This window comes from Marinomonas algae (genome assembly GCF_047525555.1).
GTDB lineage: Bacteria > Pseudomonadota > Gammaproteobacteria > Pseudomonadales > Marinomonadaceae > Marinomonas.
The window spans coordinates 230,687-346,029 of sequence record NZ_JBLIXK010000003.1 but is presented as its reverse complement, the minus strand read 5'-3'; the positions used below and the strand labels follow the sequence as shown (position 1 = coordinate 346,029).

Annotated in this window: 104 protein-coding genes and 13 tRNA genes (2 of these 117 running past the window's edge); 38 read left to right on the top strand and 79 right to left on the bottom strand. The window is 42.5% G+C overall.

Annotated features, from left to right (window positions below; all coding sequences use genetic code 11):
* Both oadA and ACMUMQ_RS07920 read right to left on the bottom strand, forming a co-directional pair.
* Nucleotides 1–1,265: the 5' portion of a sodium-extruding oxaloacetate decarboxylase subunit alpha gene (oadA, locus tag ACMUMQ_RS07925; protein WP_414681449.1), read on the bottom strand. The gene continues 529 nt to the left of window position 1, outside the view; the window shows 1,265 of its 1,794 coding nt (coding positions 1–1,265); the start codon lies at nucleotides 1,263–1,265; its stop codon lies off the left edge, out of view.
* A 36-nt stretch (nucleotides 1,266–1,301) separates the two neighbouring features.
* A complete protein-coding gene (locus ACMUMQ_RS07920) occupies nucleotides 1,302–1,553 on the bottom strand; it encodes an OadG family protein (RefSeq protein WP_414681448.1) in 252 nt (83 codons plus the stop codon).
* A gap of 179 nt (nucleotides 1,554–1,732) precedes the next feature.
* Between ACMUMQ_RS07920 and ACMUMQ_RS07915 the strand changes: the two genes are divergently transcribed.
* Nucleotides 1,733–2,710 carry a tRNA dihydrouridine synthase gene (locus ACMUMQ_RS07915; protein WP_414681447.1) on the top strand — a complete coding sequence of 326 codons (978 nt, stop codon included), beginning with the start codon at nucleotides 1,733–1,735 and terminating at the stop codon, nucleotides 2,708–2,710.
* Nucleotides 2,711–2,733: 23 nt separating this feature from the next.
* On the opposite strand, the gene ACMUMQ_RS07910 is transcribed toward ACMUMQ_RS07915, so the two are convergent.
* From ACMUMQ_RS07910 to ACMUMQ_RS07870, 9 genes are all read right to left on the bottom strand, one after another.
* Nucleotides 2,734–2,810 (bottom strand) — tRNA-Arg (locus ACMUMQ_RS07910).
* A gap of 59 nt (nucleotides 2,811–2,869) precedes the next feature.
* Nucleotides 2,870–2,946, bottom strand: a tRNA-Arg gene (locus ACMUMQ_RS07905).
* 52 nt (nucleotides 2,947–2,998) lie between these two features.
* Nucleotides 2,999–3,075, bottom strand: a tRNA-Arg gene (locus tag ACMUMQ_RS07900).
* Between the two features lie 62 nt (nucleotides 3,076–3,137).
* Nucleotides 3,138–3,227 (bottom strand) — tRNA-Ser (locus ACMUMQ_RS07895).
* Nucleotides 3,228–3,297: 70 nt separating this feature from the next.
* On the bottom strand, nucleotides 3,298–3,486 hold the full coding sequence (csrA, locus tag ACMUMQ_RS07890) for a carbon storage regulator CsrA (protein WP_414681445.1): 189 nt from the start codon (nucleotides 3,484–3,486) through the stop codon (nucleotides 3,298–3,300).
* Nucleotides 3,487–3,628: 142 nt separating this feature from the next.
* The gene (locus ACMUMQ_RS07885) at nucleotides 3,629–4,873 is read right to left on the bottom strand and encodes an aspartate kinase (RefSeq protein ID WP_414681444.1); all 1,245 of its coding nucleotides are present in this window, start codon (nucleotides 4,871–4,873) and stop codon (nucleotides 3,629–3,631) included.
* A gap of 44 nt (nucleotides 4,874–4,917) precedes the next feature.
* Entirely contained in the window at nucleotides 4,918–7,536 is a 2,619-nt protein-coding gene (gene alaS, locus ACMUMQ_RS07880) for an alanine--tRNA ligase (RefSeq protein ID WP_414681443.1), read from the bottom strand.
* Nucleotides 7,537–7,745: 209 nt separating this feature from the next.
* Nucleotides 7,746–8,846 (bottom strand): alanine racemase, encoded by a 1,101-nt coding sequence (gene alr / locus ACMUMQ_RS07875; RefSeq protein WP_414681442.1) that lies wholly within the window; start codon nucleotides 8,844–8,846, stop codon nucleotides 7,746–7,748.
* A 9-nt stretch (nucleotides 8,847–8,855) separates the two neighbouring features.
* The gene (locus tag ACMUMQ_RS07870) at nucleotides 8,856–10,112 is read right to left on the bottom strand and encodes a D-amino acid dehydrogenase (protein WP_414681441.1); all 1,257 of its coding nucleotides are present in this window, start codon (nucleotides 10,110–10,112) and stop codon (nucleotides 8,856–8,858) included.
* 202 nt (nucleotides 10,113–10,314) lie between these two features.
* Between ACMUMQ_RS07870 and recX the strand changes: the two genes are divergently transcribed.
* Complete coding sequence (recX, locus tag ACMUMQ_RS07865) at nucleotides 10,315–10,770, top strand: recombination regulator RecX (RefSeq protein ID WP_414681440.1); 456 nt, start codon at nucleotides 10,315–10,317, stop codon at nucleotides 10,768–10,770.
* Nucleotides 10,771–10,801: 31 nt separating this feature from the next.
* Here the strand turns inward: recX and ACMUMQ_RS07860 are convergent, their stop codons facing one another.
* On the bottom strand, nucleotides 10,802–12,358 hold the full coding sequence (locus ACMUMQ_RS07860) for a coiled-coil domain-containing protein (protein ID WP_414681439.1): 1,557 nt from the start codon (nucleotides 12,356–12,358) through the stop codon (nucleotides 10,802–10,804).
* Between the two features lie 42 nt (nucleotides 12,359–12,400).
* On the bottom strand, nucleotides 12,401–13,798 hold the full coding sequence (locus ACMUMQ_RS07855) for a GGDEF domain-containing protein (RefSeq protein ID WP_414681438.1): 1,398 nt from the start codon (nucleotides 13,796–13,798) through the stop codon (nucleotides 12,401–12,403).
* A gap of 457 nt (nucleotides 13,799–14,255) precedes the next feature.
* Between ACMUMQ_RS07855 and ACMUMQ_RS07850 the strand changes: the two genes are divergently transcribed.
* From ACMUMQ_RS07850 to ACMUMQ_RS07830, 5 genes are read left to right on the top strand one after another with little or no spacing between them, the layout of a single operon-like run.
* Nucleotides 14,256–15,641, top strand: a complete 1,386-nt coding sequence (locus ACMUMQ_RS07850) for a TolC family protein (protein ID WP_414681437.1) — start codon at nucleotides 14,256–14,258, stop codon at nucleotides 15,639–15,641.
* Nucleotides 15,638–16,876: an efflux RND transporter periplasmic adaptor subunit gene (locus tag ACMUMQ_RS07845; RefSeq protein WP_414681436.1), complete on the top strand. Its 1,239-nt coding sequence runs from the start codon at nucleotides 15,638–15,640 to the stop codon at nucleotides 16,874–16,876. The genes ACMUMQ_RS07850 and ACMUMQ_RS07845 overlap by 4 nt, the downstream gene beginning before the upstream one ends.
* Before the next feature lies 1 nt (nucleotide 16,877).
* On the top strand, nucleotides 16,878–20,045 hold the full coding sequence (locus tag ACMUMQ_RS07840; protein ID WP_414681435.1) for an efflux RND transporter permease subunit: 3,168 nt from the start codon (nucleotides 16,878–16,880) through the stop codon (nucleotides 20,043–20,045).
* Between the two features lie 11 nt (nucleotides 20,046–20,056).
* On the top strand, nucleotides 20,057–20,743 hold the full coding sequence (locus ACMUMQ_RS07835; protein ID WP_414681434.1) for a response regulator transcription factor: 687 nt from the start codon (nucleotides 20,057–20,059) through the stop codon (nucleotides 20,741–20,743).
* Nucleotides 20,740–22,014 (top strand): sensor histidine kinase, encoded by a 1,275-nt coding sequence (locus tag ACMUMQ_RS07830; protein WP_414681433.1) that lies wholly within the window; start codon nucleotides 20,740–20,742, stop codon nucleotides 22,012–22,014. The genes ACMUMQ_RS07835 and ACMUMQ_RS07830 overlap by 4 nt, the downstream gene beginning before the upstream one ends.
* 226 nt (nucleotides 22,015–22,240) lie before the next feature.
* Here ACMUMQ_RS07830 and recA read toward each other — a convergent pair whose 3' ends face one another.
* On the bottom strand, nucleotides 22,241–23,293 hold the full coding sequence (gene recA, locus ACMUMQ_RS07825) for a recombinase RecA (protein ID WP_414681432.1): 1,053 nt from the start codon (nucleotides 23,291–23,293) through the stop codon (nucleotides 22,241–22,243).
* 95 nt (nucleotides 23,294–23,388) lie between these two features.
* On the bottom strand, nucleotides 23,389–23,883 hold the full coding sequence (locus ACMUMQ_RS07820) for a CinA family protein (protein WP_414681431.1): 495 nt from the start codon (nucleotides 23,881–23,883) through the stop codon (nucleotides 23,389–23,391).
* Between the two features lie 79 nt (nucleotides 23,884–23,962).
* Here ACMUMQ_RS07820 and mutS point away from each other — a divergent pair, with 79 nt between their 5' ends.
* Together mutS and fdxA are read left to right on the top strand one after the other, a co-directional pair.
* Nucleotides 23,963–26,563 (top strand): DNA mismatch repair protein MutS, encoded by a 2,601-nt coding sequence (gene mutS / locus ACMUMQ_RS07815; protein ID WP_414681430.1) that lies wholly within the window; start codon nucleotides 23,963–23,965, stop codon nucleotides 26,561–26,563.
* Between the two features lie 150 nt (nucleotides 26,564–26,713).
* Nucleotides 26,714–27,037 carry a ferredoxin FdxA gene (gene fdxA / locus ACMUMQ_RS07810; protein WP_414681429.1) on the top strand — a complete coding sequence of 108 codons (324 nt, stop codon included), beginning with the start codon at nucleotides 26,714–26,716 and terminating at the stop codon, nucleotides 27,035–27,037.
* Between the two features lie 481 nt (nucleotides 27,038–27,518).
* Here fdxA and ACMUMQ_RS07805 read toward each other — a convergent pair whose 3' ends face one another.
* Nucleotides 27,519–28,739 (bottom strand): EAL and HDOD domain-containing protein, encoded by a 1,221-nt coding sequence (locus tag ACMUMQ_RS07805; RefSeq protein ID WP_414681428.1) that lies wholly within the window; start codon nucleotides 28,737–28,739, stop codon nucleotides 27,519–27,521.
* Nucleotides 28,740–28,888: 149 nt separating this feature from the next.
* Here ACMUMQ_RS07805 and ilvD point away from each other — a divergent pair, with 149 nt between their 5' ends.
* The 3 genes from ilvD (at nucleotide 28,889) to ACMUMQ_RS07790 (ending at nucleotide 32,924) form a co-directional block, all read left to right on the top strand.
* Nucleotides 28,889–30,736 (top strand): dihydroxy-acid dehydratase, encoded by a 1,848-nt coding sequence (gene ilvD, locus ACMUMQ_RS07800; RefSeq protein WP_414681427.1) that lies wholly within the window; start codon nucleotides 28,889–28,891, stop codon nucleotides 30,734–30,736.
* A gap of 97 nt (nucleotides 30,737–30,833) precedes the next feature.
* A complete protein-coding gene (locus ACMUMQ_RS07795) occupies nucleotides 30,834–31,676 on the top strand; it encodes a 23S rRNA (adenine(2030)-N(6))-methyltransferase RlmJ (protein WP_414681426.1) in 843 nt (280 codons plus the stop codon).
* 24 nt (nucleotides 31,677–31,700) lie between these two features.
* A complete protein-coding gene (locus tag ACMUMQ_RS07790; protein ID WP_414681425.1) occupies nucleotides 31,701–32,924 on the top strand; it encodes a sensor domain-containing diguanylate cyclase in 1,224 nt (407 codons plus the stop codon).
* Between the two features lie 71 nt (nucleotides 32,925–32,995).
* Here ACMUMQ_RS07790 and ACMUMQ_RS07785 read toward each other — a convergent pair whose 3' ends face one another.
* Together ACMUMQ_RS07785 and folA are read right to left on the bottom strand one after the other, a co-directional pair.
* Nucleotides 32,996–33,415 carry a secondary thiamine-phosphate synthase enzyme YjbQ gene (locus tag ACMUMQ_RS07785; protein ID WP_414681424.1) on the bottom strand — a complete coding sequence of 140 codons (420 nt, stop codon included), beginning with the start codon at nucleotides 33,413–33,415 and terminating at the stop codon, nucleotides 32,996–32,998.
* Between the two features lie 6 nt (nucleotides 33,416–33,421).
* On the bottom strand, nucleotides 33,422–33,931 hold the full coding sequence (gene folA / locus ACMUMQ_RS07780; RefSeq protein ID WP_414681423.1) for a type 3 dihydrofolate reductase: 510 nt from the start codon (nucleotides 33,929–33,931) through the stop codon (nucleotides 33,422–33,424).
* A 143-nt stretch (nucleotides 33,932–34,074) separates the two neighbouring features.
* On the opposite strand from folA, the gene ACMUMQ_RS07775 reads away from it, so the two are divergent.
* A complete protein-coding gene (locus tag ACMUMQ_RS07775; protein ID WP_414681422.1) occupies nucleotides 34,075–34,926 on the top strand; it encodes a thymidylate synthase in 852 nt (283 codons plus the stop codon).
* A 62-nt stretch (nucleotides 34,927–34,988) separates the two neighbouring features.
* Here ACMUMQ_RS07775 and ACMUMQ_RS07770 read toward each other — a convergent pair whose 3' ends face one another.
* On the bottom strand, nucleotides 34,989–35,309 hold the full coding sequence (locus ACMUMQ_RS07770) for a DMT family transporter (RefSeq protein ID WP_414681420.1): 321 nt from the start codon (nucleotides 35,307–35,309) through the stop codon (nucleotides 34,989–34,991).
* Nucleotides 35,310–35,679: 370 nt separating this feature from the next.
* On the opposite strand from ACMUMQ_RS07770, the gene pseB reads away from it, so the two are divergent.
* The 4 genes from pseB to pseI are packed head-to-tail and all read left to right on the top strand — an operon-like array spanning nucleotide 35,680 to nucleotide 39,639.
* Entirely contained in the window at nucleotides 35,680–36,693 is a 1,014-nt protein-coding gene (pseB, locus tag ACMUMQ_RS07765) for a UDP-N-acetylglucosamine 4,6-dehydratase (inverting) (RefSeq protein ID WP_414681419.1), read from the top strand.
* 6 nt (nucleotides 36,694–36,699) lie between these two features.
* The gene (pseC, locus tag ACMUMQ_RS07760; protein ID WP_414681418.1) at nucleotides 36,700–37,866 is read left to right on the top strand and encodes a UDP-4-amino-4,6-dideoxy-N-acetyl-beta-L-altrosamine transaminase; all 1,167 of its coding nucleotides are present in this window, start codon (nucleotides 36,700–36,702) and stop codon (nucleotides 37,864–37,866) included.
* Nucleotides 37,863–38,558 (top strand): pseudaminic acid cytidylyltransferase, encoded by a 696-nt coding sequence (gene pseF, locus ACMUMQ_RS07755; RefSeq protein WP_414681417.1) that lies wholly within the window; start codon nucleotides 37,863–37,865, stop codon nucleotides 38,556–38,558. The genes pseC and pseF overlap by 4 nt, the downstream gene beginning before the upstream one ends.
* Before the next feature lie 25 nt (nucleotides 38,559–38,583).
* Nucleotides 38,584–39,639, top strand: coding sequence for a pseudaminic acid synthase (gene pseI / locus ACMUMQ_RS07750; protein ID WP_414681416.1), 1,056 nt, complete (start codon nucleotides 38,584–38,586; stop codon nucleotides 39,637–39,639).
* A 79-nt stretch (nucleotides 39,640–39,718) separates the two neighbouring features.
* On the opposite strand, the gene nhaC is transcribed toward pseI, so the two are convergent.
* The 5 genes from nhaC to ACMUMQ_RS07725 form a co-directional block, all read right to left on the bottom strand.
* Nucleotides 39,719–41,137 carry a Na+/H+ antiporter NhaC gene (gene nhaC, locus ACMUMQ_RS07745; protein WP_414681415.1) on the bottom strand — a complete coding sequence of 473 codons (1,419 nt, stop codon included), beginning with the start codon at nucleotides 41,135–41,137 and terminating at the stop codon, nucleotides 39,719–39,721.
* Nucleotides 41,138–41,511: 374 nt separating this feature from the next.
* Nucleotides 41,512–41,985: an Lrp/AsnC family transcriptional regulator gene (locus ACMUMQ_RS07740; RefSeq protein ID WP_414681414.1), complete on the bottom strand. Its 474-nt coding sequence runs from the start codon at nucleotides 41,983–41,985 to the stop codon at nucleotides 41,512–41,514.
* 91 nt (nucleotides 41,986–42,076) lie between these two features.
* Nucleotides 42,077–42,886: a prolipoprotein diacylglyceryl transferase gene (lgt, locus tag ACMUMQ_RS07735; RefSeq protein WP_414681413.1), complete on the bottom strand. Its 810-nt coding sequence runs from the start codon at nucleotides 42,884–42,886 to the stop codon at nucleotides 42,077–42,079.
* A gap of 20 nt (nucleotides 42,887–42,906) precedes the next feature.
* Nucleotides 42,907–45,192: a phosphoenolpyruvate--protein phosphotransferase gene (ptsP, locus tag ACMUMQ_RS07730; RefSeq protein WP_414681412.1), complete on the bottom strand. Its 2,286-nt coding sequence runs from the start codon at nucleotides 45,190–45,192 to the stop codon at nucleotides 42,907–42,909.
* A gap of 32 nt (nucleotides 45,193–45,224) precedes the next feature.
* On the bottom strand, nucleotides 45,225–45,728 hold the full coding sequence (locus ACMUMQ_RS07725; protein ID WP_317005042.1) for an RNA pyrophosphohydrolase: 504 nt from the start codon (nucleotides 45,726–45,728) through the stop codon (nucleotides 45,225–45,227).
* Nucleotides 45,729–45,863: 135 nt separating this feature from the next.
* On the opposite strand from ACMUMQ_RS07725, the gene ACMUMQ_RS07720 reads away from it, so the two are divergent.
* Entirely contained in the window at nucleotides 45,864–46,520 is a 657-nt protein-coding gene (locus ACMUMQ_RS07720; RefSeq protein ID WP_414681411.1) for a histidinol-phosphatase, read from the top strand.
* 57 nt (nucleotides 46,521–46,577) lie between these two features.
* Here the strand turns inward: ACMUMQ_RS07720 and ACMUMQ_RS07715 are convergent, their stop codons facing one another.
* On the bottom strand, nucleotides 46,578–47,774 hold the full coding sequence (locus tag ACMUMQ_RS07715) for a class I SAM-dependent rRNA methyltransferase (RefSeq protein WP_414681410.1): 1,197 nt from the start codon (nucleotides 47,772–47,774) through the stop codon (nucleotides 46,578–46,580).
* Nucleotides 47,775–47,896: 122 nt separating this feature from the next.
* Between ACMUMQ_RS07715 and ACMUMQ_RS07710 the strand changes: the two genes are divergently transcribed.
* Nucleotides 47,897–48,154, top strand: coding sequence for an HDOD domain-containing protein (locus ACMUMQ_RS07710; RefSeq protein WP_414681409.1), 258 nt, complete (start codon nucleotides 47,897–47,899; stop codon nucleotides 48,152–48,154).
* A complete protein-coding gene (locus ACMUMQ_RS07705; RefSeq protein ID WP_414681408.1) occupies nucleotides 48,135–48,764 on the top strand; it encodes an HDOD domain-containing protein in 630 nt (209 codons plus the stop codon). Before ACMUMQ_RS07710 ends, ACMUMQ_RS07705 begins: the two co-directional genes overlap by 20 nt.
* Before the next feature lie 22 nt (nucleotides 48,765–48,786).
* Here ACMUMQ_RS07705 and ACMUMQ_RS07700 read toward each other — a convergent pair whose 3' ends face one another.
* The 19 genes from ACMUMQ_RS07700 to ffh form a co-directional block, all read right to left on the bottom strand.
* The gene (locus tag ACMUMQ_RS07700; RefSeq protein ID WP_414681407.1) at nucleotides 48,787–49,854 is read right to left on the bottom strand and encodes an ABC transporter ATP-binding protein; all 1,068 of its coding nucleotides are present in this window, start codon (nucleotides 49,852–49,854) and stop codon (nucleotides 48,787–48,789) included.
* Between the two features lie 8 nt (nucleotides 49,855–49,862).
* Nucleotides 49,863–51,527 (bottom strand): ABC transporter permease, encoded by a 1,665-nt coding sequence (locus tag ACMUMQ_RS07695; protein WP_414681406.1) that lies wholly within the window; start codon nucleotides 51,525–51,527, stop codon nucleotides 49,863–49,865.
* Between the two features lie 30 nt (nucleotides 51,528–51,557).
* Nucleotides 51,558–52,571 carry a Fe(3+) ABC transporter substrate-binding protein gene (locus tag ACMUMQ_RS07690; protein ID WP_414681457.1) on the bottom strand — a complete coding sequence of 338 codons (1,014 nt, stop codon included), beginning with the start codon at nucleotides 52,569–52,571 and terminating at the stop codon, nucleotides 51,558–51,560.
* 529 nt (nucleotides 52,572–53,100) lie between these two features.
* The gene (locus ACMUMQ_RS07685) at nucleotides 53,101–53,928 is read right to left on the bottom strand and encodes an HDOD domain-containing protein (protein WP_414681405.1); all 828 of its coding nucleotides are present in this window, start codon (nucleotides 53,926–53,928) and stop codon (nucleotides 53,101–53,103) included.
* A gap of 93 nt (nucleotides 53,929–54,021) precedes the next feature.
* Complete coding sequence (locus ACMUMQ_RS07680; protein ID WP_414681404.1) at nucleotides 54,022–55,227, bottom strand: UbiH/UbiF/VisC/COQ6 family ubiquinone biosynthesis hydroxylase; 1,206 nt, start codon at nucleotides 55,225–55,227, stop codon at nucleotides 54,022–54,024.
* A gap of 41 nt (nucleotides 55,228–55,268) precedes the next feature.
* Nucleotides 55,269–56,573: an aminopeptidase P N-terminal domain-containing protein gene (locus tag ACMUMQ_RS07675; protein ID WP_414681403.1), complete on the bottom strand. Its 1,305-nt coding sequence runs from the start codon at nucleotides 56,571–56,573 to the stop codon at nucleotides 55,269–55,271.
* Nucleotides 56,574–56,613: 40 nt separating this feature from the next.
* Nucleotides 56,614–57,219, bottom strand: coding sequence for a UPF0149 family protein (locus tag ACMUMQ_RS07670; protein ID WP_317005053.1), 606 nt, complete (start codon nucleotides 57,217–57,219; stop codon nucleotides 56,614–56,616).
* Nucleotides 57,220–57,302: 83 nt separating this feature from the next.
* A complete protein-coding gene (folD, locus tag ACMUMQ_RS07665; RefSeq protein WP_414681402.1) occupies nucleotides 57,303–58,145 on the bottom strand; it encodes a bifunctional methylenetetrahydrofolate dehydrogenase/methenyltetrahydrofolate cyclohydrolase FolD in 843 nt (280 codons plus the stop codon).
* Nucleotides 58,146–58,266: 121 nt separating this feature from the next.
* A complete protein-coding gene (recJ, locus tag ACMUMQ_RS07660) occupies nucleotides 58,267–59,997 on the bottom strand; it encodes a single-stranded-DNA-specific exonuclease RecJ (protein ID WP_414681401.1) in 1,731 nt (576 codons plus the stop codon).
* 69 nt (nucleotides 59,998–60,066) lie between these two features.
* The gene (locus ACMUMQ_RS07655) at nucleotides 60,067–61,176 is read right to left on the bottom strand and encodes a GGDEF domain-containing protein (RefSeq protein WP_414681400.1); all 1,110 of its coding nucleotides are present in this window, start codon (nucleotides 61,174–61,176) and stop codon (nucleotides 60,067–60,069) included.
* 123 nt (nucleotides 61,177–61,299) lie between these two features.
* Entirely contained in the window at nucleotides 61,300–62,019 is a 720-nt protein-coding gene (locus ACMUMQ_RS07650; protein ID WP_414681399.1) for a 16S rRNA (uracil(1498)-N(3))-methyltransferase, read from the bottom strand.
* An 88-nt stretch (nucleotides 62,020–62,107) separates the two neighbouring features.
* The gene (thrC, locus tag ACMUMQ_RS07645; protein WP_414681398.1) at nucleotides 62,108–63,493 is read right to left on the bottom strand and encodes a threonine synthase; all 1,386 of its coding nucleotides are present in this window, start codon (nucleotides 63,491–63,493) and stop codon (nucleotides 62,108–62,110) included.
* 13 nt (nucleotides 63,494–63,506) lie between these two features.
* Entirely contained in the window at nucleotides 63,507–64,808 is a 1,302-nt protein-coding gene (locus ACMUMQ_RS07640; RefSeq protein ID WP_414681397.1) for a homoserine dehydrogenase, read from the bottom strand.
* 148 nt (nucleotides 64,809–64,956) lie between these two features.
* Nucleotides 64,957–65,676, bottom strand: coding sequence for a thioredoxin fold domain-containing protein (locus ACMUMQ_RS07635; RefSeq protein ID WP_414681396.1), 720 nt, complete (start codon nucleotides 65,674–65,676; stop codon nucleotides 64,957–64,959).
* Nucleotides 65,677–65,777: 101 nt separating this feature from the next.
* On the bottom strand, nucleotides 65,778–66,140 hold the full coding sequence (rplS, locus tag ACMUMQ_RS07630; protein WP_414681395.1) for a 50S ribosomal protein L19: 363 nt from the start codon (nucleotides 66,138–66,140) through the stop codon (nucleotides 65,778–65,780).
* A gap of 69 nt (nucleotides 66,141–66,209) precedes the next feature.
* Nucleotides 66,210–66,962, bottom strand: coding sequence for a tRNA (guanosine(37)-N1)-methyltransferase TrmD (gene trmD, locus ACMUMQ_RS07625; RefSeq protein ID WP_414681394.1), 753 nt, complete (start codon nucleotides 66,960–66,962; stop codon nucleotides 66,210–66,212).
* Between the two features lie 22 nt (nucleotides 66,963–66,984).
* Nucleotides 66,985–67,530 (bottom strand): ribosome maturation factor RimM, encoded by a 546-nt coding sequence (rimM, locus tag ACMUMQ_RS07620; protein WP_414681393.1) that lies wholly within the window; start codon nucleotides 67,528–67,530, stop codon nucleotides 66,985–66,987.
* Between the two features lie 15 nt (nucleotides 67,531–67,545).
* Complete coding sequence (rpsP, locus tag ACMUMQ_RS07615; RefSeq protein ID WP_191595974.1) at nucleotides 67,546–67,794, bottom strand: 30S ribosomal protein S16; 249 nt, start codon at nucleotides 67,792–67,794, stop codon at nucleotides 67,546–67,548.
* 177 nt (nucleotides 67,795–67,971) lie between these two features.
* Entirely contained in the window at nucleotides 67,972–69,354 is a 1,383-nt protein-coding gene (ffh, locus tag ACMUMQ_RS07610; RefSeq protein WP_414681392.1) for a signal recognition particle protein, read from the bottom strand.
* A 128-nt stretch (nucleotides 69,355–69,482) separates the two neighbouring features.
* On the opposite strand from ffh, the gene ACMUMQ_RS07605 reads away from it, so the two are divergent.
* The 3 genes from ACMUMQ_RS07605 (at nucleotide 69,483) to ACMUMQ_RS07595 (ending at nucleotide 72,147) form a co-directional block, all read left to right on the top strand.
* Entirely contained in the window at nucleotides 69,483–70,250 is a 768-nt protein-coding gene (locus ACMUMQ_RS07605) for a cytochrome C assembly family protein (protein WP_414681391.1), read from the top strand.
* Nucleotides 70,251–70,332: 82 nt separating this feature from the next.
* Nucleotides 70,333–71,589 carry an HlyC/CorC family transporter gene (locus tag ACMUMQ_RS07600; protein WP_414681390.1) on the top strand — a complete coding sequence of 419 codons (1,257 nt, stop codon included), beginning with the start codon at nucleotides 70,333–70,335 and terminating at the stop codon, nucleotides 71,587–71,589.
* A gap of 9 nt (nucleotides 71,590–71,598) precedes the next feature.
* Nucleotides 71,599–72,147, top strand: coding sequence for an NUDIX hydrolase (locus ACMUMQ_RS07595; RefSeq protein WP_414681389.1), 549 nt, complete (start codon nucleotides 71,599–71,601; stop codon nucleotides 72,145–72,147).
* 14 nt (nucleotides 72,148–72,161) lie between these two features.
* Here the strand turns inward: ACMUMQ_RS07595 and ACMUMQ_RS07590 are convergent, their stop codons facing one another.
* Both ACMUMQ_RS07590 and greB read right to left on the bottom strand, forming a co-directional pair.
* Complete coding sequence (locus tag ACMUMQ_RS07590; protein WP_414681388.1) at nucleotides 72,162–73,007, bottom strand: DUF72 domain-containing protein; 846 nt, start codon at nucleotides 73,005–73,007, stop codon at nucleotides 72,162–72,164.
* A 159-nt stretch (nucleotides 73,008–73,166) separates the two neighbouring features.
* The gene (greB, locus tag ACMUMQ_RS07585) at nucleotides 73,167–73,640 is read right to left on the bottom strand and encodes a transcription elongation factor GreB (protein ID WP_414681387.1); all 474 of its coding nucleotides are present in this window, start codon (nucleotides 73,638–73,640) and stop codon (nucleotides 73,167–73,169) included.
* Between the two features lie 309 nt (nucleotides 73,641–73,949).
* On the opposite strand from greB, the gene ACMUMQ_RS07580 reads away from it, so the two are divergent.
* From ACMUMQ_RS07580 to ACMUMQ_RS07565, 4 genes are all read left to right on the top strand, one after another.
* Entirely contained in the window at nucleotides 73,950–74,837 is an 888-nt protein-coding gene (locus tag ACMUMQ_RS07580) for an amino acid ABC transporter substrate-binding protein (RefSeq protein WP_414681386.1), read from the top strand.
* An 87-nt stretch (nucleotides 74,838–74,924) separates the two neighbouring features.
* A complete protein-coding gene (locus ACMUMQ_RS07575; RefSeq protein WP_414681385.1) occupies nucleotides 74,925–75,644 on the top strand; it encodes an amino acid ABC transporter permease in 720 nt (239 codons plus the stop codon).
* Between the two features lies 1 nt (nucleotide 75,645).
* Nucleotides 75,646–76,302 (top strand): amino acid ABC transporter permease, encoded by a 657-nt coding sequence (locus tag ACMUMQ_RS07570; RefSeq protein WP_414681384.1) that lies wholly within the window; start codon nucleotides 75,646–75,648, stop codon nucleotides 76,300–76,302.
* Complete coding sequence (locus tag ACMUMQ_RS07565) at nucleotides 76,299–77,027, top strand: amino acid ABC transporter ATP-binding protein (protein WP_414681383.1); 729 nt, start codon at nucleotides 76,299–76,301, stop codon at nucleotides 77,025–77,027. The genes ACMUMQ_RS07570 and ACMUMQ_RS07565 overlap by 4 nt, the downstream gene beginning before the upstream one ends.
* Nucleotides 77,028–77,146: 119 nt before the next feature.
* On the opposite strand, the gene ACMUMQ_RS07560 is transcribed toward ACMUMQ_RS07565, so the two are convergent.
* The 8 genes from ACMUMQ_RS07560 to dinB form a co-directional block, all read right to left on the bottom strand.
* Nucleotides 77,147–77,977 carry a mechanosensitive ion channel family protein gene (locus tag ACMUMQ_RS07560; protein WP_414681382.1) on the bottom strand — a complete coding sequence of 277 codons (831 nt, stop codon included), beginning with the start codon at nucleotides 77,975–77,977 and terminating at the stop codon, nucleotides 77,147–77,149.
* A gap of 30 nt (nucleotides 77,978–78,007) precedes the next feature.
* Nucleotides 78,008–78,319, bottom strand: a complete 312-nt coding sequence (locus ACMUMQ_RS07555) for a hypothetical protein (RefSeq protein WP_317005070.1) — start codon at nucleotides 78,317–78,319, stop codon at nucleotides 78,008–78,010.
* Between the two features lie 56 nt (nucleotides 78,320–78,375).
* Complete coding sequence (locus tag ACMUMQ_RS07550) at nucleotides 78,376–78,837, bottom strand: DUF2489 domain-containing protein (protein WP_414681381.1); 462 nt, start codon at nucleotides 78,835–78,837, stop codon at nucleotides 78,376–78,378.
* Between the two features lie 77 nt (nucleotides 78,838–78,914).
* The gene (locus ACMUMQ_RS07545; RefSeq protein WP_414681380.1) at nucleotides 78,915–79,730 is read right to left on the bottom strand and encodes an inositol monophosphatase family protein; all 816 of its coding nucleotides are present in this window, start codon (nucleotides 79,728–79,730) and stop codon (nucleotides 78,915–78,917) included.
* A gap of 23 nt (nucleotides 79,731–79,753) precedes the next feature.
* Nucleotides 79,754–80,422 carry an alpha/beta hydrolase gene (locus tag ACMUMQ_RS07540; protein WP_414681379.1) on the bottom strand — a complete coding sequence of 223 codons (669 nt, stop codon included), beginning with the start codon at nucleotides 80,420–80,422 and terminating at the stop codon, nucleotides 79,754–79,756.
* Nucleotides 80,423–80,770: 348 nt separating this feature from the next.
* Entirely contained in the window at nucleotides 80,771–81,751 is a 981-nt protein-coding gene (locus tag ACMUMQ_RS07535; RefSeq protein WP_414681378.1) for a hypothetical protein, read from the bottom strand.
* A 76-nt stretch (nucleotides 81,752–81,827) separates the two neighbouring features.
* The gene (locus ACMUMQ_RS07530; RefSeq protein ID WP_414681377.1) at nucleotides 81,828–82,397 is read right to left on the bottom strand and encodes a DinB/UmuC family translesion DNA polymerase; all 570 of its coding nucleotides are present in this window, start codon (nucleotides 82,395–82,397) and stop codon (nucleotides 81,828–81,830) included.
* A complete protein-coding gene (gene dinB / locus ACMUMQ_RS07525) occupies nucleotides 82,394–82,885 on the bottom strand; it encodes a DNA polymerase IV (RefSeq protein ID WP_414681376.1) in 492 nt (163 codons plus the stop codon). Before dinB ends, ACMUMQ_RS07530 begins: the two co-directional genes overlap by 4 nt.
* Before the next feature lie 349 nt (nucleotides 82,886–83,234).
* Here dinB and ACMUMQ_RS07520 point away from each other — a divergent pair, with 349 nt between their 5' ends.
* The 6 genes from ACMUMQ_RS07520 to ACMUMQ_RS07495 all read left to right on the top strand — a co-directional run bounded on the left by ACMUMQ_RS07520 (nucleotide 83,235) and on the right by ACMUMQ_RS07495 (nucleotide 87,144).
* Nucleotides 83,235–83,888, top strand: a complete 654-nt coding sequence (locus ACMUMQ_RS07520) for an LPP20 family lipoprotein (protein ID WP_414681375.1) — start codon at nucleotides 83,235–83,237, stop codon at nucleotides 83,886–83,888.
* Nucleotides 83,889–83,899: 11 nt separating this feature from the next.
* Nucleotides 83,900–85,084, top strand: a complete 1,185-nt coding sequence (locus ACMUMQ_RS07515) for a flagellar assembly protein T N-terminal domain-containing protein (RefSeq protein WP_414681374.1) — start codon at nucleotides 83,900–83,902, stop codon at nucleotides 85,082–85,084.
* 57 nt (nucleotides 85,085–85,141) lie between these two features.
* Complete coding sequence (gene zapB, locus ACMUMQ_RS07510; RefSeq protein WP_414681373.1) at nucleotides 85,142–85,372, top strand: cell division protein ZapB; 231 nt, start codon at nucleotides 85,142–85,144, stop codon at nucleotides 85,370–85,372.
* The gene (locus tag ACMUMQ_RS07505) at nucleotides 85,369–85,848 is read left to right on the top strand and encodes a hypothetical protein (protein WP_414681372.1); all 480 of its coding nucleotides are present in this window, start codon (nucleotides 85,369–85,371) and stop codon (nucleotides 85,846–85,848) included. Before zapB ends, ACMUMQ_RS07505 begins: the two co-directional genes overlap by 4 nt.
* Before the next feature lie 198 nt (nucleotides 85,849–86,046).
* Entirely contained in the window at nucleotides 86,047–87,009 is a 963-nt protein-coding gene (locus ACMUMQ_RS07500; protein WP_414681371.1) for a ProQ/FINO family protein, read from the top strand.
* Between the two features lie 51 nt (nucleotides 87,010–87,060).
* Nucleotides 87,061–87,144: transfer RNA gene (locus ACMUMQ_RS07495), tRNA-Tyr, on the top strand.
* Nucleotides 87,145–87,603: 459 nt separating this feature from the next.
* On the opposite strand, the gene ACMUMQ_RS07490 is transcribed toward ACMUMQ_RS07495, so the two are convergent.
* The 9 genes from ACMUMQ_RS07490 to ACMUMQ_RS07450 all read right to left on the bottom strand — a co-directional run bounded on the left by ACMUMQ_RS07490 (nucleotide 87,604) and on the right by ACMUMQ_RS07450 (nucleotide 89,499).
* Nucleotides 87,604–87,679: transfer RNA gene (locus ACMUMQ_RS07490), tRNA-Lys, on the bottom strand.
* A 27-nt stretch (nucleotides 87,680–87,706) separates the two neighbouring features.
* Nucleotides 87,707–87,783 (bottom strand) — tRNA-Pro (locus ACMUMQ_RS07485).
* 1 nt (nucleotide 87,784) lies between these two features.
* Nucleotides 87,785–87,860: transfer RNA gene (locus tag ACMUMQ_RS07480), tRNA-Asn, on the bottom strand.
* 35 nt (nucleotides 87,861–87,895) lie between these two features.
* A tRNA-Lys gene (locus tag ACMUMQ_RS07475) sits at nucleotides 87,896–87,971 on the bottom strand.
* A 14-nt stretch (nucleotides 87,972–87,985) separates the two neighbouring features.
* Nucleotides 87,986–88,061: transfer RNA gene (locus tag ACMUMQ_RS07470), tRNA-His, on the bottom strand.
* Nucleotides 88,062–88,085: 24 nt separating this feature from the next.
* Nucleotides 88,086–88,162 (bottom strand) — tRNA-Pro (locus tag ACMUMQ_RS07465).
* Nucleotide 88,163: 1 nt separating this feature from the next.
* A tRNA-Asn gene (locus ACMUMQ_RS07460) sits at nucleotides 88,164–88,239 on the bottom strand.
* 42 nt (nucleotides 88,240–88,281) lie between these two features.
* Nucleotides 88,282–88,372, bottom strand: a tRNA-Ser gene (locus ACMUMQ_RS07455).
* Nucleotides 88,373–88,434: 62 nt separating this feature from the next.
* The gene (locus tag ACMUMQ_RS07450; protein ID WP_414681370.1) at nucleotides 88,435–89,499 is read right to left on the bottom strand and encodes a polysaccharide deacetylase family protein; all 1,065 of its coding nucleotides are present in this window, start codon (nucleotides 89,497–89,499) and stop codon (nucleotides 88,435–88,437) included.
* A gap of 169 nt (nucleotides 89,500–89,668) precedes the next feature.
* Between ACMUMQ_RS07450 and nudC the strand changes: the two genes are divergently transcribed.
* The gene (gene nudC, locus ACMUMQ_RS07445) at nucleotides 89,669–90,472 is read left to right on the top strand and encodes an NAD(+) diphosphatase (protein ID WP_414681369.1); all 804 of its coding nucleotides are present in this window, start codon (nucleotides 89,669–89,671) and stop codon (nucleotides 90,470–90,472) included.
* 75 nt (nucleotides 90,473–90,547) lie between these two features.
* On the top strand, nucleotides 90,548–91,459 hold the full coding sequence (glsB, locus tag ACMUMQ_RS07440) for a glutaminase B (RefSeq protein ID WP_414681368.1): 912 nt from the start codon (nucleotides 90,548–90,550) through the stop codon (nucleotides 91,457–91,459).
* A gap of 60 nt (nucleotides 91,460–91,519) precedes the next feature.
* On the opposite strand, the gene ppnN is transcribed toward glsB, so the two are convergent.
* The 3 genes from ppnN to ACMUMQ_RS07425 all read right to left on the bottom strand — a co-directional run bounded on the left by ppnN (nucleotide 91,520) and on the right by ACMUMQ_RS07425 (nucleotide 94,936).
* Entirely contained in the window at nucleotides 91,520–92,893 is a 1,374-nt protein-coding gene (gene ppnN, locus ACMUMQ_RS07435) for a nucleotide 5'-monophosphate nucleosidase PpnN (protein WP_414681367.1), read from the bottom strand.
* A 147-nt stretch (nucleotides 92,894–93,040) separates the two neighbouring features.
* The gene (zapE, locus tag ACMUMQ_RS07430; protein WP_414681366.1) at nucleotides 93,041–94,186 is read right to left on the bottom strand and encodes a cell division protein ZapE; all 1,146 of its coding nucleotides are present in this window, start codon (nucleotides 94,184–94,186) and stop codon (nucleotides 93,041–93,043) included.
* Between the two features lie 84 nt (nucleotides 94,187–94,270).
* On the bottom strand, nucleotides 94,271–94,936 hold the full coding sequence (locus ACMUMQ_RS07425) for a glutathione S-transferase (RefSeq protein ID WP_414681365.1): 666 nt from the start codon (nucleotides 94,934–94,936) through the stop codon (nucleotides 94,271–94,273).
* Between the two features lie 668 nt (nucleotides 94,937–95,604).
* Here ACMUMQ_RS07425 and ACMUMQ_RS07420 point away from each other — a divergent pair.
* The 3 genes from ACMUMQ_RS07420 to ACMUMQ_RS07410 all read left to right on the top strand — a co-directional run bounded on the left by ACMUMQ_RS07420 (nucleotide 95,605) and on the right by ACMUMQ_RS07410 (nucleotide 99,455).
* A complete protein-coding gene (locus ACMUMQ_RS07420) occupies nucleotides 95,605–97,308 on the top strand; it encodes a purine-cytosine permease family protein (RefSeq protein WP_414681364.1) in 1,704 nt (567 codons plus the stop codon).
* A 17-nt stretch (nucleotides 97,309–97,325) separates the two neighbouring features.
* Entirely contained in the window at nucleotides 97,326–98,813 is a 1,488-nt protein-coding gene (locus ACMUMQ_RS07415) for a mannitol dehydrogenase family protein (protein WP_414681363.1), read from the top strand.
* 255 nt (nucleotides 98,814–99,068) lie between these two features.
* The gene (locus ACMUMQ_RS07410) at nucleotides 99,069–99,455 is read left to right on the top strand and encodes an Hpt domain-containing protein (protein ID WP_414681362.1); all 387 of its coding nucleotides are present in this window, start codon (nucleotides 99,069–99,071) and stop codon (nucleotides 99,453–99,455) included.
* 87 nt (nucleotides 99,456–99,542) lie between these two features.
* Here ACMUMQ_RS07410 and ACMUMQ_RS07405 read toward each other — a convergent pair whose 3' ends face one another.
* The 13 genes from ACMUMQ_RS07405 to ACMUMQ_RS07345 form a co-directional block, all read right to left on the bottom strand.
* Nucleotides 99,543–99,941, bottom strand: coding sequence for a response regulator (locus ACMUMQ_RS07405; protein WP_414681361.1), 399 nt, complete (start codon nucleotides 99,939–99,941; stop codon nucleotides 99,543–99,545).
* A gap of 21 nt (nucleotides 99,942–99,962) precedes the next feature.
* On the bottom strand, nucleotides 99,963–101,957 hold the full coding sequence (locus ACMUMQ_RS07400; RefSeq protein ID WP_414681360.1) for a sensor domain-containing protein: 1,995 nt from the start codon (nucleotides 101,955–101,957) through the stop codon (nucleotides 99,963–99,965).
* 32 nt (nucleotides 101,958–101,989) lie between these two features.
* The gene (locus tag ACMUMQ_RS07395; protein ID WP_414681359.1) at nucleotides 101,990–104,992 is read right to left on the bottom strand and encodes a chemotaxis protein CheB; all 3,003 of its coding nucleotides are present in this window, start codon (nucleotides 104,990–104,992) and stop codon (nucleotides 101,990–101,992) included.
* A gap of 461 nt (nucleotides 104,993–105,453) precedes the next feature.
* A complete protein-coding gene (locus ACMUMQ_RS07390) occupies nucleotides 105,454–105,873 on the bottom strand; it encodes a hypothetical protein (RefSeq protein WP_414681358.1) in 420 nt (139 codons plus the stop codon).
* 256 nt (nucleotides 105,874–106,129) lie between these two features.
* Nucleotides 106,130–107,044 (bottom strand): response regulator, encoded by a 915-nt coding sequence (locus ACMUMQ_RS07385; protein WP_414681357.1) that lies wholly within the window; start codon nucleotides 107,042–107,044, stop codon nucleotides 106,130–106,132.
* 24 nt (nucleotides 107,045–107,068) lie between these two features.
* Nucleotides 107,069–110,512, bottom strand: coding sequence for a hybrid sensor histidine kinase/response regulator (locus ACMUMQ_RS07380; protein WP_414681356.1), 3,444 nt, complete (start codon nucleotides 110,510–110,512; stop codon nucleotides 107,069–107,071).
* Nucleotides 110,513–110,557: 45 nt separating this feature from the next.
* Nucleotides 110,558–111,142 (bottom strand): HupE/UreJ family protein, encoded by a 585-nt coding sequence (locus tag ACMUMQ_RS07375; RefSeq protein ID WP_414681355.1) that lies wholly within the window; start codon nucleotides 111,140–111,142, stop codon nucleotides 110,558–110,560.
* Nucleotides 111,143–111,177: 35 nt separating this feature from the next.
* Nucleotides 111,178–111,825 carry an urease accessory protein UreG gene (ureG, locus tag ACMUMQ_RS07370; protein WP_414681354.1) on the bottom strand — a complete coding sequence of 216 codons (648 nt, stop codon included), beginning with the start codon at nucleotides 111,823–111,825 and terminating at the stop codon, nucleotides 111,178–111,180.
* A gap of 49 nt (nucleotides 111,826–111,874) precedes the next feature.
* A complete protein-coding gene (locus ACMUMQ_RS07365) occupies nucleotides 111,875–112,552 on the bottom strand; it encodes an urease accessory protein UreF (RefSeq protein WP_414681353.1) in 678 nt (225 codons plus the stop codon).
* A complete protein-coding gene (gene ureE / locus ACMUMQ_RS07360) occupies nucleotides 112,533–112,976 on the bottom strand; it encodes an urease accessory protein UreE (RefSeq protein WP_414681352.1) in 444 nt (147 codons plus the stop codon). Before ureE ends, ACMUMQ_RS07365 begins: the two co-directional genes overlap by 20 nt.
* 35 nt (nucleotides 112,977–113,011) lie before the next feature.
* The gene (gene ureC / locus ACMUMQ_RS07355; RefSeq protein ID WP_414681351.1) at nucleotides 113,012–114,724 is read right to left on the bottom strand and encodes an urease subunit alpha; all 1,713 of its coding nucleotides are present in this window, start codon (nucleotides 114,722–114,724) and stop codon (nucleotides 113,012–113,014) included.
* Nucleotides 114,721–115,044: an urease subunit beta gene (locus ACMUMQ_RS07350; RefSeq protein ID WP_317005107.1), complete on the bottom strand. Its 324-nt coding sequence runs from the start codon at nucleotides 115,042–115,044 to the stop codon at nucleotides 114,721–114,723. Before ACMUMQ_RS07350 ends, ureC begins: the two co-directional genes overlap by 4 nt.
* A gap of 39 nt (nucleotides 115,045–115,083) precedes the next feature.
* Nucleotides 115,084–115,343 carry the 3' portion of an urease subunit gamma gene (locus ACMUMQ_RS07345; protein WP_067013674.1) on the bottom strand. Its footprint extends 43 nt past the window's final position, so the window shows 260 of its 303 coding nt (coding positions 44–303); its start codon lies beyond the right edge, outside the window — the gene reads right to left on this strand; its stop codon occupies nucleotides 115,084–115,086.

Below are 115,343 nucleotides of genomic sequence, written 5' to 3'. Positions count from 1 at the left end.
GACAAACCAACCAACTCTTCCGTTAGCTTATCCATTTCTGGAGACAACAAATCAGCTGGACGACATGTAATAGCTCCAGCACCATCAAGTACACGCGCTTGAAGCTCCGCATTAAATTCAGCAGGCGCCGCACCATATTCGCCTTTTAAAATACCAGCCGTCTCTTTAGAGATAGACTTATAACGCTCGCCTGTTAATACGTTCAATACAGCTTGCGTACCTACAATCTGAGATGTCGGCGTTACAAGTGGTATCAAACCCAGGTCTTCACGCACTTTAGGGATTTCTTTTAGTACATCATCGAACTTATCCGCTGCGCCTTGCTCTTTTAATTGACTTTCCATATTCGTCAACATTCCACCAGGAACCTGAGCGATAAGAATGCGAGAATCTGTTCCGCGTAAAGAACCCTCGAATTTAGCGTATTTTTTTCTTACCTCACGGAAGTAAGAAGCAATTTCTTCAAGCTGAGTTAAATCCAGTCCTGTATCACGATCCGTTCCTTGCAAAGCAGCAACGACAGATTCCGTTGCACTGTGTCCGTATGTCATAGACATAGAAGAGATGGCGGTATCAACACGATCAACTCCCGCTTCAGCCGCTTTAAGAATCGTCATATCGGACAATCCAGAAGTTGCGTGAGCATGCAATTGAACCTCTAAGTCTGTTTGCGCCTTTAAAAGACTAACTAGCTCAAACGCATCGTAAGGAGTCAAAATGCCAGACATATCCTTAATAGCAATAGAGTCAGCACCCATATCTTCTAGCGTTTTCGCATAATCGACCCAATTTTGGGTCGTATGAACTCGGCTCTTAGTATAAGAAATCGTGCCTTGAGCATGCTTACCTTGTTGCTTAACCGCTTTAATCGCTGTTTCTAAGTTACGAGGATCATTCATCGCATCAAAAATACGGAAGACATCTACGCCATTAAAAGCAGCACGCTCAACAAACTTATTTACAACATCATCAGCATAATGACGGTAACCTAATAAGTTCTGACCACGAAGCAGCATTTGCTGAGGCGTGTTTGGCATCGCTTTTTTCAATTCGCGAATACGCTCCCATGGATCTTCACCAATGAATCGAATACAAGAATCGAATGTTGCACCACCCCATGACTCAAGTGACCAGAAGCCAACTTTATCAAGCTTTTCAGCAATGGGAAGCATGTCATCAATTCGCATGCGTGTAGCGAACAAAGATTGATGAGCATCACGCAAAACGACATCTGTAATGCCAAGAGGTTGCTTAGTGGTTGTCATGTTTCAGCCTCAAAAAAAATCTGGATAGTTAGTAGTTTAAGAATTCTTATTGTTTCTATGGTGGTGAACTGCTGCCGTAATCGCTTCCGCAATCTTCGGATCAACACTACCTGCTGCAGGTGCAGCAACTGGCTTCGCGCTTGGCGCAGCGACAGAAACATCTGGAAAAAATTGGTTCAGTAGACGAGACATAAAACCCGTCGCAACGATTAAGATACACAGGAAGAGAAAGACAAAGCCCATCCCCAATACCATTAACCCAAAGCCATCTCCGAGCAACCCGTTCATAACATCAATACCCTTGCTATTATCTTGTTTGTGCCGATCGAATATGATCAGATGCACCCCAAATAGAATAGTTTCTTTTTAATGGGTAGTTTTTTACCACAAACCAGAACAGTTTCATATTTTTTTTGCATAACAGTTATACTTATTTCGTGAACAATTCAGTAGAAAGCACCCTTATTTTGAATAAATTAGCACAGAACAACCCAGTCACTCTTGCCGTCGCACCTATGGAAGGCGTAATGGATCACACCATGCGCGAACTTCTTTCAAGTATTGGAGGCATGGACTACCTTGTATCAGAGTTTGTAAGAGTCACTCAGTACCCAATTCCCACCAACACATTCCAACACCTAGTACCAGAAAATAGAAACAACGCCCAAACTGCATACCAACATCCAGTACACACTCAACTGCTTGGTAGCAATGCGGAGCTTATGGCTGAAAGTGCGATCAATGCGATTGAAGCTGGCGCAACTCATATCGACATTAACTTTGGCTGCCCAGCAAAAAGGGTAAACGGTCATGGAGGCGGCTCTGTCTTACTACAAGACCCAAATACGCTTCATACAATTATGAAGACCATTCGAAACGAATTACCTGAAAACATACCTGTCTCAGCCAAAATACGCTTAGGCTATGAAGATGAAGCTTTACTTTTTGATAATGTTGCCGCAATAGAAGCGGCTGGAACGAACAAACTAACCGTGCATGGCAGAACAAAAAAAGACGGCTATAAGCCACCAGCTCGATGGGAAAAAATAGGCGAAATCCAAGATAGAACAAAAATGTTAGTCGTCGCCAATGGAGACATCACAGACGTAACATCACTATTAAAGTGCCAATCTATTTCGGGATGTAACCACTTTATGATTGGTAGAGGGTCTTTGAATAACCCCTTTGTATTTCAAGATATATTAGCTGAGCTAAGCGGGGAGACTAGAAACAAGCAAGAACATGAGCTATTTAACCTCTTCGCCATCTACACAATGAAACTACAAGAAAAATACGACGAAGTTGCCACTCTAGGAAGATTAAAGCAATGGTGTGGTCATTTACGATTTGAGCATATAAGCATAAGAGACAATCTAACGACTTTAAGAAGAAGCAATAGCGTCATTGAGTTTCTAAGAAATATAGAAATAGTCCTGAAAGGGTAAAGCAAGAATTGAGAATTAGTAAATGGTGCACCCGAGAGGATTCGAACCTCTGACCGCTCGGTTCGTAGCCGAGTACTCTATCCAGCTGAGCTACGGGTGCTCAATAACATTAAGAAATGAAATACTTTTGAAGAAACAATTTGGAATGTGTTTTAGAAATGGTGCACCCGAGAGGATTCGAACCTCTGACCGCTCGGTTCGTAGCCGAGTACTCTATCCAGCTGAGCTACGGGTGCTCACTATAATTTCTTTGCAACACTTAAAGAAGAATCTAAAAGCTTTTATGGATGGTGCACCCGAGAGGATTCGAACCTCTGACCGCTCGGTTCGTAGCCGAGTACTCTATCCAGCTGAGCTACGGGTGCATAATCACATATCACGATGTCTTTTTTATTAAGAAGGATAGTTCTTAAAAGACATACTTGAATGGCGGAGAGTGAGGGATTCGAACCCTCGATGAGTTTCACCCCATACTCCCTTAGCAGGGGAGCGCCTTCGGCCACTCGGCCAACTCTCCAAACAAGTGCGGCGTAGTATATACTGCCTAAAAAACATGTAAAGACTTTTTGGAAATTTTTTTAAAAAAATTATTCCACAGTGTCTTGTCCATCTTGTTCCTGTTGAATACGAAGATAAATCTCTTCACGATGTACAGAAACGTCTTTAGGTGCATTGATACCAATACGAACCTGATTTCCTTTAACACCTAATACAGTAACAGAAACCTCATCACCAACCATCAAGGTTTCACCAACACGACGAGTTAAAATAAGCATAAAATTTTTCCCTGAAATTAATTATCACATTTACCAAGATGAATTCCCCGACACCTTTGTAGGGGAAATCCTACAAAACGAATTGTAGCTTTTTGGCAAATATTTAACCATCAAAAATTTTATGACTTTATGTATCCAATTGTTACGCTTCGCTAACCCCTAATGCACCGTCGCTTAACTTGAACGCTGAGTGCAAAGTACGGACAGCTAGCTCCATGTATTTCTCGTCGATAATCACTGACACTTTAATTTCTGATGTAGAAATAAGCTGTATATTAATTGACTCTTCCGCCAACGCCCTAAACATACTACTTGCTACACCGGCGTGTGAGCGCATACCCACCCCTACGATAGACACCTTCGCGATTTTAGCGTCAGAAAGCACCTCTGTAGCCCCTAACTCTTCAGCGATACCATTCAGCGTAGATAATGCCTGATCATATTCATTACGATGCACAGTAAAGGTAAAGTCTGTTGTACCGTCTACAGAAGAGATATTCTGAACAATCATATCAACTTCAATATTGGCATCACTGATTGGCCCAAGAATTCGCGAAGCAACACCCGGAATGTCAGGCACACCTTTTAATGTTAACTTTGCTTCGTCTCTATTGAACGCAATACCAGAAACCGCTGGCTGCTCCATATTCTCGCTCCCCTCTGTTGTAATCAACGTACCTTCACCTTCAACAAAACTAGACAGTACCCTTAATGGCACTTGATATTTACCAGCAAACTCTACTGAACGAATTTGCAATATTTTTGAGCCCAAGCTCGCCATTTCCAACATTTCTTCAAATGTAATTTTATCCAAACGTCGAGCGCTATCCACAACACGAGGATCCGTTGTATAAACACCATCCACATCAGTATAAATCTGACATTCATCCGCTTTTAAAGCCGCAGCCAAAGCAACACCCGTTGTATCAGAGCCACCTCGACCTAGCGTTGTAATATTGCCAAACTCATCCGCACCCTGAAAACCCGCAGCAACAACAACACGACCTGCATCTAAGTCCGCTCTCATTGCTTCGGTATCTATCTTCTGAATACGAGCTTTACCATGAGCGTTGTCAGTTGTAATACGAATCTGAGAGCCTGTATAAGAACGAGCATCAAGACCACGCTTCATCAATGCCATAGACAACAAAGCGATGGTTACTTGTTCGCCAGTTGAAAGCAAAACATCCATCTCACGAGCATTAGGCGAAGGCATGACACTTTTCGCCAACTCAATCAATCTGTTTGTTTCACCACTCATAGCAGATACAACGACAACAACGTCATCGCCTTTTTGCTTATGCTTATAAACTCTATCTGCAACCGCCTCGATACGTTCAACCGTACCAACAGAAGTGCCACCGTATTTTTGAACTAACAACGCCATAATCTATTTATTACCTACATCAAAGCTCAATAGAGCCGATCAAATTAAACTCTTTCAGCAACCCAACTAGGAACCAAAGTAAGCGCTTCTGGCAATCCATCAGGATTATTACCACCTGCTTGAGCCATATCTGGTCGACCACCGCCTTTACCGTCGACCAAAGGTGCAACCATCTTAATAAGATCGCCCGCTTTTACCTTTTTGGTTAACTCTTTTGTCACACCAGCAATTAAACTCACTTTGCCATCATTAACCGCAGCTAAAAGAATAACAGCCGACTCTAGCTTACTTTTCAGCTCATCTAGCAAATCACGCAATTCTTTTGGATCAGCCACATCAATCTGAGCAACCAATAACTTGCCACCTTCAATCGCAACCGCCTGAGACGCCAAATCAGCACCTGCGAGAGCAGCCATTTTACCTTTAAGAAGGTCTAACTCTTTTTGCAAACTACGAGCGTGGTCATTTAACGCCACAACTTTATCAAAAGCGTTTTCTTTATTGCCTTTTACCAAGCCAGCCACATTACTAAGCAGAGCCTCAATGTGTCGAGTGCTATCGATCGCCGCTTTACCCGTTAACGCCTCAATTCGACGCACACCAGCTGCGATACCGCTTTCCGCAACGATTTTGAATAAACCAATATCACCTGTATGCTTAACATGCGTTCCACCACAAAGCTCAATGGAGTAATCCGCACCCATTGTTAGAACACGCACTTCACTGTCGTATTTCTCACCAAACAGCGCCATAGCACCCTTGGCTTTTGCAGACTCAATATCCATCAGATCCGTTTCAACAGGACGATTTAAGCGGATCTGCTCATTCACCATATCTTCAATCTGCTCAATCTCTGCGGCCGTTACGCCTTCAAAGTGAGAGAAGTCAAAACGCAAACGCTCTGGATCAACCAAAGAACCTTTTTGAGTAACATGATCACCTAGAACACGACGAAGCGCTTCATGCAATAAATGCGTTGCAGAGTGATTTAATGTAGTCGCCATACGCAAAGAACGATCCACTTCACCTGTTACCAAATCACCTACAGAAAGACGACCTTCTTTTAATTCACCTTGATGCAAATGGGCTTTTGACTGTTTTGTTGTATTGGACACTTTGAAAGCACCAGCACCACGCAACCAGCCTTTGTCACCAACTTGACCACCTGATTCACCATAGAAAGGCGTGCTTTTTAAAATCACAGCAGCAGATTGACCCGCTTCGATAGAATCAACGGCAACACCATCAACCAAGATAGATTCCACTTCACATTGACCATCTAAATTGTCGTAACCCGTAAATTCAGTGACGCTGTCAATTGTTAAGCCACCAGACATATCCATTGAGAAGTTACTAGCAGAACGAGCACGATTACGCTGCTCGTCCATCGCTTTTTCAAAGCCAGCTTCATCAATTTCTAAGCCATTTTCACGGGCAACATCATTCGTCAAATCCGCAGGAAAACCAAAAGTATCGTAGAGTTTAAAAACGGTTTCGCCTGGAACCACTTTCTTATCGCCAAGCTGAGAAATCGCTTCTTCAAGGATCTTCATACCTTGATCAAGAGTTTTCGCGAATTGCTCTTCTTCTTTTAACAAGATAGAAATCACTCGGTCTTTAAGTTTGCGTAACTCTGGGTACGCATCGCCCATCTCAATATCAAGCGCTTCAACCAACTTATGGAAGAAAACACCTTTCTGCCCCAATTTATTACCGTGTCGAACCGCACGACGAATAATACGACGCAAAACATAACCACGCCCTTCATTGGAAGGAATAACGCCATCCACAATCATAAATGAACAAGAGCGGATATGATCGGCAATAACGCGCAATGACTGAGAAGCCAAATCATCAGTACCAACGGCTTTTGCGGATGCTGCGATCAAGTTTTGAAACAAGTCAATTTCGTAGTTACTGTGAACGCCCTGCAAAATGGCAGCAATTCGCTCAAGCCCCATTCCTGTATCAACAGAAGGCTTAGGCAATGGAGCCATAGTACCATCAGCAGAACGATTGAACTGCATGAAGACGACATTCCAGATTTCAATAAAACGATCGCCATCTTCTTCTGGAGAACCTGGAGGCCCACCCCAAATATGCTCACCATGATCGTAGAAAACTTCAGAACAAGGACCACAAGGGCCTGTATCACCCATCGCCCAGAAGTTATCAGATTGGTAACGACCACCTTTATTGTCGCCAATGCGTATGATCTTTTCTTTCGGCACACCTATCATGTCATGCCATAAATCAAAGGCTTCATCATCATCTGCATAAACGGTTACAAGCAGTTTTTCTTTCGGCAATTTCAAAACAACCGTCAAAAACTCCCAAGCGTAAGAGATAGCATCTTTTTTGAAGTAATCACCAAAACTGAAGTTACCCAACATTTCAAAAAAAGTATGGTGGCGCGCTGTATAACCTACGTTTTCAAGGTCGTTATGCTTACCGCCTGCACGGACACAACGCTGAGACGTAGTTGCTCGCGTATATGGGCGTTGATCTTCACCCAAAAATACATCCTTAAACTGAACCATACCCGCGTTAGTAAACAACAAAGTCGGATCGTTACCAGGAACCAGAGAGCTAGAATCAACAATCTGATGCTGCTTACTTTCGAAATACGATAAAAATGACTGGCGTAACTCAGAACTCTTCATAATAAGGTGCGTCTCTATCTCTATTTTTCAGGACGAATTGGGTTGCGTGAACGGCATATTAATAAGCGCCTATTCTGTACAACGAAAAGCACAAAATAGTACACGCAAAGGATGGGTGTTTTCAAAAGAAACCGTAGAATTTTAAGGTTATTTTGTACAATTCTTAAACTAAAGCCTCTTTTCGCTAAGAATCGAGGCTTTATAGGGGGTTACAATTTGATTTCGTTAAGGGCTTGATAACGATAATTAGGGCGGGAGGTCATTCTAGTGACGAGTTCATAACCAATGGTGCCAGCAAACTCAGCCACCTCTTCTACAGGGACTTCTTCTCCCCATAAAACCACCTCTTGCCCAATTTCGAGCAATTGATCTGAATTAGACAGCTTCACTGTAATCATATCCATTGATACTCGACCTGCCAATTCGCCCGGTCGCCCGTTAAGCTTAACAGGTGCGCCATGTTGAGCATGTCTAGGATAGCCATCACCATAACCAATCGCGACTGTCGCCAATTGATGATCTTCCTTAGCAACATAAGATAAACCGTAGCCAACTTTTTCACCTTGCTTCAAAGAGCGAACAGAGATCACTTTCGAAGACAAAGTCATGGCTGGAACCAAACCCAACTGCTGCCCCGTCAGACCTGCAAAAGGGGAAATCCCATACAACATAATGCCTGGGCGAATCCATCCACCTTCAGGAACAGACCACTTCATAATAGCTGCAGAATTCGCAACACTGGCTTCGATACCACCAATAGAGCGACGAGCCTGCTCGAAATAAGTAAGCTGCTCCATCGTTGTAATATCAGACAAATCATCAGCACAAGCAAAATGCGTCATTAACAACACTTCGCCAACTTGGCCGCTTTCCTTCAATTTCTCCACAAGCAATTTGGCGCCGTCTTTATCTGTGCCCAAACGATGCATTCCCGTGTCCAGTTTGACAAAAACCTTTTCAATCTTTGCTTCGCTGTTCAATAGCCATTTAAGCTGAGTGTCGTTTTCTATTGCGGCCCAAAAACCGTGCTGCTCACACAACGCCCATTCCTCAGCTTCAAAAACACCTTCCAACAACATAACAGGTGATTTCACATCAGCTTCTCGAAGAGACATTGCTTCTTCAATAGCCGCAACAGCAAAGGCATCCACTTCTTCATCAAGGTGTTTTGCGACTTCAATGGCACCATGACCATAAGCATTACTTTTCACAACAGCAAAGGCTTTACAGGTTGGCTGAAGTTTTTTTGCGTAACGATAGTTATGTAAAATTGCATTCAAATCTATCGTTGCAGTGAGTGGTCTTGCCATTTCTAATCCTTACTTTTTATAACGTTCAGCAGATAGATCCTGAGAATCAATATCTGTTTTGTCACCCGCTATGATATCCGCAATCACCGCTGCAGAACCACAACTCATTGTCCAACCAAGAGTTCCGTGACCTGTATTCAAATACAAACCATCGATACTACTTCCGCCAACAACTGGCGTTCCATCCGGTGTCATTGGGCGTAAGCCAGTCCAGTATTCAGCTTCAGCCAGATCACAACCCTTACCAAATAAATCGCCTACTACATGACTAATGGTTTCAGTTCTGGATTTGGGAAGATCTAAGTTATAACCGGTTAATTCAGCCGTTCCAGCAGCACGAATACGATTACCAAGGCGAGTAACGGCCACCTTGTACGTTTCATCCATAACAGTGGAAATAGGCGCAAAATTCGTGTCTGAAATAGGCACTGTTAATGAATAACCCTTTACCGGATAAACAGGAATATCCACGTCACAAGCTTTCAACAGCTCTTTCGAGTAACTGCCTAAACAAACGACAACACTATCAAACTCCTGAAGACCTAATTGAGTCACCACACCCTTAATTTTATTCGCTTGGACGCTCAAAGACTCAATATCAGAGTTAAATTGAAAGGTAACACCCAGCTCTTCACAAGTGGTTTTAAGCGACTTGCAAAACAAATAACAGTCCCCTGTTTCATCACCTGTTAGGCGTAAACCGCCTTTTAGCTTATCAACAACAGAACTCAACCCAGGTTCAACCTGAATAACTTGCTCGGGCGTCAGCAATTCATGCGGCACGCCCAACGCTTTAAGTACTTTGATATCTTTTTCAGCGGCATCAACTTGCTCTATTTTTCTGAACAATTGCAATGTACCACCCTGACCGTCTTCGTACTGGATACCAATCTCTTTTCTAAGCTCGACAAATTGGTCTCGACTGTATTCCGCCAACATCATCATTCTGGATTTATTAGTGTCATAGGCACTGTTGGTGCATTGCCCCAACATTTTAATCATCCAATCTATTTTCTTAAGCTCAGGCTCTAAACTCACCTTTAACGGGGCATGCTTTTGCATTAGCCATTTAATCGCTTTTAAAGGAACGCCCGGCGCAGCCCAAGGAGCAGAATACCCAGGAGAAATCTGCCCAGCATTAGCAAAGCTTGTCTCCAAAGCGACATCAGCCTGACGATCAATCACCGTCACTTGATACCCTTTTTTCGCCAAATAATACGCAGAAGTAAGACCAACAACACCAGCCCCAAGAACACAAACACGCATAACAACGCCCCAAACTTAATGAATAGTTATATCACCTATATTCACATAAGATTTTCAGTTTTATCATCTTATTTTTTATAAAAAATAAAAATAAAAAACCAATAAATAAACATATTATAGATTTTTATAAAATCAGTGTGAGAGTCATTTTCAACTGCTAAAATAGACACACAAAAAAGCAACAAGGAACAAGGAACACAATATGCAAAGCCAAACACTCTCCACTTTCGATCAAGCTTTATCACTATTAAGCCATAGAGAGCATGGGACAAAAGAGCTTGCTAATAAATTAAAGTTAAAAGGACACACAGAGGAAGACATTGCTTCTGCTATAGAGCAACTACAAGATATTAACTACCTAAACGATGAACGTTTTGCTGAGATTTTCGTCAGAAGTCGTGTCAGCAAGCCACTTGGTGCCAATCGCATTCTGCAAGAGCTTATTCAGAAAGGTATAAACAGCGCATTAGCAAAAGAAGCCATTAATAATGCTGAAGCCGATTGGTTTGAATTAGCGAAAACACTAAAAATTAGAAAGTTCGGCGAAAAGGTCAGCACGGACTTCAAAGAAAAAGGCAGACAATCTCGCTACCTTCAATACAGGGGTTTTAATTTTGACGAAATAAAATACGCCATTTCATCAGAGGACGAATATTGAGCTTTGTTACTTGTTACTAAACTCAACCTTTCTATTCATCCTCTTTGGCCATTAAAGCTGTCAAATAGCGCTCTTCCATTTCAACATACTTGGCTTGAACTGTTTCAATCTTCTCATCAAGCTCTTCAACTTTTTTCTCTAAATCATTAAATGACTGGGTCTGATCCTGGCTTTCACTTAATTCAGCCATTAAGCGTTTTCGCTCATTCGCAAGCTCTTCATTAATTTCACTTAAATTTCGAGCTTCTTCCAAGTCACGAGCGGCTTCACTCTCATCATAAGTCGATTCTTCTGGATGAAGCAGTTTATATTCTAAGTTCTCCCGTAATGCTTTCGCTTTATCTAAATCTTTTTCTAGCATTTCCACATAAAGCTCAGACTCATTTACCATGGTTCGCAAGGAATTCAGTTTAGACGCTTGCTCATTGGCAAACGCATCAGACTCTTCTGTAAAATCGCCTTGGTGAAGCAAATCCTCCATGTTTTGCATGGTACTTCTTTCTTCATCCAAAACATTGTAAATATCTATTCCCTGAACAGACTTACCCGCCTCACCTTCCAATTGGGCTTTCTTCTCTTTCAAAGCCTCATCACGCTTCATCATATCGATATTTAGGTTGTACTTTACCAACTGAAGGCTTTCCAATTTACTCTCAAGACGCTTCACTACATGACTGCTCTCTAACAAAGCCTTTTCAAGACGAACAATGGCAATATCGTAGGCTCCAATATGTTTTCCATCGCCTTCTTCTCCACCCTTGGCTTCGCGTACTTTTTCTTTTAAGTCAGCAATAATTTCTTTTTGATGCTCCGCTAGCAGCTTAAGATCGGCTACTTTATTATCAAGTTCAGAACGCATAGAGTTCAGGAAAGTAGACTCTTTTGCTTCATCTAAGAAGGTTTCTAACGCATCAATATATTGCGCACTGCCCTCTTCATCTTTCACCGTATCAAGGTGCAGTTTCAATCGCTCAGCGAACTCACATAAACTCGCCATTTCAGCTCGCAACAGTGCTAACGAGTCATCTAAACTCGCCTCATTTTTTAACTCGTTATGCAGTTTTTCTAGTTGAGCATTTAATTCTGAGGTGATGTTAACTTGCGCAGAAACCTTATCGCTGGCCCGCTGAATAATTTTATTAAGCTCATTCAAGATGGATTGATTAACTTTTAAAGATTTGAAAAGAGCGTCGATTTCTTGTGCCTTATCAATTTTCAACAAAAGACTCTTAAATGCATCCAGCAAACCCACAACCTCAGAATGAGGCACGGACTGCTCGATGATTTTTATTTCAACATCTAAAAATATCGACCAACAAGACAACGCAGCCTTATTTTGGAAATCGGAGGCAGGAACATTACTAAGCAATTGAGCACAAATGCTTTTTTGCTCTTTAAGCAAACCTAACCATAGCTCTTTTTCTTCAGCAGAAACATCATCACTATTCCCACCCTTAGCGTTATCATTTTTCTCAGAGTCCGGACCGTTAGCCTGCTTTTTTAAAGATAGATAACGTAAAAAAGTGAATATGAGCACAACAAAAAGCACCGCGCTTGATGCAATCAGCCCCCATTGCCATATCAACATAACCACCTCTCATTTCTCAATTATCTATCTCTCAAAATACTGTTACGCTGCAAACATAACTCTATTTCGACCTTCGCTTTTCGAACGATAAAGAGCTTCATCAGCCAACTTTAAGCCATATTCTACATCATTACCCTGATTAGCCGCTCCACATCCTATTGAAGTTGTAATACAGCCATGAACATCTGTGTAACCAGGAACCACCATAGACTCAACAGATCGCAGAATCGTCTCAGCTATTTTCTCAACCTTATCTTTACTTGTAGAGGGCAACAACAGGGAAAACTCTTCGCCACCTAAACGACACAATAAACCTTGCGCCCCAACAGCTCGTTTTAGTGTTTTACCAAACTCAACTAAAACACGATCTCCCATATCATGACCTGCAGCATCATTAATTTTTTTAAAATGATCGATATCTATCATCAAAAACCAAGAAACCAATGAGCTTCGAGCCCCTTGCTCCTCTAATTTTTCAGCAGCTGCCTGCATAAAATAACGACGGTTTGGCAGAGAGGTTAATTCATCTGTCATTGCCGATACTTTTAATGCTTTCTCCATTTCTCGGCGCTTTCTATCCACCTGCTCTTGCACTATCGCACTAATAACAACGAGCAGTGCAATAAACCAACAAATAGCGACAACATAAACCCCAAAAATACTATTTTCGTTTGAGTTAACCAAAGACCTAACAACCAAATAGCCAATCAACAAAGGAACGAAGTACCCTAGCAACATCTGCATTCGCGCAATTCTTCCTCCGATATAAGGAGACAAAACGGCTTTTACGCCACCTTTATTGGCAGTAATAGCCAGAGCACTAACACACAAAAACACGCCAAATGTTGTCGATAATATAGACATCGCGCCATAAAAAGCCGTCAAACCATAAGCATAGCCCGTAATGGAAACCATTGGGATGCATAAAGAAGTGAAAGACAGTAGCTGCGAGTGAATTGGAAACTTGAAAATATAAAGCAATAAAGAAAAGGCTAATAAAAGCAACATGACCGTGGTGTTCAAGCCCATCGAATTATCTTTGCCTGATAATAGATCCTGCTCAACCACATTCGAGAAAAGCATAAAGTATTGCGACAAATCATTACCAACAACAAAACCGATAAGATGAGTACTGCAAATCAATACAGCCAACAGCGCTAAAACTTTAGAATATAACTTCTGTTTAGCCCGAACACTCAACTCCAATCCTAAAGCCAAAAACAAAACAACAATGGCTGTTAAAGGGTTTGTTGCCGGCTCACTTGCTATCGGTCTATATAAGAATTCAATATTGAATGCATAACCTAGCAAAGTGAAAGCACTTAAAAGAACTGTTATTGCACTTATTTTATGCCCTACTTTTCTAACAAATCTATGCAATGATTGATCTGTTTGTAGCTTTTCATTTAGCACTAACATGGTTTCATTTCTCTTTGTCATATACATCTAGCCATTTTATGTATCTAGATACCTGACTAGATAAAAAACGACACCTAATTATCACTTTCTAATGAGACCTGAATTTATTGATTTTATTGAAGGACGCCATCAACAGAATAAGTAAACCATAAAATGGTCACTTATATCCTTATAACCGCAATGATAAACATATTTTATAAAAGGTATAGGAGCGCAACTCTTCTTAAAGCAGCTTGAGGTGATCTTTACACTTTGAAAACAGCCTCATAAAAAAATAAAGCGAGTGGCATTTCTAATAGAATCTGTAAATTTACGCATTATTTAAAGACAATCGACGAGCTTAAACACCCACACAGGAGCTCATTCTCTTACCTTCAGCCTCTAACTTAGAAGCAAACCAAAAATCACATACCAAAACGTTAACTCTCTGTTAACCCCTCTCCCTTTAACATCCTCTTTATATTAAGAGGAAGTCTAAATGAATTATCGTTATTTACTAATTGGTCTCCTTACACTTGGCGTGGTTGGTTGTGCATCAACGCGTGAAATGGAGTACGAAAATGAAGCGGAGAATGACACGGTTAGTGCCATTGAACAGCTTATCAATCGAGTGATTGAGGAAGAGAGCTCATCTGAGGAATCTGAGCCGTCTGTTAACGAGTTAACAGATTTGGTGGATATACCAGAACTGGATAAATACATTGAAGAGGCGTTGCAGAAGAACCCAAGTTTGCAACAGAGCATTATTGCTCTCAACATCGCCTATGCAACCCAAGGTATATCTCGTGCGGATTTATTGCCTTCTGTGACGTCTTCTTTTTCTGGCGAAAAAACACAAGACAGTGATGACGCTTTCAGTGCAGATTTAACCGTAAGTTGGGAGCTGGATTTGTGGCAACAACTGGCAGACACAAACGAAGCCGCAAAAATAGACATACTTTCAACAGAGGCCAGTTTGCAATCTGCGAAAAACCTAGTGGTTGCGAATCTGATGAGAGGCTGGTTAGCTATCAGCACAGATCAGCAATTGTTGGTGATTGAACAGAAACGTTTGGAAGCGTTGAAAAGCACAGAGAGCTTGATTCTAGAGCGCTATCGCTCAGGTTTGGATTCTCTTGATGAGCTTGATACCGCGAAAACCGCTACGGCTCAAACAAAGGCGACGATTGCGGAATATCAAGAACAGCTTGAGCAAGACAAACGCAGTTTATTGTTGCTCACTGGCGGCTGGAATAAAGAGCTGACTGACATCAATGTCGCTACTCGTTTTCCTGATGTTTTGTATCCTCTGGATAGTTTGTCTGTGCAAGACCTTTCTGGTAGACCAGATCTACAACAAGCCTTTTTCGATATCAAGGCGCAAACCCTTCGTACCAATGCCGCTTACAAAGCCATGCTGCCTTCGTTCAGCTTGTCGGCCAGCCTTTCTGATATGGCCGAGAGCCCAACAGAAGCGTTATTCAATAATCCCATTTGGAATTTGCTAGGACAAATCTCTGCACCCTTGTTTCAAGGTGGCGCATTGCGAGCTCAAGCCGAGGTGGAAGAACTGACCACCAGACAAAGTTACTGGGTTTATCAAGAAGCCTTATTGGATGCGGTGAACGAAGTTGAAAATGCCATTGGTTATGAAAGTTCTTACTCGATTCAGCAAGCCCATTTAAGAGATGCGTTAACGAGTGCAGAACGTAGCCTTGTGAGCTCCGAACAAAATTATCGTCAAGGTTTGGTGGACATCTTCGACCTGTTGACGGTGCAGCAGCAAGCCTTTGATGCGGAAGCTGAACTTACCTCTCTGATTTACCAAAGATTATTAAACCGAATTGATTTAGGCCTGGCGTTAGGCATAGGAGTATCTTCATGAAAAGTACATTAAAAAAACATGCCCCGACGTTAGTTGTCACCTTATTGGCTGCGACTTCTATTTTTGCGGTTATTGCCTACAACGGCAGCCAAATACCAGGGCGAGACGAACCACAAACAAGTGCACAGCAAGCCGCGCCAGAGACGCAAGAAGCGCCTGCTAAGGTTGAAAAAGTACTGACGAAAGTGTCGGTGCAAGAGACGCAAGCTGGCACATATCAAGCGAAAATTGTTGGCTTTGGCGAAGCAACGTCCCGTTATGAATTGGACTACACCAGTGAAATTAGCGGCCGAGTAGAGTGGTTGTCGGATCTATTCCAAGTTGGTACACAAGTATCTAAAGGGGATTTGTTGGCAAGAATTGATGACTCAACGTATCAACAATTAGTGGCGGAAGCGGAGTCAGACCTTGCCACCGCTGAGCTTGAATTGTTTGAAGAGCAACGTGAAGGTGAGCAGGCACGTTCTGAGTGGAACCGTTCTGGACTAACCGGTGAGCCAGATTCACCATTGGTGTTTCGTGAGCCACAGTTAGCCAGCGCGCAAGCCAGTGTTGAAAATGCCCGTAAGTCTTTAGTGAGTGCGAAAAAAGACTTGGCTTATACAGAAATTCGAGCACCTTTTGATGGCGTTATTACCGAGCGTACTCTTCAGTTAGGTGCCCATGTCAGTGAAGGTGGTTCCATTGCGATGCTGTACAGCACCGATTTAATTGAAATAGAAGTGCCGTTATCTAATCAGCAATGGGCGAACTTACCAGCGGAAGCGGTTGATGAGTCTTGGGGCGCGACTGTGTATGACAGTAACAGCGGCAAAGAATGGTCTGCTGTGATAAAGCGAGAACATCAATATGTGGACAAAACAACGCGCCAGCGTTCGCTTGTCCTGGTGGTTGAGAAGCCCCTTGCCAGCGAAAATAAGCTTTTTCCTGGTACGTTTGTAAAAGCCAGTATTGATGGTAAACAGAGTGACAATATTTGGCAGTTGCCTGCGTCTACTTTGTCTCAACAAGGGGAAATTTGGATTGTTGATGCACAAGGTTTATTAAACAAATACGCGGCGACTGTGTTATTTGAGCGAGATGATTTTATTTATGTGAACCCTGTCGTTGATGGGGAAACAGTACAAGTCATCATGCGCCCATTAAGCAACTTCCAAGTTGGCATGAGAGTGTCTCCTCAAGTGATGCCTTCTCAAGCGAGCGATGCTAAAGAAACAACCAAGGAGGCGCTCTAATATGAAAGAGTCTTCTCCTATGCCGACGGGCATTATTGCTTGGTTTGCGCAGAACTCTGTGGCGGCAAACTTACTCATGCTTGGCGTGATTATTATCGGTTTGTTTTCAATCAGTAGCTTGCGAAAAGAAGCCTTTCCAAGTTTAGATCCTGACATAGTGACCGTTTCTGTTGTCTATGACAGCGGTGATCCAGCTCAAGCGGAAGAAGGCTTAGCGCTGAAAATTGAAGAGGCTTTAGAAACCGTTTCTGGTATCAAAACCATTACCTCTACTTCAAATTCGAGCGGCAGTAGCGTATCGATTGAAAAAGAAACGGATTACGATTTAGACGAGTTGTTTGATGATGTTCAAATCGAAATTGATGCATTAAACGATTTGCCTGCTGAGGCTGAAAACCCAATTGTGAGCAAGGCGACACGTCAAGAGCACGCGTTATGGGTGCAACTTTATGGCGATGCTGATCGTGCCACATTGCAAGACCTTGCGGAGCTGCTAAAAGCCGATTTGCTGGGGCAAAGTGCGATTCGAGATTTAACGGTCAATGCCACATTGGACCCGATGATCTCTGTGGAAGTGGATGAAAAAACACTACAAGCCTACGATTTAACCTTAACGGATATTTCGGACGCCATTAACAACAGTTCTGGCACCAGTATTTCAACCAGCCTTAGAAACGGTGAAAAGACGGTTCGTTTGAAAGCGTCTGAACAGGCTTATGAAATTGAAGAATTTAAAGCGATTCCAATATTAACGCCTTCTACTGGCAGTCAAATTCTATTGGGCGACATCGCAACGGTAACGGATACGTTTGAAGACGATACCTTTAGTCTTTCACGTTACAACCAGCAAAATGCCATGGCCATTGAGTTGGTTATGGATGAGCACAGTGACGTTATTAATGTGGTGTCACAGGCAGAAGAAGTGGTGGCCAAATGGAAAGCAAGCAATACGCTGCCTGAAAACGTAGAAATAGACACTTGGTACGATCAAAGTGTGTTGATCAAAGACCGTTTATCTTTATTGATTGAAAATATGATCATGGGGATCGCGCTTGTCTTTGTGGTTTTGGCGTTATTTCTGAACATTAAAGTGGCCTTTTGGGTGTCTGCGAGTTTGCCGTTTGTGTTCTGTGGAACCTTGTTCTTCATGACAGACAGCTTTGTGGGTTTAACCATTAATGAAATGACGACTTTTGGCTTCATTATGGCGCTCGGCATCATAGTAGATGACGCGGTGGTGATTGGGGAAAGCGTGTATACGACACGGCAAGCGGAAGGCGACACGATTAAAAGCACCATTTTGGGTACGCATAAAGTGGCGGCTCCAACCATTTTTGGGGTGCTGACGACAGCGGTTGCTTTTCTATCCATTTCCATGATTGACGGTAAGTTAGGGGAAATCTACGCGCAGTTCGCTACTGTTGTGACCATTTGTTTGCTGTTGTCTTTGGTGGAATCAAAACTCATCCTGCCATCGCATTTGGCGCACGTTGATACGAGAAAGCCGACTAAGAAAAATCCATTGAATGTGATTCAGCAAATCGCCACGGACAGTTTGGATTGGTTTAATCAGAATGTTTACAAAAGGATTATCACTCTGGCGTTGAACTTCCGTTATGCGGTGGTCATGATCTTTATTGCTTTGTTTATTCTAGTGGTTGGTATGCCGTTTAGTGGCGCAGTGCGTGTGGCGTTCTTCCCGTCGATTGAAAGTGATACGGTGAATGCAAGCATCAGCATGTATAACGATGTGAGCTTTGGGCAAACGCAAGAAAGTTTATTGGCGCTGGAAGAGAATGCACTCCTTGTTGATCAGAAACTACGAGAGAAGTACGGTCAAGCAGCAAGCGATGAACCGAGCATTACCAGTGTTCAGGTGCTAGCGGATGAAGATTCCTCCGGTACAGTAGCGATTGAAATAAGTGAAGATGCGCTCTATTCAAGTGGTGAGTTTGCGACAGAATGGACGGCTATGTCTGAAGGGATGGAAGGGGTGAAAAAGCTCAAAATACTTTCCATGCAAGAGTTGGTTGAAAGTTTCCGAGCGGAACTAAAAGCAAACGATGAAGAGCTATTGTTTGAAGCTGCGAACCTGCTTAAAGATAAGCTTCAGACCATCGAAGGCGTGAGTGGCATCGACGATAATTTGGATTTAGGTGAGCCACAATATCGTTTTGAATTGACCGCGCAAGGTCGTGCTTTAGGTATGGATGAAGCGACTTTAGCGGAGCAAGTCTTGCAGTCGTTCGGTGGTGATACGGTGCAGAGTTACCAACGAGGCAAAGACGAAGTCTCCGTGAGCGTGCGCTATCCAGAAGAAGATCGCCAAACATTAGAGGATATAAAAAGTGCGAATGTCAGAACCACGGATGGCACCATTGTTCCGTTAACCAGCGTGGCAAATGTGTTGTCTGATTATCAAGAGTCGGAAATTACTCGTATTGATAATTATCGAGCGGTTTATATCAGTGCGACGGTTGATCAAGACATTATCGCGTCCAATGAATTGGTGACTCAATTACAAAACAGCATTGTAAAAGAGATTAATGCAACCTATCCAACCGTGACGATTGAGTTCTCTGGTGAGGCGGAGCAGCAGCAAGAGTCGACGGACTCTATGAAATCGACCTTTATTTTTGCGCTTATTATGATCTTTGCGTTGCTGGCGATTCCATTAAAATCGTATGTTCAACCCTTGATCATAATGGTTGCCATTCCGTTTGGTATTGTCGGTGCGATTTTAGGGCATTGGTTGAATGATTTAACAGTGAGCATTTTGTCACTCAATGGTATTTTGGCGCTGAGTGGTGTGGTCGTGAACGACAGCTTGTTATTGGTTTCTCGCTTTAATGAGTTAGTGAAAGAGGGAGCAATGTCTGTGAAAGAAGCCATCAGAGAAGCTTGCCAAGGGCGTTTGAGAGCTGTCTTGTTAACGTCTATCACGACATTTGCTGGTCTTGCACCTTTGTTGGGAGAAACTTCAACGCAAGCGCAGTTTTTGATTCCAGCGGCAGCGGCATTAGGTTACGGTATTCTTTTTGCTACTGTGATTACATTAATTCTGACGCCATCTATGTTGATGATTCAGGAAGATGTTAAAGCGCTAGGGGCAAAAATAAAGCACAAAGCCATGAATGTGACGCTTTTACCAAAAACGCTTGAAAAATAAGGGGAAAGATAATGGCGGGAAATCTACAAATCTTAGTTGTGGAAGACGACATTGATTTGGCAAAAGCCATTATCGAATACTTTGATCTGGAAGGCATCCAGTGTGATCATGCTTCGAATGGTGTGTTGGGGTTACAACTGATTACTAACCACCATTATGATGCGATCATACTGGACATTAATTTACCTAAAATGAATGGGCTTGAGGTGTGCAAAGGCATGCGTTCACAAGGAATCGATACGCCCGTTCTTATGCTCACGGCGAAAGACACGCTGGATGATAAAGTCACGGGATTTTCGATTGGTGCCGACGATTATTTGGTCAAACCTTTTGCCATGGAAGAGCTGATTATTCGTATTCAAGTCTTGTCTCGTCGGCGTAGTGGCCAAGTTTACAAATTAACCGTTGAAGATCTGGAATTGGATTTACAACAGAAACAGGTTAAACGCGCTGATCAAGAAATCAAACTCTCTCCCACAGGGTTGAAAATTTTAGAATGTTTAATGCGGGAAAGTCCTAAAACCGTCTCACGTGAAAAGCTTATGCAGTTTGTTTGGGGTGAGGATCAGCCAGACAGTAACAGTCTTAAAGTGCATATGTTTAATCTTAGAAAAGCGCTTGAAATGGATGGCAAGCCCAGCTTGATTCAAACGGTTTCTGGACGTGGTTTTTCTCTCAAAGTAGAGGGTGAAACATGAAACGGATTTCCAGCTTAAAAAGATACATCATTCTGTCTTTGTTTATTACCAGTGCGGCTCTTATTTTTGTCTTGTCTAGTGTTTCGATCCGGTACTTTTTCTTGGGGTTAGATGCGGCTTCCGCTGGTATTCTGCATTCTCAGGCGCTTTATGTTGAATTAGGAAAAGATGAGAAGCCTGTGCAATTGGGCGAGGTTACTGTTGCGGCCCATTGGAGTGATCTTCCGCAAAGCATTTTAGATCATTTTAACGAAGCTGAATTGGCTCCCAATCAGCTTGCCCAAAAAGCAGAAGGCTATCCGCTTTTCTCACCACCAAAGCGCGTCTATTTTGTGATGAAAGTGATAAGAGACAACAAAATAAAATACGCATCCATGATAGTAAACGAGCCTTCTGCTTCCTCTGAGGGCGCGATTAAAATGCCTTTGTTGCTGTACATTGTGTTGATTGCGATTGGCGCCTTGAGTGGCTTCGCGGTGGTTATTTTGATCATTTTTCAGCGCATCACAGCGCCGGTAAAAGCGTTAAGGAACTGGGCAAAATCCTTAAATGAAAAGCAGCTGTCTTTGCCAACTCCGGATTTTCGTTACAGTGAGTTGAACATGCTTGCGGACATCATCAAGCTCAGTTTGCAATCAGTGAAAGAAAGCGTTGAGCGTGAACAGCGATTTTTAGGTTACGCCAGTCATGAGCTAAGAACGCCCATTGCGGTAACCAGAACTAACGCTGAATTGTTACGCAAAATGATCGATAAAAACATCAGTCAAGAAAAGCAGCTTGAAGTACTCGATCGAATCGAAAGGGCGGGGATAAACATGACCGACCTGACCGAAACGTTGCTCTGGCTCAACCGACAAGAAGATAAAGAATTACCGAAAAAGGTGATTGTGTTTGGGGATTTTATTAAGCAAATTTCTGATGACCTTAGCTATTTGTTAAAGGGAAAGTCGGTTGAATTAACCTTAATAACAGATGGTCATGAGTTGCTTTTACCTGATGTGTTGTGTCGAGTGGTGATCACGAACCTCATTCGAAATGCATTTCAGCATACCAGTGCGGGTGACGTGTTGATTCAACAGGAGGGACATGTCGTGTCGATTAGGAACCAAAATACGCCTTCGGAAAACAGCGGATCAATCAATCAAGAATTGGGCTTTGGGTTAGGTTTGGAATTGACGGAAAGGCTCGTTAATAAGTATGGATGGCGCTATCAAAGCTACACTATTGATAACGGCTATTTTGTTGAGCTGAGCCATGAAAATACTGATTAGCATAGTACATGGCTAATCACTTCTACTACATAGTTAAGTGATATATCAGAGCCTAATTCATGAAAAATTTTCTCATACACTTAAATTAAGTTGATGCTATATGAGGCAAGAATAAATTACCTCATGGAGAAAATTATTTGCCTATTCTCTAAGTAAATCCATAAAAAAACGCCCAATACAATGCATTGGGCGTTTCTTAGAACGTTTTTTTATACAGCTTTTTTTACTAGATTAGCTCGTTTGGCTCTTCCATTTCGTTCGCTTTTTCTGCGGCTGGTTTGCCTTTTGGCAATAAGTCTTCACGAACTTTTGCTTCTATCTCTTGAGCAATTTCTGGGTTATCCGCTAAGAATTGCGCTGCATTTGCTTTACCTTGGCCAATTTTATTTCCTGCGTAGGCATACCAAGCACCCGCTTTATCAACAACACCCTGTTTAACACCTAGATCAATAATTTCACCCATGCGATAAATACCAGCACCGTAGTGAATTTGGAACTCAGCCTGTTTAAACGGAGGCGCAATTTTGTTCTTCACTACTTTGACACGAGTTTCGTTACCAATAACCTCTTCGCCTTGCTTCACCGAACCAATACGACGGATATCCAAACGAACAGAAGAGTAAAACTTAAGTGCGTTACCACCAGTTGTTGTCTCTGGACTACCGAACATAACACCAATTTTCATACGAATTTGGTTGATGAAGACCACAAGACAGTTAGCATTTTTAATAGAGCCTGTTAGTTTACGCATCGCTTGTGATAATAAACGCGCTTGTACACCAACAGATGAGCTACCCATTTCACCTTCAATCTCAGACTTAGGAACAAGGGCTGCAACCGAGTCAACAATAACAACATCAACGCTGTTTGATCGAACCAACATGTCAACGATTTCAAGCGCTTGCTCACCTGTATCAGGCTGAGAGATCAAAAGGTCTTCAATATTTACACCCAGTTTTTCAGCATAAGCCGGATCCAGTGCATGCTCAGCGTCAATAAAAGCACAGGTTTTACCTTGCTTTTGTGCTTCAGCAATAACACTCAATGTTAGTGTTGTTTTACCGGAAGACTCAGGCCCGTAAATCTCACAGATTCGACCATAAGGAAGACCACCCGCACCCAGCGCAATATCCAAACCTAGCGAACCGGTAGAAACTGTTTCTATATCCAGTTTAGTACCTTCGCCCATTTTCATGATGGCGCCTTTACCAAATTGACGCTCAATCTGAGAAAGCGCTGCGTCTAGGGCTTTTTTCTTGTTGTCTGCGATAGATGACATAATGAAATCCTTGTGGCTAATTTTCGTTGGAGTAACTCTATCGCTTTTTTTTAATAAGCTCAAGAAATACTGTATATAAAAACAGTATTATTTTTTCACGCATTTTTTAAGGCTTCAGCCACACCTTCCAGCGCCGCCAAAACAGTTGCTTCTCTTATTGCTTGTCGATCACCAGAAAACTGATGACGCTCCACTTTCGCCTCCTGACCTGCAATTTGCCAACCTATGTATACACAACCAACAGGTTTTTCTACAGAGCCACCACCAGGTCCTGCTACACCACTCACGGCAACAGAAACATTTCCACCTAAACGCAAAGCACCCGCACACATTTCACGTACAGTTTGCTCAGACACAGCACCAAAAGCCGCTAACGTGTCTTCTTTCACTGCCAAACCCTGCATTTTCGCTTCATTGGCATAACTAATGACACCGCCATAAAACCAAGCAGAACTACCAGCGATCTCAGTACAAACCGCACCGATTAAGCCACCAGTACAGGATTCTGCTGTTACCAATAGGTAACCCTTCTGTTGCAGTAGATCGCTAAGTTTCTGCGCCGCCTGAGTCATATTTTGCATTTGATTCATTGGTCTTATCTCTTAAATACTGAATGAATATCCCGTAGAATAACGCTCTATTTTTTAGATCACAATCGAGCACACCCAAATGAGCAAAACAACAGCAGATAATCACACTCCTATGATGCGCCAATATTTCGGGCTTAAATCTGAGCATCCAAATCAGCTGCTATTTTATCGAATGGGTGACTTTTACGAACTCTTCTACGATGACGCAAAACGCGCTTCTCAATTGCTTGATATTACACTAACGGCTCGCGGACATTCTGGCGGTCAGCCAATTCCAATGGCGGGTATTCCTTTTCACGCCGCAGAAAACTACATCGCTCGTTTAGTTCGTATGGGTGAATCTGTTGTCGTAGCCGAACAAACAGGCGACCCAGCCACAAGCAAAGGTCCAGTGGAACGAAAAATCGCCCGAATTGTGACACCTGGCACCATTAGTGATGAAGCTTTCTTAGAAGAAAAACGAGAGAATCTCTTACTGTCTCTCGCTCATCAATCAAGAAAAGGTTTAGATGTCTTTGGCTTCTCATACCTCGACATGGCAAGTGGCCGATTCTGTTTATTTGAGGTCGACGGGCACGAAGCGCTTTCGAGTGAATTACAACGATTAGCCCCCATGGAAATCTTAATATCTGAAGACTTTCCTGCTCGTGACCTAGTAAAACTAGAGAAAGGTGTTTCTGAACTTGGCCCTTGGCATTTTGATTATGAATCCAGCTACCGCCAATTAATTCAACAATTTAACACTAAAGATTTATCTGGCTTTGGTTGTGAAGCATTGACCGCTGCGATTGCGTCAGCAGGCGCACTGCTTCAATACGCAAAAGATACTCAACGTTCAGCCTTACCTCACATTCAATCCATTATGGTTGAACACAAAGATGATTCTGTACTCATCGATGGCGCAACACGTCGCAACTTAGAGATTGATATCAATTTAACGGGTGGTACAAGTAACACTCTTGCCGAAGTGCTAGACGAATGTGCAACGCCAATGGGAAGTCGTTTATTAAAGCGTTGGTTACATACTCCTATTAGAGATGCCAAAGAAATCCAAGCTCGACAAGAGGTGGTTGCAGAGCTGAAAAACCATCAAGCTTATTACGCTTTTCAAGCGCCATTAAAAAAGGTTGGTGACTTAGAACGAATCCTTTCCAGAGTCGCATTACGATCAGCTCGACCAAGAGACTTGCTGCGTTTGAGATTCGCCTTAGAAGCCATCCCAGAAATAAACAGCCTGTTAGAGAATGCAACCTCCCCCCGTCTTCTTGAGCTTAATCAACGTATTCTTGCGCAGCCAGAAATCACCAGCACTTTAACGAAAGCCCTAGTTGAAAACCCACCTTCAGTTGTTCGTGACGGTGGTATCTTTGCAGAAGGATACGATGAAGAATTAGATGAGCTTTTCTCGCTTTCAACTAACGCATCTGACTTCCTAGCGGAAATGGAACGCAGCGAAAAAGAGCGCACAGGCATCAGTTCATTAAAAGTCGGATTTAACCGAGTTCATGGTTATTACATCGAGATAAGTCGATTACATTCGGAGCAAGCTCCAGTTGAATATATTCGCCGTCAAACATTAAAAAATGCTGAACGCTTCATCACCCCTGAATTAAAAGCTTTTGAAGACAAGGCGTTAAGTGCAAAATCAAAATCCCTTGCGCGAGAAAAAGAACTTTATGAAGCACTGTTGGATCAACTCAATGAGATTTTGGGAGAACTGCAAACCACCAGCCAAGCCCTCGCTCAATTAGACGTTCTACACAACTTCGCAGAACGAGCTGATACATTGAATTTTGCTTGCCCTGAACTTCATAACAAAGGCGGAATCGAGATATCCGGTGGACGTCATCCAGTTGTTGAATCTGTAATATCAGAACCGTTTGTTCCTAACGATCTTCAACTGGATGATAAACGCTCATTATTGATGATCACAGGTCCAAACATGGGTGGTAAATCCACTTATATGCGCCAAATAGCTTTAATCACATTGTTGGCACACACTGGCTGTTTTGTACCCGCTGAAGCCGCGTCGATTTCAGTAGTAGATCGTATTTTCACACGCATGGGGTCTTCAGATGACCTCGCCGGTGGTCGCTCAACCTTTATGGTCGAAATGACAGAAACCGCGAACATTTTAAACAATGCGACCAAAAACAGCTTGGTTCTAATGGATGAAGTAGGACGAGGTACAAGTACCTTTGACGGATTATCTTTGGCTTGGGCTGCCGTGGACTATTTAGCGAAAGAATTAAAATGCTACGTGCTTTTTGCCACTCATTACTTTGAGCTAACGACGTTAGCCGACCAATTAGATAACGCAGCTAACGTTCATCTGACCGCGACCGAGTACGAAGATGAAATTGTGTTCATGCATAAGGTTCATGAAGGGCCTGCAAGCCAATCTTATGGACTTCAGGTGGCTCAGCTTGCCGGCGTTCCGCGAGATGTCATTGGCCATGCAAAACAAAAGCTAAAAGAACTAGAAGTGGTAACAGGTGTCGCGGAACAAGAAAAGACGTTCACCTCAAAACCTATTCAGACTCAACCTCAGCAAACAGACTTATTTGCTTTCGCAGAACAAGACAAATTAAAGAGCAGCATAGAAGAATTAGATTTAGACAACATGACGCCATTAGAAGCGATGAATGCCCTTTATCGACTAAAATCTCAGCTTGAATGAGAGCGAGTCTCAGTCAAGCACCTAGATTCATGCAGGATATAAGCTAATATCAGATAAATGTAGGGGATTGGCGATTGTCGCTTGCCGCGAAATAGCCTATACCTCTAAAATAGTGCGCAATTATTTTTATAGCTTGTAAGGAGAAGTCGAATGGCTTTCATCGTTACCGATAACTGTATTCGCTGCAAATACACAGACTGTGTTGAAGTTTGCCCAGTTGACTGTTTTTACGAAGGCCCAAACTTTTTGGCCATCAATCCTGACGAATGCATTGACTGCGCATTGTGTGAACCAGAATGCCCTGCTAATGCGATTTTTTCTGAAGACGAATTACCGGAAGAACAAGAAGTCTTTGTAGAGCTAAACAGAGACCTTGCTTTAATTTGGCCAAACATTTCTGAGAAGAAAGACGCCCTTTCTGATGCTGCTGAATGGGATGGTGTCGAAGACAAGCTAGAGCACCTAGAGCGCTAGTTGTTAAAAAAATTCCACAAAAAAGGGCGACTTCAAAGTCGCCCGCTTTTGTTTACTTCCCTTTAAACCACTCTTCCTATGAGTAAACTTCACTGTTGGCTTAATAATTAAGCGCCCAAACCTTTTTAATACCATAGTCTGATCCATTCAACTATGTCGTCCATTCGAGCAATCCTTTACTCACGAACATCCCAGTTCAATCCATCACACCGTCTATGGTGTTGTATTAATTTTCATCCGATCTACATCCATGAATGTCGTTTGGATATAGACAATTTATCAGCTTTGAATTTATTTGCAAAAAAACACAAAAAGACCAAAACCGATAAATTCCCTTTTTAAATCAATACTTTAAAAACAAACTACAACAAAGATGATGATTATCTACAAAACAAACAGCAAACACTGACAAGCATGTAGGAAAAAGATGACAAGACAACAGGAAATACAGTCATCAAACCCAGCTAATCCAAGCTTTCACCTATATCACAGCAATAAAATCATCAGTCCATTTGATTGCATCTAGGTAGGTGGACTTTAAATCTTCGAGATCTTTGACGTCATTAATGGCAAGACCATTACTATAACTCTCTACCAAGCTTAAAGTGTTTCCAACTCTTCCAGAACGGTGCACAATCGCATTAATAAACTCTGCGGGCAAAGGCAATTCTCCAAGCACCGCTTCTAGTTTCATCCCAGTACAAACATCCATCATAGATAACATGCCTGCTAGGAAGTATTTATCTTGATTACCATAGCCACGCGTTCCAGCAAGCAACTCAGCGTGTTTTGCCCTGACCATAATATTTTCTAACAAAACATATTTGTCACTGACCATTTCAGACATTAGCAAGATATTTGTCAGAGACTTAAGGTGCTCAATACCAACCAACATGATCGCCAACCGCACAGAATCAACAGAAGCGACAAGGCCCGTTATAGGAGAATTCAAATAGCGCAGCAGTTTATGAACCAGACCCGCATCTTGGCTAATAATTCGCTCCAGCTCATCAATACTCATATCAGCCGCATTTAATAACGACGACATCAGCTGCAACAGCGTAATGCTGTTAACTTTTGACGTCTTACTAGACATGACTTCCGGTTTTTCAAAGAAATAGCCTTGAAAATACTCAACACCCAAGAGTCGACAAAATTGATAGTCTTCCCAAGTCTCTACTTTCTCAGCGATGATTTTGACGTCAAAGCCTCGCAAAGCCTCTACTTGCTCATGAAAACTATCATGACCTAAAGCCAGAATATCCAACTTCACATATTCAGCTAACTCAACGAAAGGCGTCAATTTACTTTCAAAAACAAAGTCATCCAAAGCAATCGAGCAGCCTGCTTTCACCCAACGTCGTAACGAGGACAACAAAATAGCGTCGTAGCCAGAGTTCTCAAGTACCTCAACAACCACATTATCCTTGTTAACAGGCATGCTTTTTGAGTTCAGCAGATAGGCTCTTGGGTAGTTAATAAACGCCTTATTGGAACCGACAATATTTTCCATGCCCAATTCCAAAAGGCTAGCGGAAAGCACTTGTGCCGTTGCTCCCACCTCATCAAAAACATCAGCCTCAATTGCGTCTGCACTTTTCCTATACAGCAACTCATAACCCATAACAGCCATCCGACTATCGATAATCGGCTGTCTAGCTAATGAAATATTAAAATGGGCTGATACTTTATTTTCCGTCATCTTTTTCATCCAGGATTGAGACACCAGTTTCGTATTTATATAGTGTCTCAATATTGCCTTAAAATTGCCATTGGGCGCGGCCAATAAACTTGCTAATATAAGCAGCTATATATAGAAAAAATAAAAGCATAAATCTGCGGGGAAAAACAATGCCAGTATATCGTTCCAAAACAACCACCTCAGGCCGTAATATGGCGGGTGCTCGTGCCTTGTGGCGCGCAACAGGAATGAAGGACGATGATTTTCAAAAACCAATCATTGCCGTCGCTAACTCTTTTACTCAATTCGTACCAGGTCACGTTCATCTAAAAGACATGGGGCAGCTTGTTGCTCGTGAAATTGAAAAAGCCGGCGGTGTTGCTAAAGAATTCAATACTATCGCTGTTGATGACGGTATCGCAATGGGACACGACGGCATGCTTTACAGCTTGCCATCACGAGATTTGATCGCTGACTCCGTTGAATACATGGTAAATGCCCATTGCGCAGACGCATTAGTTTGTATCTCCAACTGTGACAAAATCACACCTGGAATGTTAATGGCTGCGATGCGCCTTAATATCCCAGTTATTTTTGTATCTGGCGGCCCAATGGAAGCAGGCAAAACTAAGCTTTCAGAACACAAACTTGACCTAGTTGATGCCATGGTTATTGCCGTTGATTCAGAAGCGAGCGATGAAAAGGTTGCTGAATACGAGCGTTCTGCTTGCCCAACTTGTGGCTCTTGTTCTGGTATGTTCACTGCAAACTCCATGAACTGTTTGACTGAAGCCCTTGGTTTAAGCTTGCCTGGTAACGGTACAACATTGGCAACTCACGCAGATCGTCGCCGTTTATTTGAAGAAGCGGGCCATAGAATCGTAGACATCACTCGTCGTTTCTATGAGCAAGATGAAAGTCATTGGGCACCAAGATCTATCGCCTCTTTCCAAGCTTTTGAAAACGCAATGACTCTTGATATTGCGATGGGTGGTTCTTCTAACACTATTCTTCACTTGCTTGCTTTGGCAAATGAAGCTGGTGTCGATTTCACTATGAAAGACATCGACCGATTGTCTCGAAATGTTCCACAATTTTGTAAAGTAGCGCCGAACTCTCCGCTGTACCACATTGAAGATGTTCATAGAGCTGGCGGGATTTTCGGTTTGTTAGGTGAAATAGATCGTGCAGGTTTACTGCATAATCAAGTACACACTGTACACTCCAAAACCATGGAAGAAGCGTTAGAGAAGTGGGACATAATGCGCTCACCAACGCCTGAAGTGATGGAGTTTTACAAAGCTGGCCCTGCTGGCATTCCAACACAAACAGCATTTAGTCAAGCGACTCGTTGGCCAACATTAGATGGCGACCGCGAAAATGGTTGTATCCGCTCTATCGAACATGCGTTTTCTAAGGAAGGCGGTCTGGCTATTCTTTACGGAAACATCGCCCTAGACGGTTGTGTTGTAAAAAGTGCTGGCGTTGATGAATCTTGCCTTGTATTTGAAGGCCCTGCCCACATTACTGAATCTCAGGATGAAGCGGTTAAAAACATCTTAGACGACAAAGTAAAAGCGGGTGAAGTGGTTATTGTACGTTACGAAGGACCGAAAGGCGGCCCAGGTATGCAAGAAATGCTTTACCCAACGTCTTACATAAAATCAAAAGGTTTAGGCAAAGCCTGTGCCCTATTAACAGATGGTCGTTTCTCAGGCGGTACATCAGGTCTGTCTATTGGACACGTTTCCCCAGAAGCCGCTTCTGGTGGCGCTATCGGCCTTGTTGAGAACGGTGACATTATTCGTATCGACATCCCAAATCGTACTATCAATGTGTTACTTTCAGACGAAGAGCTTGATGCTCGTCGAGCGGTAATGGACGCCAAAGGCAAAGCGGCATGGAAACCAGCTGAGGTGCGACCAAGAAAAGTCACACCAGCACTAAAAGTGTATGCCCACTTTGCAACCAGTGCTGACAAAGGCGCAGTACGTAACTTGGACTTGTTAGAAGATTAAGCTCATTTAGTCAGCACAAAAACGTAAGAGCACCACAAAATGGCTATGGAACACTTCGTTTCATAGCCATGTTTTTTTCATTATTTAAAGAGAATTTATGCTTAGCTATCGCCATATTTATCATGCAGGCAATCACGCCGATATATTGAAGCATTTGACTGTTAGTCAAATATGCCGTCATCTAATCAAGAAAGAGGCGCCTTTTTTCTACTTAGATACACATGCAGGCATTGGGCAATATTCTCTTAATTCTGAACAGGCACAAAAAAATAAAGAGTTTCATTCGGGTATTGCTCGTCTATTAACAGAAGACAATTTACCTGAGCCAATTGATGCGCTGCTCGATATCGTTAGAGAGATGAACCCTAATGATAATTTAGAGTATTATCCTGGTAGCCCAAAGATTGTCGATTACTACGTACGCCAAAAAGATAAGCTGCACTTATGTGAATTACACCCAAACGACTACCCAACATTGGCAGCCTTATTTCCAAATAAGCGAAAAGCAAATGTAGTAAAAGAAAATGGATTCGGCGCAGTAAAAGCCATGTTGCCGCCACCACAAAAGCGTGGTTTCGTGTTGATGGATCCACCTTATGAAGTCAAAAAAGATTATCAATATGTGGTTCAAGCGCTAGAAGATGGGCACAAGCGCTTTCCTCAAGGTACTTATGCAATTTGGTATCCAGTATTAAATCGTAAACAAGCAAACGATCTAATACGAGATGTAAAAAACACCAAAATTCGCAATGTACTTTTACTTGAGTTATGCATTAGAAACACAGAGAACGAACGAGGCATGGCAGGAAGTGGCATGATCATCGTCAATCCACCTTGGACACTCGAAAAAGAAGCCCAAGAGTTTTTACCTGTACTCAGCAAACTGTTAGCAGAAGACCATGAACCAAGCTTTCAAGCCACTTGGATCACACCTGAGTAATCTACACTACACAAGGAGAGCGTCATGAATACCCCTTTTGAACTGGCCTTTAAACACATGCCAACGCCTGCTTTTATAGTAGAAAGTAGTACAGGTAACTTGCTCTCGTACAACCAAAACTTTGCGGCTTTTTTCGATAAATTTCACGCCACACCTGCAATGACATGGGACACTCTGTGCGAAGATGCCTCAACATCTAGTAACTGGCAAAGCCTCAATGAAACCATTAAAGCAGGAAAAATTGATCGCTGTGAAAGCTTAATTCGAGTCGGTGACAAGCTTATTAATATGCAACTAGAGTTGCAGCATCTTGGAGAGTCTGTACTCGTTTGCATATATGACACAGACCACATGGATCTTTCTGTTGCAGAAAACACCTTGCTGAAATTTGCCCTTACTGAATCATCTGCCGGCCTTTGGATTTGGGAAACACATTCCGATCTAATTTCCTGTTCCAAGTCTATCGCTACACTACTTGGCTGCACACCAGAAGAAACACCAAGGTCCACTCTCGACTGGCATAACCGTGTTCATCCTGATGATGTGAAAAGACTAGATAAATTGGTAAATGAGCACATTGACCACAGCCAAGATTACTATGAAGTGGAATATCGCATCCGCAAATATGACCAAAGCTACCTTTGGGTTAAAGAGCGAGGTCGAACCTATACGCGAAATGCAGATGGCAAAATCAAAAAGATCATTGGTTTTATTGTCGATATTAGCCACCAAAAGGCGTTGGAAGAACACCTTAGAAACCAAGCGACTTTTGACGAATTAACAGGCCTATTAACAAGAGGCGCTGCGATTACCCATTTCACCAAACAATTAGGCTTAGCAAAGCGCCAATACACGCCATTAACCATGGCTAAGATACACCTTGATTCCAATAACCGCCTGTCAGAATTACCAATGGAAGAACGTAATATTGCGATTCAAACCTCTGCCAGACACGTCTATAAAAAGGTCAGGGAAGCCGATGTTTTAGCCCGCGTAGAAAGCGACAAACTACTGCTGCTTTTACCTAATACGAGCGTCAGAGATGCCAAACAGTTGCTTAACCATATAATCAATCCGAATGAAGAAGAACTGTCCATTTTATTAAATGGAAACGCAGATCCAATGGATTTATGCATTGGTATTGCGACCTTCCCAGAAGATGGAGAAAATATTGAAGAGCTTGCATTAAGTGCAAACCAAGCAGTAGAAGAAGGCCAAGCCAAACAACAAAAAATTGTTGTAAATTAAAACAGGATGGGTAACGCCATAACCTATATGGCATTACCCTCTACAATAAAGATTGACTAGCAAAAATCGAATCACTCTCCCTGTAGCGTTAAAACCATACGTCTAGCACCGCCATAATCACGATGCTCTCCAAGGTAAACCCCTTGCCATGTGCCTAGGCGTAATTCGCCATTTTTAATAGGAATCGTCAGAGATGAACCAAGCATGCTGGCTTTGATGTGCGCGGGCATATCATCGCTACCTTCATAAACATGCTCATAGTAAGGCTGATCTTCAGGCACCATGTGCGAAAAGTGACGTTCCATATCTCGGCGAACAGAAGGGTCTGCATTTTCATTGATGGTTAACGAAGCAGAAGTATGAAGAAGCTGTATATGCAATAAACCAATCGATACTGGCTTCATATCGTCCAACGCCTTCTCTATTTGCCCAGTAATCAGATGAAAACCACGACGCATCGCTGGTAATTGAAGTTCAACTTGTTGCCACATTTCTCGTTACTCTGCACTAACACGTTGATAAACGGAAAAACGGTAATCGTAAGGATTAGGTTCTTGCGCAGCAAACGCCTCTTCACCTATTAAGGAGTAAGACGACCAATCTACTTCTGGAAAAAACGCATCACCTTCTACATTTGCATCCACATGAGTGATGTAAAGACGATCCGCTTTTTCCAATGCCAACTCATAAATTTGTGCGCCACCAATTACCATGACTTCTTCTTGCCCATTCACCAGACAAATGTCTTCACCAAGTGAAATAGCATCTTCGAGCGATGTCACTACATCAACTCCTTCTGCCTGATAAGATGGGTCCCGACTAATCACTATATTGCGTCGACCAGGCAAAGGCTTACCAATGGATTCAAATGTTTTTCGCCCCATTACAATAGGCTTCCCCATGGTCGCTTGTTTGAAATACTTGAGATCATTCGGCAAATGCCAAGGCAGCGAGTTATTGATACCGATAGTTCGGTTAGTAGACATGGCGACAATAAGTGACAACATAAAAAGTACCTTAGAAGTAAATGCCATCCCCTCTAGACAATCCAAGAGAGAAGACTGATATAATCGATACCAATCATTATACCTATAGCGACTGTGATTGCATTTTCTCTATCTGCCACATTCGCACTCAGAAAAGGCATCACATGAAACAATACTTAGACTTATGCCATCGCATCATCAATGAAGGCGAATGGGTAAATAACGAGCGTACTGGCAAACGTTGTCTCACCGTCATTAATGCTGACTTAACCTACGACGTTGGCAAAGGAGAATTTCCACTCGTAACGACTCGAAAAAGTTTTTATAAATCTGCCATTGCTGAAATCATAGGTTATTTAAGAGGCTACGATAACGCCGCAGATTTCCGTGCACTTGGCACAAAAACATGGGATGCGAACGCGAACCAAAACGAAGTCTGGTTAAACAATCCTTATCGCAAAGGTGAAGATGACATGGGACTTTGTTATGGTGCCATTGGGCGTAACTTTCCAAAGCCGGATGGCGGCCACATCGATTTATTAAAGCAGATCATCGACGACTTAAGTCGAGGTGTGGATAACCGTGGGGAAATCCTTACTTTTTATCACCCGGGCGCTTTTCACATGGCCTGCTTACGTCCTTGCATGTACAGTCATCACTTCTCACTGCTTGGCGACACATTGTATCTAAACAGCACTCAACGAAGCTGTGACGTGCCTTTAGGCTTAAACTTCAATATGGTTCAAGTGTATGTATTACTGGCTATTGTGGCTCAAATTACAGGAAAGAAAGCAGGTCAAGCTTTCCATAAGATAGTGAATGCCCACATTTACGAAGACCAACTAGAATTGATGCGTGACGTTCAACTTAAGCGTGAACCTTATCCTTTGCCTAAACTCAAAATAAACCCTGAAATAAAAACGCTAAAAGACATAGAAACCTGGGTCACGATGGACGATTTCGAAGTCGAGGATTATCAACACCACGAAGCCATTGCTTACCCTTTCTCGGTGTAAGGCAAGCAGCTAAATCAAAACAGCCCCAAGAAGGGGCTGTTTTTTTATGCGTTCTGTGAAGATCAACTCTCACTAACTAACTGCAATCCAACAACACCGCCAACAATCATACATAAGCAAACAATCCTAGCTACACTTGCAGGCTCGTTCATAAATATCATACCGAACAGCACCAAAGCCGATGCACCAATACCAGTCCACACAGCATAAGCCGTCCCGACAGGGATGGTACGCATTGCTAAAGAAAGCAAAACGAGGCTAACCACAATTAATATGGCACTGATTATGGAAGGCCACAGTTTAGTAAAACCATCACTCTGCTTTAAACCAATGGCCCACAAAAATTCCAGTACACCCGCTATCACCAAATACACCCATGACATAAACTTTTCCTTAGTATTCTATTTACATTAAATCTAAGCATTCCCATTTAGATGATATTATTTCAGAGAAAAGCCAAAACACCCTTGAGAATATTTCTTTCCTATCAAGAAATGCAAAACATTGGCCAATCTGCTTTTAGAGGCTATATTTTACAAATAGGACAATGAAGTGTCTGAAATTAAAAAGATTTTTATCTCTGTAAGATTATTAGTCCTACAAAGCAAAAAGTCATAAGACATAAAGTAGCTAAGTAAGCGCACTTAACCAGAGCATAAGCAGCATTTGTGCTCTCTGCAATTCCATTTGAAATTGCACTTCTCAAGGGAATAAAGGAATATAAGAAAATATTGATCATCAGGTAAGTACTATATGTTGAATGGTAAAACGGTATTAATCACTGGCGGCACAGGTTCGTTTGGTAAAAAGTTTATTGAAACGATTTTAGACAGATACCCTGACGTCAAAAAAATTATCATTTACTCCCGTGACGAGTTAAAGCAATTCGAGATCAAACAAAAATATCCTCACAATGAGTTCCCACAATTACGCTTTTTTATCGGCGATGTACGTGACCGTAACCGCATGATTCAAGCTTGCGAGAATGTTGACGTAATCATTCACGCAGCAGCCATTAAGCAAGTCGATACCGCCGAGTACAATCCAACAGAATGCATTCGTACCAACATAGACGGTGCTGAAAATGTCATTCAAGCCGCACTATCTTGTGGCGTAAAAGATGTTGTTGCTCTTTCTACTGACAAAGCCTGCGCACCAATCAATTTATATGGCGCCACTAAACTAGCATCAGACAAGCTCTTCGCTGCTGCGAACAACATCAAGGGTTCTAAAGACATACGTTTTAGTATTGTTCGCTATGGCAACGTCATGGGCTCTCGCGGCTCAGTCATTCCCTTCTTTATGGATAAAAAAGCAGAAGGCGTCTTACCTATCACACATGAAGAAATGACACGTTTCAACATCTCTCTGCAAGATGGCGTAAACATGGTGATGTACGCATTAGGACATCATTTAGGTGGCGAGATTTTCATTCCGAAAATTCCATCTTATAAGATTTTAGACATTGCAGAAGCCATTGCACCAGAGTGTGAAATCAAAGTGGTCGGTATTCGTCCAGGTGAAAAGCTGCATGAAGAAATGATCACAGACACAGACTCGCTTAATACCATAGATTTAGGTAAGTACTACGCTATCTTACCTTCCGTTTCCTTTGTGTATAACGAAGAAGATTACATAAAGCACCACAAGGCAGAAAAAGTGCCCTTTGGCTTTCACTACAGCTCCGGCACAAATACCGAGTGGGAAACAATCGACAGTTTGAGAGCACAAATCAAAGAACATGTTGACGCCAATTTTGAGGTGTAAAAAAGCATGATTCCATACGGCAAGCAATCCATAACTCAGCAAGATATCGATGCTGTTGTTCAGGTTTTACAATCTGACTTTTTAACGCAAGGCCCACAAGTTCCCGCTTTTGAAAAGGCCCTAATAGCATCGACGGGAGCAAAACATGCTCTTGCGGTAAACAGTGCAACCTCTGCCTTGCATATTGCTTGCCTTGCCCTTGGGTTAGGGAAAGACGATATTCTCTGGACCACGCCAATTACCTTTGTGGCTTCCGCCAACTGTGGCTTATATTGTGGTGCTAAAGTCGATTTGGTCGATATTGACCCTCGTACATACAACTTATGCCCGAAGAAACTGGAAGAAAAGCTGATCGCGGCGGAAAAAGCAGGGGAATTACCGAAAGTTGTCATTCCAGTTCACCTGTGTGGACAACCTTGTGATATGCAAGCCATCTCTTTTTTGAGCAAAAAATACGGCTTTAAAATTATAGAAGATGCCTCACACGCCATTGGTGGCCGTTACTTAGAAAGCCCTATTGGTGCCTGTAAATATTCTGACATTACTGTTTTTAGCTTTCATCCTGTCAAAATCATTACCACGGCCGAAGGTGGCGCCGCGCTAACCAATAATGCCGATTTGGCAAAAAAGATGAATCTATATCGCAGTCATGGTGTTACTCGTGATGACCAACTGATGGAAAATACACCTCATGGCGGATGGTATTACGAGCAAGTGGCTCTGGGCTTTAACTACCGCATGACCGAGCTACAAGCCGCATTAGGTGTTTCTCAAATACAACGACTGGCTGAATTTGTCAGCGCACGCCACCAGCTTGCAGCTCGATACAATTCAGAATTAAAAAGCCTTCCTATCACACTCCCTTATCAACTTGATGATACCTACTCTGGCCTACATTTATATGTTATTCGACTCCAACTCGATAAGATAAATAAAAGCCACAAACAAGTGTTTGATGAATTACGAGCAAGCGGCATCGGCGTCAACCTTCATTATATTCCTGTGCATACTCAACCCTATTATCAAAAACTTGGGTTCAAGCAGGGAGACTTTCCAGAAGCTGAAAAATATTACACCGAGGCCATCTCAATCCCTCTTTTTCATGGTATGACACAAGATCAACAAACCGAAGTCATCAAGCAACTGACTCAGGTATTGGTAGAACGCCAATGAACATAGCCATTATTCCTGCACGCGGTGGAAGCAAACGCATACCACGTAAAAACATTAAACTTTTTCATGGTAAGCCGATGATAGCTTACTCAATTGAGGCCGCAAAAAAGTCAGGCTGTTTTGATCGCATTTTGGTTTCTACTGACGATGAAGAAATTGCTGAAGTGGCGAAAAAATGGGGTGCGGAAGTCCCTTTTATGCGACCTGAACACATTGCAGATGACTTTGCCACAACAATGGATGTCATGAAGCACGCCGTTGATTGGTGTGTTGAAGCAAAATGGCAGGTTGATAAAGTGTGCTGCATCTATGCCACCGCCCCTTTCCTATCCAGTGCGGCATTACAAGAAGGCTTAAGCAAACTAACAGACCCAAATGTACATTATGCTTTTAGCGCCACCACGTTCGCCTTCCCTATTCAACGTGCACTACTGGTAAATAAAAGCGGCCATGTTGAAATGATACAACCTGAACATAAAAACACGCGCTCTCAAGACTTACCAGAAGCCATCCATGATGCCGGACAGTTTTATTGGGGGCAAATGAGTGCTTACCTTCAACAAAAAGCGTTTTTTGGAGAGTCTTCAAAGGCCGTTATTTTACCGAGAAAGAACGTTCAGGACATAGACACCCAAGAAGATTGGGAACTGGCAGAAGCCTTGTTTTCAGCCATGAAGTTGGAATCTTGCTAACCCTTATTACTGAGCTGAACCTATTATGAATCCATTTATTACGATAGATAATCGAAAAATTGGCGCGGACTTCCCGCCTTATATCATTGCGGAATTATCCGCCAACCATAACGGTGATATTGAACGCGCTTTCGCCATCATGGAAGCCGCGAAAGCCGCTGGTGCTGACGCCATTAAATTACAATCCTATACTCATGAAACCATTACCATTGACGGTGAAGGTGAAGAGTTTCAAATTCATGGTGGTTTATGGGACGGACAAAGCTTATATGACCTTTATAAAGGCGCTCACATGCCATGGGATTGGCACCAACCTTTATTTGAAAAAGCCAAAGAACTCGAGATAACCATTTTCAGTTCACCTTTTGACTTTAGCGCTGTCGATTTATTAGAAGAACTGAACGCACCAGCCTATAAAATTGCCTCGTTTGAGCTTGTAGATTTACCTCTGATCGCGCGTGTTGCCAAAACAGGCAAACCAATGATCATGTCTACAGGTATGGCGAATCAAATTGAGATTCAAGAAGCCATCGATACCGCACGTGACAACGGCTGCAGCGAATTAGTCGTATTGCATTGCGTTAGCGGCTATCCCGCACCTGCTGACCAGTATAATTTAAGAACCATACCTGATATGGCGTCGCGCTTTAATGTTCTTGCAGGCCTTTCTGATCACACCATTGATAATGCAACAGCCGTTGCCTCTGTGGCACTTGGTGCTTGTTTAATAGAGAAGCACGTCACATTGGATCGCACTGGCGGCGGACCAGACGATAGTTTCTCCCTTGAGCCAAAAGAGCTAACTCAATTATGCCAAGACACGAAAACCGCATGGCAATCTCTAGGTCAAGTAAATTACGAAAAAACCGAAGCCGAGAAAGGCAACATTAAATTCCGCCGTTCACTGTATTTTGTGCAGGATATCAAGGCAGGTGAAGTCATTACCGATAAACATGTCAGAAGCATTCGTCCAGGCTACGGACTCGCGCCAAAACATTTAGATGACATACTGGGAAAAACAGCCTTGCAGGATGTCAGCTTTGGCACACCAGTAAGTTTTGAGGTGATTAAAGGAAAGTAATCTGACATCAAAAAACGGCGTAGTAATAAATTATTACCACGCCGCTTTATAAAACATCACGATATTCTATTAATAAAGATTAACCTTTTTCTTCTTCCGCTTCCGTTGTGTCAATCTTCTTAATCGTCCAGCCCATAACACCAAATAATATGGTGACTAAAGGTGATATCCAACAGAAGAAAGCGAATGGTAGATAAGCAATAGTGGCGACGCCCAAGGTAGCAGCTTGATAAGCACCACCTGAGTTCCAAGGCACTAGATTCGCTGTAACAGTTGCAGAATCCTCTACCGCTCTGGAAAGGTTTTCTGGCGCTAAACCGCGATCACGGTAGGCTTGAGCATAGGTTCTCGCCCCCATCACGATGGACATATATTGGTCACATAAAATCATATTAGAACCGATACAAGTCAATACTGTAGACACAACTAAAGAACCATTGGATTTCGCCAGAGTGAGTACTTTATCAGCGATGGCTTTCAATTGGCTGGTTCTTTCCATAATGCCACCAAACATCATGGCCGCAAAAACAAGGCTGATGGTGTACATCATAGAATCCATACCGCCACGAGTTAATAAAGCGTCCACGTCTTCATTGCCTGTTGCGCCTTCAAAACCACCAAAAGCAGCATTAATAAGTGATTCATAATTCGCATCTTGCAAGCCCACGGCAATCACCACGGCAGATAAAATACCAATGGTAATACCTGGAATCGCTGGCATTTGACGATAAGAAACGAACATTACCAATAAAGGCGGCAAAAGCATCACAATATTGATGGTGAAATTCTCATCCAATAGTGTGCGAATGGTATTAATACGCTCTATATTGCCTGCGGTACCTGCGTATTGAAGACTAATCACTGTTTCAATAATAAGAGTCAGAACAATGGAAACACCTGTTGTATAGGACATATGCTTAATGTGGGTGAATAAATCCGTTCCCGCTAAAGCTGGTGCCATATTGGTCGTATCAGAGAGAGGTGACATTTTATCGCCAAAATAGGCTCCCGATAACACAGCACCGGCCACCAAAGGCAAAGGGAAACCTAAACCAGAACCGATACCCATTAGGGCTACACCAATGGTTCCTGTCGTCCCCCAACTTGTTCCTGTTGCTAAAGAAGTAATGGCACAAATAATCACGGTTGCTGGCAAGAAGAAGCTTGGAGATAACACACTCAACCCATAGTAAATCAGAGTGGGAACCACACCAGCCAAAATCCATATACCAATTAAGATCCCTACAAGAATCAAAATAATCGTGGCTGGAAGTGCATTAGTGATACCACTTACCATGCCGTTTTGAATTGCACTCCAACTAAAGCCACAACGCATAGCCACGAGCGAAGCAACTACAACCCCCATTAACATTGGGATTTGCGGATCGAGACCATAAATAACGATAGAAACACTTATCCCCAAAACTAGAGAGACTAAAGATATTATGGATTCCCAGAAATACGGAGCACGAGCTCCAGAAGGAATATCAGTATTCATTGCTTTCCCCTTTTTTATATAATTTTTATAGACAGTTATCCCGAAAAACTATAGGAGCTATCGCAATTAAAATGCCAATATTTCAATGATTTAGGGAGAACAACGAATTAAATTAAATTAGAAAAAAGAGAATAACCTTGAATTATGTTTTAGATTTTTCAAGAAAACCGAGGAAAATTAGACAGCTTAAATAAAGCGAAAAATGAGTAATGAAATAATGAATCCTTTTAGGCCGAGCACCCTGAGGTTTGCTTTTATTTAGTGCGAATTAACAAAATCATCCATGCTGTTCGCAGCTTTTATCGACACGTTCAAAGAAGATAAAAACATAGCAAATAACTCCAAAAGAAGTGCTATCGCTATCTCGTCTTCTTTTAAATTAGTGTGTCTAAATCGACATGGGTGAAAGGCTTATTTTCTTCCATCACAACATAGCTATTGATCGTTGCAAGGTAATTTGAGCTACTAATAAGCTTGTTGTTGATCTGCAAATACTCTGGCATATCTCGACAAACAATCTTTAGGATCAAGTCACATTCACCACTCACTGTATAATATTCAACAATTTCGGGGATTGACTCGACTATTTCTTTGAAAGCTATAAATTCTTGATGTGTATGCCCCTTGAGATACACACTAGCAATGCAGGTCACAAAACGGCAGATTTTAAAGAGGTCTACCCGAGCATGATAGTTGCTGATAACACCCTCTTCTTCGAGGTGGCGTAAACGTAACAAGCAAGAGCTCGGCGCTAAATCCACTTGGCGAGCCAGCTCCTGATTCGTCACCCTACCGTCTTTTTGTAAGATATCTAAGATTTTATAATCGATACGATCAAGCTTCTTCATGCTTAGTAAACTCCCATACTAAGTTCGTTGAAATACATTTCAGGCAAAAGAGTTAATCTCAACCTATCATGAAAGCCTTATCGTCATAAAGTTAACTTGCCATCTGCGCTTTAGGATAGGTCTTGAATTTAAAACCAGCGATAATCAATGCTAAGCCAGCCGCCACCATAGGCAAAGATAACAACTGCCCTTGGGTAAACCAATCAAAAGCAAGATATCCGATTTGCGCGTCTGGTTGACGAACAAACTCTACAAGAATTCGGAAGATACCATAACAAAGTAAAAACATTCCGGAGACACAGTAACGAGGCTTGCTCTTTTGAGAGAAAAACCAAAGAATTGCGAAAAGTGCGACACCTTCTAATGCAAACTGATAAAGCTGCGACGGATGACGCGCCAATTGCAAAGGGTCATTTGGAAAAATCATCGCCCAAGACACATCCGTTGGCTTGCCCCACAGCTCTCCACCGATAAAGTTACCTAAACGCCCAGCACCAAGCCCTACTGGCACAAAAGGCGCTAGAAAGTCAGTCACATCAACAAGGTGTTTATTGTAGCGTCGAGCAAAAATAGCCATGGCAACAATGACACCAATTAGCCCGCCATGAAAAGACATACCGCCTTCCCAAATTCTGAATAAGCTTAAAGGGTCAGCAATCAGACCTGAGAACTGATAAAAGAACACATAACCAATTCGACCACCTAAAATCACACCTAAAGCGCCATAAAAAATGGCATCGCTAACCATTTCAGCAGTCCACAACCCACCAGATTTTTTGGCTCTATAGTTACCAAGCAAGTAAGCACTTGCAAAGCCAATAAGGTACATAATGCCGTACCAGTGGATGGAAATTGGTCCAAGTGATACTGCAATAGGATCAATATCTGGGTAAGCAATCATGTACAAGCCTTAAATAGAAATTATTGTATTGTCGTTTTAGTTGGACGAATTAAGCGCTCAATATTGGCTTCGCGCATTAATCGACTCATGGTTTGCGTTACTGCTTCAGCATGGGATAAATTCATTACTTCATTCAACATGCTTTGCGCCTGCTCCAAAGTAATGTTGCGTATGACAGCTTTCACTTTTGGCAAACTCGTAGAGCTCATAGATAACACGTCATAACCCATTGCCATTAGCAAAATAGCGCCCATTGGATCACCGGCCATTTCACCACAAACGCTCAGCCCTACACCTTCGTCTCTCACCTGATCAACAATGCTGTACAAGGCTCTTAGAACGGAAGGGTGAAACGAGTTGTATAAATCTGCAACCCGAGGATTGTTACGATCAACCGCCAACAAATATTGAGTTAAATCATTACTACCAACGGATAGGAAGTCTACCAAGGCTGCAAGTTCTTTGACCTGATAAACTGCTGCTGGCACTTCTATCATCACACCAACGGTTGGCATTTTGACGTTGTAACCTTCTTCTTTCACCTCAGCATAACCACGGCGAATAAGAGCTAAGGCTTCTTCAACTTCTGCGACGTTGGAGATCATTGGCAACATGATTTTTAAATTATGCAGATCCGCGCTAGCTTTTATCATGGCACGAATTTGCGCCATAAATATTTCCAAATGGTCGAGCGTTACTCGAATACCACGCCAACCTAAGAATGGGTTTTCTTCTTGAATAGGGAAATATGGCAAGGCTTTGTCACCACCGATATCAAGCGTCCTTACCGTAACTGGACTGGGCGCAAAGCCTTCCAATTGCATACGGTAAATTTGCACTTGCTCCGCTTCAGTCGGGAAACGGTCACGGACCATAAACGGCACTTCTGTACGATAAAGACCAATTCCTTCTGCACCACGATCCAATGAACGTGCAATGTCGGCAGATAACCCTGTATTTACATACAAGGCTAGGCGATGATTATCTAGCGTTTCACAAGGTAAATCTTTGAGCGTTTCATACTCTTCTTCTAGCAAACGCTCTTCATCAACGATTTGTTGGAAGTTTTCTTTCAGTGCTTCAGATGGCGAAGTGAAAATCTGTCCCAGATAACCATCTACAATCAGCTCAACTTTATCTAATTGAGCATAAGGCAAATCCAAGGCCCCCATCACGGTAGGAATCCCCATCGCACGAGCTAAAATCGCCACATGAGAGTTCCCCGATCCCATAACAGAAACCAGACCTTTGATTTTATCAATTGGAATTTCACCCAACATAGACGCAGTGAGCTCTTCCCCTACGATAATCGAAGGTTCACTAAAACGTTCAACCAAATTAGGGGCTTTTTCTTGTAAGTGAGACAATATTCGGCGACCAAGGTCACGCAGGTCAGATGCTCGCTCGCGCAAATATGGGTCGTCCATACGATTGAACTGACTTATATGAGCTTGAATAACTTGTCTTAATGCACCTTGCGCCCAGTTGCCGTCCTGAATCTTACGAACCACTTCTCCTGCAATAGAGTTGTCATCCAAGATTTTAAGGTACACGTCAAACAGTGCTTTTTCATCAGCTGAAAGATGCTGGCTAATACGGTTACTTGCTTTACGAATATCCTGCCTAACAGCCTCTAAGGCTTGATAGAAATCTTCAATTTCACCATCAAAGTCGGTAATTAATCGATCTGGGATAACATCTAAGTCAGCAGGGGGAAATACCACAACGCCACGACCAATGGTCACACCAGAACTGCCTGGCACACCTTTGTAGCGGAAATCTGCGCCGCCTTGCATAGTGTTCGCACTGAGACTCGCTATGGCGCCTGTCGCCTCAGCATGAGCAATAACACCTGCTAGCTGCGCGGACAAAGTAATAAGGAAGGCTTCTTCCCCTTCGTCAAAGCGGCGCTTGTCTTCATGTTGAACAACAAGCACACCTAAAACTTGACGATGGTGAATGATTGGCACACCAAGAAAAGAGCGATAACGTTCTTCCCCAGTACCACTGAGATAATGGAAAGAAGGGTGAATATGTGCGTCTTCTAAGTTAACAGGCTCTGCTCTGCGGCCAACCAAACTTACCAAGCCTTGGTCCGCTTTCAAGCTAACACTGCCAGCCACGTTTTCATTCAAGCCGCGCGTTGCCATTAAAACGTATTCGGATGTACTGCTGTCTACTAGATAAATAGAACATACTTCAGCACGCATAGAGCGGCGAACACGGCGGACAATAATATCCAACGCGGCGGACAAAGACTCCGCAGCCGTCACTTCTTGCGTAATACGTCTTAACAAACTTAACATAGTTTTCCTGTCAATTTATAAACCCAAAGGGGTTAAGTCCTTGGCTTTGTCCGCTTATCTAACCAGCTGTGTGCGCTTGGGATTAACTCTTTCAACGCCCTTCTATACACATCTTTTTTAAACGCCACTACTTGGCCTAGCGGGTACCAATAACTCACCCAACGCCAACCATCAAATTCTGGACATTCTGTTCCATCTACGCACACAGAAGCATCAGGGCAACGAATAGACAAAAGAAACCACTTTTGTTTTTGCCCTATACATAAAGGCTTACTATTGTGTCTTAGCATACGTTTAGGAAGACGATAACGCAGCCAACCGCGAGTTTTCCCTACAATTTCTACCTGATGAGGATCCAGCCCTACTTCTTCTTTTAATTCACGAAATAAAGCTTCTTCAGGTGTCTCGTCTGATTTAATGCCGCCTTGGGGGAACTGCCATGCGTTTTGTCCAACACGCCTCGCCCAAAGAAGCTGACCACGCTCGTTCATCAGAATGATGCCCACATTCGGTCTGTATCCGTCTGCATCAATCACGAGCTTTTACCTTCCAATATAAGAATAAATTAGATTCATTGTTCCATAATTCGCCCACTCGCACAATTAAGACTAATGTTATTTATTGTCGTCAGGGCTATAATCCATGCATATTTGAAGAATTGAGGAAAGCTTGTGACACTTGCAATATTTGATCTAGATGGCACTTTATTGAGCGGCGATAGCGATTATGCTTGGGGACAATTTTTAGTTGAAAAAGGGTTGGTTGATACGCAAGTTTATCAAGAAGCCAATGACAGATTTTTCTTAGAATACCAAGCTGGCACATTAGACATTCATGAGTACCTCGCTTTCAGTCTGGCTCCATTGACTCAATTTACCAGAGCACAACTCAATGAACTTCATAACACCTTTATGGAAGAAAAAGTCCGCCCTATGATGCAAACAAAAGCCGCGGATTTATTGAAGTACCATAAAGAGCAAGGGCATTTCTTGCTCATGATCACAGCAACAAACCAATTTGTTACTCAGCCAATCAGCGACGCACTAGGCATGGATCATATTATTGCGCCAGTGCCTGAAATTGTTGATGGTTACTACACAGGAAAAATCGTTGGTGTACCAAGTTTCCAAGACGGCAAAGTCACGCGCTTAAATGATTGGTTAGCCGAAACAGGGCATTCGATGGAAGGCAGTTATTTTTACAGTGATTCACGCAATGACCTACCATTGCTAGAGCTTGTTACTCATCCTGTTGCGGTTGATGCAGATGACACTCTGTCTAAGCTAGCCGAAGAACGAGATTGGCCACATATTTCTTTACGTAATTAAAAGCGAATCTAAAAAAAAGGAGCCGATTTATATCTGCTCCCTTTTTACGTTTTGCCGCTACAGCCCCATATTGTTATGGATTCTGTAAAATAAGGCTTTTAAGTATTCAGTCTCATCAATGGCTGGGTGAACCGGATGATCTGGCGCTTGTGTGCCGCGATAAATCAATTGAGAAAAGCGTTCTAATTGACGGCTGTTACTGCGAATAATTTCGTGTAAACGTGCTGTTTCCAAGTGCATAGAACATGAACCTGTCACCAAGATGCCACCTTTCGCGACCAATCTCATCGCCAATTGGTTTGCTCGGTGATAAGCCCCTTCTCCTGCTTTAATGTCTTTTCGACGAGCAATAAAAGCTGGAGGATCCATCACCACCACATCAAAGCGCTCTTTATCTTCAATCAAAGACTGCATCGCTTCAAACGCATCGCCATGCATTAAATTTGCATCGCCTTCGTATTGGTTTAGTTTTAGGTTTTCATCAACATGACTTAATGCGCTTTCAGAAGCATCGATGAAAGTCACATCTGTTGCACCTGCGGAAGCGGCCTGAACCCCCCAACCACCAACATAAGAAAAGACATCCAAGACGCGTTTTCCATCACAAAAACCTTGCATGGTTTTGCGATTTTCTCTGTGATCATAAAACCAACCTGTTTTCTGACCATCCCAAACTGGCGCTTGGAATAAAACATCGTTTTCCTGTAAGAAAACTGTCTCAGGCACGGTTCCAAAAGCTTCTTCTACATAGCTTTCCAAACCTTCTATTTGGCGCATCTTGCCATCATTTTTCATAAGAATAGCGGATGGTTTCACAACATCTTGCAGTGCTTCAATGATTTCGTTTTTAACACGCTCCATACCAGCGGTTGATATTTGAACCACCAAAATGTCAGCAAAGCGATCAACAACCAATCCAGACAAGCCATCAGAATCACCAAACACCAAGCGATAATAAGGCGCAGCGTAGGTCATTTCACGTAACGACAACGCAATTTTAAGACGGTGAACCAAAGTTGACTTATTTAATACTGTGTCTGTGCTACGACTAATCAGGCGTCCACAAATCAATGCATTCGGGTTAATCGTCGCAATACCAAGCGGTTTGCCTTGTGCTGTTTCAACCACAACCTGATCGCCTGGGGCAAATTGTTTTAATGGCGTTTCTGAAGTATTTACTTCATTACTATAAATCCATTGATGCCCAGCTCGAATACGACGATCAGCCTGACCTTTTAGTCGAATAACACTCACAATTATCACCCAGTAAATTAAAAAAACGTTATTATAGTGACTCTATACTCAATTGCTACGAATTACATACTTAGTGTAAAACTAGTTAAAGAACAGTTATTGGCTTTGAACAACGTATCTTTATGACAAACCTCTTAAACGAAAGCGAACTTAAGCACATTCTGCAAGGCATCAGCATTCCACCTCAACCTCAAATCTTGGTGGATTTGCAAATGGAGCAGGCCATGCCAGATCCTGATATGGGCTTTATTTCGTCCGCCATATCGCAAGATGTTAGCCTTTCTGCTGCTGTTCTTAAGTTCGTCAATTCAGCTCATTTTAATCTTGAGAAAAAAAACCACCTCCATCCAGCAAGCTGTCATGATGCTAGGAGCGGATAGCTTAGCAAGCATATTGAATAGCATTGCGGTGAAAAGTGAGTTATCCGACGACAACATAAAGTCATTGCATAGCTTTTGGGATACAGCGACAGACGTCGCAACAATCAGCGCCAGTATCGCCGATCAACTCAACTTCAAATTTAAAGACGAATGTTACGCGCTAGGATTATTCCACAACGCTGGTATTCCTTTGATGCTAAAACGCTTTGACGGTTATAAAGAGGTTTTACAGCAAGGTTACCAAGATCCAAATTTCTTACTAACGGACCTTGAGAATCAAGCCTTTAAAACCAACCATTCTGTGGTTGGCTATTTTCTGGCGAAGTCTTGGGGATTACCAAAAAGCTGCTGCTCCGTTATTGCAAAACACCACAGAATAGATCGCCTATTCAACAACAGAGTACCTGGCGATGGTCTTTATCTCACTTTTGCAGCTATCCTAAAAATGGCGGAACACATTGCTTCTGTGCATAAACACATAGGAGAAGCCAGTGAAGACTACGAGTGGCAACAAATCGGCCACTACGCCTTAGATCACTTAGATTTAACAGAATATGACTTCGAAGGGATAATAGAAGTATGTCACGAGCAAGGCATAGGAATAGCCTAAAAAGCTAGCAACAGAATTGGCGCTAGCGGGGAAACATCACAAGATGGTCAAGGTGTACCGTCAAACCAATTTCTTGCCCTACATGATGATTGTGATGTGACGACGCGAAACAATACACAACCTTGCCAGAAGACAGCTTTACTCGATACAGAAAGTGCGACCCTCTAAACCACTTACTCACAATAACACCAACAAACTCACTGTCGTCATCATGCAAAATATCATCTGGTCGAATCAATAAATCCACATCCGTATTGTCGGCAAAGCCATGATCTAAATCTCCATGAATGTTGCCTAAATCAGAATGCACGCAATCTGGACCACAAACCGTCGCGGGTAAAAAGTCACCGTGTCCAATAAAGCTCGCCACAAAACGCGTTTCTGGCTGATGATAAACTTCATAAGGTGAACCTGTTTGATGAATTTCACCTGCATCCATGACAGACACTTGATCCGCCATTGCAAAGGCTTCCATCTGATCATGCGTTACCAACAATGCACTCATCTTTTCATGCTGTAATATTTCACGAATATCAGGCACTAGCTCTTCTCTCAGCTTGGCATCAAGACCAGAAAAAGGCTCATCCATCAAAAGTAATTTGGGCTTTGGCGCCATAGCACGAGCCAAGGCCACACGCTGTTGCTGACCACCTGAAAGAGAGTGCGGGTAACGAGCTTGAAAGCCAGATAAACCAACCAAATCTAATAAATAATCCACTCGCTCGTTTGCTGCTTTCTTTGGCCAAGCTGTCAATCCAAAAGCAATGTTCTGGGCAATCGTCAGATGAGGAAATAAAGCAATATCCTGAAATACCATACCAATATGACGTTCTTCGGGATTGATGGTAATAGATGGACTGGAAATAATCTTTCCATCTATTTTGATTTCACCAGTCATCAAGGGCTCGAAGCCAGCAATAGCTCGTAATAATGTCGATTTCCCGCAACCACTCGGGCCAAGCAAGCAACCAATTTGGCCTTCTAAAAGCTGAAATGACGCCTCTTTAACAATCGCGCCACCATCATAACCCACAGTCACATTGGTTAAGGTCATTTCTTTTAATTTCTCATGGGAAGGTAACGACGTCATATACAAACCTATTTAGAAAATTCAGCACGAGAGGAAATAGAACGGCTCAAGAGTATGACTGGCGCCAGTCCCACCAGCACTATCATTAAGGATGCTGGCGCAGCATCAACTAACCTTTCATCCGACGCTAATTCAAATGCTCTAACAGCCAAGGTGTTAAAGTTAAAAGGTCGCAACACCAAGGTTGCAGGTAACTCTTTTAATACATCAACAAAAACAATCAGCATGGCCGTAAGTACAGAACCTTTCAGCAAAGGAACATGAATTCGAGCCAATACTTTTGCGGGCGTCATACCTAATGATCGTCCAGCCATATCCATACTCGGCTTAATCTTACCAAGCCCGTTTTGCACAGCACCTAACGACACCGCCATGAAACGCACCGTATAAGCAAACAAGAGCGCAACTAATGTGCCAGAGAAAATCAGACCGACTCTTTGGTCTGTGTACTGCTTCATGAAATCAATAATTCTATGATCAAGCCAAGCTAATGGCACAATTGTTCCAATTGCGATAATGGTTCCAGGTAAGGCGTAGCCCATTCCAGCAATACCAATAGAGGCTCTAACACTCACTCCTCGGTTTAGACGTATTGCATAACTCAAAACCAATGCAAGCCCTACGGCAATCATGGCAGCCAAAGCAGCTAAATATAAAGAGTTCCACGCCAACTGAACAAATTTCGAATCAGGCACTTCGGCCTTAAACAGCGCCCAATACAACAGAATCCCCACAGGAATAAGAAAACCAAACAAAATTGGCAACCAACAAACAAGGTAGGTGAAAAAGACACGACTCCCTGTTAATTGAATTCGTCGATTACTGGCTTTCCTTAATCCTGAAGCATGATAACGAATACGTCGACGCGAGTGCTTTTCTAATAAAATCAGCACAATCACAAATAACAGCAGAATCCCCGCTAATTGAGAGGCTGCCATTACGTCACCAAATCCGTAGAAAGTACGCAGAATTCCCGTTGTAAAAGTATTCACACCAAAGAACTGAACCGTTCCGTAATCAGCTAATGTTTCCATCAATACCAGAGTAAGCCCTGTCACAATGGCCGGACGAGCAAGAGGTAATGCCAACTTAAAAAACGCGGCTCGACTTGAATAACCAAGCGTACGACTCACTTCTAAAGTGTTTTCAGATTGTTCTAAAAAGGCCGCGCGGCTCATCAAATAAACGTAAGGATACAAAACTAAAGTCAGCATGACGATCGCACCACCTAAGGAACGAACTTCAAAGAACCAATATTCTCCGTAACTCCAGCCAGTTACTGAACGAATAAAAGTTTGTACTGGCCCAGCGAAATCAAAAATTCCCGTATAGGTGTAAGCGATAATATAAGCCGGCATGGCCATTGGCAAAAGCAAAGCCCAAGACAAGAGTTTACGGCCGGGGAAATCGCACATACTGGTTAGCCAGGCGCAAGGGACGCCAATTGCAAAAGCGCCAATCCCCACACCTAACATTAAGAGAAGAGAGTTTTGAATGTAATCCGCTAGAACCGTTTCATAAAGGTGACGCCATACATCGCCATTACCGATCAGGACATTCACTAATACGACTAATATAGGTAATGCTAAAATCGCCGCAATCGAAACTGCAGCGATTTTTAACCAGTTACATTTAAGCCTACGGGCTGCACTGGGAGAAGTGGAGTCAACCATTAATAATATAAGCTCACTTTAAAGAGGACGTTATTTCCAACCGCCTAGATCCATTAATTCAACTGCCGCTCGGTTGTTCACACCTAACGTACTCAGCGAAATCGTATCTGCTCGGAACTCGCCAAATGGCTCTAACATTTCTGGCGCGCTTGCTCCTTCCACAACAGGATATTCATTGTTTACATGAGCATACCATTCTTGTGACTCATGGTTGGTTAGAAATTCTAGCAATAGAGTTGCATTCTCTACATTCGTTGCCGCCGCAGTTAAACCAGCACCACTAACATTCACATGAGCGCCACGATCGTCTGCTGCTTGGTTAGGCCAAAATGGTTTAACGTTTTGATAAACTTCTCTTTCGCTTGCATCTGTACTTTGACCAAGACGGCCATAATAGTAAGTGTTCGCTAACGTCAGATCACAAACCCCAGCATTAACTGCTTTTAGAAGGTCAACATCACCACCGAATGGAGGACGAGCCAAATTAGACACCAAACCTTTAATCCAAGCTTGTGTTTTTTCTCGGCCATCCACTTCTAACATGGAAGCAACTAAAGACTGGTTATAAATATTTGCCGATGAGCGAACACAAATACGCCCTTTCCATTTTGAGTCAGCAAGATTTTCATATGTTGAAAGGTCTGCTGGAGAGACTTTTTTAGGGTTATAAAATATCACTCGAGCACGTTGTGATAAGCCGTACCAATAACCATCTACATCACGTAAATGACTCGGAATGTTCGCATTAAGCACTTCACTGTTAATTGGCTTCAACACACCGGCTGTTTTCGCTCGGTACAAACGACCCGCATCCACAGTAATAAATACATCGGCTGGGCTAGCATCACCTTCTGCTCGTAATCGGCTCAGCAAGGCGTCCGCAGAACCAGTAATAAGATTCACAACAACGTCGTGTTCTTTTGAAAAGGCATCTAAAGCCGGTGCAATCAACGACTCTTTACGAGCAGAATAAACATTCACTTCACCTTGAGCCTGAACATTGGCAGAAAGCACTAAAGAGGATGTAAGAGCAAAAAAGCCCATACTATTTAGAAAGGATGTAGAACCTATTTTTTCGACTATTGCGCGTAACTTTGTTGGCATAAAAACTTTCCACCTAGCTCAAGATTCACCCCAGAATTGAGCCTTTAAAAGGCCTATTAGGAGTGCGTAAGTCATTAAATTTGAGACAAGAAATTAACACAGGCTAAGAATGAACACTAGCGATTCTCATTTAAGAATAAGGAAAAAAATGTTGTTTTACTGTGTTCAAAATTTGAAGATAAAAAGCCTATTAATTATACAGTTAAGGAAGGTGCGAATAAGTCTTCTGAGCTTCAGTCTTATCAGAGAAACAGTCTATCAAGGCAAGAGTGAGCAGGAATGTTAATACCTTTCAATCACTCTTAACGCAGAGAGGCCGTTTCTCTGAAAGACCCGAAAGGCGTGGGCTAAACGCTTTTTATTCTTTGTTAAGCTTCTTGCCAATATGTTCATATTGGACTGCGAAGTTTGCCTCGAATAATAAAGGTTTATCCACACGCTGAAGCCAGTGGACTTGTTCGCACCTTCCTTAATCAAGCAACTGATTCAATCCATCACTGATAATAAGCGCATCATCAAGCTCGTAAATAATACCTTCTGAAAGACCTGCAGCCTTTGCAACAGCAATCGGGAAACCTTCACGAATCAGGTCAGAATCACGTTCTGCACGAATACAGGCATTTAAATAGCAAGCCAAATTCAAAACACACGATAAAGGCTGCGGAGGATCAAGTTCAAATGGTCTTGGGTGGTGCTTTACTGCATAGCCAATCGAAGACGGAAACTTCCATAAATCCATCAATGCTTTACCCGCATCTTGAGAAGTAAAGCCCAGTAAGTCTAGCTCGGCTTTCACAAAACCAGCCTTACGATTCACAACCAACTGTCGAATTTCTCGTGCAGTGTCTGGAATAGTAAGGTGCAACAATAAACGCCCGATGTTATGCACGATACCCACCGTAAAAGCTTCATCCGCTTCAACCAAAGAAGTACGTTTGGCGAACCATTGGGATAGTTCTGCCACACGAAACGAATCCGCCCAAAACTCTGGTAGCTTAATGCCATCTACTTTTGCTACGGAATTTGAGAAGCCAGACGCAATAACTAAGGTTTTAAGCTTATCAATTCCCAACAAAACCGTTGCTTCATCAATCGATGAGATTTTTCTCGATAAGCCAAAATAAGCAGAGTTCACAACACGCAGAACTTTCAAGGAGATAGTTTGATCATGAGTCACTTTTTCTGAAATGTCTGCATACTTAACATTAGGATCGTTAAGCATTTGAATCAATTCACGCACAACATCCGGTACATTAGGCAACTTATCAGTGTTCTTTAAAAGTTCTTGGACTTGCATACTTCTGCACCTTTGTTTTCATTGGTTTCATGTCAAAAACGCGATTGCTTTATTCTGCCAAATACCGCGATTAAATACTTTATTTAATTTACGTCATGAAAAAGACGCTAAACCTGCAGCACGGGCAATCAACTTTTTCTTCAAGGATGTGTTGCAATCGAAGCTTTTCATTCCGGTATTTCTCAGCTGAACGACAAATGGATGCTGAGTCGAGAACAAACGTTTAAAGGTTTCCATTCCCGCAGCCATAACAACATTATCTAACATGCGTGCTCGCTGATAGCGCCTTAAAACTTTGCTTGAGCCAAGGTTCTCACCACGTTTATGCGCTTTACTTAGAACATCCACCAAAGCTTTCACATCTGAGAAGCCTAAGTTTGCTCCTTGTCCTGCCAGCGGGTGAATGGTGTGAGCCGCATCACCAATCAAAGCAATACCGGATTTAACATATTCTTTCGCGTGTCTTTGACGAAGAGGAATAGCTTGGCGAGAGCGCGTGATCGACAGCACATTAAAACGCCTGTTAATAGCGTAGTGTACGCGTCGACAAAATGCATCATCCGATAACGCCTTGAGAACACTTGCTTCTTCAGGTGGCACACACCAAACGATTGAAACAAAGTGTCGGTTATCCACGGCAGGCAAAGGCAAAAAGGCCAACACCCCCTCTTCACCAAAACTTTGCCATGCAGTGTTGTTATGAGGTTGATCTATCTCAATGGTTGCGGCAATCGCAGTATGGCCGTAATCCCATTCTACTGTCGAAAAGTCATTTTCTGAACGCAGTTTGGAACCACCACCATCGGCAGCGATTAAAACTTGCGACGTCAGTCGATCGCCCGATTGTAAGTCTACTTCTGCTCCGTTCTCACTTAATTCATGCGACACCAAAGCATTGTCAAAATACAAATCGATATTTTGATTGTCTTGTATTTGCACCATCATTTGTTGACTCAAGACGGTGTTCTCAACCAAGTCGCCTAGCTCAGGCATGGCAGCAGAGCCAGCGTTAAAATCAATATAACCTGAGCCTAATCCATCCCAAACCACGATATTGTCGTAGGTTGCCACTCGCCCTTGAGGAATGTTTTGCCAGACGTTAGCGGACTCTAATAAAGCTTTTGATTGGCTGGAAATAGCGCTTACTCTGGCATCGTAAGCTGGCGGGACAGACAAAGTGTAATCGCCGTTGTGTTTATCAATCAACGCCACTCGCAAAGAAGATTTAGCCAAAAGAATCGCCGATAGTGCGCCAACCATTCCAGCACCAACTATGATTACATCGTACGATTTAGCCATGTGTCTAACACTCCACTCTATTTTTTCACAAGCCAAGACAGTTAGTCTTGCGCCATTAACGCCTCAATGTCTGCAATCTCTTTTGCTAGCCCATGAGTTAAAACATACGGACCTTCAGCGCGAATAAGCACATCGTCTTCTATCCGAATACCAATGCCACGCCATTTTTCGTCTACAGATTCATTATCAGCTGACACGTACAAACCCGGCTCGATGGTTAACACCATGCCTTCTTCAAGCAAACGCGATTCGCCAGCCATTTTATAAGCGCCACAGTCATGAACATCTAAACCTAGCCAATGACCTGTATTATGCATATAAAAATCTCGATAAGCCTTGCTTTCGATCAGCAAATCCACATCGCCGCTTAATAAACCGTGAGTAACTAAGCCTTCTGTTAACGTTCGCACTGCCGCATTATGAAAGGCTTCATAAGGCGCACCAACGACAAGTTTTTTCATACCCGCATGATAAGCATCGAGCACAACTTGATACAAAGCCGCTTGAGGTTCACTGAACTTGCCATTGGCAGGAAAAGTACGAGTAATGTCTGCGGCATAACAACCGAGCTCAGCACCCGCGTCGATAAGAATCAAATCACCGTCTTCAATCGGCTCATCATTTTTAATGTAGTGTAAAACACAAGCATTACTTCCTGATGCGACAATGTTGTTATACGCAGGTTGGCGCGCGCCGGATTTCATAAAGACGTAATTCAATTCGGCTTCTAGCTGATATTCCATCATGCCAGGTCGAACTGACTTCATGGCTTGTTTATGAGCTTCTACACTGATTTGCGCAGCCGCTTCCATAATGGCAATTTCTTCTTTGTCTTTGATTAAACGCATTTCAGCAATAATAGGCCCAGCGTCAATAAACGACGTTGGTGCAACAGCTCCCGCTCTTGCACGAGCAGACAATTTCTCTCGACACTCAGCCACTTTTTCACGCAAGACACCATCATCGAACAGATAAGCTACATTCGTTGCGCCATCTAGAGCAGAAAACAAAGCGTCATCTAATCCATCAAGATCTAACGCATCCATTGCTCCGAAGCTCTGCATAGCGCCTTCTGAACCAAAACGGAAACCTTCCCATTGCTCCTTTTCAGGATCTTTCGGCAAGGTTACCAATGTCATTTCACCACCAGCACGAATAATGGCGTACGCACTTGGCTCAGGAAAACCAGTCAAATAAAAGAAGCTGCTATGAGGCCGAAACTCGTATTCACAATCATTATTGCGAGTCGACAGCTCGCCAGTTCGGATAACCACCACACTGTTTTCGGGTAAAGATTGCATCAAGTGCTCGCGGCGCGCTTGGTAAGTTTGAGTTTCAATTTTCATAAAATGCCTCACTTAATGCCAACAACTGCCAATGTAGAAATTAGTGCAATGGATTTTTCTTTGTATGATCGGCGTCTGGATTTACATCATGGTGTTCTGAATACATCATCATGGCAGACAATCTAACATATTCAACCAACTCTGTGAGATCGGCTTCATTGTCATTGTTGTCTTCCAAAGATCGCATTTCAGCTTGCATACCAGAGATATTGGCGAAATCGCGAAGAATCTGTTTTGTCTCATCCGAAAGTGTATTTTTCTGGCCAGACAAACCATAACCCGCTAGGAAACCATGTGCCCATTGGGACAAGGTAACGCCTCTTTCACAAAGCTCTGCATCGTCGTCAGAAATACTCGGCACCAATGCGTATTCGCCATTCTGAAACAAAGTAAGCGTTGCTGTGTAAAGTTCAACAATGGCCGCACGACTAGCGTCTTCTTTCCAACCTTCTATGTCGCAAAATTCAGCCACCATAGTCAGCCAGTCTTCTAACAACAAAGTCACACCAGAGGCAAGATAACCACAGAGTTGACCGTGTAGCTCAGCAGGCGATGCCGTAATAGATTCAGAAACAAAAACATCGGCGATTAAATCAAAGTCCAATGCGTCTTTTAACATTTCTGTGGACGTAGCCGTTCTGGACATAGTCTTCCTACCTAATCTTGTTCAATTCGTTATAAAAAAGAAGCCGCACCTAATGGCGCGGCTTTTCGTTTCAATCTTAACAATTAGCCTAATTGCTTCAGGCCAGACTCCAAGGTTTGTAAAATCAGAGTATTGATTGTCATTGGCCCAACGCCACCAGGAACGGGCGTGTAAGCAGCAACACGCTCTGTTAACGGAGCTAGCTCGATATCGCCAACACCACCTGGGTGATAACCAGCATCAACAACAACTGCGCCGTCTTTGATCCATTCTGCTTTAATAAATTCTGGCTTGCCCACAGCACCAACAACCACATCAGCTTGTTTGATCAAGTCAGGTAGGTTTTTAGTACGCGAGTGACAAATAGTAACGGTTGCATTCGCATTCAACATCATCATTGCCATTGGTTTACCTAAAATTGGACTACGCCCAACAACCACTGCGTGTTTGCCTTCTAGGTTTACATCGTATGCTTCAAGTAAACGCATAATCCCTGCAGGTGTTGCCGCGCCATACGCTGGCTCTTGCATCGCCATACGACCAAAGCCAAGGCAAGTAACACCATCTACGTCTTTGCGCGCTTCAATGGCATCGAAACAAAGACGCTCATCGATTTGCTCTGGCACTGGATGTTGCAACAAAATACCGTGCACATCAGGGTTAGCGTTTAACTCTTCAATTGTGTTTAGCAGCTCTTCTGTCGTAGTGGTTTCTGGTAGCTCAATCGCTCTAGAATCCATACCAACACGGCGACAAGCGTTGCCTTTCATTTTTACATAAGTGGCTGAGGCTGGATCAGCACCCACCAAAATAGTCGCTAAAATAGGCGTACAACCGGTACGTTCTTTAAGCTCGGCAACTTGAGCTTGTAAGCGGTTTTCAGTTTCTTTGGCGCAAAGTTTGCCGTCAAGAACCAATGCAGTCATGAAAGAGCTCCAATAATAATAGAGTGATATATGAGGGGCGGATATTGTACCTCAAGTTTTGATTCGATAGGCACTTTGAAGCGCAATTTGTTCTTCAAAACCACACTAAAAGCCTACAATTTTAGCTTGCAACTGGCTCCAAATAATCCACAAGAAGCTGTAAGTTACGCTGCCCACGAAATTCATTAATATCCAGTTTGTATACTAAGCGAACCTTTTCCGCCTTATCGTTTGGCCATTTAGCTAAATCAACAAAGAAGCTAATCGCATCTAAAAGAAGTCCACTGCTTGGTTCGCGCACCATGAGTTTCAGATGTTTTTCGCCGACCAAACGCTGTTGAAGCACATCAAAAACACCATCAAAAATAGGCTCTGGAAAAGCTTGTCCCCAAGGACCGGATAACCTTACCTGCTCAGCAAAGCTCAAACTGAAGTCCTCCGCAGCAAGAGGGCCATCTGTCAAAATTCGCGCTTCTAGTTGTTCTGGCGTCACCCATTCCGTGATGATGGCATCAAATGCCAAACGAAAAGCCTCATAGTGAGATTCTCGAATCGTCATTCCTGCTGCCATCGCGTGACCACCGAATTTACTCAATAATTGTGGATAACGTTTGGCCAATAAATCCAAGGCATCACGAATATGAACTCCGGCAATAGAACGAGCCGAGCCTTTTAATTCGTCTTCGCCAACTCGAGCAAACGCAATAACAGGTCGATGGCATTTCTCCTTCATTCGAGAAGCTAAAATACCAATAACACCTTGATGCCAATCTGCATCATAAAAACACATGCCATTTGGGATTTCTTGTTCATCGCCCAACAAATCTTCCAATACAAGCTCTGCTTGTTCCTTCATATCGGACTCAATGGCTTTTCGCTCACGATTAAATTGATCGAGCTGTTGCGCATACTCCCGTGCCTGATGAGGATGAACAGCAAGCAAGCACTCAATACCAATCGACATATCGTCAAGTCGCCCTGCGGCATTTAGCCTAGGGCCAACCGCAAAGCCTAAATCAGATGCTTTTAGCTGCGTATGATCTCGGTGCGCAATATCCAATAGAGCTAAAATACCTGGTCGTGCCAAGCCAGCTTGAATGCGCTTAATCCCTTGCTGCACAAGAATGCGATTATTCGCATCCAAAGGCACAACATCCGCTACGGTTCCCAAAGCCACTAAGTCCAAGTAATCGGCCATTTTAGGCTCAGGAATATGCTGTTCAGCAAACCAATTGCGTCGATTTAATTCCGCTCGCAAAGCCGACATTACATAAAAAATCACCCCAACACCCGCTAAATTTTTACTTGGAAAACCACATTTTGGATGATTAGGGTTCACGATCGCATCGGCTTCTGGCAAGTAATCACCGGGTAAGTGGTGGTCTGTCACCACGACTTTCATTCCATAGGATTTAGCAGCCAGAACACCATCAATACTGGCAATTCCGTTATCCACCGTCATTAATACAGCAGGCTCTTTTTCCTTAGCAACTTCGACAATCTCTGGGGTTAAACCGTAGCCAAATTCAAATCGATTGGGCACTAAATAATCAGGGGCAACTGCGCCCATTGCCTCTAACGCCAAAATACCAAGACTGGTACTGGTTGCACCATCGGCATCGAAATCCCCAACGATTAGAATCTTTTGACCTGCCATTATGGCATCCGCAAGAATAGAGCCCGCCGTTGTGAGATCAAATAAGGAATCTGGACGAAGTAAGTGAGGAAGACGGTAATCTAAATCCGCTTCAGACATAACACCACGAGCCATAAAGACTCGCTGCAATGTCGCGGACATATTGTTCGGAAAATGATTTTCTTCGGTAGGAAGTATCCGACGTTCAATGCGCATATAAGATCTCAGGAATCAAAAAATGAATCGAGAAAGGATACCACGAATTAGAACATCTACTTAAAAATGCTAGCCTGTACAAACTTGGTTACGGCCTGAATGCTTTGCAAGATACAATCGGCTATCAGCCAAAGTAATGGCTTCCCTTAAAGTCACAGATGACGTCGTACTTGCCACACCCACACTGAGCGTTACACTAAAAGCTTGATCCTCATAAGAGAACTCATAGTTTTCTATACGCTTACGTATCAACCCCGCTAACTCATTGGCTTCTTGAACACTACCTTCAGGCAGCGCCATTAAAAACTCTTCACCACCCCAACGCGCAGCAAAGCCGTGTTCAGGTAAGGAGGTTTGAATAATTTCTGCTATTTTTGTTAGCGCATAATCCCCTGCATCATGACCATATTGATCATTGATACGCTTAAAAAAATCCACATCTGCCAATAACAAATGAATGATTTCTTGTTCTTTAGCTTCTAAGCGCTGCAACATACCTCGACGATTTAACAGCTCAGTCAAGCTGTCAATATACGCCAATAACTTTAACTTGCCTGTCGTCTTTTTTAATTCATCGTTAAAGCGAGACATAGAGTATTCATAAATACCAGATAAGAAAATCACCACCATAAAAGAAAATAGGATTCTAGACGGCAGTGTTTCGTGATGACCAAATTCAGAGAAGTGGTTATCGGTAAAGAACATAACAATAATTAAAACTGCAGTAAAAACACCCAGTTCAATTAACCCTTGCTTCATGCCATGCAAAAACAAAGACACAGCAGGAACACAAAAAATCCATACATGCCCCGTACCGTTCATACCACCAGTATAAACGAGGTAAATCATCAAGGCATAAAGGGGATAAATAACAAAACTACCAGAAAGGGAATGATTATGGGAAAATCGAAGAAAAACATGGTTCATCGCATACAAAACCGCGATTAAAACCAAGCACAAACCTAGTGTAGTTCTACCTGTAAAAAGGGAAATAATTCCGAGTGGAAGTGTGAAGCAAATACCAACAATGGTAAAAAGGTTAATAATAAGAACTCGACGAGCGTTTTCAGAAAAAGGCTCATCTTCGACCCCGACATAAAAGAACTTTAACCAAGCCGATTTATTTTGTGTTTTTTTATTAGGCTTCGCAATTTGCTTAGCTTTATTCGATTTGTCCATAGTTCTGACCCAGAAGCTATCAAGGCTATTTAATAACCAAACTTTACACTAAAACATAAAACGACTCCCTAAATATTGTCAAATCGTTACAAATAACAACATTTAGCGTTTCTCAAAAGCCTTTTAAGCTGGATATAGACGAGACAAAAGCACAGGAACCACCGTTTCTACTTTCAAAATTCGCTCACCTAGATGCACAGACTCCATTCCCGCCTCTAACCATTTACTCACTTCGAATTCATTCCAGCCACCTTCTGGACCTAAAGCCAACACACAAGGTTCTTGAATATTGATCGGGCAAGGTTTGGCCAGATAAGGGTGCGCTAATAATCCTATTTTATTTTCTAAAAGGCTCGGCAATTGATCTTCAACAAAAGGACGAAATCTTGGTATCAAAGACCATTTTGGCATCAAGGTATCTTTCGCTTGTTCAAGCCCTTGCATAAGGCATTCATTAATAGAATCCGTTTGTAGAACAGGACTTTGCCAGTAGCTTTTCTCAACCTTGGCAGAATGGATCAAATACAGCTCCTTCACTCCCATTGCCGTAATATTCTGCAATGTACGTTTCAGCATGTTTGGTCTAGGTAATGCCATTACCAAGATTATTGGTAGTGGCTCAGGCGCAGATAAAGGTAGATTCAAGGAATGAATATAGCCTGGCTGATGACCGCTCGGTGGCTCGTATATTCCCTCACCTATTTTGCCATCCAGCACACCGACTCTTAATACATCCCCCTGCTGAGCCTTGATTACTTTAGACACATGAGTTTGCTGACGATCTGTTAACGTGTATTGATCTGTGTCTAATGTGTTTTCAGGGTCAAGCAGAATAAGGTTCATAAAAGTAGCGCTTTAAAAAGAAAAAATAGGAGGACAAACAGAAACGGCCAATCATGGATTGGCCGTTTCATTGGTTCAATAGACTTAGTTAGATTTTCTCAGCAACAAAGGCCTGAACATCACTTAAGCTATTTTCCAAAACAGAGTAAGACTCTTCACGTTCGAAAAGGTCTTTCATATGTTCAGGTAATTTTGGTGATTCACAGCCCGCTTTTTCCACTGCTTCAGGGAACTTGACCGGATGAGCGGTCGCCAAAGTGATCATAGGAACAGACTTATCTTTCCAACAATTACGCGCTGCTTCTAAACCAATTGCTGTATGTGGATCAAGCAAGTATTGCGTCGACGCAAAAACGTCAGCAATGACTTCACATGTCTTCTCATCATCCACTTTATAACTATCAAAGTTCTCTTTTACAAAAGACCAAGCGTCATCATTCAAAGAAACATCACCTTGATTAAAGCGCGCCATTAGATCGTCAATTTGAGCACCATCACGGCCATGAGCATCAAACAACAAACGTTCGAAGTTACTGGATACCATGATGTCCATACTTGGCGACAAGGTCACATTCAATGACTGACGGCTCATATCATTCTCAGCAATGACACGGTGCAATATGTCATTTTGGTTCGTAGCAACAACCAACTGATCAACAGGTAAACCCATTCGTTTTGCTAAATAGCCTGCAAAAATATCCCCGAAGTTACCAGTAGGAACAGAGAAAGACACTTCACGATGCGGAGCACCAACAGACAAAGCCGAAGAAAAGTAATAAACAACCTGAGCCATAATTCGCGCCCAGTTTATTGAGTTTACGGCACCTAATTTAGCGCCTTTCAGGAAAGACTGGTCAGCAAAGCTTGATTTCACCATGCCTTGGCAATCATCAAAGTTACCTTTCACTGCAATGTTGAAAACATTATTGTCGATTACTGTCGTCATTTGACGACGCTGCACTTCAGACACTCGCCGGTAAGGGTGCAAAATAAAGATATCTAGATGTTCTGAGTGACGGCAACCTTCAATTGCGGCAGACCCAGTATCACCCGATGTAGCACCTAAAATAACCAGCTTTTCTTTACGCTCAGCCAGAACGTAATCCATTAAACGACCAAGCAATTGCAAGGCAAAATCTTTAAACGCCAAAGTCGGGCCACGGAATAACTCAAGAATCCACTCGTTATTACCAACCTGAACCATAGGAGCAATAGAAGAGTGATTAAAGCCAGCGTAGGCTTCATCAATCATTTTCTTGAAAGCCGCTTCAGGAATGTCACCTTCAACAAAAGGCCACATCACTTTAAACGCTAACTCTTGGTAAGAAAGATTCGCCCACGAAGCGATCTCTTCTTTACTGTAATGAGGCAAGCTTTCTGGCACGTACAAACCGCCATCATTCGCCAAACCAGCCAAAAGCACGTCACCAAAAGACAATGCAGGCGCTTTACCTCGAGTAGAAATATATTTCATCTTTGATTCTCTCTTATGCCAAGTTTTCGACACGGATTCGTTGAACAGTACCTGCAACATCCGGCAAGGCTTCAATTGCCGCAATCGCAGCATTCATATTACGTTCTTTCACATCATGAGTCATAACGACAAGCGGCACTAAATCACTGCCTTCTCTCTCACGCTGAATCAGAGACTCGATGCTAATGCCATTCAAAGACAAAATTTGAGTAATATTGGCTAATACACCTGCACGATCTTGAATCGTCATATTTAGAAAGAAACCGCACTCAATCTCTTCAATCGGCAACACTTCCGTATCAGACAAAGCGTCTGCTTGGAAAGCCAAATGAGGCACTCGATTGGTTGGATCTGCAGTAAGCGTACGAGCAACATCAATCACATCAGCTACAACAGAAGAGCCTGTTGGCAAAGCACCTGCGCCTGCGCCATAGCTTAACGTTGGTCCAACAACATCACCTTGAACCATAATCGCGTTCATCACACCATTTACATTGGCAAGCAATTGCTTATGGGAAATCAAGGTTGGGTGAACACGTAACTCGATGCCGCTCTTAGTACGACGAGCAATACCGAGGTGTTTAATCGAGTAACCAAGCTGGTCTGCGAAAGCCACGTCTTCAGCTGTAATTCGGCTAATGCCTTCTGTGTAGGTTTTTTCAAATTGTAGAGGAATACCAAATGCGATAGAGGCAAGGATGGTTAGCTTATGAGCAGCATCAATCCCTTCTACGTCAAATGTAGGGTCGGCCTCAGCATAACCAAGCGCTTGTGCTTCAGCTAAAACATCGTCAAAGTCGCGCTTCTTCTCACTCATTTCTGAAAGAATAAAGTTACCAGTACCATTAATAATACCAGCCAACCAATCGATCTGATTGGCAGATAAGCCTTCACGCAAGGTTTTAATGATCGGAATACCGCCAGCAACTGCCGCTTCAAAAGCGACCATAACGCCTTTTTCTTGGGCTCTAGCAAAGATCTCATTGCCATGCTCCGCAATAAGCGCTTTATTGGCTGTTACAACATGCTTGCCATTCGCTATAGCCGTTAAAACCAAGTCTTTTGCAACCGTAGTACCGCCAATTAGTTCCAGTACAATATCAATCTCTGGATTGTTAGCAACGCCGAAAATATCACGTGTAACATTCATACCGGTGGTGTCGCACATATCATTATCACGACGAGCGCCAATTTGCTCAATCACAATGCTGCGACCAACACGTCGTGTAATTTCTTCCGCATTATTCCGAAGAATGTTAAAACTGCCAGACCCAACAGTTCCTAGCCCACAAATTCCGACTTTTACCGGTTTCAAAACAATACCCCACAGAGATGATTTAATTTTTATTTATAAGTAATTCAATTAAATGTAAAACCGACACATTATACCGAGAGAACGGCGCAAACCCAACGTACAAAAGGCTGAAGTAGGCCTATGTTTGGTGAAATATTTTGCGATAAGGCTATAACCCAAGACGTTCAACCAATTGTGCAGCAGGCAAATACCCTGGCAAAAGCGTACCATCACCTAAAATAATACTCGGTGTACCACGCACACCCACTTCATTACCCAAGTTATATTGATCTGCAACTGGATTCACACATTTATTCGCTGGGACACTTTTCCCTAGTTTTGCATCGGTAAGCCACTCTTTCGGGTCATCTGAACACCAAACACTGACCATTTTTTGATAAGACTCTGACCCAACTCCAGATCTAGGATAAGCAAGATAACGCACTGTCACACCAGACTCATTTAACTGAGCCACTTCTTTATGAAGCATACGACAGTAAACACAATCAACATCCGTAAAAACAGTAATATGCGCCCTTTCGTTAGGCGCTTTATAAACGATCATATCCGATTCAGGTATCGCTTCGACTTTTGCTAATTTGGCTTTCTCTGTTTCATTTTCCAGCAACTCACCTTCGACACGATACAAATCACCCGCAACAAAATATTTGCCGTCCTGAGTGACATGCAACACAGGCCCACCAGCCAGAGTCACAACATATAAGCCAGCGCCATTATGCAATTCGACACTTTCTATTTCATATTGAGGTAAAGCAGCTTGAATAGACGACAAAACAGTCGCCTCATCCGCAAAAGAAACACTAGACAACGAGAACATCACCGCACCCATAACAAAACGATGAGCCAGTGAACTGAAAACTTTATTCATGAAGGACCTCAAAGACAGAAACAGTCTCTATTAGGCCATATAGAAGGGCGTTAGTTCCATAAAAAAAGGCGACTTGCGTCGCCTTTTTTAGGTAGAGAATATTAACGTTTAGTTAGTTTCTCTTTAATACGTGCAGACTTACCAGAACGATCACGTAGGTAGAAGATCTTAGCTTGACGCACGTCACCGCGGCGTTTCACTTCAATGCTCTCAACTAGAGGACTGTATGTTTGGAAAGCACGCTCAACACCAACACCGCTAGAAATTTTACGAACAGTGAATGCTGAGTTAAGACCGCGATTACGCTTAGCAATTACAACACCTTCATAGGCCTGTAGACGCTCGCGTGAACCTTCTTTAACTTTAACTTGAACGACAACAGTATCACCAGCACCGAATGCTGGAACTTCTTTTGTCATCTGTTCAGCTTCTAATTGCTGAATCAGTTTAGTTTTATTGCTCATGGATGTGACTCCTAATGATATGGTTTCTTATCAGTACGAAGGTTCTTCTTTCTGATAAGCTCGCAATTCCTACTCTGCCGAGGTTGAATCTTCAGTTTCGCGAATAAACTCTTCTAACAACTTCTGCTGTTCCTTGTCCAACTCAAGTTCTTGCAGAAGGTCTGGCCGGCGCTGAAAAGTTCTTACGAGCTTTTGTTTTAAACGCCAACGTCTAATCTCCTCATGGTTGCCACTAAGTAGTACAGGCGGCACAGGCACACCATTTAATACTTCTGGGCGAGTATAATGCGGACAATCCAACAAACCATCGGCAAACGAATCTTCGTCTGCGGAGGCCTGCTTTCCTAACACTCCTGGAACCATACGAAATACAGCATCCATGAGCACCATAGCCGGCAACTCACCACCACTTAGGACAAAATCGCCAATCGACCATTCTTCATCAACCTCAGATTGAATCAAACGCTCATCAACTCCTTCATAACGACCTGCTACCAGAATAAATTCTGCTTGTTTAGCAAGCTGTTGCACGCCTTCTTGCGTTAGCGTACGCCCTTGAGGGGATAGATAAATAACTTTTGCATTGGGCACCATTTTCTTGGCACACTCAATCGCATCTTTGAGAGGCTGAACTTTCATCAGCATCCCAGGGCCACCGCCATAAGGACGATCATCTACAGTCTTATGTTTATCATGAGTAAAGTCGCGAGGATTTAAAAAATCCACTTCAACCAACCCTGATTTAATGGCTCTGCCTGTTACTCCATATTGAGTAATGGCCTGAAACATTTCCGGAAAGAGCGATATAACGCTAACCTTCACGTTGTGACCTCAGCTTATCTGTTTAAAATTCGGGATCCCAATCTACTACCATTTCCTGCTGTTCTAAATCAACGTTCAAAACATAAGTTCCTGGAGCATACGGAATCAATCGCTCTTCTCGATCAAAACTGCCTTCACACGCACGGACAACAACAACATCATTCGCACCGGTTTCCATAAGTTGAGAAACCTTCCCTAAGAGGACACCCTCTTTGGTTATAACCCTTAGACCTTCCAACTGACTCCAGTAATAATCACCTTCATCTAATGCTGGTAGATCCTTGCCATCAATGTAAATGTCCATACCACAGATTTCTTTAACTTGATCTCTGTCGGTATAACCTTTTACCGATGCCACCAAACCACGCCCTTGCAAACGCCCTTGGCTTAATTCTACGGTTTTCCACCCACTAGGAGTTTTCAACCACCAACGCGCATAATCAAAGATTCCTTGCATTGGGTCAGTGTGTGAATATAACTTCACCCACCCTTTAACACCGTAAACTGATGTAATGCGTCCAACAACAAGGGCTTGCTCAGGAGCGGCCGCTTGTTTCAATTTAGACATAGCATTACCTCAGTATTAAGCGTTTTTGCTAGCATCTTTTACAAGCTGCGCAGCACGGTCAGAAAGTTGAGCGCCTTGGCTAACCCAGTGATTTACGCGATCTAAGTCGATGCGTAGACGTTCTTCTTGACCACGAGCAATAGGGTTAAAGAAACCCAAACGCTCGATGTAACGACCATCACGTGCACGACGGCTATCAGCCACGTTCAAGTGATAGAATGGGCGCTTTTTAGAGCCACCACGAGAAAGACGAATAGTTACCATTTGATTGGCTCCTTATTGCTTAACGAAACCCTCTTGCCGAGTCGGATTTTAGACTCATACTACAAGAAGGCGGCATATTCTAGTCGATAAACTAGAAAAACAAAAGGGCGATTTGCTCGCCCTTTCAATTAAAGTAGTAGTTTTTTAAAAACCACCTGTAAAAACAGCTAATTAGCTCTACATTCTAGGGAAACCACCACCGCCTGGCATACCGCCACCCGGCATCATTCCACCTAATCCGCGCATCATTTTCTGCATTCCGCCTTTAGAGCTGAATTTCTTCATCATTTTTTGCATTTGTTTATGTTGTTTCAACAAGCGATTCAAATCTTGAATCTGCAAACCTGCACCGGCTGAAATACGCTTCTTACGAGAGCCATTTATCACATCTGGATTACGACGCTCCGCTGGTGTCATAGAATTAATCAAGGCTTCCATTTGAACGAACATTTTGTCATTCACTTTATCTTGAATATTACCCAGCTGCCCCATACCTGGAAGCTTATCCAACATAGAGCTCATTCCACCCATGTTTTTCATTTGCTGAAGCTGTTCTTTAAAGTCTTCTAAATCAAAGCCTTTACCTTTTTTAAGCTTACCAGCTAATTTTTCAGCCTTATCCTTGTCGATTTTCTGCTCAGCTTGCTCTATAAGAGAAAGCATATCGCCCATACCAAGAATACGAGAAGCTAAACGATCAGGATGAAATGGTTCCAGTGCGTCAACTTTTTCACCAACACCTAAGAACTTAATTGGCTTACCAGTGATGTGGCGCACAGATAATGCCGCACCACCACGGGCGTCACCATCCGTCTTCGTTAAAATAACCCCTGTTAGCGGCAACACATCACCAAAGGCTTTCGCTGTATTCGCTGCATCTTGACCTGTCATCGAATCGACAACAAACAAGGTCTCAATTGGGTTAACAGCTGCATGCAACTCTTTGATTTCCGCCATCATGGCGTCATCAACAGATAAACGACCTGCCGTATCAACAATCAATACATCTTTATGCGCTTTCTTAGCGTAATCGATAGCACCATTTACGATGTCGATTGGCTTTTGAGATAAATCACTCTGAATGAAGTCAACACCGACTTCACCCGCAAGCGTTTCAAGCTGTTTAATCGCAGCCGGGCGATATACATCGGCACTAACGACAGAAACAGATTTCTTTTCGCGCTCTTTTAAATATTTTGCCAACTTAGCCGCAGAAGTGGTTTTACCCGCCCCTTGTAAGCCCGCTAATAAAATAACCGCAGGACTCGCAACACGAAGATTCAGGTCATCATTTGCCTGCCCCATTACGTTTTCAAGCTCTTGCTTCACTATTTTAAGGAAGACTTGGCCAGGGCTTAGGCTTTTTGATACTTCAGTACCAATTGCTCGCTCTTTTACAGCGGCAATAAAATCTTTTACAACAGGCAACGCGACGTCAGCTTCAAGGAGCGCCATACGCACTTCACGTAAAACATCTTTTACGTTTTCTTCTGTCAGTTTGGCTCGACCTCGAATATGATCAAGCGAGGAAGTTAAGCGATTCGATAAATTGTCGAACATATTGCCCTCAAATTTGGTTCTAAATGGAAAAAACCTACGGTTTCAGTTTATCCAAGGTGAAATTGGCTCTATTATAACGGATAAATGTTTTTCACCCTATACCTTTACTCAGCGGAACCTTTAGTTTCATGATTCAATTATCGCTTTGGCTTGCCTGTCTCGCTTCTATAATTGCCGGCGCAACTTATTTCGCCCGTCCGCAAAGCCGCTTCACACAACATATTGGCGCATTAGCTCTCGCTACCCATACATTTTCTTTGATCCAACTTTTACTCAATAAAGACGGTTTTAATTTTTTAACCATCGGCCTTTTAATTGCGTTTATTGGCAATAGCCTACTTTGGTTTAGCAATCGCGATAAAGATCTCTCTCTATTATTAGGCGTTGCCTTCCCTCTTGGCGCCATCATTATTGCCCTCAATGCAATAGAACCTTGGGATTTAATGCAACTGCATAGCAATTCTTGGGGCACCAGCGCTCATATCTTAATTGCTTCTGCTGCTTATAGCTTGTTTACTGCCGCTTGCGGAGTTGGCATTTTGCTGGCAATTCAAGAATACCAACTCAAACATCACAAACTAAAACAGCTATTAAGAGTGCCCCCTCTGCAAGTTTTAGAACAGCTTATGTTTGAGTTCATTTGGGCCGCTTTTGTATTGTTAACCATAACAATAGCGACAGGTTTTTATTTCATCGAAGACATGTTTGCTCAACACCTTGCTCATAAAACCTTCTTCACCATTATGTCTTGGTTTGTTTTTGCAGGACTTTTGTTAGGTAGGCACATTGTAGGGTGGCGCGGACAACTAGCCGTAAAACTTACGCTAAGTGGCTTTTTTCTGTTAATGCTTGGCTACTTCGGTAGTCGTATTGCATTGCAAATTTTGCTTCATTAATCACAATTAGATCAAAGTAGTTTGACAGTCAGATCTTAAGAACTAATAATCCATTTATCTAAATAATTGAGGCGATCCCTTTTTGAACGAAGTACCCTTAGGTATTCTTGGTGGAATACTTTTCTGTCTTATCTTACTTTCCGCTTTCTTTTCGAGCTCTGAAACAGGAATGCTGTCGATTAACAAATATCGCCTGAAGCATCTTGTCAAAAGCAAGAACCGATCTGCAATCAAGGTAAACACCCTTCTTGAACGCCCTGATAGACTTATTGGCGTTATTTTAATTGGTAACAACTTTGTCAACATTCTAGCTTCCGCAATAGCAACCATTATTGCTGTTCGCTTATGGGGCGATGCCGGTGTAGCAATAGCCACAGCGGCACTTACTATGATCGTATTGATTTTTGCCGAAGTTACGCCGAAAACATTAGCCGCTATCCACCCAGAAAAAATTGCTTTCCCAGCCTCTTGGGTGCTCGCTATTTTATTAAAAGCACTCTACCCACTTGTATGGTTAGTTAATGGCTTATCTAATGGTCTGTTACGCTTAATTGGCGTTCACGCCTCTCAAAACAAACAAGACACATTGGATTCCGAAGAATTAAGAACAGTTGTAAACGAAGCCAGTGGACTGATTCCTGCAGCCCACCAAGAAATGTTAATTTCCATTCTTGACCTGGAAAAAGTTTCTGTTGAAGACATTATGATTCCTCGAAACGAAGTTGTCGGCATAGACATTGAAGACTCAATCGAAGAGATCATCGAACAAATTTGCCAAAGCAGACACACCCGAATGCCTGTCTACAACGGCGAGATCAATAAAATCATTGGTATTCTTCACGCACGACACGCTGCAATGTTCTTGCGCGACCCTACACCATCCAAAGCCGCATTATTAAAGGCAACACTTGAACCGTATTTCATCCCTGAAAGCACTTCTCTAAACACAGTGCTTCTCAACTTCCAAAAAGACCATCAACAAATGGGCGTAGTGGTGGATGAGTATGGTGATGTCCAAGGTATTGCCGCTCTAGAAGACGTACTAGAAGAAATCGTTGGCGAATTCACCCCACCGACTCAGGATGAAGAAGAGGAGATACAAACACTAGATGATGGCTCCTTCCGAATAGAAGGCTCCACTCACATCCGCGAGATCAACAAAACACTCGATTGGCACCTGCCTACTGATGGACCCAAAACACTAAACGGCCTAATCATAGAAACATTGGAATTCATCCCAGAACACCCTATCAGTTTATGGGTTGGCCACTATATGATTGAAATCCAAGAGATCGAAGACAAAATTGTGAAATACGCTAAGCTCCAACTAAAGCGATAAGGAAACATAATGAGATTTTGTTCCCAGTGCGGCCACTCAGTCAACATGGCGATACCGGCCGGAGACAACCGAATGCGGGCAATGTGCCCAAGTTGCGGGAACATAGATTATGACAACCCAAACCTTATTACAGGCACCATTCCTCTTTATGAGGGAAAAGTTCTGTTGTGTCGACGCAATATTGAGCCTCGCCTAGGGTTTTGGACTTTACCAGCTGGTTTCATGGAAAACCAAGAAACCACCAGCGAAGGCGCACTAAGAGAAACCCTAGAAGAAAGCGGCTCAGTCGCTAAATGCTTACAACTTTTTAGCATGATAAGCATCCCTCATATCAATCAGATTCACCTGTTCTATTTAGCCGAATTAGAAAAAGACGACTTCCATCCGACAGAAGAAAGCTCGGAAGTAGCACTGTTTGAATTAAAAGACATCCCTTGGAATGAGCTTGCGTTTAGCAGCGTTAGCAAAACATTAAAGCTCTTTATTCAAGACCATGAAGCTGGGCACTATGGTTTTCATGACGACGTCATTCTAGTCGATCAGCTTTGTTCAAAATAAAAAGCAAACACCCCCTACCAAAGCGCAATTTGTTCCTGAGAGTCTGGCAATAACAAAGCTGGCTGATAATCAGGGACAAGCAAATTTACCTTTTCATCCAGTCTTGCAGCTAATGTTGGCGCAGCAATATTATCGGACGAGTGAACAAACACAAACGGCTGTAATCCTTCTTTCAACCATTGAGACAATTTTAGCGCCCATTGATCTAGCCAAACCTCATTTAACGATAAGTCTGGATGACCAATAAAGCGCACAACTGGATGTTGAGCGGTAGCAACTGGATGACAAGGCACTCTTGGCTTCTTTCTCTGAGCATCAACCAAGCTTTCACAATAAGCTGGCGTGGAAAAAATAGGCCTTGAGTCCATCACTACTCGATTAACACCTGCATTCGACAACCCTGCAAGTAGCCCCTTCTCAACCACTCCTTTATCAAAGAACGACAAATGCCGAACTTCAACGGATAAAGGCACCTCTAGCTCCCACAAATCACACAGAGACAATATCTTTTTCAGCGACTCTCCAGCACAAGACGAAGGAAATTGAAGCATAGTGGGGCCTAGCTTTGACTGCAAAGGTACAAGCGATTCCATAAAACTCAACCAATCTGCAACGACTTCTCCCCAAGAACGCTCATTTAAACGATGAGTTATCTCTTGAGACACTTTAAAACAAAAGCGAAAGTCGTTATTCACCATTTCATACCAACGCTGCAACTGGGCTTGATCGACTTTTGTGTAAAAAGTACTACCGACTTCAACGGTGGGAAAAATGTCTGAATAGCGCCCTATTCTTTCAGAGGCAGGAAGCGAACTTGGATAAAGCCAGTTTGTCCACGCAGGGTGTTGCCACTGCGCCATGCCATAATAAATTCTCACGACTCTATAGATCGATATTCAATCGCCTCAATAAAATATGCTTTATCTCCTGCTGCGAGATGAATAGTCACGTCATCATTTAAATCTTTGAAACGATATCCACACCGCGTAGAACAATTAAATAAATTCTCTTTTAAGCGATTATTTCTCATATTGAATATCCAAAACATACCAGACCTTATCTCCTGATGGAGCACGAACAACAAGCTCGTCATCGACTTGCTTTCCTAGACACGCCTTGGCCATTGGGGAATCAATCGATATGTAATCATCACGACCGTAGATTTCTTCCCCTCCAACAATACGAAAACGCAATGTGTTTTCGTCATCATCCTCCAGCATAACCCATGCGCCAAAAAACACTTTCCCATCTTGCTGAGGGTGATAGTCAACTATCTGAATATCTTCTAGAACTTTACGCAGGAAACGAACTCTTCTGTCTATTTCCCGCAGGCGACGCTTATTATATTGATAATCAGCATTCTCAGACCTATCACCAAGCCCCGCAGCCCAAGTCACTATTTCAGTGATTTTCGGCCGTTCCTTCCGCCATAAAAAATTAAGCTCATCCTTGAGCTTTTGATAACCTTTACGGGTAATTAGCTTTGCTTGCACAGCTCTCTCCAAAACTCAAAACATTAAAGTTGACGCGAGAAAAATAAAATCACCTTTTATAACTTCAACATATTTACATATAACCAAACAGCCTATTTTGGTGCACACACCTCAGAAAAAACACAATGAAGCACCACACAACAACACAACACAACTGCACACCCTTCTCTTAGCGAGAAACCTCAGATAATACAAGCGATTGGCATAGTCTGTGCTTTTATAAACAACAACATTAACTCATTAATAAATTCGAACATTTTTTATACAGAGCCATTAACTACTAAACTTAAAATAGAGAAAGGATCAATAATGAAAAAATTTATTATTAAAACCGCTATTTCACTATGCGCTGCAATAAGTATCACCGGCACCGCCTTTGCTGACGCTGGAGATTCACCAACTCTAAAACGAATCATGGAAAGAGGATACGTCACTATTGGGCACCGAGAAACATCCGTCCCTTTCTCATATATCAGTGACTCGGAAGAGCCTATCGGTTATTCAATAGACCTTTGTCTCAATATTGTTGAAGCAATAAAAACAGAATTAAACAACGATAAATTAACAGTTAAATACGTACCTGTAACAGGGCAAACACGTATCCCATTAATTGCAAATGGCACTATCGACCTCGAATGTGGCTCAACCACCAACAATTTAACACGCCAAAAACAAGTAGCTTACTTATCAACAACTTTTATTACCGGAACAAAGCTCGCAAGCAAAAAAGCAACTGGCATAACTGAAATAGAAGATCTAGACGGAAAAATCATTGGTATGTCTGCTGGCACCACAAATGAAAAAGCCCTAAAAGAAGCTATTTCTAACCTTGGGATTGATGTAGAAATTGTTACAGTAAAAGATCATAGCCAAGGTTGGTTAGCACTTTCTACGGACCGAATTGACGCTTATGGTTCTGACGATGTTCTGTTATACGGCTTAATATCTAAATCACAAAATCCAAGTGACTATCACGTAACTGGACGATTCCTATCATTTGACCCATATTCCGTTATGGTACCACGCAACGACTCAACATTTGAGCGTCTGGGCCGTGTTGTAATGTCTGATTTAATGAGATCAGGAGAAATGGAAACTATATACAACAAATGGTTTGCTCCAGGACCTACAAACATCAACATGCCACTATCAGATCGCCTAAAAGGTGCATTTGATACTCAAGCCTACCCGCACTAACCATTCACTATCCATTTAAAGCTCAACCTTTCAAGTGTTAGGCTCTAGCTGCCATAGCACTTGAAAGGTTCATTATGAGGAAAATCCATGCAGTACAATTGGGACTGGGGGATTCTTTTTAGAGACCCTTATATTTGGTGGCTAGTAGACGGACTACAATGGACGTTAATGATCGCTCTCTGCGCTTGGGTTATAGCATTTTCCCTTGGCTCTATTTTAGGGATAATGAGAACCTCCACTAATCCATACTTACGCTTTATTGGCTCTGCTTACGTTGAACTATTTCGTAATGTGCCATTATTGGTTCAGCTCTTCCTTTGGTATTTTGTGTTTCCAGAACTACTCCCAGCAGATGCTGGAAGATGGGTAAAGCGAGAAATGCCCATGCCAGGCTTCACAACTACCGTATGGGCTCTAGGTTTATACACAGCCTCTAGAGTTTGTGAGCAAGTACGCTCAGGTATCGAGGCAATTGGTGTTGGCCAACGAAATGCTGGTCGAGCAATAGGGCTCTCAGAAACAAAACTATATATTCATATCCTACTGCCTAATGCATACCGGATTATCATTGCTCCTCTCACTAGTGAGTTTCTGACAATCTTCAAGAACTCATCACTTGCCCTAACAATAGGTGTAATCGAGCTCACTGCAATGACACGACAAATTGAAGAATATACATTCCAAGGATTTGAAGCTTTTACAGCCGCAACAATCATTTACAGCGTAGTTACCTTCATTGTCATGGGTATTATGCTTTACCTTGAAAAGCGCCTGTATGTTCCAGGCATGATAGCAGCGGAGAAATAGCATGGGTGATTTCGATTTTGCCGTAATATTCAATAATCTCCCATTTCTATTCGAAGGGATGAAAACAACACTCTTATTAACTGTAGCCGCTATCGTTGGAGGGATTATTATAGGAACAGCGCTTGCAATGATCCGACTAGCAAAGATACCAGTATTAAGTTGGGCTGCCGCTGCTTATGTTAATTTCTTTAGATCTCTGCCATTAATTCTTGTCATTTTCTGGTTATATTTTTTAGTTCCATTAATTTTAGGTCGCCCTGTTGGTGCATTCGCTTCAGTTCTTGTTGCGTTCATTCTATTCGAAGCAGCTTATTATTCAGAAATTATACGAGCGGGTATTTCTAGCATACGCTCAGGCCAAGTTGCTGCAGCCCGAGCCATCGGAATGACTTATTCACAAACAATGCGATTTGTTGTTCTACCTCAAGCCTTTAAGGCAATGATTCCTGTACTACTGACACAAGCAATTATCCTTTTTCAAGATACTTCATTAGTTTATGTTGTGGGATTAAAAGACTTTTTAGTAAGTGCTGAACTCATTGCTAACCGCGATCAAAAATTAATCGAAATGTTTATATTCGTGGCTGTTGTCTATTTCACAATCTGTTTTGCAGGTTCAATGCTTGTCAGCCGCTTACAAAGGAAATTATCAAGATGATCAAAATCGAAAACGTCAGCAAATGGTACGGCTCATTCAAAGTTCTGAATAATTGCACAACTTCCATATCCGAAGGTGAAGTTGTTGTGGTTTGCGGGCCATCTGGGTCAGGAAAAAGCACTTTAATCAAAACAGTTAATGGTCTAGAGCCTATTCAAGAAGGAGAGATCATTGTTGAAGACACAACCGTTTCAGATAAAAAGACTAACTTGAACCAATTACGCTCTCGTATTGGCATGGTGTTTCAAAACTTCGAATTATTCCCTCATATGAGCGTATTAGAAAACGTTAAAATTGGACAACAGAAAGTTCTTGGTCGCTCCGATAGTGAGTCTGAGCAAAAAGCAATCGAGCTATTAGAGCGCGTAGGACTAGCCAATCATGCTTCTAAATTCCCAGCTCAACTATCTGGTGGGCAACAACAGCGTGTTGCAATCGCTCGAGGTCTTGCTATGGACCCCATTGCAATGCTTTTCGATGAGCCAACCTCTGCACTTGATCCTGAAATGATAAACGATGTTCTAGATGTAATGGTGGAGCTAGCTAATGACGGCATGACTATGATGGTTGTAACCCACGAAATGGGATTCGCCAAAAAAGTAGCCGATCGAGTTGTGTTTATGGATCAAGGATCCATTGTCGAGGACGCACCAAAAGATGAGTTTTTTGGGTCACCTAGAAGTGATCGAGCACAACTATTCTTATCTAAAATCTTATCCCATTGATTAAAAGCATATGTAGGTAGAATTAAGGAAAGAAGAGATTTAAATTCAACTTACACACAAAAATGCCGCCAAGCAATCATAATCACTTGGCGGCATTTTGAAAGCAAAGAGCTTAGATATTACGACTCTTGCTTGTGAAGATGTACATCCATTTGAGGATAAGGAATACCAACACCACGCTCATCAAATGCATATTTCACTTTCTCTAAAACATCTGCACGAACAGTCCAATAATCTGCTGCATTCACCCAAGGGCGTACAACAAAGTTCACAGAACTATCAGCCAATTCAGACACTGCAATAGTGCATGCAGGGTCTTTTAAAATACGTTCATCAGCAGCGATAATTTCTTCCATGATTTGCTTAGCCAGACGAATATCTGCGTCGTAACTAATACCAATAACCAAGTCTACACGACGAGTTGCTTCACGAGAGAAGTTAACAATTGAGCCACCCATTACCGCTGAGTTCGGAATAATCACAACACGATTATCTGTTGTTTTTAAATAAGTGTGGAACAATTCAATACGATCTACCGTACCCATTTGACCAGCGCCATCAATAAAATCGCCACTTTTGAAAGGGCGTAAGATAATAATCAACACACCAGACGCGAAGTTAGATAGTGAGCCTTGCAATGCCAAGCCAACCGCTAAACCTGCGGCACCAAGAATCGCAATAAAGGAAGTGGTTTCAACGCCGACTTGACCTAATGCCATTAAAGTAATTGCAGCAAACATCAAGGCATAAAGAATACTTGACGTAAAACCCGCCACTGCTTTATCAACAGAAGACTTCAACATGCGGTTTTCACACCACTTAGCTACTTTAGAAGCAACAAATTTACCAATAAAGAATATAACTAAACCAAAAAACAGGTTAATTAACCCTTCAGTAATAAGTGGCAACCACTCGGCACCTTGATCCAGTAGATCTTGCATATCATTCATACTATTAACTCCTTCACTATATAAAACATATTAGGCTACATAAGAAACTTTATGGCGCCACTCATCCAACAATTCCTGTAGCTGCGATTTTGCCTCATCATCAAAAGCCAAACACTTTCGATTGTGCAATAAATGCGTACGTTTTACACAATATTCATCGATAAATAAACAGCTTTTTCGTAACTTTTCTAATTCCTCATCCCCTCTCAACGCCATACCTATAAAAGCATGCCACTCATGTTCTAGCAGCTCCCCCTTTATCGCTTTCGTTAAAAACTCAATACAATCTTGGGGCGAAAAAATATAATAAGGCAGTCTTGCAGGGCGTTTTACATAAAACAAAACAAGCCCCAGCAAGAGCAGACATAAAAGAGCGGCTGAGACGATAAGCTGAACTATCATTCAGAAAAGGAGTAACAACTTAAGCTTTTCTGAGCTCGTAATAAGTGCTCGGCATTATCGGCTTCGCATTTTACCATTTCATTACGGAATTTCTTTTTCGCCTCTTTAGGCAACAAATTCCATTGCTCATGGGTTGGAATATGCATTGTGCTTTCTGTCACTATGTAAAAAGCTGAAATGTCTTCATGGTCAGATAAATCAACACCCAACTGATCTAGAAGGTTTTTAATTCTAATACTGGCTTCAATCCAACCCATCTCATCCGTATTCGCTACTTTTAATAGCACCTCAATACTGTCAATACGCTTTTGACGTTCTTCAAGATAACGAGCCTCACCATCAATAATGCGCTGCTTACGCATTTTATTAAGCTTAAGCTGACGAAAAATAAACCAAAGTGAAACCGCCATAATGCCAGCAGCAACAAAAAGAAAAACAAAAAACACTGTTAAAGACATAGTAAATTTTACTCACAACCAATATATCAAGCGATTACACCCACCTGATTTTATAAAACAACAAACTCACCCCTTTATTACAGCGAATATTCAGGCTGCAATAAAGCATATAAGTCATCAAATAGAGCCGGTGATGACACCAATAACGAGTCACCATTGATCGCTTCTGGCCAATCATTCTGAGGTACAGAATAACGCCCAACTTTTGCACCAGCTTCCTCTGCAATAAGAGCTCCTGCCGCCATATCCCAAGGCTTTACCGTCTCAAAGTACGCATCTAAACGACCTGCTGCGACCCAACATAAATCCAACGCAGCAGAACCATTACGTCGCACATCCTGACAAGCATGCAAAATACGCGAAACACGTTCAAGTATCGGTTTCAAAGCATCTTTTTGATAAGGAAAACCTGTTGCAACCAGCGAGTTACGCAATACTGAATTACCAGACACACTCAGCAACTCATCATTGCAATACGCACCATGCGACTTTCTAGCCCAATAACATTCATTAAGAAATGGGGCATTCACTACACCAACAACTCGCTCTCCATTTAAATACAAGCCAATTGAAACAGCGACATGTGCATGACCATGAGCAAAATTCACTGTGCCATCAATCGGGTCAATTACCCAAACAGGTGTATTGCTGGAGGTGAATTGAAGATCCGGTGAAGACTCCTCAGATAAAATAAGATGCTCTGGATAACGCGTTGCAATACTCGAACATAAAAACTGATCAATCGCTAAATCCGTACTCGTCACGAGTTCGTGATCACTTTTATAATCACGAACAAACGCCGCTTTATTTCTCGCCTCAATCATCATTTCGCCAGCGCTTACAGCGAGCGACTTAGCAAAGTTTAACCATTCGATATCAGAACCACTGATCATAAGATCCACCCAGCTTTTTTAAGTTAAGCCAATCTTTCATTAAGCCAGACTGAAATATCGTCAACCTGTTCAGGGCACACCGAATGAGGCATTGGATAAGATTGATAGGAGACACTGAAGCCTTTTGAGACTAATAAATCCCTCGCTTGTGTACCTAAAACAGGCGCAACAATCGGGTCTTGCGATCCATGGTGAATTAAGATCGGAGTTTGGCCATTAATACATTCTGCTGATTCAGGCACAGCATCACCATTTACCAGGTAAGTCGATAAGGCAAGTACACCTGCCAGTGTGTGTTTTGTGCGTAACATTGCTTGATAAGCAATAACACCGCCCTGAGAAAAGCCTGCAACAATGATACGATCAGCCGAAATACCCTGTTTAATCTGATCTTCAATCAAGGCTTCAATCTGCTGATAAGATTCATCGATATTAGCCATATCCACCTTGCGCTCTAGTGTCATTTCATAAATGTCATACCAAGCGCGCATTTCCATACCACCATTAATGGTTACTGGACGCTTAGGGGCATGAGGAAACACAAATCGCACACCAAGATCTGGCAATAAAGACAAAGCAGGCACTAAAGACTCAAAGTCATGGCCATCCGATCCAAGGCCATGCAACCAAATAATCGCGGCATCAGGTTGAGGGTTGGTTTCTACGATGACAGAAGGCAATAAATCAGTCATTCTTTCTCTCTCCAAAAAAATAGGCTATGTCAATCGCCATAGCCTATCACAATGAAGTTTCTCTCTCGATATATCTAGGGAAGATGAGAATAAGTCTTCTGAGCTTCAGTCTTATCAGAGAAACGGTCTATCAAGGCAAGAGTGAGCAGGAATGTTAATACCTTTCAATCACTCTTAACGCAGAGAGGCCGTTTCTCTGAAAGACCCGAAGGGCGTGAGCTAAACGCTTTTTATTCTTCGTTAAGCTTCTTGCCAATATATTCATATTGGACTGCGAAGCTTGCCTCGAGTAATAAAGATTTATCCACACGCTGAAGCCAGTGGACTTGTTAACACCTTCCCTAGACACTAATGCTCAGTTGGATAGCGCGCCTTAATCACTTCTTGAGCCTCATTTAAAGTAAAAAGTACATCAGCTTGGTCTGGCATAACAGCCAATAAATGGCGAGTAAGGCGCTCGTAATATTGCATAAATCGCTTCAACTCAGCTTCAGACATGACTTTTAAATCAATTGTATCCAGTAAAATGCCATGAATATCGTGAAGATGGCTTTCCAGAATGCGTTCCTGCTTATTACGCCAGTTATATACCACGTCGTAATGAGGCGCCTGCATCCAAACCATTAAATCAATTTTAGAAAACAGCTCTTTATAATCTAACTCCAAACGCTGATTCATCGTTTTTCGCCATAAACCATCCACATCCATTTCTTCTTCAAGTGAATTAATTGGATGATTTAACCCCTCTTTCATCGGAGGAGCACCCACACACCAACCTTCAAATAACACAACATCAACCGGCCCTTGAACCTCTTGCCACAAATGAACCGCTTTACGATCATCTATCGACTTATCAAAACAAGGCAGTCGCATCACCTCTCCTTCTTTAAGGTTCTTTAAACGCTCAAAAAGAATCATGGCTAGCTCAATATCATGAGTACCTGGCACACCTCGGACGGAAAACAGATTTGTTGTTTTATTAGCGAACTTAAGGCGATCATATCGAGTGCTGTATAAATCATCCAAACTCAAAACCACACAATTCAAGTCAAACCCTTTGTGCAAAACTCGACGAACAACACTACAAAAAGTCGTTTTACCACAACCTTGCGCACCCCCAACACCAACAAACAAAGTACCTTGCCCTGCACTGGCTTTTTTATTAATCCAACTGGAGAAAGGTAAATACAAACTATCAAGTAGATCTACTAAGGAAGAATCGGCATATAGAGAAGACAAAGTTTGCTCAACTTCAAAGCGCAGCCGATGAGACAAAGAGTCAGGCTGACTCATATGGACGTAATTATATTTATTATGTTGCTTAAACATTTGAACACCTCCCATAGAAGTTATTCTAATGAGTATAGTCAGCCGCACAAAAAATGATCAATATTTACACTGCACATCAAAATTCAAAATTCAATTGCAGCGGTTTTGGAGGGGAAAGCCTATAACCAACACCAATTAAGCGCACTGGACGTAGAGACCGAGAGCAAGCCTGCGCTAGCAAAGAAAAAAAGATCTCATCGGTTAATTTGCTTTTAATCGGCTGTTCTATTGTCGTTTGCTTAAAGTCATCAAACTTCAATTTTAAATAGTACTTACTTAACTGAGAATCAACGCCTTTACCCATCATCCGCCTTTTTAACTCAGCCAACAGCATAGGTAAAACATCTCGGCATGCTTTCATATCTGATAAATCTTTATCAAAAGTGCGCTCGACTGAAATGCTTTTTCTTTCTCTAGAAACCACAACAGGGCGTTCATCTACTCCCAAAGCAAGCTGAGACAATCGAAACGCCATACTGCCGAACACTTTCTGTAACACAGAAAAATCCTGCTTTTGTAAATCTGCACAAGTATACACACCAAGCCCAGCAAGCTTTTCTTGTGCCACTCGCCCAATTCCAGAAATAGACTTCACAGGAATCTCTGACACAAACTCAAAAGCTTTATTTATGTAGCTTTTAGTCATGTCAAACATTGACAAACAGTATAGTAGGTCTGGACTTTGGCAATAAATTTATTAGTGGCAACCCCAGCAGAAACAGTGATTCCAACCTCTTCAAAAATCCGAGCACGAATCTTTTCCGCTATTCGAGTCGCACTACCTTGAAAATGCTCTGAATCCGTCACATCAAGATAGGCTTCGTCCAAGGATAAAGGCTCAATAATATGAGTAAACTCACGAAAGATGGCCTGCATTTGCTGCGAAGCTTCTCGGTATTTCGCCATATTTCCAGGAATAACAAGCAACGAAGGACAAAGTCGCTTAGCTACAGAGGTGGGCATCGCCGATCGAACACCGTAAACACGGGCAGCATAATTTGCCGTCGCCAAAACACTACGACGGTCCACTGGCCCGCCGATAGCAATGGGAATATCTCGCAAACTAGGATCGTCACGCATTTCGATCGCCGCGTAAAAGCAGTCAGCATCTATATGAATAATTTTTCGGGACATTGGCATTGAACACCAAGAATAACTGTATAAAAAAACAGTGTACACCCATTAGTCTGGTAATTTACATAGCCAAGAAAAGTAAACAAACCTTCTCATTAAAACCTTATTAATACAGAAGATTGTTAGCTAATTTTAAAAAAAACTCCTTCAAATGATTTTTTTTGTGCCGAAAGCCAAGAAAAGCACCTTTTTACACGAGCAAACATGGACGCTGGAGCGTAAAATGGTTTACATTTTATTGAGCAAATTAAAGATATTGAAAAGCAAAGGTATTTTTAGAATAATTTATTTATGATGAATACCTGTATAGTCACATTTGCAGCAAGGACTTCCATTTAAAGGGCACACAATGACACTATCATTACGAATTCTATTAATAACTATAGGCGCAATCATCCTTGCCGGCTGCCAAAACCTAAATCAGCAAGGGTCAACCGAAACATGCACCTCTGTTGCTCCTTGCAATGGCAATACTGTGGGAAATATTGGCTCCACAACCACCGCCAATACTTATAATACTCAGACCACACAAAATGGTGCAGTAAATGCCAACAACACCATCGCCGTCATCAAACAAGAACCTATTATCGTAACAGCGACGGGCTACGCGGCTTTAACAACCAACAAGCGTTTATCTAAATCTCAAGCTCGCATAATGACACTTCGTAGCTCTATGCTGGATGCATATAGAAACCTATCGGAACGAGTTTATGGCTTAAAAATCGACGGTTCTAGCTCCTTGAGCAATATGGTTATTCAAAACGATGAATTAAGAACTTATGTAGATGCTTATCTCGTAGGTGCAAAAGTGGTCTCTCAACGTGAACATGAAGATGGCACATTTGAAACCGTAGTCGAAATGGCGCTGCAAGAAAACTTCCGTCAATGTGTGACTTCTTCCCAAGGCATCAACACAGACCCTAACTGTCAAGTAAACCCAGGCTATCGAGCAATTAATGTGGAAAGCTCCCGACCAACAACAAACTTCTACAGCATTGATTAACGGTATTGACCTTGAAGCATGCTCTGTTTGTTACATTAGGCCTCTTAATCTCCATTAACACTTTTGCGGAAACTGTTGACGTTGTAGGTGAGGCCATCATCTACAATAATGACATTGCTGACGCAAGATACAGAGCCACTCAACAAGCCATTAAACAAGCCGTTCTTGAATCAGGCTCTCGTGTAAATGTAAAAGACACACTCAATAATGGAGAACTCGAATCCAATATAGAAATTCGGAGTTCTGGCCACATTCAACGGGCACGCATTTTATCCGAAGAGGTTAATGGAGACTTTTTATCTCTTATTGCACGAATAGAAGTTACTCCTGATTCACAGTGCAGCAGCGGCCCAACAAGTTATTATAGAAAAACAGTAGGCGTCACAGGGTTTGAATTACAGAATCCACAGCAAGCAAGACTAGGCGAACTCAGCAACATCGCAAGAGAACTCCCAAAACACCTCGCCGACGAAATAAACAAGCAAGGTTACGTTAGAGCAATTACAGCAACCAACATCGCCATTTATCCTGATCTTATCAACGCTCCTTCTTCAACCAACTTCGATGGCTCTCTCACAAACGTTACTAGAATAAGTGAACAACTGGGTGTTCAGTATATTGTTAGTGGCGTTATCAGAGACATCAGTGAAGTCTACCTCAGACAACCAAACAACAAAGACGCAAAAGACCTTTTAGAGGAAGATATAGATAAAGAAAGAAAATTTGTGGTCGATATTTATATATACGATGGTTTTAGCGGTGCCCTACTTTTTGAACATAGATACGATGAAATAGGTAATTGGGATATTTCAGACCACGCCAGAATAGGTTTTGGTAGTGCAAAATTCTGGACAGTTCATTATGGAAGAGTCGTACAACAAGCGTTAAAAGAAAGCGCATTAGACACTAGTGAACAATTGCGATGCCAGCCATTTATGGCCAATATTTTTCGTACCGAAGGTAATAGAATACATATAGCAGCTGGTTCATTATCAGGCATAAAGCAAGGCGACACATTTAATGTCTATCGTCGTTATGAAGTATTCAACCAAAGACAGTCAACACAAACTCAGCTTAACAATGCCAACATCAGTGTTACAATCAAACAAGTTCAGCCTAATTTTTCAATTGGTGAACTCGTTGTTGACGCTCACATATTAAACGTACAACAACAGGATGTCGTTATTGCTTGGTAGCCTATTACTACTTAGCTATTATATTATTTAACTGCTCTTATTTTTTAGGAAAGGCCAATGAACAATAATCTACTTCAACACTTAGAACAACGCATTAATGAAGCAATAGAAGAAATTAGCTCTTTAAGAGCAAAAGTTTCAGAATTAGAAGTGCAAAACTACGAACTTACCGAAGAAAAAAACGACACCCTAAACACTTTAAATCAAATAAAGCAACAACAATCAAATTGGGAATCATCTCTTTCTCAAATGCTTAATCGTTTGAATCAAATGGATAACAAACAATGAAAAAATTATGGTTTGCAATCTTAATGTTACTAAGTATAAACGCCTTCGCAGAGATACCAGAAGGACAAATAGCAACCTTACTCAACTATGAGTCAACAGCAACTCGCCCCAATAGTAACGGCAATGAAAATGTGACATCCATCATCAACTCTTACATGGAATACACAATGCCTACAAACATCTCTGTTTATGGCGGATTCGCATTTGTCATAGGGGAGGACTTCGAAAGCGGAGTTACAGTAGGATCACGATACTATAGTGCCACCCCAATTTTTCAATCATTCTCTGGGCTAACTGCATGGTCATTTATAGGCGGCGGGCTATCCTTTCTAGAGGGAACAGTCTATTACCCAGAGGCTGGTTTTCGAATAGCTATCTCCAACACCTCTCGCTTAGACGTATATATGAAAATCTTAAACAGTTCAGATGCAAAGTATGATAACCACGTCATGATCGGTGCCGGACTCACTTTTTAAACAAATATGAAAACAATATTTTATTTAATCACCACCTTATCAATTTCAGCCTTCTATAGCTGTTATGCATGGTGGCACAACAATAACGAACTAAAGATCATCACACCAAACAAGATTCAGCTAAATGAAATGGTTGGCATAAACAAAAAAACACCAACCATTCCACTAACACCAACATCAAACTGAGCCTTGTACTTTATGGAACAACTTATAGCTAAACTTGAGGCAAAAGTTAACTGGTTAACAAATCAACTAGAGAATGCCCAAAAAGAAATATCAAAACTAAAAGAAGAGCATCACCTTCCTATGGAATGCAGCGCCTCAATGGATTTACTACAACATATGGTAGATCAACAACCAGAAGACCAGGTACAGCGCTATATAACCGATTCTCTTGGACTCCTAGACAACTCTTCACCTATCAATCAACAACAAAAAGCAGTTGAACATCAGCTACATTTTGATTTATTAGACGAGCACGCTGATATAGATAACAGCGGCACCACAACCACAACCACAACCACAGAACAGATTAATGATATGAGCATACAACAGCCTGAGCCTCAAAACTCACCAGAAGACACAGTAACAAATAAAAACCATTCAAGTACACAAAATGCCAGTAACACCTCAACAGAGACAGCAACGTTGACACCAGAGCAAAAAAAGCGCCAAAAAAACCAACGAAATAATCGCCGCCTCATTAAGATGCTTGAAGATCGCTACCCAAAAGCGTTCGACTGGAATCAGCCAAAGCCTCTTAAAGTCGGCATAGACCAAGACATGGTTCTAGATGACGACTTTAATGCCAGCAAACAAAAGCGCGCCCTAGCTGCATACACTCGCTCAGACAGATACAAAAAATGTTTACTGTCAGGTCAACCAAGAGTCGATTTAGAAGGAATTGCTATTAACGATGAGCCAGCCTTACCCAAATCAATGAGCCCAACAAAGCCTAAAACAAAAAACACAAAGACATCAGACAGACCTGATCGCGAAAAAAACACACAACAACGAAGAAAACCCAAGCTAAAAAATCAAACCAGGGCTAAGCAGAACAGCAAGCCTACAAACACACCTCGCCAAGATGATCTTTATGACAATCTTTCTCCAGAAGAGCGCATGAAAGCGAAGTTGGAAAAATTACTAAATAAATCATAAAAATTTGTTTACATATCTTAGCGCGGCATATAATATATGCCGCGCTGCTGTGGAGGGGTTCCCGAGTGGCCAAAGGGAGCAGATTGTAAATCTGCCACGAAAGTTTCGGTGGTTCGAATCCACCTCCCTCCACCATTTCTACTTTTCTTGTAGAAACAATCACTTATCGCATCACATCTAAGATAAAAAAACACTTCAACTAAACACTACAAAAATCACTTACGCTCAATACAAGCCAAGCTACCACTCACTCACACCAAAAACACATCCATATCACTCAAGCACTATCACGCCCATAAAACCCACGCAAGACACAACCAACCCAAAACAACACCCATCAAAAAACCAAACACACGCCAGCAGCACCATATCAAACCCTACACAAGCAAACACAAGCAGAAAACCTCAAGACAAACAAATGATAGCAGATAGCAGATAGCAGATAGCAGATAGCAGATAGCAGATAGCAGATAGCAGATAGCAGATAGCAGATAGCAGATAGCAGATAGCAGATAGCAGATAGCAGATAGCAGATAGCAGAAATTAAAATTTAGTGAAAAAATTGCAAGAAGAAAAATAAGGAATTACTAAGAATGGTGGGTCGTACTGGATTCGAACCAGTGACCAATTGATTAAAAGTCAACTGCTCTACCAACTGAGCTAACGACCCGCTCAAAGACAATACTAACAACACTGATGGTCGGAGTAGAGGGATTCGAACCCCCGACATCCTGCTCCCAAAGCAGGCGCGCTACCAGACTGCGCTATACTCCGATGGCTCCTCGAACTGGACTCGAACCAGTGACCCAATGATTAACAGTCATTTGCTCTACCAACTGAGCTATCGAGGAATTAATCAGAAATGCAGAATTTTAGCATTGGATAGTGGTGGGTCGTACTGGATTCGAACCAGTGACCAATTGATTAAAAGTCAACTGCTCTACCAACTGAGCTAACGACCCAACTATCAGAGTAATGGGGTGGACGATGGGGCTTGAACCCACGACCGCCGGAATCACAATCCGGAGCTCTACCAACTGAGCTACGCCCACCATTACAAGGTGACGATAAAAAAATGGTCGGAGTAGAGGGATTCGAACCCCCGACATCCTGCTCCCAAAGCAGGCGCGCTACCAGACTGCGCTATACTCCGATGGCTCCTCGAACTGGACTCGAACCAGTGACCCAATGATTAACAGTCATTTGCTCTACCAACTGAGCTATCGAGGAACTAATTTTATCTTGTTCGCAACACACTTCCTTTAAGGAAGATGGCGGAGGAGGAGAGATTCGAACTCTCGGTAGGCTATTAACCTACGCCAGTTTTCAAGACTGGTGCATTAAACCGCTCTGCCACCCCTCCGTTGCGAGCGAGGTGTATATTACTGATTTGAAATTTCAGTGCAACATTTTTTTGTAAAAAAATTAACTTTTTTCACTTATATAGCCTTGTTCGGCCGAAGCGCGTATCCAAACATTGGAATACCAGTAATATTGGCGACCAGAATTATCCGGCATAGTGCAGTTAATACGACCACGACCTGTATTAAATGCCTTACTTGCCGTAGCAACCACTTCCGTATCAGACACCCACTCTAATGTCGCCTTACCTTGACCTGACACATAGCACGCCAAGTCTTTTAAACGATATTTACCTTGTTTAAAGGTTAAACTAATAGAAACAGGCTTGTCCGTTGCGAAATCACCTCCAGTCTTCTCAGAGATAAGTGGCATTGGCTTCGAATTAAGTTTCGTTTTTAGAGTAGATAACTTTGCATAAGCACCGGACGCAGGAAAACGAGGAAGGTTCTGAAAATCGGAATCCGCACTTACCACACCAGACTGTTGACCAAATGCCAAAATCTCTCTCTCTTTCAACATATTGCGAAGGGTAATATTAGACTCACCATAGGGATACGCTAGCATCTTTGGTGAATGTCCAAGCTCTTTAGTCAATAAGTCTTCTACATAGTCCACTTCATTTTCCATTCGAGACAACCAAGCGTCATCAGACTCCCCTTCTTCTTTACGCAACATATAAGGGTGATTAATTGTATGATTTGCAAACACGCCACCAGCTTGCTCCATCTCTTTCATTTGCTCCCACGTCAAAGCATTACCACGCAGCGCTTCAACAGGCTCGCTATTAATGAATACCGTAAATGGGTAATCACGTTCAGATAGAATAGGAAAGGCTCCGCTATAAATATCACGATAGGAATCATCAAAAGTAATTGCCACCGCCTTATCAGGCAAAGCTTCCCCCAACTTCAGCTTGTCTAAAGCAGTACGGAGATCCACAACTTCGAATCCGGCACTTTCTAAATAATTCATGTGTTCGGTAAATTCAGCTTCCGTAAGAGAAGTTGATCTAGGCGTCGTAGCACTCACATGGTGGTATTGGAGAATAGGCAAATAATCTTGAGCCTGCGCCAAAAGACTAGCACTCAACGCCCCCATCACAATTCCGTAGCGAACCTTAGATAACATACCCCTTCCTCTTTGTTTAATATTTGTGCTCATTCTACGCGACTAACTAAGTCGATAGCCAGATTAGAAGCTCTAAAGCGGTCTCATCTAAAATTAAATCTATTTGAATATTGCGTCTCGTAAGCGATCGCGTTAGCGTAATTCTTTTGGACGCAAACAGAGTAACAACATGTTAGAAATTGGCACTCAGACTCACCCTCTTCCTAATCAAGATGCCCTTTATATTTTATTGCATCGAAATCAAGTTCTGGTTGAGCAAGATAATCAATTTTTAATTCCTTTTACTCACTTTCAGCCCAACGCCAATATGAACGCAGTATATTGCGGCCAATGGCATGGGCAAAACATCTTCGTTTGCCGTTTTAAGTCTGTTCCAAAAGGCTTTAAAGAAATGGATCTGAGGGAGCTGCTTTTCCTCCAAGACCAAGACAGCTACATTTTGCTCAGCAGAGCGCATCAATTATCGACTTGGGATAGAGATCACCAATTCTGCGGCCGATGCGGCACAGCTATGGAAGAAAAACACGAAAAGGAACACACCAAGATATGCCCGTCATGTAATCTTCGTCATTACCCACGCATCTCTCCCTGTGTGATTATTTCGATTCGAAAAGACAATCAAGTCTTACTTGCCCGTGGTCTGCATGCACCAAAAGGAAAATTCAGTAACATTGCAGGCTTTGTTGAAGCCGGCGAAACATTGGAACAAGCCGTTGCTCGTGAAATACGAGAAGAAGTTGGAATTGAAGTAAAAAACATACGTTATGCGAGCAGCCAGCCTTGGTCTTTTCCACATCAACTTATGGTTGGTTTTTTTGCCGATTACGCAAGCGGAGAAATCACTCCAGCTCCGGGCGAAATAGATGAGGCCGATTGGTATCCTATTGATAACCTACCTCATATTCCCAATAGCGTGACGATTTCAGGACAACTCATCCTGAACCATATAAAGCACATAAAAGAACAAAAATAGTCGCTCAACTTTATTAGACTATTCAATATTTTTTTATATGATCTGGCTTATTTATATTACCTTAATGAGAACTATGTGAACGAGTTACTAGCATCAATAGAACAAAAAGTACGACCGCTAATAGGACAAGGTAAAGTCGCTGACTACATTCCTGCTCTGGCAAACGTCAACCCAAACCAATTTGGTATTGCTGTGTACGGAAATGACGGCACAACATATCATGCGGGGCAAGCTCATACCGACTTCTCTATCCAAAGTATCTCTAAAGTTTTCAGCTTAACGCTTGCCATGAAACATTATGGTGAAACCATGTGGGAACGTGTTGGGCGAGAGCCATCCGGTAACCCCTTCAATTCCTTAGTACAACTAGAATACGAAGCAGGTATCCCCAGAAACCCCTTCATTAATGCAGGAGCACTTGTCGTCAGTGATATGAATCAATCTCGCTTTGCTTCTCCACATTACGCAATGAGAGAGTTTATTCGTCGGCTAGCGGACAACCCGAACCTACATTCTGACAAAATTGTTTCCTCATCAGAATACGAATTCCGCGCTCGAAATGCTTCGATGGCTTATTTAATGAAAGCGTTTGGCAATTTCGAAAACGATGTAGAAGACGTATTGCATAACTACTTTGACAATTGCGCCATGCAAATGAACTGCATTGACCTTGCCAAGGCATTCAGCTTTTTATCTAACAAAGGCTACTCAAGGCACAATGACGAGCAAGTTTTAACCGCAAAGGAAACCACTCAAGTCAATGGTTTACTAGCCACCAGCGGACTATACGATGAAGCGGGCAACTTTGCGTTCCGAGTCGGATTACCTGGTAAAAGCGGCGTTGGTGGCGGCATTATCGCTATTGTTCCTAATCGCTTCTCTGTCTGTGTATGGTCTCCTGAACTCAATAAATCAGGAAACTCATTAGCAGGAATGGCGGCCTTAGAAGCCCTATCTGAGAGTATTGGCTGGTCTGTTTTTGGTTAAAAAACCACGATAAATAAAAAAGGCCTCATGATGAGGCCTTTCACGTTTTATCAATTCACATTATTCAGTGATGACTTTATAACACGGCACATATGCGCTTCCCGGAAGCTTCATGCGCTGCTGATCAACAAAGGCTTCTAACAGAGAATCAAGCTTTGCCAGTAAAGCCTTATCACCATGAATTTCAAATGGGCCAAACTCTTTAATATGAGCCACTCCCTGCGCTTTCACATTCCCCGCCACGATAGACGAAAAAGCACGACGCAAATCAGCCGCTAATAAATGCGTTTCTTGACCAAAATGAAGGTTCAGCTCGCGAACATTTTCATGAGTAGGCTCAAACGGATGCTGAAACTCCTCTGGAATATGCAACTTCCAGTTGTAATAAAAAGCATCTTGATGCGCTTTACGATACTGACGCACCTCTTCCATCCCCTGTTTCATTACTCGAGCTACTTCCACTTCATCTTCGATAATAATGCGATATTTGCTCTGCGCTTCCGTACCTAACACATCACCAATAAAAGCATGAATTTGTTCGAAATAATCTGCACTTTCTTTCGGGCCGGTAAACACCAAAGGGTAAGGCACATCAGCATTTTTAGGGTGTAATAAAATCCCCAATATATAAAGAATCTCTTCTGCTGTGCCCGCACCACCAGGGAATACAACAATGCCATGACCAGCACGAACAAAAGCCTCAAGGCGCTTTTCAATATCCGGCATAATGACCAGCTGATTCACAATTGGATTAGGCGACTCAGCAGCAATAATGCCTGGCTCAGTTAGCCCTAAGTAAATGCCATTTTTAATCCGTTGCTTAGCATGAGCAATCGCAGCACCTTTCATTGGCCCTTTCATTGCACCAGGGCCGCAGCCAGTACAAATATTTAATTCGCGGAGACCTAACTCATGACCCACTTTTTTGGTGTAATCATATTCATGACGTGCGATTGAATGCCCGCCCCAACAAACAATCATGTCAGGGTTTTGAATACGACGAAACACATCTGCATTGCGTAATAACTCGAACACGACATTGGTTAATTTATCCGAGCTTGCGCCCTTCAAGTTGCTCGCGAGATTGTATTCATGCTGGGTAAAAATAATGTCACGCAACACACTAAACAGCATTTCTCGAACACTGCTGATCATCTTACCGTCAACAAACGCACTGCCAGGAGCATTCTTCAGCTGCAGCTTAACGCCGCGCTCCTGTTGAATCACTTGAATATCAAAATCTTTAAATTCATCCATCACGGCCTGTGGATCGTCAGAGTCACTACCGCAATTCAAAATAGCCAAAGCACAACGATGAAATAAATCATGTAACTCACCTGTTTCTTCTGACAAACGAGTAATTTCATCATGGGACAACATTTCCAAAGCACCCTTAGGTGCCACTAACGCATCAACGCGATCTTCATACTGCATGATCGCCCTCCTTACTATTATTTCATTGGTTTCTAAGGGAATTGTTTTTTCATTCTCATCTATCATATTGGTTGCTAGCTGCGTATTTATCAAGTGCAGGCTTATAAGACATGGAAAAAAGACTCAGAATAAAATCAATTATTTAGCCTATTGCCTGAGTCGTAACCTTTGATAATACGATGACTTCATTTCAATTAAGCGACTGAAAGTTCGACGAAATTCAAATAATAAAGTGCCATTCAAATAAAGCTGCTCCAAAGGCACATCAGCACTTAATAACAAAAGTACTTTGTGGTCGTAGCATTCATCAACCAAACTGATAAATCGCCGCACAGCATCGTCATTAATCCCTAAAGAAACCGCTCGCTCTCCTGTTTGCCCAGAGCCTATTGCGCCATCTTCTGTCCCCCGAGCTTTGATGTGCTCGAACGGTTCACTGCTTAGCTCGGGAATACCTGTCACCATAATAATGGCAAACCTTTTTGCTAACTCTATATAATCCAACGCAGATCGAGGGCCATCACACAAAGCATAAAAGTCAAACCATGCGATATTCTGAGCAACCGCCTTAGTCTTAATGGCTCGACGACAAACCTGTAATGCTAACGAAGAGACCTCGCCCGTTGCGATTTGACCAAATAAGACCTGCATTTCTTGCTCGTCGGAGACAAAGTAAATATCTGTCGAACCTATATGGCGTAACCTATGATCGGCTTGACCGTTTAGGTGAATGCCTTCCAAATTCGTTTGCAACAACGCAATCGGAACTTCGAAGCGTTGCTTTTGCAGTTGGTTCTGAAACAAATCCTTAATGGCAATATTCGATGTTGCTACCAACACAACACCTTCTTCAAACAAGGCCTCAGTTAAACCGCCTAACAACATAGCGTCACCAATGTCAGACACAAAAAACTCATCAAAGCACAACACACGGCATTCAGAAGCCAATTTTTTAGCAATACCTTTTAATGGATTAACCTGCCCAAACGATAGATTCAACTCTTGATGAAGGCGTGCCATAAAATGATGAAAATGCAATCTCAAACCAACTGATTCAGGCAAACAGGAAAAGAAAAGATCTATTAAAAATGTCTTACCACGACCAACATCGCCCCACATGTAAACGCCTTTGATATTTTCAGACATTGTCATTGAGGTAGATTTTGCTTCATGTAATTGTTGATAGATGCGCTCTAATGCCAACAGAGCAAGCTGCTGACTTTCATCAAAAATCACCTCTTGTTGATCCAGCTTGCTTTGATAGGTTTCTAATGGGGATAAAGGAAAGGCCATAACACTCAATTACACGCTTTAAGTATAAAAAGAAAAAGGACCTAAATTGTAACCGTTAGATAATAAAGGGAAACCGAAACGTGTCTACAAAGTCGTAAACACGCCCCCTTTCTTAATGGCTTTTTGATAGGAAGGTTCTTTTTCTACCTGTTTCAAGAAGCGACTTATATTTGGGAACTTTGTCAGATTCATTCGAGTGCTTGCTGCTTGCAAAGGGAAGCTCATTTGAATATCGGCTGCGGTTAATTTGTCACCTGCAAACCAGGTTTGCTGATTTAAGGTTTCCTCAATAAAACTCATCTGAGGCTCAATTCGCGGGTTAATGAATTTCTCTTGGACTTTGCCTGTGATCATTTTGGCAATCGGCTTAATGAAAAAAGGCATGGGATTTTGAGGCACTTTCATCATAACCAACTTCATGACGAGAAGCGGCATTAAAGAGCCTTCCGCGAAATGCAGCCAATAACGATAATCCAATAAAGCTTGTCCTTCTGTAGGCCTTAAACGCTTTTCCGTATCGTATCTGTCTAATAGGTATTCGATAATCGCACCGGATTCTGCAACCGTAAGTTCGCCATCAGTAATAACGGGGGACTTGCCCAAAGGATGAACCGCTTTTAGTGATTCAGGGCCAGAAGCTGTTTCTGGATCACGTTTGTATTCTATTACTTCATAATCCAACTCAAGCTCTTCTAACAACCATAAGATGCGCTGAGAACGTGAGTTTTCTAAATGATGAACTTTAATCATAAGGGGCTCCCTTGTATTCACTACCTTGGTAACAGGTTAAAGCTCATAGAACAAAACACAAGACAAGCTTCTCAAAAGTCAGCAACACTTTGACTACTCACAAACAATACACCGTAACTAACAAAAGAAAACATATCTGTTTGTTGCACAGCCAATAAATAGCAAAAAAGTATCATAACCAATCAAGTCAATACAAATAAAGACTAAGTTCACAATATTTGCACATTTTGCCGCACTCTTTACCCAATGTACCAGTATCACTACGAAAAAAGGGCTGATATAGTTCAGCGCTATTTTATATTAGAGCCAATTTAACTATCAGAAAATAATTACTGATACCTATTGACTATCTTGATGTAAAAATAATTAAACATTTTTGCTGCTTGTTTTATATGCGTTCTGCGAAGCTGGGAACTGATTTCATAAGAAACAGGAACATTAAATCAGTGAGTTTATATAAATAAACCCTCTATTTTGTATGTTTCAAATTCCATGATTTCACTTCCAACCAAACGCCTCTGCACTGCAAAACAGCAATACTCTTTTCAGCATTACCTCATACATCGAGTTTGTTTGGGTCAATGACTGAAGAATACGCAATTTTCGATGTTGCCTAGAATGGATTTCTATCAATAAACCTTTGGCAAAAAAAATAATGAGATAGCAAGATGAATTTCAAACAACTAGAGAATGTCAGCGAAGAACAGCTGCCAATAGCAAAACATAAACGTCATGGCTGGAAGCATTTCCTAGGCCTATATGCAGGCGAGCATGTTGCCGCAACAGAATTTGTTATCGGTGCAACTTTTGTTGCGCTGGGCGCAAAGACAATGGATATATTACTCGGTCTTTTAATCGGTAATATTTTGGCGATTTTAAGTTGGACGCTGATCACTGCGCCTATCGCCACTCAAACACGTCTAAGCCTTTACACTTACTTAGATAAAATTGCGGGTAAATCCATGACCAAGCTCTATAACTGGGCTAACGTGGTGATATTTACCGTCATATCCGCCGCCATGATCACGGTCTCCAGTACCGCTGTCAGGTACTTATTCAACATTCCCGCTCAGTTAAACTGGTTCCCAACAGACCCTTGGTTTGTCCTAGTTGTACTTGCTGTTGGTATCGTCGTGGTATTTGTTGCCATGTACGGATTTAAAGCCGTTTCTGAGTTTTCTGGTATTTGTGGCCCTTGGTTATTTGTGATGTTCGGTTCTGGCGCACTTGTCATGATGCCTGCACTTGCCGACTCAGTTCTTGGTACGACATCACTACACAGCTTCAAAGACTTTATCACTATAGGCGACCAGTCAATTTGGACTGGCATCAATGCTCAGGGTGAACCCGGAATTGGTCTGCTTGAAGTAATCGGTTTCGCTTGGGCTGCAAACACAATCACCCACTTCGGTCTTATCGATATGGCGTTGTTACGTTACGCGAAAAAGCCAATTTACGGCCTTTCTACTAGCTCAGGTATGCTTTTCGGTCACTTTATTGCTTGGATCTCTGCCGGCATTATGGGTGCAGGTACCGCTGTTTTGGTTAAAAAATCCATCATCGAGCTTGATCCAGGCGATGTGGCTTTCCAAGCATTAGGTCTATCTGGTTTCGTTATTGTCATCATTGCAGGTTGGACAACCGCGAACGCGAACTTGTATCGCGCTGGCTTGGCTGCTCAAGGCATTTTCCACCGTTACTCAAGAAGACAAACAACCCTTGCTGTTGGTGTCGTAACTGTCATCGTGGCGTGTTTCCCATTCGTTTTCAGTAAGATTTTGCCACTACTAACTTACGCTGGTTTGTTGGTTGTTCCTGTTGGTGCAATCGTTTTTGCAGAACACGTTATCTTCCCAAGAATTGGCTTCAGCCGTTACTGGGTTAGTTACCAAAAGCTGACTCACAGCACGCCAGCGGTTGCGTCTTGGGCGATTGGTCTCGTGTTTGGCTTTGGTTTAAACGCGCTTGATGTGATCTCATTTTACTACCTATTCTTACCGACATGGGTTGTGACTATTGTCGTTTATACCTTGCTTGCAAAACGCTATGGCGCAGACAAAAAGTACCCAGAAGAAAAAGCAGAAATGGCAGAGCACAACAAACTGGTTGCCGCTTTCCATGAGCAACAAGCAAAAGAAGAAAGCCCAATAGTAGAAGACAATTCTCTATTGTCTACGGCACTAAAAGTCATTGCTTGGTTGAGCTTAGGTGTCACCTTAACTCTTGCTTCTATCACCATGTTTAGCAGTGCTGACATGGCAGCGTATTTAGAAAACCGTGACACTTTCTATTTTTATGGCTTTATCTGTACTGTCGTCTACTTCGTAGCGGCTTATTGGGTATTGCGTCGGAAAAAAGCGCTACAAGCGTAATTAATCATTCGAGAATCATGATGACAACATTCATAGCATTGAATCAAAGTAACCTACCGCACTTGCCAGAGTCTTTCGTTCGTCCGACGTACGACAGAAGCAAACTCAAGGCTGGAATAGTGCACATTGGCGTAGGTGGATTTCACCGATCTCACGAGGCTTATTACACAGATGAGCTTTTAGCAAACACCCAATCAACAGAATGGGGCATTTGCGGCGTTGGCTTACGTGAAGCTGACCGTAAAATCGGTGATGTTCTTAAACAGCAAGATTATCTTTATACCTTGATCGTCAAACACCCTGACGGACAAATAGAAAATCGAGTGATTGGTTCAATCATTGATTTCATGCTGGCAAGCGATGATTCTTCTGCTGTGATTAATAAAATGGCGAACGAAGAAACCAAAATAGTCTCATTGACGATCACAGAAGGTGGTTACCACTTTAACCCTGTGACCAATGAATTCGACTTTGATCATCCTGACGTTCAGCACGATCTAGCCAATCCAGCTACACCAAAAATGGTATTCGGTTACTTGACTGCTGCACTGAAAAAACGTCGTGATGCAGGTTTGCCAGCTTTTACCGTTCAGTCTTGCGACAACATCCAGCACAACGGTGACATGACACGCAAAATGCTATTGGCATTTGCTCGTAAACAGGATTCTGACTTAGCAACGTGGATCGAAGCAGAAGTTCGCTTCCCGAATGCCATGGTAGACCGCATTACGCCAGTCACAACGCCAGCTGATATCGCAACATTAAAAGACGCCGGTGTCGATGATGCTTGGCCTGTCGTTTGCGAACCATTCCACCAATGGGTCATTGAAGACACATTCTCAAATGGTCGCCCAAAATGGGAAAGTGTTGGCGCGCAATTTGTGCCTGACGTAACGCCTTACGAAACCATGAAGATTCGTCTTCTAAACGCAGGTCACTCTGTTTTAGGTTTGTTAGGTTCCATTCACGGTCACCAAACAATTGACGGCTGTATCGCGGATCCATTGTTCGCAACTTACTTACGTCAATTCATGGACGTTGAAGCGACTCCGGTTCTAGCGCCAGTTGAAGGCATTGACTTGGAAGAGTACAAAAGCACGCTAATCACACGTTTTGGTAACCCAAATGTGAAAGATAACCTAGCGCGCATTTGCCTAGAAAGCTCAGCAAAATTGCCGACTTTCTTAATTCCAACCATCGCAGAAAACCTTACAAAAGGCGGTAGCGTAAAATACGCCGCTTTGGTCATCGCGGCTTGGTGTTATTACTCAGACAAAGGCACAGACAAAAATGGCGTCGCGCTCGACATCGTCGATGCAATGAAAGCGGAATTACACGAAGCAGCAGCAAACACAGCGAAAGACAAACTGTCCTTCCTGAAACTTGATGACATCTTTGGTGAATTGGCTCAAACGGATGCATTCACAAGTGAATACACTCGCCAGCTTGATGCGCTTTACGCAAACCCAGACATTGCTGTCTTAATGCAAGAAATTATCAAATAGCCTCAAGTAACAACGGCTATTAAAAAGCCCGATAAACTCATCTAAAAAATGAGTCTATCGGGCTTTTTTATGGGAATAAAAGAAAGAGATAAGACGAAAAACCTGCCTCTCCGAACTTTTATTTCATGTGCATATAGTAGCAACTACGTGTTAGCTTACCTGAAAGACGTATATTTAAGACGAAAAAGAGCTTCCGTCGAAAGCTTCTATTTATTGAAGTCTAGGTGTTACCAGCCGTTCAAAAACAGGATGATCATGTTTCACGCCATAAAGCAGTTCTGCTATCGAGTATTTGAAGGTAAAAGCAGTACCATTGAGCCTGACGAACTTAATCACATGGAAGGTTATAACCTAGATGAGACGGTTTACGCTTACCTAGGGAAGCAAGCTTATTTACAGGTTGCCGAGTGTTTTACTACCGAGTTTCAGCGCAAGTTATCCGAGGCAAAACAACTTTCTGAAAAAGAGAAAAATGCTTTCGTCCACAACCTGAAAAGTGCGAGCGGCAACGTCGGCGCGTTGGCTCTTAGTCAACACTGCGAAGAGTATGAGAAGAGAGTTCATCAGAATGAAGAGGTGAACATAGAAAGGCTTTTCGATGAGCTGAAAAAAGTCATCGCGACTTTAAAACGGCTGACATAAGCATAAAACAGAGCATCATATCCGCACTCTTTAATCTGATTTCAGCATACAAATCAGACTTATGAGCACCGATTGATTACTCGTCCATTATTTAATTTTTGGAATCGGCAATTTAATGTCCAACGTGACGTTAATCCGCATAAGTAAACGAATCAAATTCACAGGCTTACACAAGTAATCTGCGCCACCAGCTTCATATGCCTGCATTTCAAAAATTAAATCTTTGTACCCTGAAATGAAAATAACTGGCGTCTGTTTAGTCTGCTCATCATCCTTAAGCTTACGACAAAGATCAAAGCCCGACATATCAGGCAAATCAACATCCAAAAGGATTAAGTCAAAGCTTTCTGAAGCCAATATATTCAAGGCATCATGAGCCGTTTCGGCGGTCTTAATCTCCACATTGGTTTCTAACAAACAACGCATCACTTCGATTGAAGTTAACTCGTCATCAACAATAAGAACCTTCGCTAACTTGTTTGACATACTGCTCTATTCTCCATAATTTTACGCGTTCAAATATCTCAAAACTTGGCTCTTTGATAAGGGCTCAGAGAAAAAAGCGCCTTGCCCATATTGGCAACCTTGCTCTAGTAGATACGAGGCTTGTTTCTGGTTATCGACGCCATTACAAATGATGGTTTTGTTAAGGTTTCGAACCAATGCAATCACGGCATTCAAATACTCAGCGCCTTGATCGCCTGCAACATCTATATCTTGAGTGAAAACTCGGTCGATTTTTACCGTCTCAAATTTCACTTTCTTAAGGCTATAAATGGAAGAGTGCCCTGTCCCAAAATCATCTAAAGACAATCGGTATCCTAAACTGTTTAGGTGATCTAAATTTCGAGCAACTTTGTCTGAATTCTCCAACATGGTTTCGATCACTTCCAGTCGAAGTAGACGAACAATCTCCGGCGAGAAGGTAGCTAACTTTTCTAGCTCCGCCACGATACTTTTGTCTTTGAGCTGATAAGAAGACAAATTTATGTGCATTGGCAGCTGAACACCGTGGTGTTTTAACATGCTAACAAACTGCTTCAATACCCTAATATGACCAACGCCTAACTTATAAATCAGTGGGTCGTTTTCAATATAGGGCATAAAGTATTCATCAGAATGCACTTCGCCACTTTCATCTATGTAACGAGGCAGCGCTTCAAAAGACACCACTTCCCCTGTTTTTAAATCGTGAATAGGCTGAAAGTACAGACGAATAAGATTGTTTTCTATCGCATGCTCAATCTCTTTCATCCGGTGATCATGATGAGTCACTTCTTTCTGCATTTCGTAGTTATAAAACGCATAATCGTTACGACCTGAGCCTTTTGCCAAATACATGGCGCTGTCAGCTGCATGTAGTAGGTCCGACTGCGACATCGCATCATTAGGATATTGAGCAATACCAATACAACAAGTACAACTATAGACAATCTCGTTCAATTCAAAAGGTTTGGATAATTCAAACAATATTCTCTGTGCAATGACCTCTAAATTAGATCTGGTTTGATTATCTTGCACTAGAACAACAAACTCATCACCAGCAAGACGCGCCACAAAGTCACGCTCTTTACAGCTTTTCTTGAGTCGCTCAGCAACATGAATCAATAGAAGATCACCATATTCGTGACCATACTCATCATTAACAAATTTGAATCTGTCTAAATCAATAAAGAAGACGTTAAGGGAATCCCCTGTTCGTTGAGCTTCCGTAAACCATTCATGAAAACGGACGTTAAAACTGTGTCGATTAGGCAACTTGGTTAACGGATCTTGATAAGCTGCGCTGTGCATGCTTTCTTCGGTGGCAACTTGATGGGAAATATCTTCGATGAAATGCATGAAAGTGCGAGATTCGCCCTCTCCTGCCATTACGATATTAACATTACAGATGACAGGACCGAGGTCTTTATACGAAGTGACACAATGCATACGCTCGGTTATACGATCGACATCGTGAATTAACCGCTCAATCGCGTTTCTATGAGTCAGCTGATCTTCCCGATAATAAAGAATGTCGTCTTTTTTCCCTTTGACTGACGTTAAATCTAAGCCAAAGAAATGCGTAAAACTAGGATTGACCAATAAAATACGGCCATTTGCATCGGTTACATAAAGGCTTTTATTAGAACGTTCAAAGGCGTTTCGATACATTTCACTCTGCAGGCCTGTTTCCATTTCATAGGTAACAGTAGAAAAGCTGAAGAAAAAACGAGGTTCAGAATCCACAGTATGTTGACTATGGTTTACCTGAAACTTCTGAACCCCTTTCTCTGTCTGTAACTCAATTAAAAACGCCGTTTTATGAGGATCATCTGACTCGACCCAGTAATAAAAAGCGGATAAATCCGACACAATAAGGTGCGTCAGTAACTTTGGTCTATGAGCAAGGCGAGCATCCAACAAGTTGGCGCCAAACACTTTTCTAGCGGTTTCATTCACTTCAACGATCTGAAACGCGCCGGTAGTCACAATACAAGGTATTGCTAAATAATCGAGCATAGAGTTACCTATTTCCCCAGTCTACATCGTGCCTATTTAGGCTGGGAAGAGAACATAGTGATCAATATTTTACTGGCTGCCAAGCTGGCTTCATCGACCTCATAAATAGTATGGTTTGCATAAACAGGAACCAAACTATCCTCCATGGTAACAAGCTGATAAGAACCAGGGATTGCTTGACCTGGTTTAGAATCAGACACCTTGCTGACAATCTCTGCCAACACATCTTTGTCGTCTTCAGCGACTAATTGATAGAAGCCTTTTTCCGTAAGCTGAGACAAACTATCCAAAGAGTAGCCAAACAATTTGTGGAACTCTGCATTCACATATTCCACACTCATATCGGCCAAATTAATCACACAGGCGGCATTCAAACTGCTGTTCAAAATATAATTAATTTTATCTTTGTAGACAGCCTGCTCACGTTCAGCCAATACAGTACCTGTTATATCTTTCATGGTACCCATTACTTTCTCTGCCTGTTTAAGGTCATTGAATGAAACAACAGCCTCCAAAGAAATAATGATCGTATTCTTATTGACGTCGTAAGCTTCGAAAATAAAAGGCTGGTTTGCTTTATTGTGTAGCAGGTTGGTTAATTGCTCTTCTAGAAGCGCACGATAATGATCTTGAGCTAAACCAATAAAAGCTTCATAGGATGGATGGAAAACATTGCTATCAAGGCCAAACAAAGCGTAACAACCTTTACTCCATTCAATCTTTCTAGAAGGTATATCCCATAACCAAGAACCCATTTTTGCGGTTTTTTCAGCGTCTTCTAATAAAGAGTTACTGTGCTGTAAATTATTTCGAAGGTCTTCTAATTCCGTACGCTGATGCTCCCTTTCTTCGTAAGCCATACGAAGCTCAGCATAGGCGGTTTGCAATTCTTCATTAGTGGACTGAAGCTCTTCGTTTGTTGTTTCTAATTCTTCATTTGAGCTTTGTAGCTCTTCATTGGAGCTTTGCAGTTCTTCGTTCATCGACTGCATTTCTTCATTGGAGGTTTCTAACTCTTCAATGACATTCTGTAACTGCTCTTTTGTTTTGAACAATTGTCTTTGCTGTTCTACCAATACCGCTTGATTGGTGATTTCCTGATCTCCCTTAGGTAAAACAGGAATGTTCACAGGTTCTTCAATTTGAGAGAAGATTAAGATCAATGAACCAATCGGCCCTTCTCTTTGAATCGAGAGAAGGATCAACTTCACCCATACTTCTTTACCGTCCAAACTAAAAGATTGGAATCCGGTATCAGCCATTTCTTTGCCACTGTGCAACTGATGAAATGCACTTCGTAGATCAACAGACAATTGAGGGTGTAAGTTTTTAAAGATGTTATTTGTTGGCAAACCAGATGGTCTCACCAATAATTTGTTCTCACCTTCAGTGAAAATAATATCCTGATTTTCGTTCACCAACATCGCATTAGGCAGCACATATTGCTTCAAGGTTTTCGCGATAATATTGGAAAACTCTTCATTTAATTTAGTGCGTCTTGGGCTTTCTCTGACCGTAGTTTGAGCCTCAACATAATCAGTCGCTCGCTTCTTAATGCTATTAGACTTACGCTCAGGTGGTAATTGCTTACCTACATATAAGGCTTCATAGATTTTGCTGGTTTTCGATAGCGGGCGATATTGTTCCTGAAATACACCAATCGACTCTGACTGCCCAAGCATTAAAATCCCTTTAGGATTCAAGGCATAATGGAAAGTTGGCAATATTTGACGTTGCAACTCGACAGTAAAGTAAATCATTAGATTTCGACATGTAATCAGATCAAGACGTAAAAATGGCGGATCATTGTTGATGTCATGCACAGAAAAAATAACGTGTGATTTGATCGATTTAACCACTTCAAATTGGTCGTCATTCACAATAAAGAATTTATCGCGGATGGCTTTCGGCAAGTTTTGTAAGGCAGATTCTGGATAGATGGCATTACGAGCAAATTCAATGGCGTGCTTATCAATGTCTGTCGCAAAAATCTGAATTTTATACTCGTCTATTTTGTCTCCTAAAATCTGACTTAGGATGATAGCGATCGAATAAGCTTCTTCACCGGTAGAACAACCTACACTCCAAATGCGTAGCTCTTTGCTTTCTCTATTGCGGATGTAATTTGATAGCTCTTTATCCAAACGATCAAAGGCTCTCGCGTCTCGAAAAAATGACGTTACACCGATCAACATGTCATTAAACAGCAAATGGACTTCGTCTGAATTCTTTTTCAAATGCTCAAGATAAGCTGCTGTATCATGGATTCTTAACGAAGTCATACGACGGTCAATACGTCGCACAATGGTGTTTTCTTTATACAGCGTAAAATCCACCTTACACTGCTTTTTCAAGATATTAATAATGCCATTGTACGTTTCGCGAGAAATTTCATTTGCATTGTCCACCGAGCGGCGTCGAGGAAAGTGCATGATATTCTTTAATTCAGTACCTATTTCAGTGGATTGGACAATCAGATCCACATTACCTGAGTTAATCGCAGAATTTGGCATGCCATCGTATTTTGCATCTTTAGGGTCTTGAACAATGCCGAAACCGTTCTCCCCTTTGATTGCTCGAATTCCTCTGCTGCCATCTGTTCCCGTACCCGACAGCACAATACCAATGGCACTTTCACCTTTTACGAATGCAATGGATTCAAACAGCATATCGACTGATGGACGAGGCGTACGGCGAGCTTCAGGGTAGCTAATCAAACTTATGCAATCGCCGCTGACAATTTCAATATTGTAATTGGGTGGACAAATATAGACGTGGTTTGGCTCTAACACTTCATTATCTACTGCACTTGTAATTGGAATAGTGCAGGCCTTTTCTAACAAATCCACCATCATACTTTTATAAGAAGGCGATAAATGTTGTGCGACAACAAAAGCCATATTGGTGTCCGTCGGTAAATTAGAAAGCATTGACTGTAACGCCTCCAACCCACCAGCACTTGCCCCTACACCAACAACAGTAAGGGCTGGGCGAGTGATAACTAAAGTATCATTTGAATTTGCGGTCTCTGACATAATGCTAACCATTTGCTAATTAATATAAAAAGGTGTTCAACCAAATTTACCGCGACGAACCCATAGGTAAAGAAAACAAGTAAAGATAAAGCGTCTTAACCACTCATTGTCGATCCAATTGCATGATGCAGGCCTGCTCTCAGAGTGGAAAACGAAAAACACAAAGCAACAATCTTATACCGTTATAAATATTGCTAATATAAAAAAACGAGAAATCTTTATTAGTTCCACAATACCGCTTTGACAATACAAAGCCTTTTTGAAAGCTTTAATAATATTTAGGCCAATACTAAACAAAATACGTAACGAAAAGTAAACGGGATCAGTTTTTTGATGTCGTTTGGTAATATTTTGCCGTCGTTAGGAGAAATAGTGAAAGATCAATTAGGACTATAAATAAAAAAATAGCGCCTAACTTAGGCGCTATTTCAGTAGAAACAAAAGAGGATAGAGAGCTTGATTTACTTTGAGATTGAGAACTTATTGTCAAATTCACGGAGCAAATACAGCATCACGATCGCAGCTAACATTGGCCACGCTGCGAAGAACAGAAGGTTTGACGGTCCCCAAGGATCCATATAGCGACCGAATGACACCAAGGTCGAACTCAAGTGCATGATCAAAATGACCAGTGTGACCCAGCGCTTTTGGAAACCAATCAAAAAGCTCAGTATAAGAGCCAACTGCAAGCCGCCCAGTAAATAAGAAACGCCTGAGCTTAACTCTGGAATAGAGTAAAAAACTTTAAACACAATGGCTGCGTGTTCAGGGTTAACGAATTTATCCAGTGTCCACATTAACAAGACAATAAATACCCCTAGACGTAACCCTAACAAACTCCACTCTAGCTTCTCTCGTGGTACCGCGACATCATTTTTCATGAATAAAGCCTTTCTTTTAAATATGCAATTTGAGAGGTAACAACTATAGAAGAATCAAAAGCATGCAAATTGCTTCTTAAAACCTCTATCAATCACCTCAAGAAAGGTTTCATGGTAAAAATAAAAGAAGATCGAAACAATTAGCCACAGTCCATATGAACATTCTTATCTTGTTCAAGAGTTTGTGAACAAATTGATACTAAAAAGGAAGAATATGTCATATATTTATTTAGTTATATCAAAGCAAGCTGAAATATTAATGATCGGTTGCCAAGACGCGTAACGCCACTCCCGCCGCTGATGTTCGATTTTCAACGCCTAACTTTGGAAAGATTTGCTCTAAATGCTTATTCACAGTACGTGGGCTCATTTCAAGAATCTCAGCCACTTCCCGATTGGTTTTACCGTTTGCAATCCAATGCAAAACTTCTGATTCCCGATCCGTCAGTCCAAGCTCAAGCTTCAACAAGGTCGGTCCCGTGGGTTTATTACCATCTTCTAACTTCAAGAGCACTTCTTTCTGCTCTGTCAGCCCCATCATTTTCAGCGCTAAGGGATAGTCTAATCCGGTTAGCTTCAATACATTACCAACAGCTGGTTCATGGGCTAGCCATAAACGAATTTGTAACGCCATTTCGCTTTGCTGCCAATCATCACTTACTCGCGCCTTGGCGAGCAAGGCATAAGTCTGAGGCGTCGCCCAAGCAATCACACCTGCATGAGTGGTTGTCATCAAATGCTGCCCCATACTGTCGAGCGCCGATTGTGCATTGTTGCTTAATCTTGCATTCGATAAATGTACTCGCATCCGCGCAATCAATTCATTAGGTTGAATAGGCTTGGTTAGATAATCCACGCCACCGGCTTCTAACCCTCGGACAATGTCATCCGTCTCACTCAAGCCTGTCATAAAAATAACAGGAATAGACGCCAAACTAGGATCCGCTTTAAGTTCTCGACAAGTCTCGAAACCGTCCATATTCGGCATAATGGCGTCGAGCAAAATAATGTCTGGGCGAATACGTTTCGCAATGGTTAAGGCTTGCCTTCCTTCTAATGCAACGAGAACATCCATATTAGCTGTTTCCAAAGTATCGTGAATCAGGCTCAGCGCATCTGGCGAGTCATCAACCACTAATACAATGTCACTCTTACTGTTGGGTTTCATCATTAGACTTCCGGTTTAAAAAGCACATCATAAAGAATGTTGTTTTAAATATTGGACAATGCCGTCGAACTGAAAGCTTTTGTACAAACTTTCCAATTGTTGCTTATGTGCCAATGCAATCACGTCCGATTTATCCATTTGATCAAGCACACCTCGAACCCCTTTTTTGTATCCCATTTCCGCAAAAGCCATAAGTTCTCGAACACTTTCATGATCAGGAATTTTCGCCACAATCGAAGTTTTCTCGTCATCTTGAAAACTGCTTTCCGTGCTCAAAATAGGTTCTTCAGAGAAAGCGATCGAATCTATCTCCTGATAATCCCATTCAAGACTCAACAAATATTGAATGGTTTCAAGGAGCATGCTGTTACTAATAGGTTTCACTAAATATCGATCAAACGCAGCTTGTTCATCTGGCTCACGCTGGTTCTCTTGTGCATCAGCAGACAGCATCACAATAGGTACAGAAACACCTTGATCACGCAGTTTCTTCGCCAGCGCCAATCCGTCCATTCCTGGCATGGAAACGTCTAAAACAAACAAATCAGGTGTACAAGATTCTAGTTCTTCCAAGCACATTTGAGCGTCATTCGCTTCCAATACATTAAAGCCAAGAGGCACTAAAATATCCGACAAAAGACCACGAACAACAGGATCATCATCCACCACCATTAAAGTACGTTGATAACCTCGATAGCTCACAATGCGCTTATTTTCCGATGCAAAAGATTCACCTTGGCTCACCCAAGGCAACATTAGACTCACTCGAAACTCGCTACCTTGGCCAACCACAGACTGTGCTTTTAAATCACCACCCATGATTTCAGTAAGCAATTTCACTATCGTCAGGCCTAACCCAGTACCGGGTAAATTCCCTGTACTAATGTCACGCACTCGCTCAAACGGATCAAAAATACGCTGTAAATGTTCTTGCTTTATTCCTAGTCCAGTATCGCGGATAACAAAATCGGCCACCTGATTACGATAATTCACTTCAAACAAAACTGTGCCTTTTGGTGTGTATTTCACCGCATTTGACAACAAGTTAATCAATATTTGACGAAGTCGCTTTTCATCCGTCACCACATATTGAGGCAAAGGTGCAATGATCTTCGACTTAAACTCAATGCCTTTTGCCTGAGCTTGCATCGCAAACATACTGTTTAATTGGTCTATCAGTTTTGGCAAATCGACCGTATTGCGATACAGATCAAAACGACCCGCTTCAATTTTTGAAATATCCAGCAAGCCTTCAATTAAGTTTGCCAAATACAAGCCACTGCGTTGAATAATATCCAATCCATTTTGGTGACCTGAAGGCGTATTTTCCTTTTTCAGTAGCAACTGAGCATAGCCAATAATCGACTGTAACGGAGTGCGTAATTCGTGACTGATTCCTGTAAGGTAACGGCTTTTGGCTTCGTTTGCTTTTTCAGCTTGCTCCTTCGCATCCTGCAAGGCTTTGTCTGTTTCTTGGTGAGCATCAATCTCACGAATCAACTTACGAGTTTGACGATTCGACTCTTTCTGAGCGACCACTCGACTTTCATGGGCAAGTAAGAACAACCAAGACAAGACTCCAGAAACAATCAACAAGGTGAAGAACAGGGCAAACATAGTATCTTGCAATAACGCCTCGCCTTCGACTGTACTAGGTGCCATTTGTCGGTAAATTAACATCATTAAAGCCGCATTAATGATGTTAATCCCCGTCAACAAAGACAAGAATCGGCCGAACCGCGACTTTAATGCTTTAACCAAATCTCTAGGCAGAAACAGCTTAAAAAAGTAATCACTTTGCTGGCTGATACTGGCTTGTGGCTTGCAACTGTCTAAACAACGCACATCCAAGGAGCAACACAAAGAACATATCGGCAGCATATAAGCTGGGCAAAAACTCATGTCTTCTGTTTCAAAATCGTTTTCACAAACCCCACACGTCAGCGTCACATAATTAATCTTGGTTTTCTCAGCCAACTCCACCATAGGAACCAGTTCTGGGCTTTGACGCGCTAGATAATATTTCCCCTTGGTAAGCCAAGCAATTAAAGGAACAAATACAAAACAGCTACCAAGGGAAATAAAGTGACATAAGCTTTTTGCCACTTCACCAAAGACGCCCAAATAGCTCACCAAACCCAATACAGTCGCAATCAACATAGAACCCGTACCAACAGGGTTGATGTCATAAAGATGCGCTCGTTTGAATTCCACATAATTTGGGCTCAACCCCAAAGGCTTATTGATAAGTAAATCCGCTGACAAGCTGCCCAACCAGCTCACGGCACTAATGGCAAACACGCTCAATATGGCTCCAAGCGCTTGATAAATACCGAGCTCCATCAGTAACAAAGCAATGATCACATTAAAAACTAACCACACTACTCGACCTGGATGAGAGTGAGTTAAACGAGAGAAGAAATTGGACCAAGCAATCGAGCCCGCATACGCATTGGTCAGATTAATTTTCATCTGACAGACAAACACAAAAACCGCGGCCAATATCAATGCACTTGTCGGAGAGTTGGTTAGAAAATAAAAAACGCGCTGATACAAATAGGTTGGATCTGTCGCCTGTATCGCTGTTGCACCGTCCGAAATGGCTAAATAAGCCAAAAACGACCCTAACAGCATTTTAATTGCGCCAATAAACACCCAACCAGGACCCGCTAAAATGAGCCAAAACCACCAGCGTGTCCGATTTTTCTTCGTCTTTTTAGGGAAGAAGCGCAGGTAATCAACCTGTTCGCCAATTTGCGCCATCAGAGCGAATAACACAGAAGCGGCGGAACCAAACAAAATCCAATCAAATCCAATGTTGGCGGATAAATGTTCAGGAGTGTATTCCGTCCAGCCTTCAAATTGCTGGTATTCCTGCACAACCTGAGAAAGAACAACGCCCACTGCGGCAAACTGAAGAACGAACCAAATCCATTGTGTACCATTTTGAAAGCGACTAATGGCTCGAATTCCGTGCGTCACGATTGGAATCACAAACAAAGCAGAAAGCGCATAACCAATCTGCAAAGGAATACCGAGTAGCACTTCCATAGCAGACGCCAATATGGCCGCCTCTATGGCAAAAAAGATAAAGGTGAAAGTGGCGTAAATAAGCGACGTAATGGTTGAACCAAGATAACCAAAACCCGCGCCACGAGTTAGCAAATCAATGTCTAACCCATGTTTCGCCGAATAATAAGCAATCGGGAAACCAGTAACGAAAAACACCGCCAACACAATAAGAATGGCGGCGACCGCATTGGTAAAACCGTAGCCTAAGGTGATAACCGCCGCCAAACCTTCTAACGCCAAGAAGGCGGCGGCGCCAAGCGCAGTATGCCCGACCCGCTCAATACTCATGGTGTGACCTTGCTTGGAAGTGTAACGCAATGCGTAATCTTCCATAGTTTGGTCAGCAACCCACTTATTGTAGTGGCGTCGCACTTTAAAGATTTTCTGCGCAGCGGGCATATTTACTCACGATTAAAAATGAAAACACCAAAGTGAAGACGAAAATTACGCAACACTCAATAGCAAACCTGTCGCCGCAATCATAGAACCACTAACACGAAGCATCATAGGTGACGCAAAGCGTGTCATCAGTTGTCCTAAACCAAGCCCAAGAGCATGCAATCCCGTTGTTGCAACGACAAAGCCCAACGCATAGTGAGCACTGTTGGCATCAACCGGCATTTCTACTCCATGAGCTGCACCGTGGAACAAGGCAAAGCTACCCGCAACCGCCACACAAGCGATAAATGGCAAACGCTTAGCAGCGAACACCAAGGTGCCTAAAACAATCACAGAAAGCAGAATGCCTTGCTCAACAAAAGGCAGATTCAAACCTGCAAGCGCTAAGCCACCGCCAGCCAACATAGTCAGCACAAACGCCGTCGGTACAGCCCACAAAGCACGACCTTTCATACTGGATGCCCACAAACCAATCGCCAGCATCGCCAAAAGATGATCTAAGCCACCCAAAGGATGAGACAAACCACTCATGAAACTAGAAGTATGTTCGTGCCCAGGATGCGCAAACGTCATGCTAGAAACCAATAGAAGTGCCGCTGCTGTCATGCCTTTATACATCAATGAAACCATCGTTTTCTCCTAATCATTCTTTTCTTAAATAATCTTTAAACGACTGCTTTTGCAGGCGGTAACTCTTTTGCTTCTAGCATGCCTTCAGCCACAATAAACTGGATAATGTCATCCAGACCTTGCGCTTGTTTCAGGTTAGAAAAAACAAAAGGACGATCGCCACGCATCATTTTTGCATCACGATCCATGACATCCAATGAAGCGCCTACCAAAGGTGCCAAATCGGTTTTATTAATGATCAATAAGTCCGACTTAGTAATACCTGGTCCACCTTTACGAGGAATTTTATCCCCTGCCGATACATCAATAACGTAAATGGTTAAGTCCGATAATTCAGGGCTAAAAGTCGCACTCAAGTTATCACCACCGGATTCAACAAACACCACATCCAGTTCACCGTGACGCGCTAATAATTGGTCAATCGCCGCCAAATTCATCGACGCATCTTCACGAATGGCTGTGTGAGGGCAACCACCCGTTTCAACACCGAGAATACGGTCTGCATCCAGAGCCTGATGCTCTGTTAGGAACTTTGCATCTTCTTGGGTGTAAATGTCATTTGTCACAACCGCAATATTGTAATGCTCGCGTAGGGCAGAACATAAAGAGCGTAATAAAGCTGTTTTGCCTGAACCAACAGGGCCGCCCACTCCAACGCGTAAAGTTTGTTTTGGTTTACTCATACTGTCTTACTCTCATGTATTGTTACTCTAAATTAATCTGCTGTTATCTTTATGAGCGAAACAGCCTTGAATACTGTGTTTCATGCTGGGCGCTGGCAATGGCAATCATGGGTAACCCAGCACCAATACGATCTTCTTCAATGGTCAATGACAGGGAAATCGCTTGGTGAATATCACCCTGTAATTCCCCTAATAATTCTTGTGCTTGAGTCTGTCCTAAAGGCACGAGTTTTGTCGCCGCTGCAATTTGGTTTTCTAACCAAGACCAAGAAAACCCCAATGCCGCGACATCGAATTTTAATGTCCAATGAGCTGCCGCAATCGCAAATAGAGGAACAAAACTCATCACCTCGCCACGCTCAAAAGGCGTCTTTATGTCCAAACTGCCCATCAGTCGAAACAGGGCTTCACCCATTGCCGTATCATTCAAGCGCAACTCTTTAGTTTCTCGACAAGCCAAAACGAGATCATTCAGCTCTTTTAATCGTACTGAGTCTTGTTGTTCTGCTGCCAGCATACAAAGGCGCAAGACAGGCAAATCGACCCGAGCCACAGATTGTTGCATCTGCAAACCGACCCAATCTAAAACATCGGCTTTACGCTTCACCCAACCTCTATCAATGGCATATTCCATGCCTTGTGAAAACGCATAACCGCCCACAGGCAAGCTCACACTGCTTAGCTGTAAAAGACGTAATATGCTGGCGTCAGTGGTGACTATGGCCATGACTGTAGGCTCCAGATTCAGGAATAAACACCGCTTCTTCGTGGGTAACTACCAAGCCTAACAAGTGCAGCATATCTTCTAAAACGTGGTCAGGCTTAATACGTAACCAACGCTCACCAACTTGAATTTTGGTGTGACGATTTCCTAAGTGATAACAGGCTTTGGAAAATGCTAACCAATCATCACAACTGGCGTGGGCCACCGCTTCAACTGCACCTTTAATCTGAACGATTTTGCCGCATTCAGACCTTAGAAACTCCCCAACTAAAAGAGGCTTCCCGCGCTCCAAAAACACTCGCACTTCTTCCTTGTTTTCACCCACTAACTTAAGGCGACCACGATCTCGTTGTTCGTGCGTTAAGGTCACGGTCGTATAAACTTCATCATGGCAATGGGTGCCTAATCGTTCGTATATATCTAGCATTTCAAGCTCCAAAAAAACCTTAGTAAAAGGCCTTTCTAAAAAAGAGTATAAAGCTGAGCAAGCGGTAAAGTTTCCGCAGGCTCACAGGTTAATAGCTCGCCATCCGCACGTACTTCGTATGTTTGTGGGTCCACTGTAATATCTGGCATCCACGCATTATGGATCATGTCTTTTTTCGATAAGTTACGAGTGTTTTTGCACTCCACCAAAGTGCGCTCTAACCCAAGACTTTCTTGCAAGCCATTATTCAATGCGGCCTTAGAAACGAAAGTCACAGAGGTTGCCGCGGCGGCTTTCCCCATGGCACCAAACATAGGTCGATAATGCACGGGCTGCGGCGTAGGAATGGACGCATTTGGATCACCCATTGGCGCGCTCGCAATCATGCCACCTTTGATAATCACGGAAGGCTTCACCGCAAAAAAGGCCGGTTTCCATAAGATCAAATCCGCCAGTTTACCTGGTTCAATCGAGCCCACTTCGTGGCTAATACCATGAGTGATCGCTGGGTTAATCGTATATTTGGCTATGTAACGTTTCGCTCTAAAATTGTCTGCGCCCAGCTCTTTATCTTCTGGTAATAAGCCAAACTGTTGTTTCATTTTGTGAGCTGTTTGCCAAGTACGCGTCACCACTTCACCCACTCGCCCCATAGCTTGAGAGTCAGACGAAATCATCGAAAACGCACCACGGTCATGAAAAATATCTTCCGCAGCAATGGTTTCCTTGCGAATACGAGAATCGGCAAACGCCACATCTTCCGCAATATTGCTATCAAGGTGATGACATACCATGAGCATATCTAAATGCTCATCTACTGTGTTGTGAGTGTAAGGTCGCGTTGGATTGGTAGAAGAAGGCAAAACATTAGGAAAGCCTGCAGCGCGAATAATATCTGGTGCGTGGCCACCACCCGCGCCTTCTGTGTGATAAGTGTGGATCACACGGTCTTTAAATGCTGACAATGTGCTGTCAACAAAGCCAGATTCATTCAAGGTGTCTGTATGTATCGCCACTTGCACATCATAAGCTTCCGCAACAGACAGACAGCAATCAATGCTGGCTGGCGTGGTGCCCCAATCTTCATGCAGTTTTAGACCACAAGCGCCGGCTTCTAACTGTTCTTCTAATGCTTCGGGCAAGCTAGCGTTACCTTTACCAAGAAAACCGAGGTTCATTGGCATATTGTCTGTAGCTTGGAGCATTTTGCCAAGATACCAAGGTCCCGGTGTACAAGTAGTGGCTTTGGTACCCGTCGCTGGCCCTGTTCCGCCACCAATCATTGTCGTAACACCCGAGGTTAACGCTTCTTCTACTTGCTGAGGGCAAATAAAGTGAATGTGCGCATCTATGCCACCCGCGGTGAGAATCGAACCTTCACCGGCAATGACTTCCGTTCCAGGGCCCACAACGATATCAACGTTGTCTTGCACATCAGGGTTACCCGCTTTGCCGACTTTTGTGATGCGGCCGTTTTTGACACCCACATCACCTTTCACAATGCCCCAATGATCTAAAACCAAGGCATTGGTAATCACCAAATCTACGGCGATATCATTGGTAACTTGGCTTTGTCCCATACCATCACGAATCACCTTACCGCCGCCGAACTTTACTTCGTCACCATAAGTAGTGAAGTCTTTTTCTACTTGAATCCAAAGATCTGTATCGCCCAAACGTACTCGGTCACCTGTGGTTGGGCCAAACATTTGTGCATAACTCTGTCTGTCCATTTTCGTCGTACTCATTGGGCGTCCTCCGTCTCAAGTTTTCCCATCACATCACCACGGAAGCCATAAATGGTTTTCGTGCCAGCGTATTCCACCAGTTCCACTTCACGACCTTGGCCTGGCTCAAAACGAACCGCTGTGCCAGATGCGATATTTAAACGAAAGCCTTTAGTGGGCTCACGATCAAACGTCAGCGCAGGATTTACCTCATAAAAATGGTAATGGGAGCCGATTTGCACTGGGCGATCACCCATATTTTCAACACGGACTTTAAGCGTTCTGCGGCCTACGTTCAGTTCGATATCACCTTCTGCAACCTGTATTTCACCTGGAATCATGATGTTTCTCCTTCCCTTTTTAGGAATCAAAAAAAGGAACTAATTGATCGGGTTATGGACTGTTACTAACTTAGTGCCGTCTGGAAATGTCGCTTCTACTTGTACTTCGTGAATCAAATCCACCACGCCATCCATCACTTGGTCTGCACTGAGCAAGGTTTTACCGTAACTCATTAATTCCGCCACGGTCTTCCCGTCACGAGCACCTTCGATAATTTCCATGGTGATGTACGCCATGGCTTCAGGGTAATTGAGCTTAAGTCCACGATTTAAGCGACGTTCAGCCAATAAGGCGGCTG

Coding starts and splice junctions, on each gene's coding strand:
- ACMUMQ_RS07920 (WP_414681448.1), bottom strand. CDS start 1,553: ATGAACGGGTTGCTCGGAGATGGCTTTGGGTTAATGGTATTGGGGATG.
- csrA (WP_414681445.1), bottom strand. CDS start 3,486: ATGCTTATTTTAACTCGTCGTGTTGGTGAAACCTTGATGGTTGGTGAT.
- ACMUMQ_RS07885 (WP_414681444.1), bottom strand. CDS start 4,873: ATGGCGTTGTTAGTTCAAAAATACGGTGGCACTTCTGTTGGTACGGTT.
- alaS (WP_414681443.1), bottom strand. CDS start 7,536: ATGAAGAGTTCTGAGTTACGCCAGTCATTTTTATCGTATTTCGAAAGT.
- alr (WP_414681442.1), bottom strand. CDS start 8,846: ATGGCAAGACCACTCACTGCAACGATAGATTTGAATGCAATTTTACAT.
- ACMUMQ_RS07870 (WP_414681441.1), bottom strand. CDS start 10,112: ATGCGTGTTTGTGTTCTTGGGGCTGGTGTTGTTGGTCTTACTTCTGCG.
- recX (WP_414681440.1), top strand. CDS start 10,315: ATGCAAAGCCAAACACTCTCCACTTTCGATCAAGCTTTATCACTATTA.
- ACMUMQ_RS07860 (WP_414681439.1), bottom strand. CDS start 12,358: ATGTTGATATGGCAATGGGGGCTGATTGCATCAAGCGCGGTGCTTTTT.
- ACMUMQ_RS07855 (WP_414681438.1), bottom strand. CDS start 13,798: ATGACAAAGAGAAATGAAACCATGTTAGTGCTAAATGAAAAGCTACAA.
- ACMUMQ_RS07850 (WP_414681437.1), top strand. CDS start 14,256: ATGAATTATCGTTATTTACTAATTGGTCTCCTTACACTTGGCGTGGTT.
- ACMUMQ_RS07845 (WP_414681436.1), top strand. CDS start 15,638: ATGAAAAGTACATTAAAAAAACATGCCCCGACGTTAGTTGTCACCTTA.
- ACMUMQ_RS07840 (WP_414681435.1), top strand. CDS start 16,878: ATGAAAGAGTCTTCTCCTATGCCGACGGGCATTATTGCTTGGTTTGCG.
- ACMUMQ_RS07835 (WP_414681434.1), top strand. CDS start 20,057: ATGGCGGGAAATCTACAAATCTTAGTTGTGGAAGACGACATTGATTTG.
- ACMUMQ_RS07830 (WP_414681433.1), top strand. CDS start 20,740: ATGAAACGGATTTCCAGCTTAAAAAGATACATCATTCTGTCTTTGTTT.
- recA (WP_414681432.1), bottom strand. CDS start 23,293: ATGTCATCTATCGCAGACAACAAGAAAAAAGCCCTAGACGCAGCGCTT.
- ACMUMQ_RS07820 (WP_414681431.1), bottom strand. CDS start 23,883: ATGAATCAAATGCAAAATATGACTCAGGCGGCGCAGAAACTTAGCGAT.
- mutS (WP_414681430.1), top strand. CDS start 23,963: ATGAGCAAAACAACAGCAGATAATCACACTCCTATGATGCGCCAATAT.
- fdxA (WP_414681429.1), top strand. CDS start 26,714: ATGGCTTTCATCGTTACCGATAACTGTATTCGCTGCAAATACACAGAC.
- ACMUMQ_RS07805 (WP_414681428.1), bottom strand. CDS start 28,739: ATGACGGAAAATAAAGTATCAGCCCATTTTAATATTTCATTAGCTAGA.
- ilvD (WP_414681427.1), top strand. CDS start 28,889: ATGCCAGTATATCGTTCCAAAACAACCACCTCAGGCCGTAATATGGCG.
- ACMUMQ_RS07795 (WP_414681426.1), top strand. CDS start 30,834: ATGCTTAGCTATCGCCATATTTATCATGCAGGCAATCACGCCGATATA.
- ACMUMQ_RS07790 (WP_414681425.1), top strand. CDS start 31,701: ATGAATACCCCTTTTGAACTGGCCTTTAAACACATGCCAACGCCTGCT.
- ACMUMQ_RS07785 (WP_414681424.1), bottom strand. CDS start 33,415: ATGTGGCAACAAGTTGAACTTCAATTACCAGCGATGCGTCGTGGTTTT.
- folA (WP_414681423.1), bottom strand. CDS start 33,931: ATGTTGTCACTTATTGTCGCCATGTCTACTAACCGAACTATCGGTATC.
- ACMUMQ_RS07775 (WP_414681422.1), top strand. CDS start 34,075: ATGAAACAATACTTAGACTTATGCCATCGCATCATCAATGAAGGCGAA.
- ACMUMQ_RS07770 (WP_414681420.1), bottom strand. CDS start 35,309: ATGTCATGGGTGTATTTGGTGATAGCGGGTGTACTGGAATTTTTGTGG.
- pseB (WP_414681419.1), top strand. CDS start 35,680: ATGTTGAATGGTAAAACGGTATTAATCACTGGCGGCACAGGTTCGTTT.
- pseC (WP_414681418.1), top strand. CDS start 36,700: ATGATTCCATACGGCAAGCAATCCATAACTCAGCAAGATATCGATGCT.
- pseF (WP_414681417.1), top strand. CDS start 37,863: ATGAACATAGCCATTATTCCTGCACGCGGTGGAAGCAAACGCATACCA.
- pseI (WP_414681416.1), top strand. CDS start 38,584: ATGAATCCATTTATTACGATAGATAATCGAAAAATTGGCGCGGACTTC.
- nhaC (WP_414681415.1), bottom strand. CDS start 41,137: ATGAATACTGATATTCCTTCTGGAGCTCGTGCTCCGTATTTCTGGGAA.
- ACMUMQ_RS07740 (WP_414681414.1), bottom strand. CDS start 41,985: ATGAAGAAGCTTGATCGTATCGATTATAAAATCTTAGATATCTTACAA.
- lgt (WP_414681413.1), bottom strand. CDS start 42,886: ATGATTGCTTACCCAGATATTGATCCTATTGCAGTATCACTTGGACCA.
- ptsP (WP_414681412.1), bottom strand. CDS start 45,192: ATGTTAAGTTTGTTAAGACGTATTACGCAAGAAGTGACGGCTGCGGAG.
- ACMUMQ_RS07710 (WP_414681409.1), top strand. CDS start 47,897: ATGACAAACCTCTTAAACGAAAGCGAACTTAAGCACATTCTGCAAGGC.
- ACMUMQ_RS07705 (WP_414681408.1), top strand. CDS start 48,135: ATGATGCTAGGAGCGGATAGCTTAGCAAGCATATTGAATAGCATTGCG.
- ACMUMQ_RS07700 (WP_414681407.1), bottom strand. CDS start 49,854: ATGACGTCGTTACCTTCCCATGAGAAATTAAAAGAAATGACCTTAACC.
- ACMUMQ_RS07695 (WP_414681406.1), bottom strand. CDS start 51,527: ATGGTTGACTCCACTTCTCCCAGTGCAGCCCGTAGGCTTAAATGTAAC.
- ACMUMQ_RS07690 (WP_414681457.1), bottom strand. CDS start 52,571: ATGGGCTTTTTTGCTCTTACATCCTCTTTAGTGCTTTCTGCCAATGTT.
- ACMUMQ_RS07685 (WP_414681405.1), bottom strand. CDS start 53,928: ATGCAAGTCCAAGAACTTTTAAAGAACACTGATAAGTTGCCTAATGTA.
- ACMUMQ_RS07680 (WP_414681404.1), bottom strand. CDS start 55,227: ATGGCTAAATCGTACGATGTAATCATAGTTGGTGCTGGAATGGTTGGC.
- ACMUMQ_RS07675 (WP_414681403.1), bottom strand. CDS start 56,573: ATGAAAATTGAAACTCAAACTTACCAAGCGCGCCGCGAGCACTTGATG.
- ACMUMQ_RS07670 (WP_317005053.1), bottom strand. CDS start 57,219: ATGTCCAGAACGGCTACGTCCACAGAAATGTTAAAAGACGCATTGGAC.
- folD (WP_414681402.1), bottom strand. CDS start 58,145: ATGACTGCATTGGTTCTTGACGGCAAACTTTGCGCCAAAGAAACTGAA.
- recJ (WP_414681401.1), bottom strand. CDS start 59,997: ATGCGCATTGAACGTCGGATACTTCCTACCGAAGAAAATCATTTTCCG.
- ACMUMQ_RS07655 (WP_414681400.1), bottom strand. CDS start 61,176: ATGGACAAATCGAATAAAGCTAAGCAAATTGCGAAGCCTAATAAAAAA.
- ACMUMQ_RS07650 (WP_414681399.1), bottom strand. CDS start 62,019: ATGAACCTTATTCTGCTTGACCCTGAAAACACATTAGACACAGATCAA.
- thrC (WP_414681398.1), bottom strand. CDS start 63,493: ATGAAATATATTTCTACTCGAGGTAAAGCGCCTGCATTGTCTTTTGGT.
- ACMUMQ_RS07635 (WP_414681396.1), bottom strand. CDS start 65,676: ATGAATAAAGTTTTCAGTTCACTGGCTCATCGTTTTGTTATGGGTGCG.
- rplS (WP_414681395.1), bottom strand. CDS start 66,140: ATGAGCAATAAAACTAAACTGATTCAGCAATTAGAAGCTGAACAGATG.
- rimM (WP_414681393.1), bottom strand. CDS start 67,530: ATGTCTAAATTGAAACAAGCGGCCGCTCCTGAGCAAGCCCTTGTTGTT.
- rpsP (WP_191595974.1), bottom strand. CDS start 67,794: ATGGTAACTATTCGTCTTTCTCGTGGTGGCTCTAAAAAGCGCCCATTC.
- ffh (WP_414681392.1), bottom strand. CDS start 69,354: ATGTTCGACAATTTATCGAATCGCTTAACTTCCTCGCTTGATCATATT.
- ACMUMQ_RS07605 (WP_414681391.1), top strand. CDS start 69,483: ATGATTCAATTATCGCTTTGGCTTGCCTGTCTCGCTTCTATAATTGCC.
- ACMUMQ_RS07595 (WP_414681389.1), top strand. CDS start 71,599: ATGAGATTTTGTTCCCAGTGCGGCCACTCAGTCAACATGGCGATACCG.
- ACMUMQ_RS07590 (WP_414681388.1), bottom strand. CDS start 73,007: ATGGCGCAGTGGCAACACCCTGCGTGGACAAACTGGCTTTATCCAAGT.
- ACMUMQ_RS07580 (WP_414681386.1), top strand. CDS start 73,950: ATGAAAAAATTTATTATTAAAACCGCTATTTCACTATGCGCTGCAATA.
- ACMUMQ_RS07575 (WP_414681385.1), top strand. CDS start 74,925: ATGCAGTACAATTGGGACTGGGGGATTCTTTTTAGAGACCCTTATATT.
- ACMUMQ_RS07570 (WP_414681384.1), top strand. CDS start 75,646: ATGGGTGATTTCGATTTTGCCGTAATATTCAATAATCTCCCATTTCTA.
- ACMUMQ_RS07565 (WP_414681383.1), top strand. CDS start 76,299: ATGATCAAAATCGAAAACGTCAGCAAATGGTACGGCTCATTCAAAGTT.
- ACMUMQ_RS07560 (WP_414681382.1), bottom strand. CDS start 77,977: ATGAATGATATGCAAGATCTACTGGATCAAGGTGCCGAGTGGTTGCCA.
- ACMUMQ_RS07550 (WP_414681381.1), bottom strand. CDS start 78,837: ATGTCTTTAACAGTGTTTTTTGTTTTTCTTTTTGTTGCTGCTGGCATT.
- ACMUMQ_RS07545 (WP_414681380.1), bottom strand. CDS start 79,730: ATGATCAGTGGTTCTGATATCGAATGGTTAAACTTTGCTAAGTCGCTC.
- ACMUMQ_RS07540 (WP_414681379.1), bottom strand. CDS start 80,422: ATGACTGATTTATTGCCTTCTGTCATCGTAGAAACCAACCCTCAACCT.
- ACMUMQ_RS07535 (WP_414681378.1), bottom strand. CDS start 81,751: ATGTTTAAGCAACATAATAAATATAATTACGTCCATATGAGTCAGCCT.
- ACMUMQ_RS07530 (WP_414681377.1), bottom strand. CDS start 82,397: ATGACTAAAAGCTACATAAATAAAGCTTTTGAGTTTGTGTCAGAGATT.
- dinB (WP_414681376.1), bottom strand. CDS start 82,885: ATGTCCCGAAAAATTATTCATATAGATGCTGACTGCTTTTACGCGGCG.
- ACMUMQ_RS07520 (WP_414681375.1), top strand. CDS start 83,235: ATGACACTATCATTACGAATTCTATTAATAACTATAGGCGCAATCATC.
- zapB (WP_414681373.1), top strand. CDS start 85,142: ATGAACAATAATCTACTTCAACACTTAGAACAACGCATTAATGAAGCA.
- ACMUMQ_RS07505 (WP_414681372.1), top strand. CDS start 85,369: ATGAAAAAATTATGGTTTGCAATCTTAATGTTACTAAGTATAAACGCC.
- ACMUMQ_RS07500 (WP_414681371.1), top strand. CDS start 86,047: ATGGAACAACTTATAGCTAAACTTGAGGCAAAAGTTAACTGGTTAACA.
- ACMUMQ_RS07450 (WP_414681370.1), bottom strand. CDS start 89,499: ATGTTATCTAAGGTTCGCTACGGAATTGTGATGGGGGCGTTGAGTGCT.
- nudC (WP_414681369.1), top strand. CDS start 89,669: ATGTTAGAAATTGGCACTCAGACTCACCCTCTTCCTAATCAAGATGCC.
- ppnN (WP_414681367.1), bottom strand. CDS start 92,893: ATGCAGTATGAAGATCGCGTTGATGCGTTAGTGGCACCTAAGGGTGCT.
- zapE (WP_414681366.1), bottom strand. CDS start 94,186: ATGGCCTTTCCTTTATCCCCATTAGAAACCTATCAAAGCAAGCTGGAT.
- ACMUMQ_RS07425 (WP_414681365.1), bottom strand. CDS start 94,936: ATGATTAAAGTTCATCATTTAGAAAACTCACGTTCTCAGCGCATCTTA.
- ACMUMQ_RS07420 (WP_414681364.1), top strand. CDS start 95,605: ATGAATTTCAAACAACTAGAGAATGTCAGCGAAGAACAGCTGCCAATA.
- ACMUMQ_RS07415 (WP_414681363.1), top strand. CDS start 97,326: ATGATGACAACATTCATAGCATTGAATCAAAGTAACCTACCGCACTTG.
- ACMUMQ_RS07410 (WP_414681362.1), top strand. CDS start 99,069: ATGTTTCACGCCATAAAGCAGTTCTGCTATCGAGTATTTGAAGGTAAA.
- ACMUMQ_RS07405 (WP_414681361.1), bottom strand. CDS start 99,941: ATGTCAAACAAGTTAGCGAAGGTTCTTATTGTTGATGACGAGTTAACT.
- ACMUMQ_RS07400 (WP_414681360.1), bottom strand. CDS start 101,957: ATGCTCGATTATTTAGCAATACCTTGTATTGTGACTACCGGCGCGTTT.
- ACMUMQ_RS07395 (WP_414681359.1), bottom strand. CDS start 104,992: ATGTCAGAGACCGCAAATTCAAATGATACTTTAGTTATCACTCGCCCA.
- ACMUMQ_RS07390 (WP_414681358.1), bottom strand. CDS start 105,873: ATGAAAAATGATGTCGCGGTACCACGAGAGAAGCTAGAGTGGAGTTTG.
- ACMUMQ_RS07385 (WP_414681357.1), bottom strand. CDS start 107,044: ATGATGAAACCCAACAGTAAGAGTGACATTGTATTAGTGGTTGATGAC.
- ACMUMQ_RS07380 (WP_414681356.1), bottom strand. CDS start 110,512: ATGCCCGCTGCGCAGAAAATCTTTAAAGTGCGACGCCACTACAATAAG.
- ACMUMQ_RS07375 (WP_414681355.1), bottom strand. CDS start 111,142: ATGGTTTCATTGATGTATAAAGGCATGACAGCAGCGGCACTTCTATTG.
- ureG (WP_414681354.1), bottom strand. CDS start 111,825: ATGAGTAAACCAAAACAAACTTTACGCGTTGGAGTGGGCGGCCCTGTT.
- ACMUMQ_RS07365 (WP_414681353.1), bottom strand. CDS start 112,552: ATGGCCATAGTCACCACTGACGCCAGCATATTACGTCTTTTACAGCTA.
- ureE (WP_414681352.1), bottom strand. CDS start 112,976: ATGCTAGATATATACGAACGATTAGGCACCCATTGCCATGATGAAGTT.
- ureC (WP_414681351.1), bottom strand. CDS start 114,724: ATGAGTACGACGAAAATGGACAGACAGAGTTATGCACAAATGTTTGGC.
- ACMUMQ_RS07350 (WP_317005107.1), bottom strand. CDS start 115,044: ATGATTCCAGGTGAAATACAGGTTGCAGAAGGTGATATCGAACTGAAC.